Origin of the sequence: Variovorax humicola, assembly GCF_037889915.1 — a bacterium.
GTDB lineage: Bacteria > Pseudomonadota > Gammaproteobacteria > Burkholderiales > Burkholderiaceae_C > Variovorax > Variovorax humicola.
Window position 1 is genome coordinate 56,977 of record NZ_JBBKZV010000002.1, and the last position, 113,543, is coordinate 170,519.

Genomic DNA, 113,543 nt, shown 5'->3' on the forward strand with positions numbered 1-113,543 from the left:
GAACTGGCGGTACACGAACAGGCCGATCAGCACGCCGTAGACGATGCCGACCGTCGCCACTTCGGTTGCCGTGGCCACGCCTTCCACCACGGCCACGCGGATGACGATGGGCAGCGACAACGCGGGAAGCGCGACCAGTAGCAGCTTGGCGATGACCTTCTTGCTCGCCTTTTCCGAGACCGCCGGCGCATTGCGCCGCGCCTTGAAGCCGACCACGACGGCCAGCACGATCGCCAGCACCAGCGCAGGGACCGCGCCGCCGGTGAAGAGCGCGGAGATCGACACCCCCACCACCGACCCGATCGTGATGAGCACCAGGCTCGGCGGAATCGTCTCGGACATCGCGGCGGAAGCGGTCAGCAATGCGCCCATCTCGCCGCTGTTGTAGCCGCGCTTCTGCATCTCCGGGAACAGCGCCGGCGCAATGGCCGCGATGTCTGCCGCCTTCGAGCCGGAGATGCCGGACACCACATAGATGCCGGCCAGCAGCACGTACGACAGTCCCCCCTTCACATGACCGAGCAGCGAGGCAAGGAATTCGATCATGGCCTTCGCGATGCCGGTGATCTGCAGCAGCAGGCCCAGCACCACGAACAGCGGCACCGCCAGCAGGATGATGTGCGACATGCCTTCGTCCATGCGGCTGATCACGATGGTGAGCGGTGCGTCGTTCGCGAACACGAGGTACGCCACCGTGCAGATGCCGAATGCGAAGGCGATCGGCGTACCGGCCGCGATGCACAGGCCGACCAGCAGCACGAAGAAGATCACCAGGTTGTAGTTGCCCATGGCGCGCAGCGACGGGCCTGCAATCCACAAGGCGGCGCCCAGCGCCAGCACGACGACGGCGGCGATCGCGAAATCGCGGGTCGCGGCGCGCGGGGCCAGGTCGAGCAGCGTCAGCAGCAGCATCAGCCCCAGACCCACCAAGAGGGACGAGACCCGCCAGGTGTTCTGGATACCGAGCGCCGCCGTCGTGAGAATCGACTCCGACTCCACGTGCTCCCAGACCGGCTGCATCAACACGACAAGGAAGACGGCGGTCAGCACCGTCGACAAGGTGCCCAGCAACGGGGCCCATCGCGGCAGCCGCGACGTCACCGCGGTCAGCCGCATGTGCGAGCCCCTGTGAAGCGCCAGGACCGCGCCGAACATGGTGAGCCAGATGAACAGGATCGATGCGAGTTCATCCGACCAGACCAGCGGGTAGTGCAGCACGTAGCGGCAGATCACTCCCGCGAACAGCAGGCCGATCTCGACGAGCAGCAGCGCGGCGCAGATTGCCTCCACGCCCTTGACCAGCCATGCAGTCACGTTGACGCTCACCCCGGACGCACTCCGGTGAGGCAAGGCTTGCTCCAGGTTCATGCCGTGGTCTCCTCTTTCTCGCGAGTCGACGCCCAGGCGGCCATCGTCCATTCGCCCTCTTGCCGCACCCAGGTGCTCGTGAACAGTGCGCGGGTGCGATAGGGCTGGCCGTCGACTTCCGCCTCGACCCGCAGCCGCCCCTGCATCACGGCGCAAGAGCCCCAGGCATGGAAATGGTCCAGTTCACGCTTCAGGCCCAGGTACTTCACGCGGCCCGAGCGCAGTGCATCCAAATACTGCGACTTGGACTCCGTCACGCCGGTGGAATGCGTGTAGGTGAGCGCATCGTCAAGCAGCGTTTCGAGCGTGACGAAGTCGCGCCCGAGCATGGCTTCGCAGCGCGCGTCGTCGCGCGATTGCACGATGACGCCGATCAGCGACTCCTTCATGTCGGCGATGGCTTGCATGACGGTCGGCTGCGGCTCAGGCCGCAGCCGCCTCCTCGACGTAGGTAAGCAGCGCGTCGTCGGCTACCGCGCGCAGCGGTGTGAAGTCGGTGTGCGCCACGTACTCGGGCCGCGTCGGGCGGGTGATGTGGTTGTCGACGCGGTTGCTGGTGAGGTAGATGGTGCTGCGCGACCACGGCGATTGGTTCGGCGAGGACGCATGCGGCATGTACGGGTGGAACAGCACGGCCGTGCCCGCCTTGCCCTTGGGTGCCACCATCCCGTTGGCGCGCGCGATCCGCTCGAGCTCGCGGCCCTGGATGGTGTGGGCGCCGTCCTGGTCGATGCCCTCCATCGGCAGCACGTCGGCCGTGATCAGCCCTTCCTTGTGCGCACCCGGGATGAAGATGACCGGGCCGTTGAACTCGTTCACCTCGTCGAGGAACACCGAGATGTTCAGCGCCCGCGGCTCGGGCATGCCGTCGAACTTGCTCCAGTTGGCAAAGTCCTGGTGCCACGGAAAGTCGAGCTTGCCGAAGGGCTGCTTGTTGATGAGCTTGTACTGGTGGCAATAGACGTCGCCGCCCAGCAGTTCACGCGTAGGCTCGACCAGCCGCGGATGGCGCAGGAACAGGTCGAACACCGGGTGGTAGTGCTGCACGCCGAAGGCCAGGCGGAACTCGCCGTCCTTGCCGCGCCAGACCTCGGGACGGTTCATTGCATAGATGTCGGATGCGGCGCGGCGCACCACGGCCATTTCCGCAGGCGTGAACAACTCGGGCAGCAGCAGGTATCCGTCGCGTTCGTAGCTTGCGATCTGTTCGGGGGTCAGCATGCGTATGTCTCCTGGAATTCGTGGATGCGGGTGTCAGGTCAGCGCGCCGGTGTACTTCTCGAGGATGGTCCATACCTCGGGCCCGAACTTCTGCTGCCATTCCTTGTAGAAGCCAGCCTTGCTCAACACCTCGCGAAAGGGGGCCGGCTCGACGTTGTTGAATTTCATGCCCTTCGTCTGCAACTGCGCCTGCAGGGTGCCCGAGAGCTCGGCCATGTCCTGGCGCTGGCGCAGCGTCGCCTCGCGGAAGCGCTGCTGCACGACGTCCTGCAGGTTGGCAGGCAGGCGCTTCCAGGTCGCATCGTTGACGGAGGTGACGTAGCCCTCCCAGATGTGGTTGGTGACCGAGACGTACTGCTGTACCTCGTAGAAGCGCGCGCTGTCGATGAGGGCGAGCGAGTTCTCCTGGCCGTCGACCACGCGCGTCTGCAGCGACGTGTAGAGCTCGCTGAAGTTGATGGCCGTCGGTGCCGCGCCGAGCGCCTTGAAGAGCGACACGTACATCGGCACCAGCGCGACGCGGATCTTGAAGCCCTGCAGATCCTCCGGCGAGGTGATCGCCTTCGTGCGCGTGGTCATCTGCCGGAAGCCGTGGTCCCACATGCTGTCGAACACGTGAATGCCGAAGCGGCTGACGACGCGGCGCGAGTAGGCACCCAGTTCGCCGTCCATCGCAGCCCATACGGCGGCGTAGTCCTTGAAGGCGTAAGGAATGGAAAGGTTGGCCTTCGGGTCGAAGGTGGTCAGGCTCGCGGTGGCGACGTTGAGCATCTGCAATGCGCCGGAGCGCACCTGCGAGATCATGTCGGTGATGCTGCCGAGCGCACCGGCCGGGAACATCTCGATGTCGACGCGCCCGCCCGTGTCCTTCCTGACCGCCTCGCACGCCTCCTTGGCGCGGATGACCTGCGGATGCGTGAGGGGCAACTCGCTGCCGTACTTGTAGTTGAACTCCGCAGCATGCGCGAAGCGCGGCAGCGTGACCAGCGGAAGCGTGGCGGCGCCGGCGGCGCCCAGCACGAAGCTGCGGCGCCCGAGCCGCGGGACGGGATGATTCATATGGAACTCCTCGCGGTCAGGCCGCTTCTGTCTCGGGTTCGAGCTGGACGAAATCGCGATGCGCCACGTAGTCGGGGCGGGTCGGCTTGCGGATGGCGTTGGTCATCCGGTTCGCCGTGAAGTAGAGGATGTGCCGCGTCCATGGGCTGATGTTGGGCGTGGAGGCGTGCGCGGTGAGTCCGTGGAAGATCGCGACCGAGCCGCGCGGGCCTTTGGGGGCCACGATGCCGTGCTCGTTGACCAGTTCCTCGATCACGCCGCGGTTCAGGCGCGCAAGCGTGGTCGTGTTGACGAGTCCGGCTGGCGTCTCGGCCAGCGAGGGAATGCGGCCATGACGGTGGGAACCCGGAATGAAGGCAACCGGACCGTTGAACTCGGTCACTTCGTCGAGGTAGATCGAGATGTTGAGCGCCTTTGGCTCGGGCATGCCGTCGAGGTCGTGCCAGTTGCCGAAGTCCTGGTGCCACGGAAAGTCCAGTGAGCCCATGGGGTCCTTGCAGACGATCTTGTACTGGTGGCAGTAGATGTCGCCGCCCAGCAGTTGCCTTGCGGTTTCGATCAGCAGGGGGTGGTGCATGAAGCGGTCGAAAACTGCGCTGTAGCGGTGCAGCGCGAGCGCGGCGCAGGTTTCTCCAGCGGCGGACTTGGCGATCTCCGGGCGGTCCATCGCGACGATGCGCGGCACGTCGGCCATGAGCGCGCCGATTTCCTCAAGCGAGAAGAAGGACGGCAGCACGAGCAGTCCATCGCGCTCGTACTGTTCGACCTGTTGCGGGGTCAGCATGTCTTGTCTCCGGCGTCGTAGGTATCGTGAGAGTGTCGTCAGCATGTGCCTCGGGCGGAAGTTCAATTTTCGCGCCGTATCTATCGAAAAATTGGATAGCGGTGGGCATACTCGCCGCCATGGACCTTCGGCAACTCGGCTATTTCGTCTCCATTGCGGAACACGGCGGCTTTGCCGCGGCAGCGCGAGCGCGCTATGTCTCGCAGTCGGCGTTGAGCCGGCAGGTGCAGTTGCTGGAGGAAGAGATCGGCACGCGATTGCTCGAGCGCAGCTCGCGCGGCATCGTGCTCACCCCCGCCGGGCAGATCCTGCTGGAGCGCGCCGGGCGCCTGTTCAAGGACGTCTCGCAACTCAAGGAAGACGTATTGGGCGAAGCCGAGACGCCATCGGGGCGGATCGTGCTGGGGCTGACGCCGTCGATGCGCCAGCTCTTTGCCGGCAACCTTGTCGAAGGCTTCCTGCGGCGCTTTCCGGCGGTCCACCTGGGCGTCATCGAGGGGCTCTCGCATGCCATGGCCGAATCGCTGGCGCGCGGGCTGTGCGATGTGGCTGTCTTCATCCGCGACGACGCCAAGGGCCGCGCGCTGTCGACGCGCAAGCTGATCGACGAGCCGCTCGTGATTGCCGCGCAGTCGCGCGCCGGCTTGCGCATGGACACGCCGGTCGACGTGACCGAGGTGGCGAAGCATCCGCTGATCGTTTCGCGGTCCAACCGGGTGACCTCGGGGCTCGAAAAGGAAGCCGTGCGCCTGGGCTGCCCGCTGAACATCATCATCGATGTGCAGCCGCTGCACCTGAGCATCGACCTGGTATGCCGCGGCGTGGCGTACATGGTGGTGCCGTTCTCGGCGGCGGTGACGGAGTACGAGGCCGGCTTTCTCTCGATGGCGCCGATCAAGGGATTCAACACGGGATGGGTGGTCGCGTGGCCCAGTGATCGCAAGGTGTCGGCTGCAAGCCTGCGGCTGGTCGAAGCGGTGCAGAACGAAGTGGCCGCATTGCACCTGGACGAAAGCCTGCGTCGTGCCACACGGTCTTAGTGGCGTGTCCCCGCGTTGATCCGCAAAACCACGGCAATGATTCCACGCTGGGGCGCTCACAGGAGCGCCGGGCAACCATCCAGGGCAGCCGCGCACAAGGAGACCGGCCATGAGATGGCTTCGAGAAACTCCGGCGACAAGCTCATGCAGGCTGCCAGCACGCCGGCGCGCCGCGGGGCCGGCATGTGCCGCATCGGGTCGCGTTGCCAGACGAGGCCGCGCATGGCTGCGATGCTGGCGGCCTGGGTACGCGAGCTTGCACCGAGCTTGGTCATGATTGCCGTCATGTGCGACTTGACGGTTCCCGTCTTGATCTCGAGGTCCCGGGCGATCGCCTTGTTGGACTCGCCCCCGGCCACGCGGCTCAGAACCTCGACTTCGCGCGCCGTCAGGGATGTGTGCGTCATGCCGTCTGCCATGCGCTGCGCGACGGAGCGGGACACGTAGCGCAGGCCGTTGGCCACGGTGGTCACGCCATCGATCAGTTCGTCCAGGGGGTCACCCAGCACGATATAGCCGTGGATGCCCGCCTCGATCGCACGCCGGATGTCACCCTCGCGATCGATGGTCGTGAGCACGAGGATCCTGGCCTCGGCGAGCCCGTCGCGTGCGGACCGGGCAAGTTGCATGGCGCTGTCGTAGTCGGTGATGACGACGTCGATGCGGGGTCGGTCCTGGGCCGATGCAGCGCCGTCATCGGCAACGGTTGCGAAGGCTGGATGCTGGCGAAGCGCTGCCACGAGTCCCGCGCGCAGGAGCGGGTCAGGGTGCGTCACCAGCAGGGTCGGACGGCGAGGCGCAAAGTGGTTCATGAAATTCTCCGTCTGTCTGGGGCGTGGTCGAACACCGTGGACAGGAGCTTCGTGCTTGCCATGGCCAATGTCCTGGGTGCCGTGCTGAAGATTTCCTGAAGTTCGCGGTTGCCCGCTTACCTTAGACTTTGGGCCCCGAGGCGCCGCGCAGGTGCCCGGCACTTCCATGACCGTTCCAGCTGCATCGGTCCGCTACCGGTTTGCGCGCTTCGAGCTCCAGCCCGACGAGCGCCGCCTGCTCGCGAACAGCGAGGCCGTTCACCTGGGCCCGCATGCCTTCGATCTGCTGGTCGCGCTCGTCGATCGCGCGGGGCATCTGGTCACGAAGGACGAACTGCTGGCCCAGGTGTGGGGCAAGGTGGTCGTCGAAGAGAACACGCTGCAAGCGCATGTCTCGGCGCTGCGCAAGGTGCTGGGACCGGAGGTGATCACGACGGTTTCCGGCCGCGGCTACCGATTCACCCTCGACGTCGCGCGCGAAGCGTGCGCGATGGCGAGCGCCCGTGCGCCGATGCACAACCTGCCGCAGCCCCTGACGAGCTTCATCGGCCGCGACCGGGAGATCGCCGAGGTCCGGCAATGGCTGGCCACCACGCGACTGCTGACGCTGTCCGGCGCCGGCGGCTGCGGCAAGACCCGGCTGGCGCTGCAGGTGGCGGGCACGTTGCTGGACCGGCATCCCGACGGGGTCTGGTTCGTCGAGCTGGCCCCGCTGGGCGACCCGTCGCTCGTCGCCCAGGCGGTCGCGAGAGCCCTCGGCATGGCCGAGGAATCAGGCCAGGATCTCCTGGAGACGTTGGCGCAATGGCTGGCGTCGCGGCAGTTGCTGCTGTTGCTGGACAACGCGGAGCATCTGCTCGACGCGTGTGCGCGACTCGCCGACACCCTGTTGCGGCGCTGCGCCAGGCTTTCGCTGCTCGTAACGAGCCGGGAGCGCCTGGGCATCGAGGGCGAGCTCACGTACCGGGTGCCGTCCCTGTCGGTCCCACAGGCCCGGCCCGACGCGCCGGGCGAGGAAGTCCTGTCCTGCGAGGCGGCGCGCCTGTTCATCGACCGGGCCAGGCTGCAGCGTCCGGGCTTCGAGGTGACGGCTAGGGACGCCGCGGCACTGGCGTCGATCTGCCGCCGCCTGGACGGCATCGCGCTGGCCATCGAGCTGGCGGCGCCTCGGGTGCGCGTGATGTCGATGGAGGAGCTCAGCCGGCGCCTGGACGACCGCTTCGGCATGCTCACCGGCGGGTCGCGCACGGCGTTGCCGCGCCACCGCACGCTGCGCTCGCTGGTCGACTGGAGCCACGAGTTGCTCGGCGAGGCCGAGAAAGCGGTGTTTCGGCGGGTCTCGGTGTTTGCCGGCGGCTGGACGCTGCAAGCTGCCGAGCGTGTCTGCAGCAGCGAAAACGTCGATCGCGCCGGCGTGCTGGATCTCCTCACCTCGCTCGCCGACAAGAACCTCGTCCTGACGGAGACGCTGGGCGACGACACGCGCTTCAGCCTGCTCGAGACCATGCGCCACTATGCGCAGGACCGGCTGCGCGAAAGCGGCGAGGACGCGCCGGTGCGCGATCGCCACGTCGACTTCTTCCTGGAAATGGCCGGCAGGCTGCTCGACCCGAGGCAGACCGATTCGGAACTTCAGGCGAAGCTGCTGCGGCTCGACCAGGAGCACGACAACGTGCGTGCCGCGCTGGCCTGGTGCGAAACCGCGCCCGCGCGTTCCGTGAAAGGACTGGGGCTCGCAGGGCAGCTCCACTGGTTCTGGCGAATGCGCGGCCATTACGGCGAAGGGCGCGGCTGGATCGCGCGGCTCCTGGCCATCGCACCCGACGCCGAGCGGGGGGACGCCCACGCCAGCGCCTTCCACGCGGCCGGCGCGCTGGCGTACCTTCAGGGCGACTATGCGGCGGCCGAGGCGCGACATCGAGAAGCATTCGGCATCTGGAGTCAACTGGGGCATCGCCGGGGAATCGTCCGCTCGCTCATCAGTCTGGGAAGCATCGCCAATTCGCGTGGCGAGCTTTCGGCTGCGCGCGGTCTTTACCAAAACGCCCTGTCCATCGCACGCGAGATCGACGATCGGCGGAGCATCTCCATGGGCCTGCATTGCCTCGGAATGGTGGCCCACGATGCGGGCGACTACGCGGCCGCGCAGGCGTTGCTGGAGGAATGTGTCGCGGTCAGTCGCGACATCGGGGCTTGGAGGGCGGCATTGGCGCTCTCCGTGCTGGGTGAGGTCAGGCATGCGCAGGGAGACCTCGAGGCTGCCCGTGACCTGCTGCTGGACGCCCTGGAGGGGCATCGCGCGCTATGGGACAGGCCCGGCATCGCGAAGACCCTGGTCGGGCTGGCGACCGTTGCTCACGATGGCGGCGACATCTCCAGCGCGAAATCCCGCCTCAGGGAAGCACTGGACATCATGCCAACGGGCGACGCACTCTCCCACGCGGCATGGCTGGATGCTTTCGCGGGCTTGTCGCTGGCTTTCACGAACGCGACCTGCGCGGCACGGCTGTGGGGCTGCACGCAGCGTCTGCGGGAGGACGTTGGCTCGCCGATGTCCACGCCGGATCGTGCACGGCACGACCGCCTGATGGCTGCCGCACGCCGCACCCTGCACGACGACGCCGCGTTCGATCTCGCGTGGAACGAGGGGCGATCCTGGGCTCTCGACGAGGCTGTGCGATATGCCCTGAACCTCTAGTCTGAAACACCTCCGAAGCGCCTGCGGCGCCTCCCCTTCCCTCGAGCGGGCGCACCCGGCGGCCTGGCGAAGCCGGTTCCGCGGGTACCCACGAACAGATTTCGTACCGTCCTGGCCTTGCGCCGCGCGCAGGCTGAATCTCGCCAATAGGTGTGAGGTCCGTGCTGGACCTCTTGGCGATGTGTCGCAGCCCGGTGACCGGCACGCTATGCCGATCGACGCCGCGGTCCGATGCACCGGAGTCGATCCTCGATGGAGATTCACCATGAACGACCCCGACGCCACGTCTCCCCTGCCGACCACCCGCCGCCGACTGCTGGTCGGCTTGGGTGCGACCGCGACGACGCTCGGCTTGCCGCTGGCGGCCATCGCCGTCGACCCGCCTGCCGCACCCCGATCGACGCCACCACGATCCTCCACCCTCCCTCGCGAAAGGCGAACCATGAACACCTTCACCACCAAGGACAGCACGCAGATCTACTACAAGGACTGGGGCTCGGGCCCCGTCGTCAGCTTCAGCCACGGCTGGCCACTGAGCTCGGACGCATGGGATGCACAGATGTTCCACCTGGCATCGCATGGTTTGCGCTGCGTCGCCCACGACCGCCGCGGCCACGGCCGCTCCAGCCAGCCGTGGCAGGGCAACGACATGGACACCTATGCCGACGACCTGAACGAGCTGTTCACCGCGCTGGACCTCAGGAACGTGACGATGATCGGCCACTCCACCGGCGGCGGCGAAGTGGTGCGCTACATCGGCCGGCACGGCGGGCGCCGCGTCGCGCGGGTGGTGCTGATGGGCGCCGTCCCGCCGATCATGCTGAAGACCGCGGCCTATCCCGGCGGGCTGCCGATGGAGGTCTTCGACGGCTTCCGCAAGTCCTACCTGGCCGACCGCTCGCAGTTCTTCCTCGACGTGGCCAGCGGCCCCTTCTTCGGCTTCAATCGTCCGGGGGCCAGGGTCTCGCAAGGGATGATCCAGTCGTGGTGGTCGCAGGGAATGATGTCGGGCTACAAGAACGCCTACGACTGCATCAAGGCCTTCTCTGAAACCGACTTCACCGAGGACCTGAAGAAGATCGACGTGCCGACCTTGATCATCCACGGCGACGACGACCAGATCGTGCCCATCGCCGCCTCGGCACTGCTGTCCGCGAAGCTGGTCAGGGGCTCGGTGCTGAAGATCTACCCCGGCGGCTCGCACGCCCTGGGCGACACCGACAGGGTCAAGCTCAATGCCGACCTGCTGGCTTTCGCGACGTCCACCCACACTTCAAGGAGCTGATCATGAACATGAACGCAACAGCGGAAAAGATCCCTTCCGCCGACAGCACCGGCGCGCCATATGTCGCCGGAAACTTTGCGCCCCTCAAGAGCGAGGTCACGGCCTTCGACCTGGAAGTGGTCGGCCGCGTTCCGGAAGAGCTGACCGGCCGCTTCCTGCGCATCGGGCCCAATCCGATCGATGAACTGGACCGGGTGCAGCTGGTACGCCATCACTGGTTCGCGGGCTCGGGCATGGCGCACGGCTTGCGATTGCGCGGCGGCAAGGCGGAATGGTTCCGCAGCCGCTTCGTCCTGGACCGGGACGCCGCCAGGGTCTTGAGCCGCAAGCCGATCCACGGACCGGGCGAAGGCACGCGCGACGGCAACGTCAACACCAATCTCATGAACGTCGGCGGCAAGCTGTGCGCGGTCGTCGAGGCCGGCAGCATTCCGGTCGAGCTCGACTACGAGCTGACGAGCGTGCGGCGGACCGATTTCAACGGCACGCTCGAAGCGGGGTTCACCGGCCACCCGAAGTTCGATCCGATCACCGGCGAGCACCACGCCCTGGCCTACGAGCCGTTTCAGCCGATCCGCTACATCTCGGTCGACGGCGACGGCCGCGCCACGACCAAGGCGCGCATCGACTTGCCGCACATTCCGCTCATCCACGACATGGCGTTCACACAGTCCTTTATCGTCGTCCCCGACTTTCCGGTGACCTTTCAGCCGGAACTCTCCCACACGGACTTTCCGTGGCTCTGGGACGACCGTCGAGCCTCCCGCATCGGACTGCTGCCGCGTGACGGCGACGCGGCGTCCATCCAGTGGTTCGAAGCGCCGCGCTGCTTTGCCTTCCACTTCGCCAATGCATACGACGACGGCGATCTCACCATCATCGACCTGGCGCGGCATGAGCGGATGTTTCTCACCGATCAGAACGGACCCAACGAAGGCGCGCCAGTCATGGTGCGGTGGGCGATCCATCGCCCCTCGGGGCGATTGACCGAGACGATGATCGACGACCGCGGCATCGAATTCCCGCGGATCAACGGGCGCTACGGCGGACAGGCCTATCGCTACATCTATACCGCGCACTGGGGTGAAGACGTGGCTTTCGGACCCGCGATGAAGCACGACCTGAAGCGCGAGACGACCGAGGTCCACGACTATGGTCCGGGCCAGATGACATCGGAGCCGGTCTTCGTTCGCAAGCCGGGAGCCTCCGCCGAAGACGAAGGATGGGTCCTGTCCTATGTCTACGATCCGAAGCGAGACCTCAGCGATGTCGTGATCCTGGATGCGCAGGATTTCGCCGGCGAACCAGTCGCAACGATCCGTCTGCCGGTTCGGGTGCCCTTCGGCTTCCACGGCGGCTGGGCGCCCGACAAGGTGACCGTCATCGAGTAGCCGCAGGCAGTCGAGCCGGCAGCTGCCACGAACGGCATGGCATGGCTTCGGGATGCCCGACCTGGCCGTCGGTCCGCTGCTGCCCGCCCCTCAAATCGGCCTGATCTCGATCTCCGACGGTACGGGCATCGGGTTCGGACAACGCTTGACCCACGCAACCGCCTCTTCGACGGATGGCAGCTCCCAGAGCCAATAGCCGGCAACGAGATCCCCCGTGAATGGCCCGTCGACGACGGTGCGCGACTGGCCGTCGAAGCGCACCCGCTTCCCCTCGCGGCTCGGGCGAAGGCCGTCGCAGTCCTTCAATACGCCGGCCTTCCTGAGCTCTTCGTTGAAGACCCCCATCGCGGCCATCTCTTCCTTCATCTGCGATTCGCTCATCGTTGCCAGACGAGCCTCGAGATCAGGGTTGGACTTGACCAGGATCATGAATTTCATGTTCAGCTCCGCAGTTGACTAGGCACGTTGCCGGATGCCGCCAAGGCGGCCCTGAACGGTGTTCAGGCCGCGAGAAAGCGAATGACGACCGGGACCAGGCTGATCGCGGTCAGTGGGCGCGGCGGCCCGGCCTGGCTGCCCATCCTTGTCCCCATTGGCCGGCCACGGCGGCGCAGCGCCATTGATATCAGAAATCCCTCGGCGCCGCCATGCCTATTGCTGAAGTTGATGGGTCACTCCGCCACGGGCAAGTGCCCTGCGATGAGTGCGGCAGCCCGCTGATGCCTCGCACGCTCACCAGCACGTCGCCTTGAAGTCAACGTGGATGTGGCTGTCGTGGCGGGCCGGCGAGCATGGGAAAGAGGCCGGCCAAGGCCAGGATGGCAGCAAAGCGAAGAGAGCTCATATGCGCGCGCATGCTGGCGAGCCGCCCTCATCTTCGTAACCCGCTACTGCCCCCGTGTGGCGGCATTGCGACGTACTTCACGTCTCATCCACGCTCCCGCGCCGTCCCCATTACCAGCCTACCTGATCAGCCGCCGCCAATCCGCCAACCAGCCGTCGAACGTCCTCAGGCAGGAATGGCTTCTCGATCACCGGCCGGCCGCTGTGCGCGACGAATTCATGCAGCGACGCGGACAGCGTATCCCCCGTGACGAATACGACGCGTTCGGCCTGCGATGGCCAGCGGCGCTCGATCTCGCGGTAAAGGGCTTGTCCGTCGAGACCGGGCATGCGCAAGTCGGTGACGATCACGTCGAATTGCTCCATGGCCAGGCGCTCCAATGCCTCTTGACCGGAGTCTGCCGTGGCGATCCGGTGGTCCGCATCCGAAAGGATCTGGCTGAGCGCTTCGCGAATCTCCGACTCGTCGTCGACGACGAGTACCGATCGCCGGCCCGTGTGGCGCTTCGCCGAAGGCCAGGCCGGGGTACTGGGCGCCTGCACGGCACCCACGGGCAGCGCGATGTGGAAAATCGCGCCTCCTTCGTCAGGGCATTCGATCGTGAGTTCGCCACCATGGGCTTCGACGATGCCCAGGCTGACCGCCAACCCGACACCGGTGCCGATGCCGATCGGCTTGGTCGTGAAATAGGGTTCGAAGACGCGCGCGCGCAGATGGGCCGGTATGCCCGGCCCGTTGTCCGCCACCACGATACGGACGCGGGCGGCCACCGGGTCGTACCGCGTGCTGAGGTTGATGCGGCGCGGTGCAGGCCGCTCCTGCAAGGCTTGCTGCGCATTGACGACCAGGTTGAGCACCACCTGGTGAATCTGGTCGCCGTCGGCGAGGATGGGCGGAATCTGGTCGGCGAGGTCCAGCACCACGTCGATGGTGCTCGTGCGCATCGCGTACGCCGTCATGTCGAGCACCGCCGTCACGACCTCGTTGATCGCCACAGGCCCGCGTTCGGGCGGCTGTTGCCGGGCCATGCCGAGGAAGGTGCGCACGATGCGGGCGCACCGCTCGGCGGCGGTCCGGATCTTGGCCGCGACGACCCGCGCCGCCGGATCGCCCTGTTCTTCCAGCAGTACCGCGCGCGCCACCACCACGGACAGGGGGTTGTTGAGTTCATGCGCCACGCCCGCCAGCAGCGAACCGAGTGCCGCCAGTTTCTCGCGCTGGTAAAGCGCTTCGCGCTGCCGGGTCAACTCCTGCGCCGAGCGTTTCTTCTCGGTGACGTCGGTGGCGATGCCGCACACCGCATAGGCCTTGCCGTCGGCGTCGTACAAGGGGAATCGAATCGACATGTAGGTGTGCAAGCCATCGTCGAGCAGCGCGGTCTCCTCGAACTCGAGCGGCTCGTTGCGCTCCAGTACGGCCATGTCGTGGGTACGCAGCGCCATGACGCGGTCCCCGGGAAGGATGTCGCTTTCGGTCTTGCCGAGCGCCTCGGCCTGCGGGATGTGAAAGAGATGCTCCCACTGGCGATTGACGAAGAGAAGGCGGCCCGTGGTGTCCTTGACCGACACGATGGACGTCGTGTTGTTCAGGATCTGTTGCAGCCGCGTCTCGCTGTTCTCGAGCGCCGCCTGCACGCGTTCGCGCTTGGCGATGTCGTGTCGCAGCTGGGTCTGCGTATCTGCAACCTCGTTTGCCATGGCATCGAAGGCGCGACCCAGCCTGGCGAGTTCGTCGTGCCCCTTCAGTCCGCTGCGCGCGGCCAGGTTCCCGGAGGCGAATTGCTCGGCGGCGTGCACGAGCAATGCGGTACGGCGGGTCAGCAGGAAGTGAAACACCAACCAGATGGCCATCGCCAATACGACCACCCAGCCCGACCAATAGAGCGACTGCTGGATCACCTGTGCGCGTGCCACGCCCTTGGACCGCTTGAGGTCGTAGGCGAGAAACAAGGCGCCGCTTTCGGAGGGCCGCAGGCCTTCTCCTTCGTGGTCCATCAGGATGCCCGCGTAGCCAAGCAACTGGTTGCCGTCCGCGTCGAATGTCACCCTGGCCCGGCGGTCGCGAATCGCGCCGGCGGCCTGCTGGAAGTCGAACTTCGGCGAGACTTCCGCCATGGGCTTGTCCAGCCACGCCCGCCGGGTTGCTGCGATGACAAGGTTTCGCTCGTCGGTCAAGGCCGCGAAGACGATGTCGTGGTTATGCGTCAGCACCGCGATCTCGTGCTGGATGGTGTCCAGGTCGCCCTTGAGCGAGAGGTACTCGAGGGTGCTCTGCAGGCGCGACATCTCCTGGTTGAACCGCTCCCGGCTGCGATCCACGGCGGCCCGCTCGGCCTCGGGCACGTGATAGAGCAGGTTGACGGTGCTCAACGTCGCGGCGAACCCCAGAAGGATCAGCGGCAGCGTGAACTTGAGCGATGTCGAGATGCGCAGGTTCACGGCGGCATGCTTTCCAGGGGCGCGGGCGCCAGCACTTCCTCGATCTTCAATGCGGCGGGCAGCAACTTCGCCTCCAGCATCAGGTTCATGAGCCGGCGTCCGGTCGACACAAGCTCCGGGTTGTCGCCACCGAGCATGCGCAGGTTCTCCGCGCGCGACGGGATGTGCAACCCCTTGAGCGCCGCCAGATACTGTTCGCCGGAGGTCTGCTGGCGGATGCCCATTCGCCGCGCCGCATCGGCGGGCTCGCGCTCCAGATAGTCGATCGACTTGAACCAGCCGGCCAGCACGGACTGCACCGCCGCAGGCTGCTTCTGGAGAACGCTCGCGCGCACGGCCATGAGGTCGACGATTTCGCCAGGGATCAGGGTGCTGTCGAAGAGCGTACGGGCACCGGCCTGCAGAAACTGGAGGCGATACGGGTCGAACGTGACCGCGCCATCCACCTGGCCTTTTTCGAACGCACCGGGCTGCTCGTTGGACTCCATGTGCACGACCTTCACGTCGTTCGCCGCCATCCCGTTCAGCGCCAGGGCCCGGCTCAGGACGAATGCGCCCAGCGCGCCACTCTCCACCGCGACCCGTTTGCCTTCGAGGTCCTTCATCGTCTTCATGTTCGCGCTTCCAACGACGACGTCGGCACCGTTCGAGACGTCGACCACCAGCACGACACGCGGTTGCATGCCGTCCACGGCGAGGCCGAACAACTCGTCCAGGCTGATCACCATGCCGTCGATGGCCTCGTTGCGGAACGCGCGAAGCACTTCGCTCGCGGAGGGATACTCGACGAGCTGAACCGCCTTGGGCTCCAGGTAGCCCAGTTCGCGGGCCAGGTAGAGCGGCTCGCTGCCGACCCACACGTTGGTCCCGATGCGCAAGGTCGGCTCGGACGCGCGGTTGCAACCCGTCAGGTCGAGTGCGAAAACCAGCGCCATGGTCACGCATGCAAGCGCGCCGAGCCGCCGCGCCAGTTGCCGCCATATCCTCATGGTGTGCCCGCTTCCCCGCCCGGCACAAAGACGTAGCCGGCATTGCGCAAGGTCCTGATGTACTGCGGATGCTCCGGGTCCGGCTCGACCTTCTTGCGCAAGCGCGAGATGCGCAAGTCCACGCTGCGATCGAACGGATCCCATTCGCGCTGCTGGCTGGATTGCAGGATCTGTTCGCGTGAGAGCGGACGGTTCGGATGGCTCGCGAGGGCCTTCAGGAGATCGAATTCCAGCGGCGTCATCGGAATTTCCGTGCCCTCCTCATCCGAGAGGCGATGCGCGGCAATGTCGAGCACGCACCGGCCGATGCGCACCCGCTCGGCGCCCAACTCGGCGCGCCCCGCCAGCGACGTGCGGCGCAGGACGCTCTTTACCCGAGCGAGCAATTCACGCGGATCGAAGGGCTTGGGGACGTAGTCGTCCGCTCCCATCTCCAGCCCCACGATGCGGTCCACCACCGTCGCGGCCGACGTCAGCATCACGATCGCGATCCGGCTGTAGCGCTCGCGCAGATGCCGCGCGAGGCTCAGGCCATCCTCGCCCGGCATGTGGATGTCCACGAGCGCCACATCGAATGCATGCCGCGCCGCGAGCGAGCGCGCGGCGTCGGCGCTCTCGGCGCCGATGACGGCATAGCCGTGGGCCGCGAAGTATTCCTCGACGACCTCGCGAAGATCGGGCTCGTCGTCGACGACGAGGATGCTGGCCTTGGGACTCATGGACGCTCCCCTTTCATGTGGGCCGCGTAGGTGCAAACGTCGGTCGATCGCACCGCCCCGCCCGATGTGGGCGTGGGCGTCAATTATCGCGATCCGGATGCAAACGGGACAGCCCGCGCGGGCCGCGCTGAGACAAACGATACAAGAAGCGCCCGCCCGCGATGCAAGCCCGACGCACTCGCGTCCTAGATTCATTCCATCGGTGCCACCCCCCTCGAGCACCCATCGGAATGAACATGCTTTCGACCATCTTCACTCTTGGCATCTCGGCCTGGCCCTCGCTCAGTTACGCGCTGCGCCACGTCCATCGTCCGCTCGTCGTCTCTACCGTGCGTCGCCTGAAGCGCGCCGGCCGGGCTGATCCGAACCGCCACGACACCACCGCGGATTCTCGTGGTGCGGGCGCAGCGACCGGAGCGCTGGTGCCGGATGAGCCAAGCGAGCCGTCGTAGGCACGTGGCGGCATTTCCATCGTCCATCCCTCAACTCAAGGAGCTTTCCATGCAGACGCTGAGCTACACCACCCTGGACCGGGACACCCGGCAAGTTCGTCTATCCGAGGTCGACGCCTTTGCCCTGAAGATCAGCGGCGGCGTGCTTCGCGATGGCGACCCTGGGTTCGAGGAGGCACGCCGGATCTGGAACGGCAGCGTCGATCGTCGCCCGGCGCTGATCGCGCGTTGCCTCGCGGACAGCGACGTCCAGTCCGCCGTGAAGTTCGCCGCGGTCCATCACATGCTGCTCAGTGTGCGCGGCGGTGGCCATCACATCGCGGGCAACGCGGTGGCGGACGGCGGGCTGATGGTCGACCTGTCGGGCATGCGCGCGGTTCGCATCGACGCGGCGAAACGGCTGGCGCACGTCGAGCCGGGCGCGCTGCTGGCCGACTTCGATCGCGAGGCACAGGCCTATGGGTTGGCCACGCCGCTGGGCATCAATTCGACCACGGGCGTGGCCGGGCTCACGCTGGGCGGGGGATTCGGCTGGCTCACGCGGCGCCATGGCATGACGATCGACAACCTCGTCGGCGCCACCATCGTGACGGCCGATGGCGCCGTGCACTCGGTCTCGGCCGCATCCGAGCCCGACCTGTTCTGGGCCTTGCGCGGCGGCGGCGGCAACTTCGGGATCGTGACCAGGTTCGAATTCAAGATGCATCCGGTCGGGCCCGAAGTCTGGGCGGGGCTGGTCGTCTATCCCATGGCACAAGCCCGCCAGGTCATGCGTGCATGGCGCGATTTCACGATGAGTGCGCCGGACGAACTGAGCGTGTGGGCGGTATTGCGCAAGGCGCCACCGCTGCCCTTCCTGCCCCAGTCTGCACACGGGACCGATGTGGTGATCTTTGCGCTGGTCCATAGCGGTCACGTCGAGGCGGGGGAGCGCGCGGCGGCGCCGGTGCTGAAATTCGGCGACCCCATCGCGTCGGCGCTGGGCCCCACGCCTTACGCCGCTTTCCAATCCGCCTTCGATCCGCTGCTCGCGCCCGGCGCACGCAACTATTGGAAGTCGAACAACTTCAGCGCGATGGGTGACGAGGCACTCGACCTGCTGATCGCGGCGGCCGTCCGATCGCCCGGTCCGCAATGCGAGATCTTCGTGGTGCATCTCGGCGGTGCGATGGCACGCGTAAAGACGGACGCCACGGCCTACGCAGGGCGCGACGCGCGCTACGTCGTGAACCTGCATGGCCGCTGGTCCGAGGCCAGCGACGACGCAAGCGTGCGCGCCTGGGCACGACGCACGTTCGAGGAATCAACGCAGTACGCCTCGGCGGGCGGCTACGTCAATTTCCTGACCGAAGACGAGGGAGAGCGCGTCATGGCGAGCTATGGCCCGAACTACCCGCGGCTTCGAGCGCTGAAGAGGCGCTACGACCCGGGCAACCTTTTCCGCATGAACCTGAACATCACGCCCGCCGCGGCGTTGCTGCTCGAAGGAGTCTAGAGATGTCCCACACTTCCAATTCTGATTCACGGTCCGTCGTTCCCACGGCGGTGGGCGCATGGTTCGGACGCTTGTCGCTTCGCATCGCGGAGGCCATGGCCGCAAGACGCCGTCGCGTGGATGCGTACCGCGACCTGCAATCGCTCGACGAACATGCGCTTCGCGACATCGGATTGTCGCATCGAGCCGTCGCCGAGTGGCCGCGCGTCGGCTGCGATCCGAGGTGAAACCCATGGAACACCCCACCCTGAATGCTCGCGTGCAAGGAACCGGGACCGGCGTCGTATGCATGCACTCCAACGCAAGTTCATCGTCGCAGTGGCGCGCGCTGATGGACCGGCTGTCGTCCAGCTACCGTGTCTTCGCACCGGACCTGATCGGTGCCGGCACCGGTCCTGCCTGGCCGCGAGACCGCGTCGTGACGCTGCACGATGAAGTTGCATTGCTCGAACCCGTGCTGGCGGCCGCAGGCTCGCCGCTGTACCTGGTCGGCCACTCGTACGGCGCCGCGGTCGCGCTGATGGCTGCGCTGGCCCGCCCGGGCCGGATTCGCGCCATCGCCGTGTACGAACCGACCTTGTTTTCGCTGCTGGAGGAGAGTCCTTCAACGAAGCAGGCCGCGAGCGGGATCCGCTCTGCCGTCGCCGATGCGAGCCTGGCCGTCGAGGCGCATGACCACGCCTCGGCGGCCCGGCGCTTCATCGACTACTGGACCAGCCCCGGCAGTTGGGACCGTCTGCCGCCCTCGCGGCAGGCCCCCATCGCCGCGTCGATCGTCAACATCGCGGGCTGGGGCCGCGCGCTGTTTTCCGAGCCCACACCGTTGAAGGCGTTTCGGACGCTGGAAATACCGGTGCTTTGCATGGTGGGCGCGCAGTCCCCTGTTGCCTCCCGCGCGGTTGGCGGACTGCTGGCGGACACGCTTCCCGATGTCACGATGGTCGAGTTCGCCGGGCTCGGCCACATGGGGGCGGTGACGCATCCCGATGTCGTCAACGAAGCGATCGAGAATTTCTTCGCTCGCCATCCGATTGTTGGCCAACCGGCCGAAAGACCTTCGGCCGTTCGCACGAATGCGCAGCGCCAACCCGATCGCATCGCGGCCCAGTGAGCCGCCAATGCCTCTCACGCGCGGACAAGCGTTGGCGGCGGTCGAAGGAAGCCGACAAAGCCGTTCGAGGCTGCAGAGAAGCCGTTGCTGAAAGCGATCTCCTGGACTCCCGTCCTTTCCGGACCGGTTGCCAGGATGACGCATCCCGCGCTGCCACGGCGGCGCGTGCGATGCTAGGCTCGGGCCTTCGATTTCTCACCGTGGACACCACCGATGAAAAGCGATGGAAAAGGCAAGAGCTACTACGGGCGGTACCGCCGGCGCAGCTCGCGTCGCAAGGGCTGGCGCGCCTACCTGGCGCCGCTGTTCGCCGTCATCGCAGTACTGGCCGTGGGGTTGTACTTCGTGGGCGTGTCCGAGCGCGAGTCGGCCAGTGCAACATCGAGCGGGCCGGCCAACACGGTCGGCAAGCCGGACGAACGCACCGCTGCCCTGCCCCCGCTGAACCTTCCGTCCGATGACGCGCCACATGCCTCCGGCATGGAATGGTGGTACTACAACGGCATCCTCGATGCGACGACAGGCAATCGCTATGCATTCCACGTTGCCGTCTTTGTCGCCAACGGGCTCGTCAAGCACACGGTCATGCACGTGGCGCTCACCGACCTTCAAACCGGCCGGCGCTTCTCCGGCCAGAGCCGCACGGGAGGCGTTCCTGCAAAAAGCATTGCCAATGGATTCGACTTCAACCAGGACGGATGGCAGGTCTCGTCCAATGGCGCCTCACATGTCGTCCGCGCCGAATTCGAAGGCGTCTCGCTTGCGCTCAACCTGGCCGATTCGGGCCAGGTCGTCGCCCACCGCGCCGCCGATTCGGCCACGCCGGGCCTGCTCGACTTCGGCAAGAGCGGCATCAGCTACTACTACTCGCGGCCCCGCATGCCGACACGGGGCGAGATCAATGTCGCCGGGCGCCCGATCCAGGTGAGCGGCGACGTCTGGTTCGACCACCAATGGGGTGACTTCGATGTGTTGAGCTTTGGCTGGAACTGGTTTGCGTTGCACCTGGCCGACGGTTCCGACGTGATGCTCTATGACCTCTTCGATTCGGATGGCCGCAAGGTCCTGACCTCCGGCACCGTCTCGACCGCCAAGGGCTCCGTACCGCTCAAGGCCAGCGAGATCACGCTGACGCCCGCCCTCAAGTGGACCAGCCCTCACACGAAGATCACCTACGTCGTCGAATGGAACGTCAAGCTGCCATCCGGTTCGTACAACATCAAGCCGTTCGTCGACGACAGCGAGTTCGACGCGCACGACACGACGGCGAACATCTATTGGGAAGGACCGGTAAAGGTCAGCGGAAGCTCGGAGGGCCAGGGCTTCATGGAGCTGAGCGGATATGACCGCCTGAAGGCAGCGCCGGCGAATCGAAAGTGACCGAAGCTGCGATCGTGCAGCGCCTGCTGGAGGGCTGTGACGTCTGCGCCGACGTCGCCAAATGAGAGAAATGGTTCATCGCTTCGCCCCTCTTCATTTGCGCCGCACGCTTGCCGTTGCCGCCGCCAGTGCCCCGAAAGTGTCTGAACCCTCCCTGGTGCGGTCGATACTGCAAAAGCCCTGCTCCTTCGCATGGGGACGAATGCCCATGGATCGGCATGCTTCGACAGCGCCTGCGCCGCCTCGAGGGGGCGCCGCAGGCGCTTCGGGGGTGTTTCATCCTCCGCCCTACCACTTGCCGTCTTTCGGGAGCGCCTGCGGCTTCTTGCGCATCGCCGCGCCGATCATGGCGGCGTCGCTTTCCCGATTCGCGCGCTTGGCGAAATCGACGGCGGTCATGCCCTGCTCGTTCTTCATCGCGGTGTCGGCGCCCTCGTCGAGCAACAGCTTGACCGCGTCGCTGGAGCCGTACATGGCGGCCATCATCAAGGGCGTGGTGCCATTGGGCGACTGGGCATCGATGAAGGCGTATTTTTCGAGCAGCAGCTTCATGATGGCGATCTGCCCGCTCGTGGCCGCGTAGTGCAGCGGCGTCCAGCCGGTCTTGTTGACCGCCGCATCGCGCGCCAGCAGCTTGGCGACGACGTCTTGCTGGCCCTTGAGCGCGGCCATCATCAGCGGACTCTCGCCGCTGCCGTTCAGCGCGTCGACATCGGTTTTCGGGGAATCCACCAGCACCTGGACGACCTTGGGAGACGGCTCGCGCAATGCGATCAGCAGGCCGGTCTGGTTCTTCTCGTCTCGGGTATTGGGATCGAAGCCGCGCTCGATCAGGCTACGCACGCCGCTGGCGTTGTCGGAGCGCACAGCGCGGAAGAAGTCGTCATAGGATCCGGCATTGCTTGCGCAAGAAATAATTGCAAAAACAAAGAGATAGCTAAGCTTCTTGAGAAAATACTTCATGTGTTTTTCACTGCGCTGAAAAGAGTTTCGAAATTGCGGCTCGTGGCCTCGGCCACGGCCTCGACGGGTATTTGTCTGACTTGCGCTATTTGCCGAGCCACATAGGGCACATAAGACGGATTGTTGGTCTTTCCGCGGTAGGGTACAGGCGCCAGGTACGGGCTGTCGGTTTCGATGAGCATGCGATCCATTGGCACGAATGCGGCCACGTCGCGCAGGTCTTGCGCCTTCTTGAAGGTCAGGATGCCTGAAAACGAGATGTAGAACCCCAGGTCGAGGGCGGCGCGTGCCACCTCCGCAGTCTCGGTGAAGCAATGGAACACGCCGCCAGCCGCGTGGCCTGCGCCGGTCTCGCCCTCCTCCTTCAGGATGCCCAGCGTGTCGGCCGAGGCCTCGCGCGTGTGGATGATCAGCGGCTTGCGCGTCTGCTGCGCAGCGCGGATGTGCACGCGAAAGCGATCGCGCTGCCATTCCATGTCGGCTACGCTGCGGCCACCCTTGCGTTCCTCCATCTGGTAATAGTCGAGCCCGGTTTCGCCGATGGCAACCACCTTGGGCAGCGCCGCGCGGCGCAGCAGGTCGTCGAGCGAAGGCTCCTGGATGTCTTCCTCATCGGGGTGCACGCCGACACTGGCCCAGAAGTTGTCGTAGCGGGCGGCCAGCGAATGCACGGCGTCGAATTCCTCGAGCCTGGTGCAGATGCACAGTGCCCGGTCGACCTGCGCTGCCTCCATGGCCGCGCGAATACGCGGCATGTCGTCGATCAGCTCGGGAAACGTGAGGTGGCAATGGGAATCGGTGAACATCCCCCATTGTCGCTAACCACCGCCAGCCCCCCCGCAGCGAACTCAAATGGTTTGCGTGGGCCGGTCGGAGGCCATGGTGCCGCCGAGCGCTTCTTCGATGCGCGCCTTGAGCTGGCGCGACTTTTCGTCCGACGGGAACCGAATGCCGACACCGGGCGCCCGGTTACCGGCGGCACGCGCCGGCGTGATCCAGGCCACCTTGCCGGCGACCGGATAACGCTGCGGATCTTCCGGCAGCGTCAGCAACACGTAGACATCGTCGCCCAGCCGGTATTCGCGCGAGGTCGGAATGAAGATGCCACCCTCGGCAAACAAGGGAATGTAGGCCGCGTAAAGCGCGCCCTTTTCCTTGATGGCCAGTTGGATCACGCTGGGCCGGGGGGAGTTGTTGGCGGCTTGAGGTGCGGTGGACATATTCATGGGCGGCGAGGTGGGGCCGAGTGTAGGGTGCTTCGTGCCTCGCTCACAAGCGCCTCGAGCATCAGTCCCGCGTTGAACGGGTGCTCGGCGGTTCGCGCCGCGGCTGCGAGCGATTTCGACCAGCGCGCCAACGCCAGGCTTGACGGGGGCTTCGGCAAATCCGCCTCGTCGAAGAACCTTGGGGCCGCGCCCTGTCCGATCGCCATCAGGTCATGGCAGAGCTTTTGCAACGAATCGATGGCTTGCCGGGGCGCCTGGTCGGCCAGCGCGGCAACGTCGCCGCGCGCCATTGCCTTGGGCAGCAACGCCCACCCCTTCGGTGAACCGCCGTTGCGAGCCTGGCGCAGGGCGTCGCTCGGGCGCCCGCCGGCAGCACGCAGCAAGGCGTCCGCGTCGGCCGCGGGAACGCCCTGCTCCGCCAGCCAGGCCTGCGCCTTTTCGGTGGCCGGCCAAGGCAGCGTGTAACCGATACAGCGGCTGCGAATGGTGGGCAGCAGTTGCCACGCAGCCTCGCTGGCGAGCACGAAGCGCACGTCGCCCACGGGTTCTTCCAGCGTCTTGAGCAGCGCGTTCGCGGTGATCGCATTCATGCGCTCGGCCGGATACACCAGCACCACCTTGCCGCGACCTCGCGCGCTGGTGCGCTGGGCGAAGCCGACGGCATCGCGCATGGCCTCGACGCGAATCTCCTTGCTGGGCTTGCGCTTCTTGTCCTCGATGTCGGCTTGGGACTTCTCGTCGAGCGGCCAGCCCAGTTCCATCATCGCCACTTCGGGCATCAGCACGCAAAGGTCGGCATGGGTGCGCACGTCGATCGCATGGCAACTCCCGCAATGGCCGCAGGCGCCCTGCCCGGTCGGCTGTTCGCACAGCCAAGTCCGGGCCAAAGCGAGCGCCAGTTCGTACTGGCCAAGGCCGGACGGCCCTTGCAGGAGCCAGGCATGGCCGCGCTGCCGCAGCAATTCAGCCAACGGGTCGTGCAGCCAAGGCAGCAAGGGGGTCAAGCGAGGCCCCTTTCGCGCAGCTTCGATTCGATTTGCTGCCAGACCTGTTCGCGCGGCTGGTTGGCGTCGATGCGCGCGAAGCGTGGGGCACCGGCCGCGCGGTCGGCATAGCCCTTCGCCACGCGCTGGAAGAACGCCACGGGCTGAGCCTCGAACTTGTCCGGCAGGCGCGCACCGGCCAGCCGTGCGGCCGCTATCTCGGGCGGCAGGTCGAACCACAGCGTCAGCGCCGGTTGCAGCAACGTTTCGGGCCGGGTCGACCGGCCGCCCTGCACCCACTGTTCCAGGGTCGACAACACGCCCAGGTCGAAGCCGCGCCCTGCGCCTTGATAGGCGAAGGTGGCGTCGGAAAAGCGGTCGCACAGCACCACGTCGCCGCGCGCCAGCGCGGGTTCGATCACGTCCAGCACGTGCTCGCGGCGAGCGGCGAACACCAGCAGCGATTCGGTCAGCGAGTCCATCGATTCGTTGAGCACCAGCGTGCGCAAGGTCTCGGCCAGCGGCGTGCCGCCGGGCTCGCGCGTGCGCGTCACTGTGCGGCCCCGTTCGCGAAACAGCGCTTCGAGCGCGTCGATATGGCTCGACTTGCCGGCACCGTCGATGCCCTCCAGCGTGATGAAAAGTCCACGAGTCATGCTTGTCCCAGGCCCGCCGTTGCGCTCATCGCCAGCCCCCACGCTCGGCACTGCGTGTCCTCCCTGCCCCCCGAGGGGGCGCGAGCTTGCTTGGGGCGGCCCGGCGTTGCGCTCATTGCTTGTTCCGTTGATAGCGGTTTACCGCGTTGTTGTGTTCTTCGAGGGAATTGCTGAACTGGCTGGTGCCGTCGCCGCGCGAGACGAAGTACAGCGACTTGCTCTGTGCCGGCTGCACCGCCGCCAGCAATGCGGCCTTGCCAGGCATCGCGATCGGAGTCGGTGGCAGGCCATTGCGTGTGTACGTGTTCCAGGGCGTGTCGGTCTGCAGGTCTTTCTTGCGAAGGTTGCCGTCGAAATGGGTGCCAAGGCCGTAGATCACCGTCGGATCGGTCTGCAGCGGCATGCCGACGCGCAAGCGGTTGACGAACACCGAGGCAATCTGCGGTCGGTCGCTGGCCTTGCCGGTCTCCTTTTCGACGATGCTGGCCAGGATCAATGCCTCGTCGGGTGACTTGAATGGGAGATCGGATGCGCGAGCGGCCCATGCGGCGGCGAGCTTGCGGTCCATGGCCCGCATCGCACGCCGCAGGAGGGCGGTGTCGGTCGAGTTCTTCGAATAAGTGTAGGTGTCGGGGAAGAAGCGGCCCTCGGGATGCTGGCCCGGGCGGCCGAGCTTTTCCATCAGGGCTTCGTCGGTGAGGTCTGCCGTTTCCGCCTTCAACTGGTCGGCTTTTGCCAGCGCGGCACGCACCTGGCGGATGTTCCAGCCTTCGACCAGCACCAGGCTGCGCGTGGCTTCCTCGCCCCGCACCAGCACGTTCAGCAGCGTCTGCGGCGTCACGCCGCGCTCCAGTTCATAGCTGCCGGCGCGAATCTGGCGACTTTGCCCGGACACGCGGAACCACCAGTAAAGCAGCCGGGGCTGCACGTCGACCCCCGTGTCCGCGACGGCCTGGGCGATTCCGCGTGGCGTGGTGCCCGGCTCGATCGACAGGTCCAGCGAGGGTGCCGAAAGCTTCAGCGGCTGGTGGACCCACCACAAGCCCCATGCACCCACGGCGAGCGCCGTCAATGCACCCAACAGGAATATGGTGAGAAAAAAACGTCGCACGAGCAGGATTGGTGAGTGGAAAGCGCTTGGCCCTGCGGACTGAACGGATGCGGGCCGGCCATGATAATTCAGTGATGAACCCCGTTGTCCTCAATGGCGTCGCCGCCCTTCCCCATCTCGGTGTCATCCGGGTCGAGGGCCCCGATGCCGCCTCTTTCCTCCATGGCCAGCTCACGCAGGATTTCTCTTTGCTCGACGCTTCGCAGGCCCGCCTCGCGGCGCTCTGTACGGCGAAGGGCCGGATGATCGCCAGCTTCATCGGCATCCGGCCGCAACCCGAACTGATCCTGCTGGTCTGCAGCCGCGACATTCTTGCCGCGACGCTCAAGCGCCTGTCGATGTACGTGCTTCGCGCCAAGGCCAAGCTGACGGACGCCAGTGCCGACTTTGCGTTGTACGGCGTCGCCGGCACTGCATTGGCTAGCAATGGAATCGACTCCGGCGCCGCACCCGGCCAGCGCAGCGCGGCGGGCGAAGCGAGCGTGGTGTCGCTCTATCCTGCCGATGGCGTGCCACGCGCCTTGTGGATCGCGCCCGTCGGCACGCCCGCACCCGCGGGCTCCGACATGGACATCGGTCTGTGGCAATGGAGCGAGGTGCGAAGCGGCGTCGCGACGCTCACCACCCCGGTGCTCGACGCGTTCGTTCCGCAGATGCTCAACTATGAATCGATTGGTGGCGTCAACTTCAAGAAGGGCTGCTATCCGGGTCAGGAAATCGTCGCGCGCAGCCAGTTTCGTGGCACGCTGAAGCGGCGCGCGTACGTGGTCCGTGCCGATGCGCCGCTGGCTCCAGGCGAAGAAATCTTTGCGGCCAACGATGCGGAGCAACCGGCTGGCATCGTGGTCCAGTCGGCCGCATCGCCCGCAGGTGAATGGTCGGCCATCGTCTCGATGCAGATCGCCGCGCTCGCCTCGGGCGGCCTGCGAGCGGGCGGCCCCGAAGGCGTGGCGCTGACGGTCGATCCACTGCCCTACCCGCTTCTCCTCGACATCTGATCACCCGGAAACGGCGCCCGCGTGCAAGAGGCGGCGCCGCTTCATGCCGCGATATGTCTTGCCGAGTTCAAAGGGCGCGTCGCATTTCGATATGCGCGATGCCGGCTTCCTCGAACGGTTCGCCGCTGCATGCGTAGCCCAGGCGCTTGTAGAAAGCCTCCGCACTGCGCTGCGCGTGCAATGTCACCTCACGATCGCCACGTGCCCTGGCCGCGTCTTCGAGCAGCCTGAGCACCGAGGCACCATGGCCACCGCCGCGCATGGCGCGGTGCACCGCCATGCGACCGATGCGCGCGACGCCGGGTGCTTCGGCGACGAGGCGGCCGGTGGCGATCACCTTGCCCAGCCGGTTGCGAGCCACGCCGTGCAGGGCCACCTCGTCGTGTTCATCCCACTCCATCTCGGCAGGAACGCGCTGCTCCTCGATGAAAACGTCGCGCCGAAGCTCGCCCGCGCCGTCTCCGACTTCCGACCACGGCCCGGCCCTCAGGTCGTACACCTGCTCGCCGCCTTCGTAGGCGGTGAAAAGGTCGCGCAGCACCGCAGGCACCGGCTTCGAAGTCTGCGTGGCCGGGTCGGCGAACACGTAGACCAGGTCGTAGCTCACGAGCAATTCGTCGCCGCGAAACAAGCCACCCTCGAACTGGAGCGACGAGGTACCGACGCGCCTGCAGCGCATGCCCACGTCGAGCATGTCGTCGGCGTGGGCGGACGCGTGGAATTCGATCGTTGCCTTGCGCACGTACAGGTCGCCGCCGAGGGCCACCATCGACTCTTCATAGGGCAGTGCGAGGGCGCGCCAGTAGTCGGAGATGGCGGTGTCGAAGTACATCAGGTAGTGCGCGTTGAACACGATCTTCTGCATGTCGACTTCGGCCCAGCGAACGCGCAGGCGGTGGAAGAAACGGAAATCACTGCGGGGCATCAAGGTCTCCTTGGGGACTCGGGGATGGTTGTCGGAATGCGGCCGATTTTGCTTCGCCGCCACAATCGCCCGCACAACTCAGGAGACATTCGACGTGCTGAAGAAACTGATCCTCACCGTGGGCCTGCTCGTGGTGCTGCTTGCGGCCTATCTCGCGCTGTGGCCGGTGCCGGTGAGGCCGGTAGCATGGGTCGCGCCCGCGGACCCCGGCTACGCGGGCGCATTCGCGGTGAACGACCAGCTGGCCAGCCTCAACATGATCGATCTTGGCCACGAGGAAGGTCCCGAGCACATCGCCGTCGGCCCCGACGGCAAGCTCTACGCCACGGTGGCCAGCGGCAACATCCTGCGCATGAACCCGGACGGTTCCGCGCAGGAAGTGTTCGTCAATACCGGCGGGCGCGTGCTGGGCTTCGACTTCGACGCGGCAGGCAACCTGATCGCGGCCGATGCCGTGAAGGGCCTGCTGTCGGTGAGCCCGGCGAAACAGACCACCGTGCTCAGCAACAGGGTCGGCGGCCAACCGATCCACTATGCAGACGCCGTGGTGGTGGCGCGCGGTGCGGGCGCGGGCGGCAAGATGTACTTCAGCGACGCGTCGACACGCTTCGCGCCGGCCGAATGGGGCGGCACCTTCGAAGCCAGCGTGCTGGACATTCTTGAACAGGCGGCGACTGGCCGCATCCTCGAATACGACCCGGCCACGAAGACCACGCGCATCGTCGCGCACGGCATTGCCTTTGCGAATGGCGTGGCGCTGAGCACGGATGAAAAGAGCCTGTTCGTGGCGGAGACCGGCAAGTACCGGATCTGGAAGATCGACGTGCAGGCACGCGACCTCAACGTGGGCGCAGGCCCCGGCACGCAAGCCAGCGTCCTGCTCGACAACCTGCCCGGCTATCCCGACAACCTCATGCGCGGCCTCGACGGAAAGATCTGGGCTGGGTTGGCCAAGCCGCGCAACGCGGTCATCGACCAGATGGCAGGCAAGCCTTTCGTGCGCAGCATGACGCTTCGATTGCCACGCGCGCTGTGGCCGGTCCCAAAGGCTTATGGGCACGTGTTTGCGTTCAGCGAAGACGGCAAGGTGCTGGCCGACCTGCAGGATGCAACGGGCGCTTACCCCGAGACCACTGGCGTCACCGAGACGCCGCAGCGCCTGTATGTGCAGAGCCTGCATGCCAAGGGACTGGGCTGGCTCAAGCGCGTGCCGGGGATGTAAGTCTCATGCCGGTGCGCCATGGCAAGGAGCGTCCGAGGGAGAGGCGCCGCAGGCGCTTCGGGGTGTTTCACCCCAGCGCCTCGCGCAGTGCGCGCGCCGCATCGGCCTGTGCCGACAGCGCTTCGGGGATGGCGCGGCCCATCTTGACGAATTCATGGATCACGCCGCGGTAGATCTCCAGATCGACCGGCACCCCGGCCGCGCGCAGTTTGTCGGCATAGGCAATGCCTTCATCGACGAGCGGATCGCACTCGGCCAGCCCGAACCAGGCCGGCGCCACGCCATCGACATCGCCGGCGTTGAGGGGTGCAAAGCGCCAGTCATCGCGGTCGGCCGGCGTACGCACGTAGCCATCGAAAAAGTAGCTGATCAGGGCCTCGGTGAGCAGCGGGCCGTCGGCGAAAAGACGGTGTGACGCGGTGTCCTGGTGTGCCGCGAGCCCGGGATAGAACAACAGTTGCAGCGCGACGGGCAGCCCGATGTCGCGCCCCATGATGGCGCAGGCTGCCGCGAGCGTGCCCCCTGCGCTGTCGCCACCGAGTGCGAGGCGCGTGCCGTCGATGCCCAAAGGCCCGCCCTGCTTCGCGATGAATTGCACGGCGTCCCATGCGTCGTTGGAGGCGGTTGGAAACTTGTGCTCGGGCGCGAGGCGGTAGTCGACCGACACCACCGCGCAACCGCTGTCGCGGCTCAATACGCGGCAGAGCGTGTCGTGCGTGCCGATGTTGCCGACGGTGAACCCACCGCCGTGGAAGTACACGAGTACTGACAGCGACGCGTCGGAGGGTGCGTAGAGACGCGCTGGAATGGCATGGCCGTCTCGTGCGGGAATCGAAAAATCCTCGACGCGGGCAATTGGCGGTTTCGCCACCTCGAGCACGCCGGCGCCCTTCTCGTACGCCGCCTTCGCGTCTTCCGGCGTCATCGTATGGAGCGGCGGATTGCCGGCGCGCGCCATGCGTTCGACCACGCCGGCCATCTTCGGCGTGAGTGGCGGCTTTCTCCCTGTCACTTGAAACTCACCGACACCGATTGGGCCCCCGGCAGGCCGTCGTACGTCACCTGGACCGACAGACCCGGCTTCGGCGTCAGCAACGGCGAGAAAGAACCCAGGCTGATCACGTCGCCGGGCTTCATGGCGAGACCCTCCTTGCCAAGCGCCTCCGCGAGCCACACCACGGCATTGAGCGGATGGCCGAGCACGTCGGCGCCCTTGCCGCGCGCCAGCTGGGCGCCTGTGCTGGCATCGGTGATTCGCACCGTCATGTCGCGCAGGGCATCCAGCAGGTAGGCCTGTGCGAAGTCGGCCTGCGGCACCAGGACGGCAAGGCCCTTCACGCCGAGCCGGGCGCCTGCATTGATGGCAGTCACGCCGGGGCCTGTCAGGGCGGTGGTCGATTGCACGGTGAGGTCGGGCAACTCGATGAACGGCACGATCTGGTCGATCGCGGCAATCACGTCGGCCGCCGTTTTCGCGCGGTTGATGGCCTCGCTCTTCACGCGCACAAGCAAGTCGGCTTCGTACAGGGGCCGCGCGCCGAATGCAGCGTCGACGGTCGCGCCGGAGTCGAGTACCATGCCTTGGTAGAGCACGCCCCACACCGGCTTGTCGGCATTGAATCGCTTCTGGATGGTCGGATTGGTCAGCCCGGCCTTGTAGCCGATCACGGCCCCGTAGCGCGCAGCGAGCAGCTTGTTGAGCTTGGCGCGCGTGCAACTGGCATCGGCCTCGCTCATGTCATCGGGAGGATTCGCCGCCGGCGCCCTTGCAGCCAGGGCAGCGGCCATGGCGCCTACCTCGGCGTCGCCCATGCATTCGGCCCGCGCCTGCGCGGCCAGCGCCAGGCCGAGCGCGGCAGCCATGGCGACGGCAAGGGTATGTTTCATGTTCAAGGTGATCTTCGCTTTGTTAGATTGAGCGGCCCGCATCCTACCGTTGCACTACTGACCATCAACCCCATGGCCCTTATCCAGTACCTCACGCAGATCCAGTTCGAGTTTGGCGCGATCAAGCTGTTGTCGGCCGAATGCGCCCGAATCGGAATCAACCGGCCAATGATCGTCACCGATGCCGGCGTGCGTGCCGCCGGCATCCTGCAGAAGGCGCTCGACGCGCTCGGCGACCTCGAAGTCGCGGTGTTCGACCAGACGCCGTCCAACCCCACCGAAGCCGCCGTGCGCGCCGCGGTCGACTTGTATCGCACCCAGCGATGCGACGGCCTCATCGCCGTCGGTGGCGGCTCGGCCATCGACTGCGCCAAGGGCGTGGCCATTTCCGCCACGCACGAAGGCCCGCTCACCACCTACGCCACCATCGAAGGCGGCTCGCCGAAGATCACCGACCGCGTCGCGCCGCTGATCGCCGTGCCGACGACCAGTGGCACAGGCAGCGAGGTGGCACGCGGCGCGATCATCATCGTGGACGATCATCGCAAGCTTGGCTTTCACAGCTGGTTCCTGATGCCCAAGGCTGCCATCTGCGACCCCGAACTTACTTTCGGCCTGCCGCCGCGCCTGACTGCCGCCACCGGGATGGACGCCATCGCGCATTGCATGGAGACCTTCATGTCCGCCGCATTCAACCCGCCCGCCGATGGCATCGCGCTCGACGGCCTGGAGCGCGCCTGGGGACACATCGAACGCGCCACCAAGGACGGCACAGACCGCGATGCGCGCCTGAACCTGATGAGCGCATCGATGCAGGGTGCAATGGCTTTCCAGAAGGGACTGGGCTGCGTGCACAGCCTGAGCCACAGCCTGGGCGGCGTCGACCCGCGCTTGCACCACGGCACGTTGAACGCCCTCTTCCTGCCGGCCGTCATCCACTTCAATGCCGGCGCCGAATCGGTACGGAAAGAACAACGCCTGCAGCGCATGGCGCAGGCGATGCACCTGGATTCCGCCGGCGATCTCGGCGGCGCGATTCGCGAGATGAACGCTCGCCTTGGCCTCCCCAAGGGCCTCGGCGAGGTGGGCGTGGCGAGCCACCAGTACGAAAAGATCATTGACGGCGCCATGGCCGACCACTGTCACAAGACCAATCCGCGGCTGGCGACGCGGGAGGACTATCGAGAGATGCTGGAAGCGTCGATGTGACGCAGTCATTTCAGGTTTCCACCACGCTATCGCGGGACGCGCGACGCATGAAACCGGCGCCGTCGAATGCCCGTCAATGCCTGGGATACGCGGAACCGGCTTCGCCGGGCCACTTGTTCTACTTGACCTGCTGCTTGCCCAGCTTGCGCGCCAACGTCCTGCGGTGCATGCCCAGCCGGCGCGCGGTTTCCGAGATATTGAAGCCGGTTTCCGCCAGCGTTTCGTGAATGCGCTCCCATTCGAGCGTTTTGATCGACGAGGAGCGATTGGTCAGCGCCACCTCGACATCACCCATGGCGCGACCGAATGCGGCTTCGATGTCGTCCGTGTTGGACGGCTTGGCCAGGTAATGGCAGGCGCCGAGCTTGATCGCCTCGACCGCCGTCGCGATGCTCGCGAATCCGGTCAACACCACGATCAGCATGTCCGGGTTGCCCGCATGCAGCGCCTGCACGCATGCCAGCCCCGAGGCCTGGCCGTTCAGCTTGAGGTCCACCACCGCGTAGCCCGGCGAGCAGGTCTGCAGCAGTGCGGCAACTTCATCGAGGCTCGAGGCAAGGGCCACCACGTAGCCCCGGCGCTCGAACGAGCGGCTGAGCGTCCGAGCGAATGCCGCGTCGTCCTCGACGATGAGCAGCAGGCGTTCCTCAGCTTCCATGAATTTCGTTTTCCTCGAACGTAATGGCGGCGAGCGGCAAGGTGATCTTGACGACCGCGCCGCCGATCGGCCGATTGTGTGCGTACACGCTGCCACCAATGGTACGGGCCACGTTCACCGCCAGGAACAAGCCGAGCCCGCCACCGGGCCGCCCCTTGCTGGATTGGTAGGGTTTGCCGAATTGCGCCAGCATCTCGGGCGCGAATCCGGGGCCGGCGTCGGACACGGTCACGACCAGCGCATCGCCCTCGCGCGCGGCTTCGAGGCAACACCAGCCCGGCGATGCCTCGATCGCGTTGTCCAGCACATTGCAGATCATCTGCTTCACGGCCGAATCCGACACCATCGGCAAGTCTTCGTCAAAGCGGTTGTCATAGGCAAAGCTTTGCACCGGCCGCGTGTTACGCCATTCGCCGACCAGGTCGTCCAGGAACGTGCACACCGTGGTCTCCACCGAAGACTCACCGCGCGCCTCGCCGGCGGACAACAGGATTGCGCTCACGATGGACTTGCAGCGTTGCACCTGGGCCTGCATTTCGACGAGTTCCTGCAGCAATTCGGGATCGGCCATGAACGGCTTCATGCGGCGCCAGTCGCCCAGGATCACCGCCAGCGTGGCCAGCGGCGTTCCGAGTTCATGCGCCGCGCCGGAGGCCAGCAGTCCCATGCGCACCACATGATCCTCTTCGGCTGCGCGTTGCCGCAGGCCCGCCAGCCGCGCGTCGCGTTCTCGCAGGTTGCCGCCGATACGGGTGATGAAGATCACCAGCAGCGCCGCATCGAGCGCAAAACAGACCAGCATGCCCTGGACATAGGGACTCGACAGCCCGCCCGCGTGGTCGAGCGGCAGCGCCAACGGACGCGCGAACAGAGCCAGCCCACCGAAACAGGCGACGGTGATCACCACCAGTGTCCAGGTCGCCCGGGGACTCAGCAGCACCGCCCCGAGGGTGACTTGCAGCAAGTACAGAAAAATGAAAGGGTTGGTGGCGCCGCCGCTCAGGTAGAGCTGCGCCGTGAACGCGGCCACGTCGAACAGCAGCGCGACGAACAGGCGGCGGCTCGTCACCTCCTTCGGACTGCGCCACCGCACCGTGCTCACCACGTTGAACAGCGCCAGCGCGGCCAGCACGCCAAGCATCGCCTTGATGGGCAAGGCGATGTGGAAGCCGTAGTACGCCACCTCGATGGTGAGGAGTTGCCCGACCACGGCGATCCAGCGAAGCTGGATCAACTGCAGCATGTTCTTGTGGCCGGTGACGTTGTCGACGCCCGCGGCATCCATGGTGACGGACTGGGTTGCCATCCTGCCTATCTTCCCGCCGCCTTGTCTTGCCGCTTCTTCTCGCGCATGAAGCGCCACGCCGCGCCGGCGACCATGAGCGCCAGCGCGTACCAGGTCAGCGCGTAGACCAGATGGTTGTTGTGGAAGTTGATCACCGTCAGCCCACCCGCTGGCCAGGTGCGCTCGCCTGCGGACGGAGGCGCATCCGCATCGATGAAATACGGCGCGACCACGGCCTGGCCTCTTGCGGCGGCGATGGCCTGAACGTCGCGCGAGTACCAGCGCCCGCTCGCCGCATCGTTGTTGCGCAGGAATCCACCCTTCGGTTCGCTCATGCGCAGCAGCCCGGTGACCGTGGTCTCGCCTTCAGGCTTCGTGGCGGTTCGTGCGGTGCGCTCACGCGCCTCTGGCGGCACGAAGCCTCGATTGACGAGCACCACGCTGCCGTCGCGCGCCTGCAGCGGCGTCAGCACCCAGAACCCGCTGCCAAGTTCGGTCACGGCCATCACCAGCGTCTCGCGGTCGTGGAGAAAGGTGCCGGTGACGCTCACGTGCAGGTATTCGTCACGCGCGGCCGTGACCTCGGGCCAGCGCTCCCGCCCGGGTGCCGCAATCGCGGGTGCATGCACGCGGTGCTCGACCCGGTCGATGAGATCGAGCTTCCAGGCCCTCCGCTCGACCTGCCAGGTGCCAAGCGCGATGAAACCGGCAAAAGAAAGAACCACGACGGCGGCGCAAGCCGCCAGTGCACCACGCCTCAAGGCATGTTCTTCATTTCTTTGACCGACATCGGCATCATGTTGTGGTTCAGGTGGAACATCACCCAGATCGACCCGGACAACGTGATGACGACCAGGATCAACGTGAAGGCCAGTGCCGTCATCGACCACCCGCCCTCGACCTTCGTGTTCATGTGCAGGAAATAGATCATGTGCACGAAGATCTGCACGATCCCGAGAGCCAGGATCACCAGCACCGTCGTGCTCTGCTTGTCGAAAACCTTGCTCATGACGAGCCAGAACGGAATCGCGGTCAGGATCACCGACAGGATGAAGCCGGTGAGATAGCCGCTCAACGTGCTGTGCGGTGCACCGCCGCCGTGGCCGTGGTCGTCGTGTGCATGCTCGTCGTGTGCGTGTTCGTCGTGTGCGTGATCGGCGCTCATTCAAATACCTCCGTGCTGCGCACTGCGATGCGAGCTTGCCTGGGGTGGTCCGGCGCGGCGCTCATGGCAATGACCCCATCAGATAGACAAATGTAAAGACGCCGATCCAGACCACGTCCAGAAAGTGCCAGAACATCGACAGGCACAGCAGGCGGCGCTTGTTCTCGTGAATCAGTCCGTGCTTTCCGACCTGCACCATCAGCGTGACGAGCCAGATGAGGCCGCAAGTGACGTGCAGTCCGTGCGTGCCCACCAGCGTGAAGAACGACGAAAGGAACGCGCTGCGTTGCGGCCCGGCACCTTCGTGGATCAGGTGCGCGAACTCATAGAGTTCGATGCCAAGAAACGCTGCACCGAACAACCCGGTAACGGCCAGCCACCGCAGCATCGAACCCACCTTGTTCTTCTGCATCTCCAGGACGGCGAAGCCATAGGTGATCGAGGAGAACAACAACATCGAGGTATTGAGCGCCACCAGCGGCAACTCGAACAGATCGGCGCCCGTCGGACCCGCTGCATAGCTACGGCCGAGTACCCCGTATGTCGCAAAGAGGACCGCGAAGATGAGGCAGTCGCTCATCAGGTAGATCCAGAACCCGAGCATCGTCCCGTTCTCGACGTGGTACTCCTCCTTGAGGTAGAAGCTCACGTTGCCGGGCGCCTTCACGTTGGCGAGCGAAGAAGAGGCTGTCATGTCAGGTGTTGCTGGCGAGCAGTCGGGTGCGGGCGGCTTCGGTGCGAATGACCTCGTCGACGCCGACGTGGTAATCGCGCTTGTAGTTGAACGTATGGCCAATGGCGACGACAAGCAGCGCGAAGAACGAAACGCCTGCGATGAGCCACATGTGCCAGATCATGGCAAAGCCGAACACGAAGCTGATGCCGGCCAGGATGATCCCGGCGCCGGTATTCTTCGGCATGTGGATAGGGATGAAGCCCTCCAACGGCCGCACATAGCCGCGCTTCTTCATGTCGTACCACGCGTCGTTGTCGTGGATCACCGGCGTGAAGGCGAAGTTGTATGCAGGCGGCGGGGACGAAGTCGACCATTCGAGCGTGCGGGCGTCCCATGGGTCGCCCGTGAGGTCGCGCAACTGTTCGCGTCTCATGAAGCTCACGACGAGCTGGACCAGGAAGCAGGCGATGCCCAGGGCGATCAGGAATGCGCCGAACGCCGCGACCTGGAACCAGATCTGCAGGGAGGGGTCTTCGAATCGGCTCAGGCGGCGCGTCACGCCCATCAGGCCCAGCGCATAGAGCGGCATGAAAGCGAAATAGAAGCCGACGAGCCAGAACCAGAACGAGCATTTGCCCCAGAACGGATCGAGCTTGAAGCCGAACGCCTTCGGAAACCAGAAAGTGATGCCCGCCATCAGGCCGAACAACACGCCACCGATGATCACGTTATGGAAGTGCGCGATCAGGAACAGGCTGTTGTGCAGGACGAAGTCGGCCGGCGGCACGGCCAGCAGCACGCCCGTCATGCCGCCGATGACGAAGGTGACCATGAAGCCGATGGTCCACAGCATCGGCACTTCGTAGCGGATGCGGCCGCGATACATCGTGAAAAGCCAGTTGAAGATCTTCGCCCCCGTCGGGATCGAGATGATCATGGTCGTGATGCCGAAGAACGAATTCACGCTGGCGCCCGATCCCATCGTGAAGAAGTGATGCAGCCACACGAGGTAGGACAGGATCGTGATCACGACCGTGGCGTAGACCATCGACGAGTAGCCGAACAGCCGCTTGCCCGAGAAGGTCGATACGACTTCGGAGAACACGCCGAACACGGGCAAGACCAGAATGTAGACCTCGGGGTGGCCCCAGATCCAGATCAGATTCACGTACATCATGGCGTTGCCGCCGAGGTCGTTCGAGAAGAAATTGGTGCCGACGTAGCGGTCGAGCGACAGCAGGGCGAGCACGGCCGTGAGCACCGGGAACGCCGCGACGATCAGCACGTTGGTGCACAACGCTGTCCAGGTGAACACCGGCATCTTCATCAGGCCCATGCCCGGCGCGCGCATCTTCAGGATGGTCACGACCAGGTTGACACCCGAGAGAAGTGTTCCTATCCCTGCAATCTGCAAGGACCATATGTAGTAGTCGACCCCTGCATCAGGGCTGTATGCCAGGCCCGAGAGCGGCGGATAAGCCAACCAGCCGGTGCGCGCAAATTCGCCGACGAACAGCGATGCCATCACCAGCACGGCGCCCGTGAGGGTCATCCAGAAGCTGAAGTTGTTGAGAAACGGAAACGCCACGTCGCGCGCACCGATCTGCAACGGCACGACGAAGTTCATGAGGCCCGTGACCAGCGGCATGGCCACGAAGAAAATCATGATCACGCCGTGCGCCGTGAAGATCTGGTCGTAGTGGTGCGGCGGCAGGTACCCCTCCGAGCCATTGAAGGCGATGGCCTGCTGCAACCGCATCATGATGGCGTCGGCGAAGCCGCGCAGCAGCATCACGATGCCCAGGATCACATACATGACCCCGATCTTCTTGTGATCGATGCTGGTGAACCATTCGCGCCACAGGTATCCCCAGACCTTGAAATAGGTCAGCGCACCGAGCACGACCGCTGCGCCGAGCACGACGACGGCAAATGTAGCGATCAGGATAGGTTCGTGGTACGGAATGGCCTCCCAGGTGAGGCGGCCAAAGATGAGCTTGGTGAGATCGAGGTGATCGAGCATGTTGATTGCGGACGCCAGGATCAGTTGGGGCGGGATGCGGTCGACGCAAATGCGTCGGCCGGATCGTTGATGCTACACATGGCAGCGACGTAGGTGCGTGCCGGCTTGCCACCGGGGGTGGCCGGCGTCGACGCGAGGTTGTAGGCGCTCGGCTTGCCGAGGCCGCCACTCCGGTCGATGGCCACCATGTCCCTGATGCACATCTTGCCGGACTCGACGCAGCGGTTGAGGATGGCGTCGTAGAGGTCCGGCGCCACGGACGCGTAGCGCTGGACCGGCACGGCCTCGCTCGGCTGTTCGAGCTTGATGTAGCCGGCACGGTCGAGCGAATTGCCGCTCGCCTTGGCTTTCTGCACCCAGGCGTCGAAACCGGATGCGGCCAGGCCGTGGAACTTGAATTTCATCTGGGAAAAGCCGGCGCCGCTGTAGTTGGCAGAGAAGCCTTCGAACTCGCCCGGCTTGTTGATGACGGCGTACAGCTTGGTTTCCATGCCGGGCATGGCGTAGATCTGGCCGGCAAGCGCAGGAACGAAGAACGAGTTCATGACCGTGGAAGCCGTGATCTTGAACTGGATGGGCCGATCGACCGGCGCCGCCAGTTCATTCACCATTGCGATGCCCTGCTCTGGATAGATGAACAGCCATTTCCAGTCCAGCGCAACGACCTCGACCACCAACGGCGTCGAGTTGGGCGCGAGGCCACGCTTCTGGTCGATGCGCTTGAGCTCGCGGTACGGGTCGAGCGTGTGGGTGCTGATCCAGGTGATCGCGCCAAGCGCAATGATGATCAGCAGCGGAGCCGCCCAGATGAGCAACTCGAGCTGCGAGGAGTGGTCCCAGTCGGGCCGATAGTCGGCTTCCTTGTTGGATTCGCGATACCGCCATGCAAAAAACAACGTCAGCGCAATCACCGGAATGATGATCAGCAACATGAGAATCGTCGAAACGATGACGAGGTCTCGTTGCTGTACTGCGATGTCGCCGGAAGGGTTCATCGTCACCCAGTCGCAACCGGCCAGCAAGGCGACGGCCGGCAACAGGATGAGACCGCGAAGGTACTTGAGTGAAGACATGCCGTGCGGAAGGGTGGTAAGCGTGAACGGGAACGCGCAGAATCTACGTCCAAAGGCGCATGAAGGGCATTGGACGTTTTGTCCTATGGCAAGATTTGTCAAGCAATGAGACCCTCCGTATTTGTGGCAACACCCTAATCACAAGCGAGCACGATGTCCAGCATCAGCCAACAACAAAATGATTTGTCGCCGCGCGACATGGAGCGCGACGTCAGCAAGCTCAATGCAGAACACTCCGGCATCGCTCCGAGCGAGATCGCCGTGGGCGTGATTGTGGGGCGAGCGTCGGAATATTTCGACTATTTCGTCTATGGCATTGCCTCGGTGCTGGTGTTTCCGGGCGTGTTCTTCCCGTTCGAGGAACCGCTGCCGGGCACGTTGTATTCGTTCGTGGTGTTCGCCCTCGCGTTCATTGCGCGGCCCATCGGCACGATCGTCTTCTTCAACATCCAGCGGCGCTGGGGGCGTGGCATCAAGCTGACGGCGGCGCTGTTCATGCTGGGTTTCGCGACCGCGGGCATTGCCTTCCTGCCGGGCTTCGAAAGCATCGGGCCTTGGGCGATCATCCTGCTCTCGGTGTTGCGCTTCTGCCAGGGCATCGGCCTGGGCGGCTCGTGGGACGGCCTGCCGTCTCTGCTGGCCCTCAATGCCCCACCCAAGCGTCGCGGCTGGTACGCCATGATTCCACAGCTGGGCGCGCCCATCGGCTTTGTCATCGCGGCCGGCCTGTTTCTCTATCTCTATTCCGAGCTGACCAGCGCCGACTTCATCGAGTGGGGCTGGCGCTATCCGTTCTACGTCGCGTTTGCAATCAACGTCGTGGCGCTGTTCGCGCGCTTGCGTATCGTGGTGACCGACGAGTACGAAGAGTTGCTCGACAAGTACCAGTTGCACCCTGTCGAAAAGGTCAGCGAGCTGCTCGACACAAGCGGCGGCAGCCTTGTGACCGGCGCGTTCGCCGCGCTGGCCAGCTATGCGCTTTTCCACCTCGTGACGGTGTTTCCGCTGTCGTGGCTCATCGTCAATTCATCGCAGGCGATCGACGACATCCTGCTCGTACAGATCTACGGCGGCGTGGTTGCCTTCTTCGGCGTGATGGCTTCGGGCTGGATTGCCGACCGCATCGGCCGCCGCAGCACGCTCGGCACGTTGGCCGTATTCATCGGCATCTTCGCCGTGGCCTCGCCCTTCCTGCTCGACGGCCAGATCATTCACCAGAACATCTTCATCATGGTCGGTTTCGTCCTGCTGGGCTTGTCCTACGGGCAGTCCGCCGGCGCGGTGACTGGCAATCTCGAACCCAAGTACCGCTACACCGGCGCCGCGTTGACATCCGACCTGGCGTGGCTGATCGGTGCGGCGTTTGCCCCGCTTACCGCGCTCGGCCTGTCGTCCCATTTCGGCCTTTATGCGCTCAGCGCCTACCTGCTCTCCGGCGTGATCTGCACGCTGTTGGCGCTGGGCATCAATCGCACGCTCAACCGCGAGTGAGCGGCGCAGGCCGCCGGGTTGGCCAGGTCGGCTACAGCGCGCCGACCTGGGTCAGGTCCGGCCGCTCCAGCCACTCCTGCCATTCATCTGCAAGCCGTTGGGCCTCGGCCGCTGCCTTGCTCCACGCCGAAACCCTGCCCTGCACATCATTGCCGTAGCGCAGGAAGTCGTTGCGGTCCGGCAGCTTGCCGTTCGGCAGCGTCTTGACCCACTCGGCGTCGGGCGCGAGCAACACCATGCGGTCAAGAAAATGTGTCGACTTGTGTCGCCACTTCAGGCCCTTGTCGAGCCAGCCCGGCACCACGGCCTTCTGGAAGTGCGGATACAGAACGATGCCGTCGGCATTGTTGTAGTTCAGGTGCAAGTGATAGTCGGTGATGCCGCCGTCCCAGTAGGCACCGGGCGGCGCGCCCGGTATATCGTGCACGGCTTCGAGCATGAAGGGGATGGAGCACGAAGCCTGCAGCGCCGGCGCAAAGTTGGCCTCGTCGAGCGCCACCTGCCGCGTGCGGAAATCGCGTGTGGCAAAAGGCAGCGTCGCGCCTGGACTTGAAAAAACCACCCGCTCCAGCCAGGCGCCGAGGCTGCGGCGATGCACGCTGTTGGTGACGAAGGCTCCGAGGTATCCCACCGGCGTTCGTGCACTGCCTTCGCGTCCGAGGATATGCCGCCCGCGCGAGGTGATGACGTGCAGCCTGAAGCGCAGATGGTGGGTCACTTCGGCCACGCGACCTGCAAAGAAGCCGCGCAGGTCATTGCCGAACTGACGGCTCACTTGCTGCGCCGTCATGCGCCTCTGTCCTTCGGGCACGTCGAAGTGCTGGTGGATGTAGCCGTGCTCGAACTGCTCGAAAGCGGAGGTCACGTGGTCGAGGCATGCGTTCGCCAGCCGCCACGCGCCGATGGAGGCACCGACCAGATCGACGGGCTGGGTCGAGCGAGGCAACCATTCGCCGAACGTGAAGCGGTCGAGTGGCCCGAGGATCAAGCCCTTCGGTCCGCCTGCCGCGCCAGGAATCGTGCGGACGTGCTGCGGCAACAACCCGTGCCGGGCGATGTGCTCACGGGCGAGTGGCCCCGCATGGATGCGCAGCGCTTTCATGTCGTGCGGTCAAGCAATATCCGTGCGCCAGCGAAAGGCGGACGAACGCAGGCCGCCGACGCGCGCATCTCGAATTCCCGCTTCGCCTATTTGCGCAGCCCCTGCAGCTTGGCAAAGGCATTCGCCATCTGGCTGGACGGTTGCGGTGCGTTGTCGCGGCGCGAACCGTGTTGCTGCTGGCCGCGGCCCGCGCCTTCGAAGCGGTTGTCGCGCGGGCCGTCGCGGCGCGGCGGTGCGGCGTCGAGTTTCATCGAGAGGCCGATGCGCTTGCGCGCCACATCGACTTCCATCACCCTGACCTTGACGATGTCGCCAGTCTTCACGACCTCGCGCGCGTCGTTGACGAACTTGTGGGCGAGTTGACTGACGTGCACCAGGCCGTCCTGGTGCACACCGAGGTCGACGAACGCGCCGAACTGCGCGACGTTGCTGACCGTGCCTTCGAGCACCATGCCTTCGACCAGGTCCTTGATGTCTTCCACGCCATCGTTGAAACGCGCGACCTTGAAGTCGGGGCGGGGATCGCGGCCCGGCTTTTCGAGTTCGCCAAGGATGTCTTTCACCGTGATGACACCGAACTTCTCATTGGCGAACAATTCGGGTTTGAGCGACTTGAGCATCTCGGCGCGACCCATCAATTCAGTGATCGGCTTTCCGGTCTTGACCATGATCTGTTCGACCAGCGGATAAGTCTCGGGGTGCACACCTGTGATGTCGAGCGGGTTGCTGCCACCGCGCACACGCAGGAAGCCGGCGCTTTGCTCAAAGGCCTTGGGGCCGAAGCCGGTGACCTCGAGCAGTTGCTTGCGCGTCGCGAAGGCACCGTTGGCTTCGCGCCAGCGCACCACCGACTTGGCCACGCTGGCAGACAGGCCCGACACGCGGCTCAACAGTGGCACGCTGGCGGTGTTGAGGTCGACGCCGACCGAGTTCACGCAATCCTCCACCACCGCGTGCAGGGTGCGCGTGAGTTCACTCTGGTTCACGTCATGCTGGTACTGGCCGACGCCGATGCTCTTGGGATCGATCTTCACGAGTTCGGCCAGAGGGTCTTGCAGGCGGCGCGCAATGCTCGCCGCGCCACGCAAGCTCACGTCGACGTCGGGCATTTCCTGCGACGCGAATTCGCTGGCCGAGTAGACCGAGGCACCGGCTTCGCTCACCACCACCTTGTCGATGGTCATGGCGGGCGTGCCCGCTTGCGCCGCCATCTTGCCCAGCAGCTTGATGAGGTCCGCGGCCAGCTTGTCGGTCTCGCGGCTGGCGGTGCCGTTGCCGATGGCGATGAGGTTCACGCCGTGCTTGGCGCAGACCTTGCCGAGCGTGTGCAGCGAGCCTTCCCAGTCCCTGCGCGGCTCGTGCGGGAACACGGTGGCTGTTTCGACCAGCTTGCCGGTGGCATCGACCACTGCGACTTTCACGCCGGTGCGAATGCCCGGGTCCAGGCCGAGCACGACGCGTGGGCCGGCAGGCGCAGCCAGCAGCAGGTCGCGCAGGTTGTCCGCGAAAACCTTGATGGCCACCTTCTCGGCTTCTTCGCGCAGCCGGGTGAACAGGTCGCGCTCGGTCGAGAGCGACAGCTTGACGCGCCAGGTCCAGGCCACGGCCTTGCGGATCAGGTCATCGCAAGCGCGGCCCGCGTGGCTCCAGCCCAGATGCAGCGCGATCTTGCCTTCGGCGATCGACGGCTTGCCCGGCTCGGGCTCGACCGGCAACACCAGCTTGGCATCGAGGATCTCGAGAGTGCGGCCGCGAAACACGGCCAGTGCGCGGTGCGAAGGCACGCGGCCAATCGGCTCGTCGTAGTCAAAGTAATCGCGAAATTTGGACACATCGGCGTTGTTCTCGTCCTTGCCGGCCATGAGGCTGGACTTGAACAGGCCTTCGCTCCAGAGCCATTGGCGCAGCGATTGAACGAGCGCTGCGTCTTCCGCCCAGCGTTCGGAGAGGATGTCGCGCACCCCGTCCAGCACCAGTTGCACCGTCGAGAAATCGAGCCCGTCGGCGGCTGGCTTGACGAAGGCCGCGGCCTCTTCCTGCGGGTTCAGCGTCGGGTTGGCAAAGAGCCTGTCGGCCAGCGGTTCGATGCCGGCTTCGCGCGCCATTTGCCCCTTGGTGCGACGCTTCGGCTTGTAGGGCAGGTAAAGGTCTTCGAGTTCCTGCTTGGTCGGAGCGAATTCGATGGCGGCGCGCAGTTCCGGCGTCAGCTTGCCCTGCTCCTCGATGCTCTTGAGCACCGCCGCGCGACGGTCTTCCAGTTCGCGCAGGTAGCCGAGGCGTGCTTCGAGTTCGCGCAACTGGACGTCGTCGAGGCCGTCGGTGGCCTCCTTGCGATAGCGCGCGATGAAAGGAACCGTTGCGCCGCCGTCGAGCAGGTCGATGGCGGCCTTGACCTGGTGCTCGCCGACCTTGATCTCTGCTGCAAGCTGGCGAATGATTTTCTGCATATCTTGAACGTCTTTGCGGGACGCACCGTAAAGGGTGGCGCGATTGAAGCGCGGGAGTTTGCCACAGGGCCCACGACGGTCCCGACGGTATTCCACAGCACAACAGGGCTATGCTGCCCCCGATGAATCTCCCTCCCCGCCCATGGTTGCGCATGGTGCTGCGTGCCGTCATCGCGGCGCTGATGGTGCCCGTGTTGCTGTTCGAGGAATGGGGCTGGGCGCCGCTGGCCGCGCTGGCGGCGCAATTCGGGCGGCTACCGCTCTGGGCGCGTCTGGAGCGCAAAGTGGCGACACTGCCGCCCTGGGGCGCGCTGATCGTTTTTCTTGTCCCGATAGTCGCGTTGTTTCCCGTCAAGTTCATGGCCTTGTATTTTTTCGGCCTAGGCCATTTCAATACCGGGTTCATCTTGCTGATCGGCGCCAAGCTGGCAGGCACGGCCGTTGTCGCGCGGCTGTTCGAGTTGACCTTGCCGGCACTGATGGAGATACCGCTGTTCGCCCTTTGGTACCCGCGCTGGAAAACGTGGAAGGACCGCGTTTTGTCGGAAGTCCGACAGAGTGTGCCGTGGCGCGCCGTCCGCACGCTCAAGGCTGGCATGCGGCGCTGGTGGCGGGCGCTGCGACAGCGCACGGAATGAAGTTGCTATCAAATTGGTAGCAGCTGGAACCTATGGGGCCGAACTCGCGGTCGATTCTGACCCTGCCCTGTTTATTTTATCCGGATAATAAAAAACCAATATTTTGCCCGGATAGAATGCGGCATGACAACGAGTAACACAGACTCTCCACGAGACTCCCTGACTGCTTTCGCGGGTTTCCAGCGCATTGCCGCAGGTTCGCGCGCCGAAGTCATCGCACAGTTGCGACGCCGCACAGACGCACAGCCGCTGTTCGTCTTCGATGACGCTACCGGCGAACCGATCGACCTCGACCTTCGACCCGGCGCCCCCGCTGCCTCGACCGAGAGCGCAGCGCCGGAGCCACCGCCCCGCACCGTCGGCCGCCCCAAGCTCGGTGTCGTGGCGCGCGAGGTCACGCTGCTGCCTCGGCATTGGGACTGGCTCAATCGCCAGCCGGGCGGCGCGTCGGTTGCGCTGCGCAAACTGGTGGAAGACGCGCGGCGGATCAACGTCGACCGCGACGCGGTCCGTGCATCGCGCGAAACCTCCTATCGCTTCATGAGCGCCATTGCCGGTCACCTGCCCGATTTCGAGGAAGCAAGCCGTGCATTGTTTGCCGGCGAGCAGGCACGCTTCGAGCTGTTCGTCGCAGGCTGGCCCGAGGACGTCAAGTCGCATCTCGCGCGGCTGTCGGCCAACGCCTGGACCGCCGCATGAACCGGCGCGACGAACTGGAGCCGGAGGACGTCCGTATCGCTGGCGAAATCGCGGCGCCACCCGCGGCCGTGGCCGATCCGGTGCCTGCGCCCGTGCCGCCGCCAACCCCGCCGCGCGGACGCGGCTACGTCGAGGGCAAGCCGCTGTGGAAGATCTTCGCCGTGTTCCTTGCGCCGATGCTGCTCAGCAACATCCTGCAGTCACTGTCGGGCACGCTCAACAACATCTACGTGGGCCAGTTGATCGGTGTCGGCGCCATGGCGGCCGTGTCGAGCTTCTTCCCGGTGATGTTCTTCTTCATCGCATTCACCATCGGCCTTGGTGCCGGCGCATCGGTGTTGATCGGCCAGGCCTGGGGCGCCCGCGACGTGGACAAGGCCAAGGCCGTGGCGGGCACCACCTTGTCGGTCGGCATCGCCATGGGACTGGTCGTGGCCGTGTTCGGCGGCGCCTTCACCACACACCTGCTGGTCGCGCTCGGCACGCCCCCGGACATCCTGCCCGAAGCCACGCGCTACGCACGCATCATGTTGATCGCGATGCCGGGATTGTTCGTGTTCCTGCTGTCGACCGCGATGCTGCGCGGCGTGGGCGACACCGTGTCGCCGCTGTTCACGCTGCTCGTCTCCACCTCCATCGGCCTGGTGCTGACGCCCGCGCTGATCCTGGGCTGGATGGGGCTGCCCAAGCTCGGCGTCGCCAGCGGCGCGGCGGCGACCGTGGTGTCGTTCATGGTCTCGACGACGTGGCTGGCTTTTCGCCTGCGCGCCAAACGCAGTCCGCTCGCGCCGGATGCCACATTGGCGCGGCACATGCGCATCGACCCGAAGATCCTCAAGACCGTCTTGAAAGTCGGTGTGCCGACCGGCTTGCAGATGATCGTCATTTCCCTGGCAGAAGTCGCCCTGCTCTCGCTGGTGAATGCCTACGGCTCCAATGCCACGGCCGCGTACGGCGCGGTGAACCAGGTGGTGGCTTACGTCCAGTTCCCGGCCATCTCCATCGCGATCACCTCGTCGATCCTCGGGGCGCAAGCCATCGGCGCCGGCCGCTCCGACAAACTCGGCGCCATCGCGCGCACCGGCCTGATGATGAACCTGGTGCTCACCGGCACGCTGGTGCTGGTCGGCTACCTGTTCTCACGCCACCTGATGGCACTGTTCATCACCAGCGAGCCGGTGATCGAGTTGGCCCAGACGCTGCTTCACATCATGTTGTGGGGCAACATCGTCTTCGGCATGGCCTCGGTGCTGTCGGGCATCATGCGGGCCAGTGGCTCGGTGCTGGTGCCGACCGGCATCGCGATCTTCTGCATTGCGCTGGTCGAGGTGCCGGTGGCCGTGTTCGCGAGCCATCGGATCGGGCTGAACGGCATTTGGGTGGCGTACCCGGCAGCGTTCGTGGCGATGCTGGTGATGCAGGCGGCCTATTACCGGCTGGTGTGGCGGAAGAAGACGTTCAAGCGGCTGGTGTGAGGGCCAGTCATGTAGCCGCTGGCCCGGCCCGCGTGCCACGGCGGCGCCGATGCCATGGCTGGCACCGGTCAGCAAGACGGCCAGGTTCTCCGGTTCAGAGTGAAGCGGCAGTGGCTTCGAGTTGAGCGAGACGCCGAGCCATGCGCCCGACGAAGTTTTGCGTGACGTGCGGCAGCACGCGTTGCGTCGGCACCAGAATGCCGACCTGCTGCTCCTTGAGGGCCGGCAGGTCGAAGGGCCGCCAGAGCAACTCGCCGCGCTTGAGCTCCTCGATGAAGGCGATCTTCGAGAAGCAGGAGATGCCCGCGCCGCCGATGATGAGGCGCTTGAGCAATGGCGTGGAATTGCAGGTGGCCGCCGGCTCCATGTCGTCCCAGAAGGCGGCGAACTCGGGCGACAGCGCGGCGCTGAGCACCGGGTACGAACTCGAGCGCAGGAACGGGAAGGGTGAGCAGTCTTTCAGCGACACCGAATTGAACCGCGCCAGCGGATGCCCCGGCGGCATCACGATGCCGATCGGCAGGTTGGCCAAATGGATCGCCTGCACGCCGCCGGGAAGCCGGTTCACGAAAGCCAGGCCCACGTCGGCCTGCCCGGCCATCACCATTTGTGCCACCTCCATCGGCTGGGTCGAAGTGATGGTGTAGGTGACCGCGGGAAAGACCTGCAGGAACTCCTCCACCGCGGACGGCAGCAGCTCGTGGAAGAACGAATCCATCGCGGCGACCTTCACGTGGCCGGTGCGCTCGCCCTTGAGTGCATCGAGTTCGGTGCGCATCACCTGGAACTGGTGCAGTGTCTCCTGCGCATGCTTGAGCAGGCGCTCTCCGGCGGGATTGAGGCGCAGGCCGGTCGGCAGGCGGTCGAACAGCTCGACACCCAGTTCGTCTTCCAGCTTGTGGATCTGGCGGTTGACCGCACTGGCCGCCACGAAGAGGCGCTCCGAGGCCTTGCGCACCGAGCCGCAACTGGCAACCTCGATGAAGTACTTGAGGACGCTGGCGTGCATCAGGCCACTCCTTCCGAAGCCACAGTCGACACATTCATCAGGGCGAATGTACAGAGTGCGGCCGCCTTCGTGGATGTCATGTCATTCGCGGGGCCGGTCGACTTTGTGCGGTCGAGGGGGCCTCAGTTCGCGCCGGTGTACGCCGTCTTCACCGTAGTGAAGAACTCCTGCGCGTACTTGCCCTGCTCGCGCGGGCCGTAGCTGCTTCCCTTGCGCCCGCCGAATGGCACGTGATAGTCCACCCCCGCCGTCGGCAGGTTGACCATCACCATGCCGGCCTGGCTGTGGCGCTTGAAGTGCGTGGCGTACTTCAGGCTCGTCGTCGCGATGCCCGCGGACAGGCCGAACTCGGTGTCGTTGGCCGTGGCCAGTGCTTCCTCGTAGTTCTTGACCTTGATCACGCTTGCCACGGGGCCGAAGATCTCTTCCTTGTTGATGCGCATGCTCGCCACCGATTCACTGAACAGCGCCGGCGACATGTAGTAGCCCTCGGTGCCCAGCTTCAGCCGCTCCCCGCCCGCCGCCAGCGTCGCACCCTCGCCCTTGCCGATGGCGATGTACTCCAGGTCCTGGTCGAGTTGCGATTGGCTCGACACCGGTCCCATGTCCGTGCCCGCGGCCAGCGCATCGCCCACCTTGATCTTCGCCATGCGTTCCTGCATTGCAGCGATGAACTTCGGATAGATGCCTTCGGTGACGATCAGCCGGCTCGAGGCAGTGCAGCGCTGGCCGGTCGAATAGAAGGCGCTCTGCACGCTGAGTTCGACGGCCTGGTTCAGGTCGGCGTCGTCGAGCACCACTTGCGGATTCTTGCCACCCATTTCGAGTTGCACCTTCTTCTGGTTGGTCACGCACTGGATCGCGATGTTGCGGCCCACGCCGACCGAGCCGGTGAAGCTGATGGCATGGATGCCGGGGTGGTTCACCAGCGCATTGCCGATCACGCTGCCGCGGCCCATCACCAGGTTGAACACCCCCGCCGGAATGCCCGAGCGGCTGATGATCTCGGCCAGCGCCCAGGAAGAGCCCGGCACCAGGTCGGCGGGCTTCAAGACGACGCAGTTGCCGAAGGCCAGCGCCGGCGCGATCTTCCATGCAGGAATCGCGATCGGGAAGTTCCACGGCGTGATCAGGCCGACCACGCCGACCGGCTCGCGCGTGATCTCCACGCCGATGTTCGGGCGAACCGAGGGCAGCAACTCGCCGGACAGGCGCAGGCATTCACCGGCGAAGAACTTGAAGATCTGCCCGGCGCGGGTGGCTTCGCCGATGCCTTCGGCCCGGGTCTTGCCTTCTTCGCGCGAGAGCAGCGTGCCGAGCTCTTCGCGGCGCGCCAGGATCTCGGTGCCGATCTTGTCGAGCGCGTCCGAGCGCGCCTGCACGCTGCCGGTGGCCCAGGCCGGGAAGGCCGCAGTGGCAGCGGCCACGGCGGCTTCGACGTGCGTGGCGTCGCCCTGGGTGTACTCGGCGATCGTGTCGCCCAGGTTGCTCGGGTTGATGTTCGCGCCATAGCTGGCTCCAGCCAGCCATTCGCCATTGATGAGGTTGTCGTGGTGTTGTGTCATGGATGTGTTTTTCTCAGCGGCCCCAGCGCAGCACCAACGGATCGAGGCGGCGGGCCGTTTCGATCAGGCCGGCGTGGGTTTCCGGGTGCATCGCGGGCCAGGGGTGGCGCGGCGCTTCGCAGGCGATCACGCCGCCCTCTTTCATCAGTGCCTTGGCGGCCAGGAAGCCGGACTGGCGGTTCTCGTGGTTGATCAGTGGCAGCCAACGTTGGTAGAGCGCGAAGGCCTTGTCGCGGTCGCCCGCGCGATGCGCCTCGATGATGGGACGGATGCCGTCCGGGTAGCCACCGCCGGTCATCGAGCCGGTGGCGCCGGCGTCCAGGTCGGGCAGCAGCGTGATCGCTTCCTCGCCGTCCCACGGGCCTTCGATCGCGTCGCCGCCCATGCGGATGAGCTCGCGCAGCTTCGATGCCGCGCCCGCCGTCTCGATCTTGAAGTAGGCGACATGCTCGATCTCCGTTGCCATGCGCGCGAGGAAAGCGGGCGACAGCGGTGTGCCGCTGGCCGGCGCGTCCTGCACCATGATCGGAATGTCCAGCGCATCCGAAAGCTGCGCGTAGAAGGCATGGACCTGCGGCTCCGGCACCCGGAAGGTCGCGCCATGGTAGGGAGGCATCGCCATCACCATTGCGGCTCCCATGTCCTGCGCGCGGCGGCTGCGCTCGGCGCACACCCGCGTGCTGAAGTGGCTCGTGGTGACGATCACGGGCACGCGGCCGGCCACGTGCTCGAGCACCGTGCGCGTCAGCACCTCGCGCTCCTCGTCGGACAGCAGGAACTGCTCGGAGAAGTTCGCCAGGATGCAGATGCCATCGGAACCCGCATCGATCATGAAGTCGATGCATCGCTTCTGGCTTGCGAGGTCGAGCTCGCCGGTCTCGGTGAAGGTGGTCGGTGCGACCGGGAAGATGCCCCGGTAGCGGGCCTGCACCGTCAAGGCATCACCTGCCCGCCGTTGACTTCCAGCACCTGCCCCGTGACGTAGCCGCTGGCGGCGGCGCTGGCCAGGAACAAGAAGGCGCCCACGCATTCCTGCGCGGTGCCGAGCCGGCCCATCGGGATGGCGTTGGCGAAGTTCTTCAGCACCTCGGGGCTGGAGTGCCCGTCATGGAACGGCGTCTCGATCACGCCAGGCGCCACCGCGTTGACGCGGATGCCGTCCTTCACGAGTTCCTTGGCCATGGTGCGCGTGATGGTGGAGACGAAGCCCTTGCACGCGGCGTACAGGCCAGCGCCCGGCCCGCCGCCGGTGCGCGCTGCCTGGGTCGTGACGTTGATGATGGCGCCGCCGCCGCCCGCCGCCATCAGCGGAATGACACGCCGGCTCACCGCGACCACCGAGCGGGCGTTGAGGCGGAACACCGAGTCGATGTAGTCGTCGTCGGCATCGGCGATGGGCGAGCGCTTCACGAAGCCGCCCGCGTTGTTGATGAGCACGTCGATGCGGCCGAAGGTGTCGTGCACCGTCTTCACCATGCGGTCGACGGCAGCCGAGTCGGTCACGTCGGCTTGCACCACGATGGCCTGGCCGCCGGCGGCCTCGATGTCGCGCGCGACAGCATCGGCCTCGTCGCGCTTGCCCCGGTAGTGCACCGCGACCCGCGCGCCGGCGTGGCCGAGACCGCGCGCCACGGCGGCGCCGATGCCGGTGCTGGCGCCCGTGAGCAGGACGGCCTTGTTCTTCAGATCATTCATGCTGTCTCTTTCAGGTTCATGGATTGGATGGAGCCGCCAGCGGCCTGGGCGCCCGGCGCTTCCTGCGCGATGCGCGGGTGGTCGCAGGGCACGCGCCGCGCGTCGGCGCCGCCGGGCGAGCCCAGGCCGCTGACCTCGGCGCCGAAGAACTCCCGATTGATCGCCACGAAATGGGCCATTTCGGGCGGCAGGAGAATCTCCTCGTAGATCGCCTGGGTGGGGCAGGCAGAGACACAGACGCCGCAGTCGATGCACTCGTCCGGGTGGATGTAGAGCGTGCGCTCGCCCTCGTAGATGCAATCGACGGGGCAGCAGTGGACGCAGGCCCCGTCCTTGACGTCGATGCAGGCGGCGGTGATGACGTGTGCCATGGCAAAGCCTTTCCGTCTACCGTCCCAGCCACTGCGGCTTGCGCTTCTGCTGGAATGCGAGCACGCCTTCGTTCGAGTCCTCCGAGCGCAGCGCCGAGACCAGTTCCGGCAGACGCATGCCGTGCGCCTGCGATGGCGACATCTGGCCGGTCTGGCGTACCACCTGCTTGATGGCGCGCAGCGACAGCGGTGCGCAGGCCAGCAGTTGCTGCACCCAGCGGTCGACCGCAGCATCGAGTTCGGCACGCGGCACGACTTCGTTGATGAGGCCCATCTCCAGCGCGCGCTTCGCCTTGATGCGCTGGCCGGTGAGCATCATGCCCATCGCCTGGCGGTAGGGAATCTGCCGCTGCAGCAGCAGCATGCCGCCGTCCAGCGGCAGGCGGCCGACCAGCGGCTCGGGCAGGCCGAAGCTCGCCTCCTCGCAGGCCACGACCAGGTCGCAGCCCAGCACCATCTCGAAGCCGCCGCCCAGCGCGAAGCCGTTGACCTTGGCGATGACCGGCACGTTGAGCGTCTCGCGCAGCGCGATGCCGCCGAAGCCGCCCGGCCGCGTGGCCGCCCAGTATTCGACGCCCTTGAGGTTGGACGTGTTCTTCAGGTCCGCGCCGGCGCAAAAGGAGCGCTCGCCGGTGCCGGTCAGCACCACGACGCGAACGTCGTTGCGCTGCTCGATGTCTTCCCAGATGCGGATCAGCTCGGCCTCGGTCGGCAGGTCGACCGCGTTGAGCACGTCCGGGCGGTCGATGGTGACCGTCGCGACGTTGTTCGCGACTTCGTAGAGAACAGGCATCACAAAACCTCCGTGCTTCGCACTGCCGTACGAGCTTGCTTGGGGCGGCCCGCGGCGCTCACAGCGTCACCACTTCAATCAGCGAGCGCGCCTCGGCAAGGATTTCTTCCGTGTGCTGCCCTAGCCGCGGCGGTTCGCGCAGGATGCCGGTGGTCGCGCCGGACATCTGGATCGGGCTGGCGATGAACTTCAGGGTGCGGTCCGACAGGGTGCTGTCTTCCAGGATCATCTTGTTGTGCAGCGTCTGCGGATCGACCAGCGCCTCGCGCATGTCGCGCACCGGCGCGGACAGCAGGTCTTGCGCTTCAAGACGGCCCAGCCAGTGTTCGCGCGTGTTGCTCGCAAAGCGCGCGCGGAAGATCGCATGCAGTTCGGCCTTGTGCTTGAACTGCGCATCCAGGTCGGCGAAGCGCGGGTCTTGCGACAGGTCGTCGATCTCCAGCGCCGTGCAGATGTCGCGCAGCGGATGCTGCTTGAATGCGCCGACCAGCACCAGCGGGCCGTTCTGCGTCTCGAACGTGCCCGACAGCGGCATCGCGGCCCAGTTGACCTCGGAGTCCTCCATCATGATCATCGCGGCCTCCTGCATCTGCATGGCCAGCATCGAGTTGAAGAGCGAGACGGAAATCTTCTGGCCTTCCCCAGTGCGCTCGCGCTGCAGCAGCGCGAACAGGATGCCCTGCACCATGTGCATGCCGGCGGTGTAGTCGGCCAGGGCGGTGGGGTAGATCGAGACCGGGATCGAATCGTCGGCGCGGCGCGCCATCACGCCGGTCAGCGCCTGCGCCAGCACGTCCTGGCCGCCCTTGTGCGCGTACGGGCCGGTCTCTCCGAAGCCGGTGCCCACGGCATAGATGATGCGCGGGTTGAGCCGCTTGCAGTCCTCGTAGCCCAGGCCCAGGCGTTCCATCACGCCGGCGCGGAAGTTGTTGGTGACCACGTCGGCATCGGCGATCAGCGCCTTGACCAGGTCCACTTGCGCTGCGTCGCGCAGGTCGATCTCGACGCTGCGCTTGTTGCGGTTCAGGCTGCAGAAGATCGGGTTGTCATGGCCCGCGACCGGCGCGAAGGTCGAGCGGCTCAGGTCGCCCGCGCCCTTGCGCTCGACCTTGATCACGTCGGCGCCGTGGTCGGCCAGCATCTGCGTGCAGACCGGGCCCATCATCACCTGCGTGAAGTCGATGACGCGGATGCCGGCAAGCGGCAGGTTCTGTGAATCGGTCATCACGCGGCCTCCGCAAACGAACGGGCAATCGTGGGCACGTCGGCATTCGGGCCCTTCTGGTCGCCGGGGTCGGCGCCCTGTGCGCGCAGCGTGCGCTGCAGCTTGCCGATGTCGACGTTGCGCACGGATACGCCGGCGTCCAACGAGAGCGCGGCAGCGGTCCCGGCAGCTTCGCCCATCGCCATGCAGGGAGGGATCTCGCGCGAGATCTTCTGCGCGGCCGAGGTCGACGAGTAGTGGCGACCGGCCACCAGCAGGTTCTCCACGCTGCGCGGCACCAGCGTGCGGTACGGGTAGTAATAGTCGCGGCCGCGCGCCACGCTGTCCTCGAAGCGCACGCGCTGGGCCACGTCTTCCTTCGACATGACGTACTCGCCTTCGAGCAGGCGCGTCTGCCGGATGCCGGTCTGCGGCGCCAGGTCGATCAGGTAGCAGTCCTTGAAGCCCGGCAGCTTGGCGCGGATGAACTCGATCACCTTGTGGATGGTGTTGCGACCCTGCACTTCGGCGCGCGTCAGGTCCTTCACCTTGAGGCCGTCGAGGCCGGCCATGTGCGGGCAGTTGCACCACACCACGCCCGGCAGCGGCGTCTTGAGCCACCAGCTGTCCCAGGCGCCGCCGAGCAGATGCTTGATCTCGCGGTCGATCGCCTGGAAGGCGACAGGTTCCTCGTGCTCGAAGCGCTCGGCCTCGTCGGTGTCGACACCGCCCAGGCGGAACACGGTCGTCACGATGTAGGCGCCGCTGATGTGCGGGGCGCCGGCCGATGCGGCCACGTCGAGGTCGCCGGTGGCATCGATGACCACCTTGCCGAGGATCGCTTCACGCCCGCTCTTGGATTCGCAGACCACGCCCTTGACCTGGCCGTCCTCGACCAGCGTGCGCGAGAACCACGAATGCAGCCGCAGGTCGATGCCGGCCTGCTGCACCATCTCCAGCGAGGCGCGCTTGAACGCATCCGGGTCGAAGGCGGCGGCAAAGCAGATGGGGTGCGGCTTTTCCTTGCTGTGGAAGTCGAAGGTGCCCCAGCGCTTCCAGCGGCGCACGGATTCGGGCAGGCTGCCCCACTCGTGCTGCTTGGGGTATTCGGCCAGGCCGCGCGAGGCCATGCGCTCGATCATCTCCATGCAGATGCCGCGCACCGAGATTTCCTGCTGGTGGCTGTCCCACATGTCGTCGAGCACCAGCACCATGCCGCCCGAGGCGAGGCCGCCCAGGTGGTTGTAGCGCTCCAGCAGCGTGACGCTCGCGCCGTTGCGCGCAGCGGCCAGTGCCGCGGCCTGGCCTGCGGGGCCGCCGCCGACAACGACCACATCCGATTCGGCTGCCACACGGATGTCGTGGGCAGGCTCTTGCATCCAATCGCCAATACGGCTCATAGAAATCTCCTGTTGAATAAGTCGGGGTGAGGCGGCGCGCGTTTTGGCTGGCGCCGCCCCGGGATGTACCGGGGTCAGTGCGAGCTCTCCGGATGCCAGCGGATGATCCAGCGTTCGGCCAAGGTCACGAGCAGGAAGAACAGCCCGGACAAGGTCGCGCTCATCACGATCGCGGCATACAGCAGTGGAGAGTCGAAGTTGAAGGTGGCCTGCAGGATCATGGCGCCGATGCCGACCGTGGCACCCACCCATTCACCGACCACCGCGCCGATCACGCACATCGAGGCCGCGATGCGCAGCGCCGAGAACAGGTACGGCAAGGCGTTCAGCAGCCGCAGGCGGAAGAAGATCTCCATCTTGCTGGCCGACAGCACGCGCATCAGTTCCATGGCCTGCGGGTTCACAGACTCCAGCCCGCGCACCGTGTTCACCAGCGTCGGAAAGAAGCACACGAGCGCGGCGATGGTGATCTTCGGCTCCATGCCGTTGCCCATGATCAGCACCAGCACCGGGGCCTTGGCGACCAGCGGCACGGCGTTGAACATCAGCACGACCGGGAAGAAGATGTCCTGCAGCGTCTTGTTGTGGACGAAGATGGTGGCGACGACGATCGCGGCCAGGTTGCCCAGCAGGAAGCCGCCCGCCGCCTCGAGCGCAGTGGGAATCAGGTTGTCGAGCAGCACCGCGCGCTTGGCGTAGAGCGTCTCGACCACCGCCCACGGTGTCGGCGCGATGAAGGGCTTGACGTCGAAGATCGCGATCACCGCCCACCACAGCGCCAGCAGGCCGACGATGCCGAGCGCCGGCAGGATGCGGCTGCGCCACATGCGCCGCCGGCGGGCGTCCGCCCACTTGAGGTATTCGGGGTCGGCGGAGCCCTGGTTCAGCACGGCCGCGGGCGTATCGATAGAACTGGTAGTCATGGCAGCGGTCTCAGCAGGTTTCCAGCACGCGCCGCAGATGGGCCGTGAGTTGCACGAATTCGGGCGTCTCGCGAATGTCGAGGGTGCGGTCTTCGGGGAGGTTGACCGGAACGATCTCGCGCACGCGGCCCGGGTTGGCAGCCAGCATCAGCACGCGTTGGCCCAGGAAGGCGGCCTCGTGGATGCTGTGCGTCACGAAGAGGATCGTCACGCCGGTGTCTTTCCAGACCTTGCGAATCTCCTCGTTGAGCCGGTCGCGCGTGATCTCGTCGAGCGCGCCGAACGGCTCGTCCATGAGCAGGATCTTGGGGTCGCTGGCAAGCGCACGGGCGATCGAGACGCGCTGGCGCTGACCGCCGGACATCTCGTGCGGCCAGGCGTTCGCGCGGTCCTTGAGGCCCACGAGTTCGAGCAGTTCCTGCGGCGAACGGCGACCCTTGCGGCTCGCGCCCTTGCCCACCTGGAGCGGGAGCTCCACGTTCTGCAGCGCCGTGCGCCAGGGCAGCAGCGCCGCGTCCTGGAACACGAAGCCGATGTCGCGGTTCTTGCGCGCGGTCTCCGGCGAAGTGGAGAGCACGTCGATGCTGCCGCGGCTCGGCGCCAGCAGGTCTGCGACGACGCGCAGGAAGGTCGACTTGCCGCAACCCGAGGGGCCGAGCAGCGTCAGGAATTCGCCCTGCGCCACGTCCAGGTCCATCGACTTGATCGCGGTGACATCGCGGCGCATCGTGAAGAAGCGCATGCCGATGTCGCGGGCGCTGATCGCGGGCGTTGTCTTCAGAACGGCGGACATGGTCAGGCCGCCTTCATGCGCGCTGCGGCGGTGGCCTTGAGCATGTCGAGCGTCATGACGTCTTCCAGCTTCGGCGTCTTGGCGGTGAACTGGCCCAGCTCCGAATACAGGGAGATCTGCGACTGCCAGACGGCGGGGTCCATGGCGCCCCAGCCCTGCGTCTGCGCCAGCCCGCCGAGCGCGTACTCGAGCATCACGTCGATGGCTGCGCGTTCGTCCTCGCGCTTGAGATTCGGGTACTCCTTGATGAGCAGGTCGGCGGCTTCGTCGCGGTTGGCCTTGACGTGCTGCCATCCGCGCGACGTGGCGCGCAGGAAGGCCTCGATCACCTTCGGCTGCTTCTCGAGCGTGGTTGTCGTCGCGTAGTACGGCAGCGCATAGAGCTGCACGCCACCGTCCCACAGCGTCAGGTCGACGCGGCCCGCGCCGAGCGCCTTGAGTGCGGTGGTGCTGGTGAGCCAGCCGGTGACGACGTCGACCTGCCCGCTCAGCAGCGGCGCCATGTCGGAGCCGACGGTGATCACGGTGACGTCCTTCTCGGCGATCTTGTTCTTGGCGAGCAAGGCACGCAGCAGGATGGCGGCGGTCGACGGAATGCCGACCTTCTTGCCGACCAGGTCGGACGGCTTCTTCACGGGGTTCTTCGACAGCGAGAAGAAGGTGAACGGGTGCTTCTGCGCGCCGGCGGCAAAGCACTTGATCGGCAGGCCTTGCGAGACCGCGAGCATCACCGAGGGGCTGGAGGAAACCTGCCCCACTTCGTAGCGGCCCGATGCCACGATGGCAACGCCGTCGATGTTCGGTCCACCCGGCTGAATCGCGAAGTCGATGCCTTCCTGCTCGTAGAAGCCGAGGCGTTTTGCCACCACTTCACCGATCTGGTTGACGCTCGGAATCCAGCCGAGCTGCATGTTGATCTTCGCCTTGCCTTGCGCGAACGCATCGATCGACAAGAAGCCGCCGGCCGAGAGGCCTCCGGCAACGAGGGAAGTCTTGAGGAGACTACGGCGACCTTGGTCGCAAACATTGGCCATGAGTGAGTTCCTTTTTGATGGATGCAAGCGGGTAATGCGGGCACTGTGGTGAGCTCTTTGCCAGGGGCGTCGAGGACCAGTGGCGCGAATGTAGAAGTCGAGGCTGGTGCTGCCAAGCATCGTTTTTCGCAACGGGCGAACTAAAAAATCGTGCGGATCGAGGGTCCGGAATGCGGAATTCGTCACTCTTCGCTTGAGAAAGACGCGCGCGAGATGCCTTTGGCGCCTTGCGTCGGAGACGGGCGTCGTGCTGCTGCCGCGGGTAAACGCCTAGCCTCACCAGCGATCGACCGAAGGTCTGTGCATGCAGACGAGGATCAGCGTCGCGCTTCGACCATGATTTTCGGAAAACCTGAAACAATTTCCGCGACATGAAGATGAAGTCATTTCTCCTGGCGGCGACGTTCGCCCTGTCTGCCGTCTTGCAAGGTTGCGCCTCGCTGCCGCCCTCCGTCGACAGGACGCCGGTGGCGGCCATCGCTGCCAGCAGCAACGAATCGCTCGGCCGCATCGCCGCGCAAAGCGTGCCCGCCGGCAAGGGCTCCGGCTTCAGGCCGCTGTCGCTCGCCGCATGGTCGATGGACGCGCGGCTCGCGCTGGTGCGCAATTCGCAAAAGAGCCTGGACATCCAGTACTACCTGCTTCAGAACGACCTGAGCGGCCACGCGCTGGTGCGAGCCGTGCGCGATGCGGCGCAGCGTGGGGTGCGTGTGCGGTTGCTGGTCGACGATCTCTACACCGCAAACACCAACCACATGCTGCTCGGGCTTGCGGCGTACCCGAACGTGGAGGTCAGGCTGTTCAACCCGTTTCCGACGGGCCGGTCGTATGCCCTGTCGCGGTGGATTCTGGCGGCCGGCGATTTCTCCCGTGTCAACCATCGCATGCACAACAAGTTGCTGATTGCCGATGGCGCATTTGCCATCGCGGGCGGACGCAACATCGCCGACGAATACTTCTTCAACAGCAAGGGCGGCAACTTCGTCGATTTCGACCTGCTGGTCGCGGGTGCGGTGGTGCCCCGATTGGCCGGCATCTTCGACACCTACTGGAACAGTCCGCGCGTCTTCCCGCTGCACTCGGTGGAGCCAAGGCGCAAGGAGCCACCGGCCCTGCAAGCGGAATTCGAGCACCTGACGGCGGAAGCGGTGTCGGCGTTTCCGAGCCCGTCGCCCGACGCCAGGGACCTGCTCGGTTACGCCCCGTTGAGTGCCGACCTGGCGCGCCCGCCACTCAGGTTGCTCCATGGACGCATCGATGCCTTTGCCGACGACCCGGAAAAAGTCAGCGGTCGCGCGGCGCGTGGCGACGATGAAACCACGGTGACGGCCCGGGTCACCAAGACCATCAGCGAGGCCAAGGCGGAGGTCGTGATGGGTTCACCTTATTTCATTCCCGGCAAGCTGGGCATGGACGGCATGCGCAATGCGCTGAACAACGATGTGCGCGTCGAGGTCATGACGAATTCGCTGGCTTCCAACGATGAGCCATTCACGAGTGCCGCCTATGGGCGCTATCGCCTCGACATGCTGAAGATGGGCGTCGACCTGTTCGAGGTCGATTCCAGCCAACTGAAGAACGACTCGCTCATCAGCGCGGCGCTGAACGCCTCCATCGGCCGCTCGCATTCCAAGCTGATCGTGGTCGACCGGCAGACCACGTTCGTCGGCTCCATGAACCTGGATCTGCGCTCGTCGCGCGTCAACACCGAACTCGGCATGCTGGTCTATTCGCCCGAACTGGCCGAAGAGGTGCTCCAACTCGCCGGGCGGGTGCGCGACACCGGCAGCTACCGCCTGCGGCTGGTCGAACCGGGGGACCGGGTACAGTGGATTGGCGTGGAGAACGGCGTCGAGAAGGTCTACGACAGCGAACCGGGCGTCAGCGTGGGCACCAGGCTGCAGTTGCTGCTGCTGTTTCCGTTCATCAGCGAAAGCCTGCTCTAGCCAACACAAAAGCTAGCCAATACAAAAAGCCGCCCGAAAGCGGCTTTTTCAAGGCATGGTGCGAAAACTCAGCCCTTGATGGCTTCGTCGAGCGCCTTGCACGAAGGCGCGCACACAGCCTGCGACTTGCCGAGCAGGCGCTTCATCTGAAGCGAAGCGCGGGCGCGGTGCTTGCCGCACATGTAGCACGACATGGTGCTGCCGCCGAATGACGAGACTTCGGCATACGGAGAGCCCGAGGGCTTGGATTTGTAACGGAGGCCGCCTTCGATCACGGCTGTTTTGCTATCAGCTTTGGCCATCTATAGTTCCAGGGTTCAGGGGACGCATCAAGTGCGAGGCAAGGTATGGGATGCGTTCATGCGGGAGATTTGGGCGCCTTTCAGCAAAACCCAAGGGGAGAGATCCAACCGGCGAACCCCCGATGATACCCTGCTCGCCATGACCCCACGGCTCAGTCGGCCGGCTTAGTAGGGCCATTGCCGCCTTTCAACTACTTTCCAGACGCTGTTTTCGGGGCGCGAATCCAGCGCCATGCACTGAAAGCGCTGAGCAAGGCGAGCGCGGCGCTGATGCCCATGATCCAGCGAAACCCGACCACGAAGGCCATCTTGAAGGCCACGGAGCCGTCCGGCAGGTGCGCGGCGGAGGCCCAGGCCATGATGACGCCGAACACCGCAATCGCCAGCACCGCCGCCGTGCGGGACACGGCATTGTTCACCCCCGACGCCGTGCCGGCGAGCGTCGGCCCGACCGAGTTCATGACCGTGGTGGTGAGCGGCGCCACCGTCACCGTCATGCCGAACCCCAGCACCAGCACGCCGGGCAGGAACGCCGACAGATAGGTCGCACCGACACCCGGCAAGGCCAGCAGCGCAAACCCGACGCTTGCCATTGCAGGTCCGAGCACCAGTGGGATGCGCGGCCCGAAGCGGTCGACCAACTGCCCGGCCCAGCCTGAAAGAAAGAACATCAGCAGGACGAATGGCAACAACGCCGCGCCGGCCACGGTCGCGGAATAGCCCTGGACCTGGATGAGGTTGAGCGGCATGAAGTACAGGCTGCCGCCAAGCGCCGCGTAGAGGAACAGCGTCAGCAGGTTTGCCGCGCTGAAGTTGGCGATTCGAAACAGGCCCAGCGGCAGCATCGGCGCCCTGCTCTTTTGCTCCACCACGACAAACGCCGCCGCGGCCGCAAGCCCGATCACCATCGCTGCCAGTACGGGCGCCGCGCTCCAGCCCTGTGTCGGCGCTTCGATGAAGGCATAGACGATGCCGCCCAGCGCCGCGATTGCCAGCACAGCGCCAGGCACGTCGACCGGGCTGGCCGTGTCGGGCCCGCGGCTTTCCGGCACGTGCCGCCAGACGATGGCGAGTGCCAGCCCCGCCATCGGCACATTGATCAGGAAGGCCCATATCCACGAGTAATGGTCGACCAGCCAGCCTCCGAGCACCGGCCCGATGGCGGCAGTGATGCCGCTGAAGCCCGACCAGGTACCAATCGCCTTGCCACGCTCTTTCTCGGGAAAGGCCGCGCTGATCAGCGCCAGGCTGCCGGGCACCAGCAACGCCGCGCCAATGCCCTGCACAGCCCGCGCCGCGATCAGGTGCTGTATCTCCGTGCCCAGGGCACAGGCCGCCGAGGAAACCGCGAACAACGCAACGCCGAACGCAAAAACACGCCGACGGCCGAGTCGGTCGCCCAGCGCGCCGCCGACCAGCAGCAGCGCCGCAAGAAACAACGCGTAGGCCTCGACCACCCACTGCGCCTGGAACGGCGTCGCCCGCAAGTCGCGCTGGATGGCCGGGAGTGCCACGTTGACCACGGTGCCGTCGATGAACGCCATGCTGGAGCCGATGATGGCGGCCACCAGAACCCAGCGCCTCGAGACTTCAGCGCACGGAACCGCGGGAGGCGCAACCTGGATCAACGTGTCGTCGCAGGGCGCCTTGCCGATCCCGTTCATGGGTGTTCAGCCGGCCCGGCGACGCCAGCGCCCGACTTGTCTCAGATTGGACATGGCGTGTCCGAATTTGACTGGAGAGCGGCCACGCTGCGCGCGATGGCCGCCGAGGCGTTCGAGGTGAGCCGTCGCGCGCCCTGCGCCACGGCGTCGATGCCGGCGGCGGTAACCGGCTCGCTCAGGTTGACCTGGCAGACCAGCGCGCGTGCCTGGTCGCCTCGCCGGACCGTCCAGCCCAGGCTTGCTTCGACCCGGCTGCCTTCCACGGCGTCGAACTGCCGCACCTGTACCGAGATTCGCGTGACGGGTGCCGCGGCCGGCCGCCCCCCGCGCGAGCCGTCGAGCGCGCCGAGCCGGCTGGCAATGCCACTCGACAAGGCGTCGCGCATTTCACTCTCGAAGGACGAGACCCAGCGGTGTTCTTCGAGCACGTCGACTTGCGCTTCGACACTGGACCCGGCCGGGTGCACCACCAATTGCGGTCGCGCCAGGCGCTCGGGCACCGCCAGCGGCGCGACTTCGATCCAGAGCGGCGTGGCACCCGCCGTCGCAGCGGCCAGCGGCGCCGCCGGCGCAGCCAGCGTGTAGTAACGGGTCGGCGCGCTGGCGCATCCTGCAAGCAACAACACGCCCGCAGCCAGGTACACCAGTGAGGAGGTCGAGACTTTCATGGCTAGTTCTTCTTGTCGTCCGGCTTGCCGCGAATGAGCGATTCGGGATGCCGCTCGAGGTAATCGGTCAGCACACGCATCGAGCCGGCCGCGCGGGTCAGTTCCTGGAGGGTCTGCCGCAGGTCCTGCTGCAGCGGGGCGTCATCCCGCAGCGTCCGGTTGGCACTGTCGACAGTCTGGCGCACGTCTTTCAGCGCGGCCGTCATCGCTGGCGAGACGTCGTTGTTGAGCGAGGCGGCGAGCTTTTCGGCACCGGTCAGCGTCTTGTTGAGCGAGGCGAGCGACACGCGCAGGTCCTTGCCCAACTCCTCGAACGGGATCTTGTTGACCTTGGTCGCGAGTTCCTGCACCTGGGACTGCAGGTCTTCGAAGCTGCCCGGGACGGTCGGCAGCTCGATCGGATTGGCGGCCACGTCGACCTTGACTGCCGGCTGCTTCGGGAAGAAGTCGAGCGCCACGTACATCTGGCCCGTCAGCAGGTTGCCGTTGCGCAACTGGGCGCGCAGGCCCTTGCTGACGAGGAACTGCAGCCGCTCCTCCTGCGTCCGGCTCGACGGCGCGTTCGCCGTGGTGTCGGTGACGCCGGCGCTGCGCCGCAGCCGGTCGGGGTACACCTGCAGCAGCACCGGCATGCGGAACTCTCGCTCGGTGCGGTCGAACTCGACCCCGATCGATTTCACCTCGCCGATCACCACCCCGCGGAAGTCGACCGGTGCGCCGGGTGCCAGTCCGCGCAGCGACTGGTTGAAGTACATCAGCAGCGTTTGCGAAGGCCCGTCGGGCGGCTTCATCGCGGTGGCCTCGTCGTCGGCGAGCACGTAGGCGGTGTTCTCGGTGGCCCGCGGACCCATCTCGTTCTCGGGCGCCTGGAACGCAATGCCGCCAAGCAGGATGGACGCCAGCGACTGGGTGCGCACGTTCACGCCGCTCGCGGTGAGCGACAGGTCGACGCCGCTGGCATGCCAGAAGCGCGTATTGAGCCCGATGAACTTGTCGTATGGCTCGTTGACGAAGATTCGCAGCGTGACGCCGCGGCCGTCGCCGTCGAGTGCGAAGGCCGCGACCTGCCCGACCTTGATGCGCCTGAAATAGACCGGCGAGCCGACGTCGAGCGAGCCGACGTCGGTCGCGCGCAGCAAGTACTGCTGGCCCGAGGAATCGCGCGTGACGATGGGCGGAACTTCCAGGCCGGTGAACTCGCTGGTGGTGTCCTCCGACGTCCCGGCATCGACGCCGATATAGGCCCCCGACAGCAGAGTGCCCAGGCCCGAAATACCGGAGGTGTCGAGCCGCGGCCGCACCACCCAGTAGCGGGAGTCGGTGGCGGTAAATCCGTCGGAGTCCTTGGTGAGCTGCAACGTGACACGCACTGACGACCGGTCGCGCGCGAGCCGGATCCCCTTGACGGTTCCGATCTGCACTTCCTTGTACTTGACGGCGGTCTTGCCCGCCTCCAGCCCTTCGGCCGACTTGAAGGTGACCACGATCTGCGGCCCGCGCTCCAGCAGGATGCGCGCGACCAGCGTGACGCCAACCAGCGCCGCGACGATCGGAATCAGCCAGACCAGCGAGGGCAGCCAATCGCGCCGACGCTTGACCTGGGGCGCGTTCAATTCGGGCAGTTGTGGTTTGGGTGGTTCTGTGTCACTCATGCGGTTGCGGTGTGCTGCTCGTCATTCTCGTCGTGCAATGACTCGGGCGGGTCATCCCACGTCATGCGCGGATCAAAACTCAAGGAAGCCAACATGGTCAAGACCACCACGGCGCCGAAAGCCGCAATGCCGACCCCTGCCGTGATCACCGCAAAACCCTGCAGTTGCACCAGCCCGGCCAGCAGCGACACCACGAACACGTCGAGCATCGACCAGCGGCCGATGAATTCGATGACGTGATAAAGCTTGGCCCGCTGCAGCCGCCGCCAGCGGCTGTGGCGCTGCGCTCCCACCACGAGGATGAGCAATGCAGCGAGCTTGAACAACGGCACCAGGAAGCTCGCGATGAACACGATGGCCGCCAGGCTGTAGGCGCCCGTCTCCCAGAAGTAGATGATGCCGCTCAGGATGGTGTCGTCCTGCGTGCCGAACAGCGACTTGGTAATCATCACCGGCAGCATGTTGGCGGGAACGTACATCATGCACGCCGCGATCAGAAAGGCCCATGTGCGGTTCAGGCTGTCAGGCTTGCGCCGGTGCAGATGGGTACCGCAGCGGCCGCACGGCTCGCCGTCGTGCGCCTGCTCCCACACCGTGCCGCAATGATTGCATGCGGTCAGACCCAGGCTTGCCGCCGTGGGAACGCCGTCGGCGTCGTCTTTCGTCGAAGGGATCGTGGTCATGAGCCGGGCTGCCGGTGAAACGCCATTTCCCAGAACCCGCGCGGGTCGAAAGCCAGCACCGAGGTCAGCAGCACCGTCAGCACCATGAAGGCCCACAGCGCCGGCCCGCCCACCACCGTGGCAATGCTCGACAGCTTGACGATGGCCACCAGCACGCCGAGCAGGAACACCTCGATCATTCCCCAGGGCCGCAACGACTGCATCGCCCGCACCATCCAGGCGAAGCCAGGCGCGCGGCGCTCGCGCTCCAGGGGGATCAGCAGCCAGACCAGGATGCACAACTGCACCAGCGGAAACAGGATCGTGGTCGCCAGCACGAGCAACGCCACGGGCGGCATGCCTGCTTCGGTCAGCGCCAGCACGGCGCCGGCCAGCGTGGTCTCGCTGCGCAGGCCGCGCACCTCGATCTCGACGATGGGAAAAAGGTTGGCAATCGCAAACATGATTAGGCTGGCGACCGTGAGCGGCAGCACGCGGCGCCGCTGCTGGCCGAAATGGCGTTCCAGTTCGGTGCCGCAGCGCGGGCAAGTGGCCACGTCGCGCGGCCGCAGCCGGGCACGCCGGTAGATGGCGTCGCAGCCTTCGCAGGCAATGATGTCGGGCACTTCACGCATGGGACCACATCATGACTCGGCCGCGCCGTGCGCGATATCGGACGGTGCCATCTTCAGGCGCATCACGCTGAACACCGCCGCGATGCCGGCGCAACTGGCTGCCAGCAGCAGGGCTATGACGGGTCCCTTGTTGTCCAGCGGACTCCACACGCTGAACACGCCGGCGAGGATGACGGCGCCGAGGGTCTGTCCGGTGAGCCGCGCCGTACCGAGCATGCCGCTGGCCGCGCCGCTGCGATGGGGCGGCGGCGAAGTCACGATGGTGTGGTTGTTGGGCGACTGGAACAGCCCGAAGCCCGCGCCGCACAGCGCCATGCGCCACACGATGTCGGCATTGGCGGGAAGGGCCGGCAATGCGGCCAGCAACGCGAGCCCGCTTGCCAGGAGCGCGAGGCCCACGCCACCGAGCAGCCCGTCGGGGTAGCGGCCGATCAACCGACCGGCCACGGGCGCCATCACCACGATCGCGAGCGGCCAGCAGGTGATCAGCAAGCCGGCCTCGACGTGGGTGCGGCCGTAGGCGCCAAGCAGCAGGAAAGGCAGCGCGATGTACGCCAGCATCTGCGCCGAGAAGGCCGCGACCGATGTGCCCATGGACAACGCGAACACCGGAATGCGCAGAAGATCGATGGGGAACAAAGGCAGCGCCAGCCTGCGTTGCCGCCGCAGGAACACAAAGCCCACGAGGAGGCCCGCCACCATGATGGCCCAGGCCATCGGCGATGCGCCCTGCCCTGTGCCCTGGCGCACGCCGAGCTGGTCGGCGCCCAGGAAGATCAGCGAGAACATCAGGACGTTGAGCACCACGTCGATCAGCGAGAACCGCGCGCCCGCCGCTGCCGGCTCGACGTTGTCCGGCAGCGACTTCCGCGCCAATGCGAGCACGACGATGCCAAGCGGCACGTTGAGCGCAAACAGCCAGGGCCACGAAGCCACCGACAGGATGGCGGCAGCGACCGAAGGCCCCGCAACTGCGGACGTGGCCACCACCATCGAGTTGATCGCCATGCCACGACCCAGTCGGCTCGACGGATAGATCAGCCGCACCAGTGCGGAATTGACGCTCATGATCCCGGCCGCGCCCAGGCCCTGCATTGCACGCGCCGCGATCAGCGTGCCGAGCGAATCGGAGAACGTGGCGCCCGCCGACGCCACCGTGAACAGCGCGATGCCCGCGATGTAGATGCGCTTGTAGCCGACGATGTCGCCGAGCGAAGCCAGCGGCAGCAACATTACCAGCGTCGCGATCTGGTAGGCGTTGACCACCCAGATCGAATGCGAAGGCGTGGCTTGCAACTGCTGCGCGATGCCGGGCAGCGCGAGGTTGACGATGGTGCCGTCGAGCACCGCGACCATGATGCCGAGGACGATGACCAGCATGGCCTTGCCGCGGGCGGGCGAAGGCAGGCCGTCGTGGGCAACGGGCGTTCCGGAAAGCGTGGATGACATGGTGTGGTGCTGAGGCTGCCGAGACTAACCGCGCAAGCAGAAGTCCGCAGAGGCGTTCGATGGCGCGCAAGCGCGATGAGTCGATTGTGGCGAAGGGTGGATGAGCGTGCTTGCCAGCGGCGAATGGACCTTCCATGGCACGAACTTCAGGCGCAGGTACTTTTCCAGGCAAGGCCAGCCCATGGCGTTCAATGGCTGGCTGCAGACAGTTCGAACGCAACGGCCAGTATGGGCTTGGCCCACTGCGGCACCTGCTTCAGTGGCACGTGCGCCACGACGCGGCCGGATTCCATGTGCAGCAGCAGCACGGGCTGTGGCGGCTTGCCGGCCTTCGGGTCGCCCTCGGCGCTGTTGTCGAACACGCGCAGGCTGGCCAGGTGCGGCATCAGCTTGATCAGGTTGGCGCGGCTGCTGACGTAGCGTGCACGGATCTTGTGCTCGGGGATGGCGTGGCCACCCGCGGCCACCCGCTCCTCGACGCGCTGCATGTGCAACTCGGGCGACGACAGTCCTGCGTACCAGACGTGGATTTGCGCCCCGGCCTTCGCGCCGGCGAGCAGCATGTCGGGAATCGTGCTGGCGCCGAGCGTGGTCTCGAATGCGTAATGGGCGCTCTCCCGCAAGGCGCGCTCGAGGCCCTTGCGGCCGAATTCCCATGCGTGGCCGTTGGCCGCTTCAAGCGCAAGGCCAGGGTTCGCGTCGCACAGTGCGCGTGCGGCCAGATCCGGATTGAAATAGGGAACGTTGCGGGCCGACAAGGCCGCTCCGCCGACACTGCTCTTGCCCGCGCCATTGACGCCGGCCAGCACGAAAATCTGTGCAGCCACGCTGGACTTGAGGACTTCCGGACTGTGCCGCTATCGCGCCGCGCGCACGGCCGCCTTGCCCAGTTCCTTCGGCGTCATCGCGAAGGCATCGGCCATGCCCTGTGCGGCATCGGCGCCCTGCATGCGGGCAAACATGTCGTCGAAACGCTGGGCGAGTGCATCGAGGTTGGGTTCGGCCGCCTGTTCGAGCTTGAGGTAGCGATCGACCGACATGAGCACCATGGTCGGCTGGTCATGGCGGGTGATGACCACGGCGCCTTCGGCCATGACCGTACTGGTCACTTTCTGCATGCCGCCCGCGAGATTCGTCGCGGTAAACGTCGGCATGCTGCGGGCCAGACGGTCCAACGCCTCCGGGCGGGAAATGAGTGCATGGGCCACGAGATACTCCAAAGCATTCGAAGCCCCCATTTTAGGCATTTTCTGGATTTTGGGGATTACACCCCGGGGCAGGCGAGTTGTAGGCATCCACCGGCGCAATCCTTGGCCCGCCGCCGATTCGCACGGCAATCCGGGGCGCACACCCTGTGGTTTCAGCCCGGCACCGTGCTCCACCGCACCGGCAGCGACGCCGGCCCACAACCTCTACCTCGTGAGCCCGCCATGCATGCCCTCCCTTCCGCGCACTCCGTGCAGAGCCCGTCCGACGTCCCCGCCGCCGCCGATCGCGCAGGCTGCGTCGTGGCATTGACTGCAGATCATCGCCGTTACGACAGCGACCACGAACATGCCACTCGCGCCGAGGCCGCGCGGCGGCTCGCGATGCTCAAGGGCGTCGCCTTCCGGGGCGAATACAAGCGCAACGCGCCTCGCGAAGCACCCACCTATTTCGTGCCGAGCGACACGCTCACGGCAGATGCTGCCGACGCGCTCGGCGTGTCCACTGAAGACGACATCTTCGGCGGTGTGGTGCCGCATGCTTTCGTGGGCACCAAGGTCATCACCCATCCACTGGTCTACGAATCGGCGGCGAAACCGCACGGATGGAACCCTGGGTTCGCGCAACGGGTCGCCGGCGGGGTGCTGCGCGGCTACAGCGCGTTTTCGTGCGACGAGGCGCTGATCGCAGGCAAGCGCTTGCTGGACGAGGGTGAGGCGCGCGTCAAGCCGGCCTGCGCCACTGGTGGCCGCGGCCAGACCGTGGTTCGCAACGTCGCCGCGCTTGAACACTGCGTCGGCCGAATCAGCGACGAAGAATTGCGCGAGCACGGGCTCGTTCTTGAAGAAAACCTGACCGAACCGGTGGCCACGCTCAGCGTCGGGCAGGTCGTAGTCGGAGGTTTGCGCGCGAGCTACCACGGCGTGCAGCGCCTGACGCGCAACAACCATGGCCACATGGTCTACGGCGGCTCCGACCTGACACTGGTGCGCGGCGGCTTCGATGCATTGCTGGCATTGAACCTGGCACCCAATGTGCGTCTGGCCATCGAGCAATCCCGCGATTACCACGAAGCCGCAAAGGATTGCTTCCCCGGCTTCTTTGCTTCGCGCATCAACTACGACGTGGCGCAGGGGCTTTCTACCGGAGGCGAACTGCGCTCGGGGGTGCTGGAGCAGTCATGGCGCATGGGCGGCGCCACGGGCGCGGAAATCGCCGGCCTCGAATGTTTCCGCGACCGGCGCGACTGCCGGCAGGTCTGGGCGTCGTGCTTCGAGGTTTATGGCACCAGCGAGGCCCCGCGTGGTGCAACGGTGTACTTTCGAGGAATCGACAAGAAGGCGGGCGAACTCGTCAAGTACGCAGCCGTGACTGAAATGAGGTGCGATGCCCACGCGTCATAGTGCCATCGACATCGCCGTTGCCGGCCACCACATCGCGGGCACGCTGGTCGCGCCATCGGCTGCCATTCCAGGTGTGCTGCTGGTGCATGGGTGGGACGGCAGCCAGGCTCAATACCTCGCCCGTGCGCACGAGATCGCGGCGCTCGGCTGCATCTGCCTGACCATCGACCTGCGCGGCCACGCCCGGCACCATGAGTTGCGCGAGGCCGTCACGCGCGAAGACAACCTGCAGGATGTCTTGGCCGCCTACGACACGCTGGTGGGACATCCGGCCGTCGACCCGCAATCCATCGCCATCGTCGGCAGCAGCTACGGCGGCTATCTGGCTGCGTTGGTCAGCGCAATGCGGCCGGTGCGGTGGCTCGCGCTACGCGCACCGGCGCTCTACCGCGACGAGCAATGGGATACGCCCAAAGGCAAGCTCGGACGGGAGGACTTGATGATCTACCGCAACACCACGATCGCACCCGCGGACAACCGTGCGCTGGCGGCCTGCGCGCTGTTCAAGGGCGATGCCTTGATCGTCGAATCCGAGACAGACAAGACGGTGCCGCACCCGGTCATCGAGAACTATCTCAGCGCTTTCAAGCGCGTGCGCTCAGTGACGTACCGCGTCATTTCGGGCGCGGACCATGCGCTGTCGCAAGAGTCGTATCGGCAGGCCTACGGCATGCTGCTGGTGAGCTGGATGACCGAGATGGTGCTGGGAGCCAAGGCGGCGACGGGGTTGCTGCGGCCGGCGCCGAACAGTCCGGCGTGACGGCAGGGACTGTGAAGTCCCTGGAAAGCCTGCGCCCTCTGATGCGCATCCTCGGCGGCGGCAGTCCATCGCACGACCAGGCCGGTGCGTTGCGGACTTGAATCGATGGCGCCTGGCGCCATGCCCTCCCCTTCGATTCTGCGCAGATATCACATATGTGATGGCATGAGAAAACCCCGAAATCTACGATCCCTGCAATTCCACGGGGCTCGATCGATCGATCCGACCCACCTCAAGAGACAAGGCACGCGGTCATGAAAATCGATCCACCCGGCAGCGCTTTCCGGCTCCACGACCTGATCCGCCGGCAATTGCCGCGGCTGGCCGGCCACCCGGCGTTGGTGGACCAGGGACGAAACTGGACCTATGCCGAACTACATCAGGCCATCGTCGAACTGGCCGCCTTCCTGCGTACGGCGGGGCTTCGGCCGGGCGACCGCCTGATGATCGTGGGAGAGAACAGCGCGGCCCAGATCGCGGCCATCTTTGCGGCGAGCGAACTGGAGGCCTGGGCCGTGGTGGTCAATGCGCGGCTGACTGCGGCGGAAGTTGCCAACATCGAGAATCATTGCGAGCCCCGTCTCGTCCTTTGCACTGCCGAGGTTTCGGACGATGCGATGCGCCATGCACAGGCGCGCGACGCTGCGGCTCACGCGGTCGGCGGCCTGGTGTTCCATTGCACGCCCGCGAATGCCGACGCGACCGTCGAGCCGAGCTTTGCCGGCAGCGCCAGGCAAGTGGCGGTCCTGATCTATACCACCGGCACGACGGGCCAACCCAAGGGCGTGATGCTCACGCACCGCAACCTGGGCTTTTCCGCCGCGGTGTCTGCCGCATCGCGTCGGACTGCCGAGCGCGACCACGTGTACGCGGCCCTGCCGATGTCGCATGTGTTCGGGCTGACGAGTGTGGTGCTGGCGGGACTGAGCGCGGGCGCCACCTTGCACGTGGTGCCACGCTTCGACGTCCAGCATCTGCGGCGCGCGCTGGCCGAGGGCCTGACTTTCTTCCAGGGCGTGCCGGCCATGTACGTGCGGCTGCTGTCGATGGCCGACGGCGGGCAAGCAGTCACGGCACCCCGACTGCGTTTCATCCACTGCGGTGGTGCGCCACTGGACGCCGCGCTCAAGAACCGGGTGGAAGCGCTGCTGGGCTTGCCCATCAACAACGGCTACGGCATGACCGAGGCCTCGCCGTCGATCTGCATGGTGCCCTACAACCGCAAATGCGACGACCTGACCGTGGGCTATCCGATTCCGAACATGGAGACGCGCATCGTCGACGAAGAAGGAAACACCGTGGCACCCGGCACGGTCGGCGAGTTGCTCATTCGTGGACCGAACGTGATGAAGGGCTACTACAAGGCGCCGGAGTTGACGGCGCAGGTGCTGTCCGACGACGGCTGGCTGCGCACCCAGGACCTGGTACGCCAGGGCGGGGACGGCGCTTGCTACGTCATGGGCCGCCTGAAGGACTTGATCATCCGCTCGGGCTTCAACGTCTATCCCAGCGAAGTCGAGGCCGCGCTCAACGCCCATCCTGCCGTGGCCCAGTCCTGCGTGGTGGGCAAGCCGGTTGCCGGGGATGAGCAGGTGATCGCCTTCGTCGAGCCGCACGCCGGCGCCTCGGTGGACGCACCAGCGCTGCAGGCATTCCTGCACGACCGCCTCGCGCCATACAAGCGTCCGCAGCGCATCGTGCTGGTGCCGCAATTGCCCGCCGCCCAGAGCGGAAAGATCCTGAAAAAGGCCGTCCAGGACATGGCCGGGCTCCTTTGATCCGAACGTCCCGCGCATTCCTCCCATTCCAACCATCCGCCTCCAGGAGACACACCATGAAGACCACCATCCACCGCCGCGCCGGCCTATGCCTGGCACTGGGCCTGCTGGCGGGCGCCGCCCTCCCGTCAGGGGCCCAGTCCGCGTCGGCGTATCCGCAAAGGCCGATCAAGCTCGTCGTGTCTTCGGCTGCCGGTGGAGGCGCGGACACGGTGGCGCGCCTGATCGCGCTCAAGCTGGCCGATGCATTCAAGCAGCCGGTGGTGGTCGAGAACAAGCCTGGCGCCAGCGGCACACTGGCCGCCACCACCGTCCTGGGTGCGCCTGCCGACGGCTATACGCTGCTGTTCGGCATCACGACCATGGCCCAGTTGCCCGCAGTCACCCAGACACCGCTGCCCTTCAACACCGAGCGCGATTTCATTCCCGTGTCGCTGGTGGCCAAGTCCAGAAACGTGCTGTTCGCCAGCAAGAAGACCCAGGCCAAGACCGTGCCCGAGCTGATCGCGGCGCTCAACGCCCAAACCTTGAGCTATGGCTCCTGGGGCAATGGCTCGACCGGTCATTTCATGGGGGATCTGTTCGCGCGCCAAACGAGGACACAGCCGACCCACGTGCCCTATAAAGGGGCCGCGCCCATGATGAACGATCTGCTGGGCGGCACCATCGACTTCGCCTTTCCCGACATCGGCTCGGCCCAGCCGCATTTGAAGTCGGATCGCATCCAGCTGCTCGCCGTGACGGGAGACAAGCGCCTGACGTCATTGCCCGAGGTCCCCACGATGGACGAGCTGGGTGTCAAGGGCTTCGATTTCGGTGGCTGGTTCGCGCTGTTCGCACCCAAAGGCACGCCCTCCTCCGTGGTGGAGACGTTGTCGACACAGGTGGCCGCGGCCGTCGAGGACCGCGAGGTCCACGCCCGGCTTCTTGCGATGGACATGGATCCCGTAGGCAACAGCGGCAAGGAATTCGCCAGGTTCCTGCACGAGGACCTGGGCAGGTGGGCGCGCATGGCCAAGGAATCCGACATCAAGGCCGATTGAGTCGCTGCGAAGGACCGATCCATGCCTCGCGTCAAACGCCCCATCAGCCTGCCGCGCCTGTCGGCGCGGGATCGCGAGCGCGAACTCGGCAGCGGTGACGTCAAGTCGGCGCGCAGGGTGTTCGAGCTGATCGAGTTGTTCGAGCAATTGAACAAGCCCGCCACCGTGGCCGAGATCGTGCAGGCGAGCGGTTTCCCGCAGTCCAGCACCTCCATGCTGCTGCGAACGCTCCACCACATGGGTTATCTGTGCTGGAACCCTGACGACCGCACCTACCTGCCCAGCCTGCGGCTGAACATGCTGGGCGGCTGGGTTCACGACCTGGCGTTGCCGCGCAGCCATCTGCGCCTTGCCATGCAGGAGTTGAGCCGGCAAACGGGGTTGAGCGTGCTCCTGGGGCAACGCACCGGCCGCTTCGTGCAGTACGCGCACGAGGTGTTCGCTTCCAGCGAGCGCGGCGACGACGTACCCATCGGCGTCGTGCGCCCATTGGTCGAGACCGGGCTTGGCTATGCACTGATGGCGGCCATGCCGGACGAGCAGGTGCGGCGTGTGGCCGCGGCCTGTCTGGTCGCGCAGGAAAAGCCGACGCTGGTCCGCGACGTGCAGCAGGTCATGGCCATGGTCACAAAGGTTCGCCAGGCGGGCTTCGCCTATTCCACGCGCCTGCAGAACGTGGGGAAGGCTTCGTTCTCCTTCCACCTGGGTCAACCCATCGACAGTGCGAACCAGGAGTTCAGCCAGCTTGGACTGGCCCTGGCGGGCAAGCGCCGCACGCTGGAAAGCCGCTTGCCCGGAATCATCGAGATGGTCAACGCCGTGGCGCATGAATTCCTGCCCGACGTGCGCATCGCCATCGACCCCAACACCCCCATCGAACCCATCTAGAACCGGGAGATTCCCATGGACATGAACATCAGCGTGGAGGAACAAGCCTTCCGCCACGAGGTGAGCGCCTTCGCGCGCGCCAACCTGCCCAAGCCAGTACGCAACAAGGTCCTTTTCGGCGAAAAGCTGGCCAAGGCCGAATACGTGGACTGGCAGCAACGCCTGTACCGCCAGGGTTGGATCGCGCCCTCGTGGCCCGTGGAATACGGCGGCACCGGCTGGAGCCTGGGCAAGCGCCGTGTGTTCCACCACGCGCTGGCGCTGTGCTGCGCGCCGGAGACCATCTCCTTCGGCATCTCCATGATCGGCCCGGTGCTCTACACCTTCGGCTCCGACGCACAGAAGGCAAAGTACCTGGCCGGCATCCTGAAATCCGAGACCTGGTGGTGCCAGGGCTTTTCCGAGCCCAATGCCGGCTCCGACCTCGCCTCGCTGAAGACACGTGCCCGCGACCGTGGCGACCACTACGTGGTCAGCGGCCAGAAGACCTGGACCACGCATGGCCGGCACGCCGACATGATGTTCTGCCTGGCCCGCACCACCGAAGAAGCCAAGCTGCAGAACGGCATCTCCTTCCTCCTGCTGGACATGAAGGCGCCGGGCGTCGAAGTGCGGCCCATCGAGACCATCGATGAAGGCGCGAGCATCTGCGAGGTCTTCCTCAACGAAGTGGTGGTGGCGAAGAGCGAGCTCGTGGGCGTCGAGGGACGCGGCTGGGACTATGCCAAGTTCCTGCTCGGCAATGAACGCGCCATGATCGCCCGCGTCGGCCGCTCGCGCATGCAACTCGAACGCGCGCGGCGCGTCGCGGCCTCCCAGCGGTCCGGCGGCCGGGCCTTGAGCGAGGACCCGCTGATCCAGCGACGCCTGTGCGAGATCGAGGCGCGCCTGCGGGCGCTGGAAATCTCGGAGCTCCGCGCGCTCGACGGCTACCGGCCGGGCAAGGGCTTCGACGGCGCCACCGCCTCCATGCTCAAGATCGAGGGCTCCGAACTGTGCCAGCAGCTCACCGAACTGCTGCTGGACCTCACCGGCCGCTACTCCCGCGTCTACATGGGCCGCTACGAGCAGTCGCCCATCGGCGGCAGCGACGCCCACGGCGCCATGGGCGACCACCTGTTCAACCGCGTGGCCACGATCTACGGCGGCAGCACGGAAGTCCAGAAGAACGTCATCGCAAAGAGCAGCCTGTAACTGCCGCCCGCAACTGCCGCCTGTAGGAACGCCACATGAACTTCACCCTTTCCGACGAGCAAACCATGATCCGCGACAGCGTACGCGACTACTTCGAGGGCGCCTACGACTTTGCTGCCCACGCGCAGCGCGTGCGCCAACGGCGCGGGCTGGACCCCGCGCGCTGGCAGGCCATGGCCGAGCTGGGCTGGCTGGGCCTGGCCGTGCCGCAGGACGCGGGCGGTCTGGGCGCCGGCGCCCAGGAAGCCATGCTGCTGATGGAGGGCGCGGGCGCCGCGCTGTGCATCGAGCCGCTGCTGGCCACCGCCGTGCTGGCCGCACCGCTGCTGGCGGGCGCCGTCGGCGTGGCCGCGCAGGTGCTGCCGGCCGTGCTGGCAGGCCAGCAGAGCCTGGCACTGGCCTGGGCCGAATCGCATCATGGTTTCGATCCCCTCGCCGTGCGCACGACAGTGCAGCGCCAGGCCGAGGGCGGCTTCGTGCTGCACGGGCACAAGGTGCTGGTGGACAACGGCGGTGACGCCGACTGGATCGTCGTGCCGGCCCGCGCCATGGCAGCCACCAACAAGACGGGCATCCAGGCGCCCGGCGACGCGCCGCAGGACAGGTTGGGCGGCATCTCGCTGTTCCTGGTGCCCGGCAACGCCCGGGGCCTCACGCGTGTGTCGGTGCCCATGGTCGATGGCGCCTGGGCGGCCGACCTGTCGCTCGATGGCGTCGCGCTGGACGCCGGCCACCTGATCGGCGCCTGGGGCCAGGGCGGCGCCGCGCTTCGCGCTGCGGTGTACCGCGGACTTGCCGCCAACTGCGCCGAGGCGCTGGGCGCCATCGGCCGCGCCATCGGGCAGTGTCGCAGCTACCTGCATGAACGCCGGCAGTTCGGCCAGCCGCTGGCCAACTTCCAGGCCCTGCAGCACCGCTTTGCCGATCTGCTGATCGCCGAGGAGCGCGCGCGTTCCATGACACTCGTGGCGGCCATCCGCGCCCACGAAGGCCGCTTCGACGACCCCGAGTCACTTCGCGACCTCAGTCTCGCCAAACTCACCGTGGGCCGCGCCGCGCGTCTGGTGGGCGCACAGGCCATCCAGTTGCACGGCGGCATGGGCATGGCCTGCGAACACCCGGTCGGCCACTGCTATCGCAAGCTGCTGGCCTGCGACGCCGCTTTCGGCACGCCGGACGAACACGTCGCGCTGCTGGCGCAAACGATGGCACACCCCATGACGCAACCCACATCGGCCCCGGCCCTGGAAGAAGAACTGACCCCATGATCCACGCAGCCGTTCAAACTGCTCTGTACGCCGGTGGCGTGCTGGTGCTGACCCTCGACAACCCGCCTGTCAACGCGCTCGGGAACGCGGTGCGCCGTGGCCTGGCCCAGGCTATCGAGGCCGCGCAGACCGATGCACAGGCGCGCGCCATCGTCATCCTGGGCGCGGGGCGCGGTTTCAGTGCTGGCGCCGACATCCGTGAATTCGGCCAGGCGCGCGAGATGCCCTGGATGGGCGAGGTCTGCCTGGCCGTCGAGACCAGCACCAAGCCGGTCGTGGCCGCGCTGCACGGCATGGCCCTGGGCGGTGGCCTGGAACTGGCCCTGGCCGCGCACCACCGAATCGCGGCGCATGGCACCCGGCTCGCGCTGCCCGAGGTGCAACTCGGCCTGCTGCCCGGCGGCGGCGGCACGCAGCGCCTGCCGCGCCTGATCGGCGCCGAAGCGGCGCTGGACCTGATGCTCGGCGGACGACACATCGACACCGCGGAGGGCTTGGCCTTGGGCGTGATCGACCGCGTCGCCAGCCCCACGGAAGAACTGCGCTCGCAGGCTGTGGCGTGGGCCGGAGAACTCGCCACCCACGGCCTGCCGCCGCGCCGCAGCCGCGACGCGCAGGGTCTTGCCGATGTGCGGGCCAGCCTGACCGCGCTGGAAGTGGCCCGTGCCAGCCTCGGGAAGAAGGCGCGCGGCCAACTTGCGCCCTTCTGGATCGTCGACGCGGTGCAGGCCGCCATAGAAAAGCCCTTCGACGCCGGCCTGAGCGTCGAACGCGAGGGCTTCCTGCAATGCATGGGCAGCCCGCAGCGCGCTGGCCTGATCCATGCGTTCTTCGCCGAGCGTGAGGCGCGCAAGGTGCCCGAGGCGCGCCGTGGCACGCCGCGCCCGGTGCAACGCGTGGGCGTGATCGGCGGCGGCACCATGGGTTCGGGCATCGCCGTGGCCATGCTGGATGCGGGCCTGCACGTCACGTTGATGGAGCGCGATGACACCGCCCTCGCCGCAGGCCGCCAGCGCGTGGAGAAGGTCTACGACCGGCTGTCGGCCTCGGGACGCCAGACTGCGGAGCAGCGCGCCGCCACCCTCGCCCGCCTCGACGGCGCCACCAGCTACGACGCGCTGGGCCAGGCCGATCTGGTGGTGGAAGCCGTGTTCGAGGACATGGCCGTCAAGAAGGCCGTTTTCGCCGAACTCGATCGCGCGTGCAAGCCCGGCGCGATCCTGGCCACCAACACCTCCTTCCTCGACATCGACGAGCTGGCGGCCTCCATCGCGCGGCCCCAGGACGTGGTCGGGCTGCATTTCTTCTCGCCCGCCAACATCATGAAACTGTTGGAAATCGTGGTGCCCAGGCGCGTGGCGGACGATCGATCAGCGCGAGCACCTCGGGGTCGGGCTGTCCGCTGCGCGTGCCCTCAGGGTATTGGTAGTTGCCCCGGCCGGTCTTCTGGCCGAACCAGCCACGCTCGCAGAGCAGGTCGGCCACGCGCACGTAGCGCGCCCGCGGGTCGCGCAAGGCCGCCTTGCGCGTGCGCGCGGCCCAGCTGATGTCGCCGCCTGTGAGATCCGCCGTGCGGTAGGGACCCATGGCGTAGCCGAAGTTCTCCAGCGCGCGGTCGATCTGATAGGGCGAGGCGCCGTCTTCCAGCAGGAAGCTCGCGGCCTCGCGGTAGACGTAGAGGATGCGGTTGCCGATGAAGCCGTCGCACACGCCCGCGCGCACCGGCACCTTGCGCAGCGTGTCGGCCAGCGCGAAAGCGGTGGCTACCACGAATGCCGAACGGGCCGCGCGCGGCATTCAGCCGCGCAGCTTCAGCGAAGAGGACATCGTGCACTTCTACATGGCCGCGCTCGTCAACGAAGCCGCCAAGGTGCTGGGCGACGGCATCGCGCTGCGGCCCCTGGACATCGATGTGGCCATGGTGCACGGCTACGGCTTCCCGCGCTGGCGCGGCGGCCCCATGCAATACGCCGATACCGTGGGCCTGCACCAGGTGCTGGCCGACATCCGCGCCTACGAGCAGCAGGACCCACTGTTCTGGAAACCGGCCTCCCTGCTCATCGATCTCGTGGCGCGTGGCGCCAATTTCAACAGCCTGAACCTAGGAAACGCTCATGCGTGAAGCCCTCATCGTCTCCACTGCCCGCACCGCGCTGACCAAGGCGCACCGGGGCGAATTCAACCTCACCGAAGGCCCGACGCTGGCCGCGCTTGCGGTGCGCGCGGCGGTGCAGCGCGCGGGCGTGGACCCGGGCCTGATCGAAGACGTCGTGATGGGTTGCGCCTACCCCGAAGGCACCACCGGCCGCAACGTTGCGCGCCTGGCCGGCCATGTGCTGCTGGAAGGCCGGCGCCGCTGCGCCAGGTACGCCGTGGTCACCATGTGCGTGGGCGGCGGCATGGGCGCGGCCGGCCTGTTCGAAATCTTTTCCTGATCAATCTGCTGGAGCACCTGCCATGGCCCTCACCTCATTCCCCCACGCCGAGGTCGCGATCGACGCGCAAGGCATCGTCACCGTCACGATCCGCGACGCGGGCTCGCTCAACATCCTGGGCACGCCCGTCATCGCCGACCTGACGCAGGCGTTTCGCCAGTTGGCCGACCACCCGGACGCGCGCACCGTGGTCTTGCGCGGCACGGGCGACAAGGCCTTCGTTGCCGGCGCCGACATCAAGGAAATGGGCGCACTCGACGTGCACAGCGCCCGCGCCTTCATCGACGGCCTGCGCCAGTTGTGCGACGCGGTGCGCTTGTGCCCCGTGCCGGTCATCGCCCGCATCCCAGGCTGGTCGCTGGGCGGCGGACTCGAACTGGCCGCCGCATGCGACATGCGCATCGCCTCGGACAAGGCGCACTTCGGCATGCCGGAAGTGAAGGTGGGCATCCCGTCCATCATCCACGCCGCCCTGCTGCCGCGCCTGATCGGCCAGGCCCGCGCCAACTGGCTGCTGCTGACCGGCGACAACATCGCCGCCGCGCAGGCGCTGGCCTGGGGCCTGGTAGACGAGGTGGTGGCGCCCGAGGCGCTGGACGCCGCCGTGGCGCGTCACGCCCAGCAGTTCGCCGGCTACGGCGCGGCGGTGCTGCGCCAGCAAAAGCGGCTGCTGCGCCAATGGCAGCAGGAGCCGCTGGAAGCCGCCATCCTGAACGGCGTCGGCGAATTCGCCCAGGCATTCGCCACCGGCGAGCCCCAGCACTTCATGGCGCTGTTCGCGAAGCGCAAGACCGCCTCGCACTGACGTCGGGCCGGGTCATCGTCGCGATCCACCATCGGCGCGCGAGGGCTACGTCGCGCACCGATTCAAACGGCTGTAACCAACGGGCGATTCCATTCGAACTATCAGGCAGGAATGGACTCCATTGCGAGAACCAGCATGCTTCGATGTATCGACGTGGACATATTGGAGCCGCCAATGGACATCGCCACCCCCAATCGTTGAAGGACCTGCCATGACCACCTCTGGAAGACGCTTCGCCACCTCTGGAAGACGCTTCGCTCTTGTCGCCGGAACATCCACGCTCGGCCTCGCCATTGCCAATGCCCTTGGCTGGAGCCCCCGCCCCGCACTGGCCGCCGAATCCGCCAAGTTCGAGGTGACCCATACCGACGAGGAGTGGCGCAAGCTGCTCACGCCAAACCAGTACGCGGTGTTGCGCAAGGAAGGCACCGAGCGCCCGTTCTCCAGTCCGCTGAACAATGAGCACCGCGAGGGCACGTTCGCGTGTGCCGGCTGCAACCTCGATGCGTTTTCGTCGAAGACGAAGTTCGACAGCGGCACCGGCTGGCCGAGCTTCTGGCAGCCATTGCCCAACGCTGTCGCGCAGACGGAAGACAGGTCGCTCGGCATGGTGCGCACGGAGGTGCATTGCCGTCGCTGCGGAAGCCACCTGGGCCATGTCTTCGACGACGGCCCGAAGCCAACCGGACTGCGCTACTGCATGAATGGCATCGCACTCAAGTTCACTCCGACCCCGGCCTGACGCCGGCAGGCGGTTCCCATGGTTCTTTTTCTCGTCGCCTACCTGGGCGGTGTGCTGACGATCCTCAGCCCCTGCATTCTTCCGGTGCTGCCCTTCGTGTTCGCGCGGGGCGACCAGCCGTTCCTGAAGAGCGGCCTGCCGCTTCTGCTGGGCATGGCACTGACATTTGCGGTTGTGGCCTCGCTGGCCGCGGTCGGGGGCGGCTGGGCGGTGCAGGCCAACCAGTACGGCCGCTGGGTGGCGATCGTGCTGATGGCGGTGTTCGGGCTGATGCTGCTGCTCCCGCAACTGGCCGAGCACGCCACGCGGCCGCTGGTCGAATGGGGATCCAGGCTGTCTGCCTCGGCGTCCCGCGGCGCATCGGAAAGCGGCGTGCCGTCGATCGTGCCTTCGCTGCTTCTGGGCGTTGCCACGGGCCTGCTGTGGGCGCCATGCGCGGGGCCCATCCTGGGCCTCCTTCTGACCGGTGCGGCGCTCAACGGCGCCAGTGTGCAGACATCGCTGCTGCTGCTCGCCTATGCGGCCGGTGCGGCAACGTCTCTGGCCGGGGCCCTGCTGATCGGCGGTCGCCTTTTCAAGGCGATGAAGCGCTCGCTGGGCGCGGGCGAATGGATCCGTCGCGGCATCGGCGCGGCCTTGCTGTGCGGCGTGGCGGCGATCGCGCTGGGGCTGGACACCGGCGTGCTGGCGCAGGTGTCGCTGGCCAGTACTTCCAAGGTCGAACAGGCGCTCGTCGACAAGATCCGGCCTGCGCCGAGGACAGTGCCCGAGCCATCCGACGTCGTCGTCAGTCGCGGCCCCGGCTCGACCGTCATGATGAGCGTCGCCGCGGGTGGGCTCCCGGTGGAAGGCGCCATGCCGTCGCTGGCGGGCGCGGTGCAATGGCTCAACTCGGCGCCGCTGACTGCGGAGCAACTGCGCGGCAAGGTGGTGCTGGTCGACTTCTGGACCTACTCCTGCATCAACTGCCTGCGCGCCCTGCCCTACGTACGCGCCTGGTCCGACAAGTACAAGGACAAGGGCCTGATCGTCATCGGCGTGCATGCGCCGGAATTCGCGTTCGAGAAGAACGTCGACAACGTCAGGAAGGCCGTCAAGGATCTCAAGGTCGACTATCCCGTTGCGATCGACAACGACTATGCGATCTGGCGCGCCTTCAACAACGAGTACTGGCCGGCCCACTACTTCATCGACGCGAAGGGCAACATTCGCCATCACCATTTCGGAGAAGGCGAATACGTCGAGTCCGAAAGGGTGATCCAGCAATTGCTGGCCGAGGCCGGAAAGGGCGAGATGTCCGGCGGCTTCGTGAAGGTGGACGCCAGCGGTGCGCAGGCCGCACCCGACAATGCCGACGTCAAGTCACCCGAAACCTACATCGGCTATGAGCGTGCGGAGAACTTCGCATCTTCCGGCCTGGTGCGCGACAAGGCCCATGCCTATGCGACGCGGCCCGAACTGAAGTCCGGCCAGTGGACACTCGCGGGTGACTGGAACGTCGGCGGGCAAAGCGCCGTGCTCGACCAGGGCGGCGGCCGCATCAGCTACCAGTTCCATGCGCGCGACCTGCACCTGGTGCTGGGGCCGGGCAAGGACGGCAAGCCCGTGCGGTTCAGGGTGCTGATCGATGGCAAGCCGCCAGGCGCCGACCACGGCGTGGACATCGATGCACAGGGCAATGGTGCCGTCCTCGAGCAGCGCCTCTACCAACTCGTGCGGCAACAGGGCAGCGTGACGGATCGCCGCTTCGACATCGAGTTTCTCGACCCGGGCGCCGAGGCGTTCGCGTTCACGTTCGGCTGACTTCTGCGTGATCCGGACGAGCACGCAGCGTGCGTGGATCGTTGTTTTGAGGCTTACGTCGCCACAATGGTCGAATCGTGTCCAATTCGATCCATCCTCACTGTCGCTGCGGAGTCCCCCGATGAAGGTCCTGAAGATCGCTCTCGGCTTGCTGGTTGCCCTTGTAGGCATCGGTGGCGTCGGATGGTTCACCCTCGACAAGGACACGCGCGCACTGCTGGCGACGCTGCCAACCAACAGGGATCTCCTGTTCTGGAGCCAGCCACAGCGCGATGCGGCATTTCGTGCGCTGGACCGCCTGCCCATCCTGGCCAAGTCGCGCGTCGTGGAAGCGGGCCACGCGCCGATGCCACTGCCGCCGGGGCCACCGCTGAAGCTGCCGGTGGACATCGATGCCTACATGGCTGGCCAACGAAGTGCGGCACTGCTGATCGTGCATGGCGGAAAGGTTCGCCTGGAGCGCTACGGCCTGGGCTTCGACAGCAGCGGGCGCTGGACGAGCTTTTCAGTGGCCAAGTCCATCACCTCCACCCTGGTGGGCGCCGCGATCCGCGACGGCCATATCCACGGCATGGAAGACAAGGTCAGCGACTACATCCCCCAGATGAAAGGCTCGGCCTACGACGACGTCAGCATCCGCCAGCTCCTGACGATGACCTCGGGCGTCCGATGGAACGAGGATTACGCCGATCCGAATTCGGACGTGGCGCAGTTCAACAACTACAAACCCGAGGAAGGCGTCGATGCGCTCGTGAGTTATCTCCGCCGCCTGCCGCGCGAAGTGCCGCCCGGCACGCGCTGGCACTACAGCACGGGGGAGACCAACCTCGTCGGCATCCTCGTCAGCCAGGCGACGAAGAAGCCCCTCTCGGCATACCTGTCGGAAAAGATCTGGGCCCCCGCTGGCATGGAACAGCAAGCCACCTGGATCCTCAGCAAGACAGGACAGGAGATCAGCGGCTGTTGCATCCAGGCCGCGACACGGGACTTCGCTCGCTTCGGCCTCTTCATCCTCGACGGCGCCCGGGTCAACGGGCAGAGCATCGTGCCGGAAGGCTGGCTGGCCGCAGCGACGAGCGGCCAGACGAGCATCGGCCAGCCGGACCGCGGCTACGGGTACCAGTGGTGGACCTACGCCGACGGCACCTTCGCTGCGCGCGGCATCTTCGGCCAGGGCATCTTCATCGACCCGAAGCGCAAGCTCGTGATCGCATCCAACGCCAACTGGGCCGCCGGTGCGATCGACCGTACCGCTGGCGAGGCGCGAGAGGCCTTCTACCGGGCGGTGCAGAAAGCCATCGATGACGAGGCTGCCGCAACCGTGCCGGTTGCCGACCCGTCGCGATGAGAGGGCAGCGCGAAATTTCCGATTCGCAAGAGCCACCCTGCCCCGGTCAATTGACGAGATCGACAACAGGCATCGGCGGCACGCCGCGCGCCTCGATGGCCTCGCCTGCCGCCAGGCACAGGTCTTCACGAAAACGCCCGGCCACGAGTTGCACGCCGACCGGGCTGTTGCCGACCATGCCGGTCGATACCGTCAGCGCAGGCAGGCCTGTGAGCGGCAGGCCGATCATCGTCAACTGCGCCTGCCACACGCGGGCATAGGCCGCGGGGCCTTGCAGGTCGAGGTTGTCCACGAAGGGCAATTCGGCACACACCGGCAGCAGCACCACCGGGTAGCGCTCCAGGAACATCTGCCACTGCCGTGTGATGGTCGCGCGCTTGACCAGCGCCGCCGAAAGCGCCGAGGCGGTGATGTCGCGTGCGATGCCCGCCTTCCCCGCCAGCGCGGTGATGGCGCCCGCGTCACCCTCGCGTTCCGCAGCGCGCACCATCGCGTCATAGCCATCGCCCATCCACAGCGTGACCTGGCTTTCGATGGCGTCCTGAATGGGTGGCAGCGCATCGACCTCATCCACCGTCCAGCCCGCGTCGCGCAGGCGTTCGGCTGCGTCGAGCAAGGCCGTGACGATTTCTGGTTGCGTATCGAGGCCGTCCGGCCGCAGGCACAGCGCCACCGTGCGCGGGGCGTCGGGGCCGACCAGCGGCGCCGGACACCACCACGGGTCGCGCGCGTCGGGCGCAGCCATCGAGGCCAGGCCAAGGCGAAGATCGTGCACCGTGCGCGCGATCGGTCCCGACACGGCCATGATCTGGCCGCCGATGGCGCGCTCCGGCAGCGCCGCGTTCCAGGCCGCGATGCGGCCGAGCGTGGGCCGCAAGCCGTGCACGCCACAGGCATAGGCCGGAAAGCGGATCGAGCCCGCGATGTCCGTGCCATGCGCGATGTGGCCGATGCCCGCCGCCACCGACGATGCCGCGCCGCCGGACGAACCACCCGGCGTCAGCGCGGCATTGCGCGGGTTGAGCGTGGCGCCATGCAACTTGTTGCTGGTGAACCACCGGTAGCTGAATGCCGGTGTGTTGGTGCGCCCGACGATCACGGCGCCGGCCTTCTGCAGGTTGTCCACCACGGGGCTGTCGGCGGCCGCGATCAGATCATTCTGCAACGTGACGCCGTTGGTGGTTGCAAAGCCTGCCTGGTCGATGTTGACCTTGACGGTGACCGGAACGCCAGCAAGCGCGCCCTGCTCTTCGCCGCGGGCCAGTGCGGCATCGATCGCGCCCGCGCGCCGCAACACCTGGTCGGGCCGGTAGTCGACGACGGCGTTGAGCTTCGGGTTGACGGCCTCGAGTCTCGCCAATGCGGCCTGCGCCGCTTCGGTGGCCGACAGCTTGCGTTGCCGGATCAGGTCGGCGACCCGGGAGGCAGGCAAGCGCCAGATGTCGGACATTTCGAGGACTCCTATTCGAACAGCGACGGTGTCCCGCCCGGCCACGTGCCTTCGATGGCCAGCATGCGCAGCTTTGTCAGGACGCCGCCGCCGCCGGAGAAGCCGCCCGGCCTGCCATTGGCCGCGAGCACGCGGTGGCACGGGACGATGGGCGCGAACGGATTGCGGCCCAGCGCCTGGCCGACCGCCCGGGCCAGGCCTATGTCGCCCAGTTCCTTCGCCACGTCGCCGTACGTGCGCGTGCTACCGGGGACGATGCGGCGGGCAATCGCGTACACGCGCTGATGGAAATCGGGCACGCCCGCCATGTCGAGCGGCACTTCGCGCAGGTCGCGGGAGCCGCCCAGCATCACCGACTGCACACCCTCTATCGCCGCTTGCACGAACGGCGGCGGTTCGGCATCGTCCAGCGGGCCTGTGCTTCGAATCAACCGCGCCCGCGTAGCGGCCGCGCTGGCTTCCGGCAGTTGCACGGCGACGATGGCTTGCGTGTTCCACGCAATGCAGCATGGCCCGATGGCGGTCTCGAAAAGAGCGCAGCCACGGTGCCCTGCATTCAGCCCGACGAGCGGCATTCCCATGAGTCAGCGCCTCCGACCGGCATGACCGAATTGCTTTTGCAAAGCCTGGATTGTCGCCAATCCGAGTGGAGTTCGTGCCCGGTCCCATCGGGCGCGATACATACGGCGCGTCGTCGACTCGGCTCAAGGTGCGCGCAATTGGGCGCGCAGCGCCACGCCGATTTCCGGGCGTTCCAGGAACGGGTCCGCCGGATTCGTGATCGACACGATGTTCTCCATGCGGCTCTTTACATTGCCGAGCGCACGCGGATGGCTGAACACGTAGAACTGGTTGGCGCTGATGGCGTCGAACACCTTGTTCGCGACCTCGGCCGCGGTGACCTTGCCGCTGCTCACGGCCTTGTCGCTCATGGCCTGGCCGATGAGTTGGCTCTTGGTGAGCTCCGCCTGCTTCGGCGCATTGGGGCGGTTGCGCTCGCTCTTCGTGATGCCGGTCGGCACGAAGTACGGGCATAACAGGCTGGCGCCGATCTGGTCGGTGACGAGCGTCAGGTCCTGGTACATCGTTTCGGTCAAGCTCACGACGGCCGCCTTGGCTGCGTTGTAGATGCCCATGTTGGGCGGCGTGAGGAGGCCGGCCATGCTGGCGGTGTTGGTGATGTGGCCGCGATATGCCGGGTCCTTGGCGGCCGCCTCCAGCATCATGGGAGTGAACAGGCGCACGCCATGGATCACGCCCCACAGGTCGACACCGAGCACCCATTCCCAGTCGGCCACGGTGTTCTCCCACACCAGGCCGCCCGCGCCCACGCCGGCATTGTTGAAGACGAAATGCGGCGCGCCGAAACGCGCCTTCACGTCCAACGCCAGTTGTTCCATCTGCGCCGCATTGGACACGTCGACCTTGCGCGCGAGCACCTGGCTGCCGGCCGCTTCCATCTCGGCCGTGGCCGCATCGAGCGCATCCTGCTGAACGTCGACCAGCACGAGGTTCATGCCGCGCGCGGCGCCGATGCGCGCGCATTCGAGCCCGAAGCCCGAGCCTGCGCCGGTGAGTACTGCCGTCTTGCCCTTGAAGTCCTGAATCATGAATGCCGTCCTGTGATGTCGCTGGTTCGAGAAATGAAAGTCGCCCGGCTATTGGACCGCGTTGTGCCGCCGCAGCCTGTCGTTCACGCGACGAAAGCACCCGCGCGGCTCAGGCCCTGCGCGTGAAGCCGTCGGCGCTCCAGCCCTCGCTGCCCACGCCGTTGTGCACGTAGAACAGGCCCTCCGGGTCGTATTTCGCCTTGACGGCCTGCAGGCGCGGATAGTTCGTGCCCCAGTACGCGCTTTGCCAATCGGGCTCGAAGTAGTTGCTCTCCGAGACGTAGGCGCCGCCGTCGGGCGCCACCTTGCGCAATTCGGCTACCGAACGCGCGATGGCTTGCGCCCGCTGCCGGCCGCGCGCCAGGTCGGGCTCGTGGCCTGCAACGCCGGGATAGGCCGGTTGCTGCTCGGCACCGAGGATGGCCAGGGCGAATGCATCGAGCGCGCTCGGGTTCATCGCCGTGTCTCGTGCCCTGCCTACGGCCTGCGCAGGTGCACCCGCCAGGCCCTTGTTGACGTGCAGCGAAATGCCCCAGTGCCGCGAGGCCGAGAACAACGCATCGCACAACTCCTCGCGCCGATCGTCGCGCAGCAGCGCAGCCGGCAGCCAGGCCGAGTCGAAACCATGCACGAACTCGCCCGCCTGCGCCTGGTCGCCCGGCCAGAACACGTTGTTGCCCGGTGCACCCGGACGATCGTCGGTCTTGATGAAACCAAGCACCTTCTTGAACGTCGTCGCCGCCCAGAATTCCCGCGCCGACGTCGACACGATCACGGGCGCCGACTCGAATGCGAAGTCCCCCGCCGCAGCGGCGACCGCTTCCAGAAACGGCTGCCATGCCATCTGCGCCTGCCCGCGGTTGAGCCCCTGGAACACCATCATGATTCGCAGGATGTTGTCGGGGCGCATGCGGATCTGCTCGCCCCAATGCGGGTTCATCAGGCGCCTGCCGTAGAAGTCGACCACCAGCCCGATCAGGCGTCGAAACGCCTGCGGCGACGTGGCCTTGATCGACATGTTCACAGCGCCAAAATCCTCAGGCAATTCGTGCACGCGCAGGGTCAGCCGAGTGACCACGCCGAGGCTGCCTCCGCCACCGCCCTTGAGCCCCCAGAACAGGTCCGGATGGGTGCAGGCATTGGCGATGCGCACCACGCCGTCGGCCGTGACGACTTCGGCTTCCAGCAAGCTCCCGGACGCCGTGCCATAAGCCTTCGAGAAGCTGCCGAAGCCGCCGCTCTGCACCAGCCCCGCAACGCCGACGGTGGTGCACCCTCCTCCCTGTACGTAGCCGCCTGCCTGCGTCGTGACGGCATCGTAGACATGCGCCCAGACCGCGCCCGCCTCCACCGTCACAGCGCGCTGTGGCGAAGCCTGCCCCGCACATCCGGCGGCGACGAAGTTGTCGTGCAACTGGATGGCGTTCATCCTGCGTGTCCATACCAGCAGGGAATCGGCAGCGTTCGAGGTGCCGTGATAGCTGTGGCCGCCACCCTTGACCACCAGCCGCAAGTTGTTCTGCCGTGCGAAGTTGACTGCTGCGACGACGTCGCTGGTGTTGCGCGCCGCGACGGCGTAGACGCTTGGCCTTGATGTCCACGCATCGACCCAGCCGAGATGCTGCGTGAGCGCGACGTTGTCGCCGATGAAGTACGGATTCTTCACCGACTTCAACAGCTGGAGACATGAAGCGCCCGTGGGCGCATCAAGGCAGTCGGCGAGCGGCGACTCGACCTTGCTCAGCGCACCGCCCACCTGTTGGCCGAGTTGCTGCCAGCTCGCATCCGATGGCCAGCCCGGCTCGCCTGGCCGGACGCGCGAGGATACGCCCGATGCTCCCCACACTCGCAGCGGCGCGATCAACGCGCTTCCGGCGATTTGCAGCAGGTGCCGCCTGTGCAGGGAATCAAGCGTCATGGCGCCCGATTCTGCCCGGGCGTGTCAGCCTTCTGACTTGCGCAGCACATAGCCGATGCGCGGGAAGTGCACGTGCACGGTTCCCACGCGTTCACTGCTGCGTTCCAGCGTGTAGTGCGTGCGAGTCGCCGCTACCAGCGTGCCGGCCGTTTCCTCGAGGCCGAAGCTCTCGGCGCGCACCGTCACGGCGCAGCCGAGCGGAATGCCGTGGTCGTCCTGGAAGGTGCTGTCGGTCAGCAGCGTGTGCGGCAGTGCGGCCTTGGCGACGGCAATGGCCTCTTCGGACGTGAAATTTTCCGGCGCGCCGTGGCCGATCGCGTACATGCGGTCCATCCAGTCGACCACGCCCGGCGTCAGGTCGAGGATGCCGCGCACCGAGTCGATGCGGCGCGTGTACCAGAGCGGGTGGTAAGCCGAGAAGTCGGCGATGCAAGGCACTTCGCCGAGCAGGAAAGGCTTGTCGTCGAACATGTCCGAAAGGCGGCGCAGGTACGACTTGTAGGCACTCGTGGCGTCGGCCGGACGCAGGCGCGTCATGTTGCCCGCGCTCATCTTGCCGCGGTCTTCGCCAAAGGCCTTGGCGGCTTCAGGCGGCGCCTTGGCGAAGACTTCGGCAGCACCCTTGGGCTGCAGGCTCCAGGCCATCGCGGCCCAGAACAGCGTGGTGTCGGCCCATTGCGCGAGGATGCGCGACAGGCCCTTCTCCGGTTCGGGGTACAGCGTCGGTTCCGGCTGAAGATGTTCGAGCACGTCGGCGATCAGCGCGGTGTCGCAGTACATGTCCGCGCCGATCTGCAGGAATGGCGTCTTGCGGTAGCCGCCCGTCAACACCTCCACATCAGGCTTCGGCATGATCGGCGGGATGAAGACCGATTTCCACGGCAGTTTCTTCGCGCCGAGGATGAGCCGGACCTTCTCCGAGAACGGCGAAGTGGTGTAGTGATGCAGGATCAGGTCGGCCATGTCGTTCTCCAGGTCAGATCAGCTTGACGAGTTGCTTGCCGAAGTTCTTGCCCTTGAGCAAGCCAAGGAACGCCTCGGGCGCGGATTCAATGCCCTGCGCCACCGATTCGCGCGGCCGCAGCTTGCCGCTGCCGACCAGCGCCCCGAGTTCGGCCAGCGCCTCCGGCCAGACTTCCATGTGCTCGCTCACGATGAAGCCTTCGATCTTCAAGCGGTTGATGAGGATGAGCGCCGGGTTCGCCAGCGGCAGCGGCGCGCCGTCGTAGCCGGCGATCATCCCGCACAACGCGACGCGCGCGAAGGCATTGCAGCGCAGCAGCACCGCATCGAAGATGTAGCCGCCGACGTTCTCGAAGTAGCCGTCGATGCCCTTCGGGCATGCGTCCTTCAGCGCCGCGCTCATGCTCTTGACGTCGGGGTGCTGGCGGTAGTCGATGCAGGCGTCGAAGCCCAGTTCATCGGTCACGTACTTGCACTTGTCGGGCCCGCCAGCGATGCCGACCACGCGGCAGCCGCGCGCCTTGGCCAGCGCGCCGAACGCACTGCCGACCGCGCCACTGGCGGCCGTGATGACGACGGTGTCGCCCTCCTTGGGCGCGATGATCTTCACCAGCCCATACCAGGCCGTGACGCCAGGCATGCCGACCGCGCCCAGGTAGTGCGACAGCGGCACGTGCGTGGTGTCGACCTTCTTCAGCGAGCCGGGCTGCGAGGCATCGACCACGCTGTATTCCTGCCAGCCGCCAAAGCCGACGACCTTGTCTCCGGCCTTGTATTTCGGGTGCCTGCTCTCGACCACCTCACCCACCGTGCCGCCTTGGAAAACGTGGCCCACCGGCTGGCTGGCGGCGTAGCTCTTCGAGTCGTTCATGCGCCCGCGCATGTACGGGTCGAGGCTCAGGTAGTGATGGCGCACCAGCACCTGGTTGTCGGCCACAGCCGGGGTCTCGCTCGTGACGAGCTTGAAGTTGCTGGCCGTGGCCTCGCCTTCGGGGCGATTGTCGAGATGGATCTGCTTGTTGGTGGGCATGGATAGTCTCCTTGAAGGTCTAGTCGGTTGAAACCGGCTGCAGGGCATGCACTTCGCTGCCGCCGACCGGCAGGCGCTTGACGTACTTGAAGGTGCCCGTGGCATGTGAACAGGTGCGTCCCTTCTCGTCGTACACCGCCGCTTCGGTGAATGCCATGGTGGCGGTGCGGTGCATCAGGCGCCCCTTGGCGACCAGCGGTCCGCGCGATGCCTGCATGAACGTGGTCTTCATCTCGATGGTGACCACGCCCATGTCGTTCTGCACGCTGCGCGCGGCCGTTGCCATCGCCACGTCGAGCAGGGTCATGGTGACGCCGCCGTGCGTGACGGCAAAGCTGTTCGTGTGCTCAGGCTGCGTCGCGTAGTGCAACTCCGACTCGCCGCTCTCGAAACGCTCGAGCGTGAAACCGAGATGGTCGACAAATGGAATGGCAACGCCAAACGAAAGGCTCATGTGATCTCTTTCAGGCGGCGCCCAGCACGACGCTCACGCCGCCATCCACGGCCATCCACTGCCCGGTGATGTGCTTGCCCGCGTCGCTCGCGTACAGCAGCGTCAGGCCCTTCAGGTCTTCCTCGTCGCCGAGGCGGCGCAGCGGCGCGGCCTTGGCCATCTTTTCCTCGCCGATGGACTGGATCAGGCCCGTGGCCATCTTGGTCATGAAGAAGCCTGGGCAGATCGCGTTGACGTTGATGCCGTACTTGCCCCACTCCGCGGCCAGCGTGTGCGTGAAGCCGATCACCGCTGTCTTGGACGTGTTGTAGGCCAGCGTGGTCATCTCGGGCGGGTTGCCGTTCAGGCCCGCGATCGACGCGATGTTGATGATCTTGCCGGACTTCTTCGGGATCATGTACTTGTTGGCGACTTGCTGCGCCAGGATGAAGTAGCCGCGCACGTTGAGGTTCATCACCTTGTCCCATGCCGCGACCGGATGGTCTTCGGCCGGTGCGCCCCAGCTGGCGCCGGCGTTGTTGACCAGGATGTCGATCGCGCCCATGCGCTCCAGCGTTTCATCGGCGAGGCGGCGCGTGTCTTCTTCCTTCGAGCAGTCGGCCGCGATCCAGCGCGCGTCAATACCTGCCGCTTGCAATTCGGCCGTGGCCTGCTCCAGGTCTTCGGCCTTGCGCGAACTCAGCATGATCTTTGCGCCGGCTTCGCCGAGGGCATGCGCCATCTGCAGGCCAAGGCCGCGCGAGCCACCGGTGATGAGGGCAGTCTTGCCCGTGAGGTCGAACAGTTCTTGAACGGTGCGGGGGGTCATGCGATGTGTCTCCAAGGAAGTTCAGTCAGTGATGGGGGCCGCGCGCGAATCCATCGGCGCGACCCGTGAAGCCTGACGCGGGTCAGGCCTGGTAGTCGAGGACCGCGCGCGATTCACGCAGGGTGCCGAGGAATGCCGACACCTTCTTGTGGTGCGGATGGACGATGTAGGCCTCGAGCGCGGCGGCGTCATCGAAGGTCGAATACAGCACGACGTCGTGGTTGGCCTCCAGCCCGTCGACACGCGTCGCGACCTCGAATTCGCGCATGCCGGGCACCAGCCCCTTGCACGAGTCGAGTTCGGCCTTGAAGCGGGGCGCCTGCGTGGCGTCGAGCAGCTTCCACATCACGATGTGTTTGATCATGGCTTGTCGTCTTTCAGTCGGGAACGAACATAGATCAGGACCACGCCGACCACTGCGGCCACGGCGCCGGGAATGGCCAGCAGCCAGCCGGTGAACGGTTCGATGCGGCCGGTGGCAATGCCGAGGATCACGAGCAGCAGCCCGCCATAGAGCAGTATCCAGATCCAGTTCTCCAGCCGGGCATGTGGATTGGCGGCCATCAGAATGCCTCCTCCGGCATTTCGGTGCAAGTCGGATCGCGGTTTTCGACAACGTTGAGCCAGGCGCCGATCTTGGGCAACTCGTAGTGGAAGAAATAGCCGGCGGCGCCGGTCTTGCCGGCAGTTGCCGGCGCGGCACTGGTCCCATCGAGCTCGAGTGCGCGCGTCGCCACATCGAGCCAGATCCAGGCCAACACGGTATGCCCAAATGCCTGCATGTAGGGCACGGCGTTCGTCAGCGCGGAGCGCGGATCGCCGGTCGACCAGGCGGCCTGCGTGGCGGTGCCGACACGCTGCAGCGCTTCGCCGAGCGCCTTCGCATGCGCGGCCAGCGCAGGAACCTTGGCGGCGCGCGCCATCGTCTCCCGCATGCGGGCCGCGAGCAGCTTCATGCCGCGACCGTCTTCCATCAGCACCTTGCGGCCCAGCAGGTCGGCCGCCTGGATGCCGTGCGTGCCTTCGTGGATCATGTTCAGCCGGTTGTCGCGCCAGTACTGCTCCACCGGGAAGTCGCGCGTGTAGCCGTAGCCGCCGTGGATCTGGATCGCCAGCGAATTCGCCTCCAGGCACCACTCGCTGGGCCAGCTCTTGGCGATCGGCGTAAGCACTTCGAGCAGCAGGCGCGCGTCGTCGATGGCCTGCGGCGTGCCCGTCTTCTGCTCGTCGACCAGCCTCGCGCAGTACAGCGACAACGCCAGCGAACCTTCGCAGTACGACTTCTGCGCCAGCAGCATGCGGCGCACGTCGGCGTGCTCGATGATTCGGACCTGCGGCTTGGCCGAGTCCTTGCCGGCCGGACCTGCGGGGCGGCCTTGCGGACGTGTCTTTGCGTACTCGAGCGAGGCGTAGTAGCCGGCCATGCCGAGCATCACCGCGGCGGTGCCGACGCTGATACGCGCCTCGTTCATCATGTGGAACATGCAGTGCAGGCCCTTGCCGGGTTCGCCGACCCGATAGCCGACCGCGCCGGCCTTGCCCTCCACCGGAAACTTGCCTTCGCCGAAATTCAGCAAGGTGTTGGTCGTGCCGCGCCATCCAAGCTTGTGGTTGAGGCCGGCCAGCGCCACGTCATTGCGTTCGCCAGTCAGTCGGCCTTGCGTGTCGACCATGCGCTTCGGCACGATGAACAGCGAGATGCCGCGCGTGCCGGGCACCAGTTTGCCGTTCTCATCGGGGATCTTGGCGAGCACGATGTGCACGATGTTCTCGGTGAGTTCGTGGTCACCCGAGGAGATCCACATCTTGTTGCCCGTGAGCCGATAGCGCGGGCCGAGCGGGTCATCCTGGAAGTCGGCGCCATCGGGCACGGCGCGCGTCGCCACGTCGCTCAACGACGAACCCGCTTGCGGCTCCGACAGGCACATCGTGCCGGCCCAGCGCCCCGAGAACTCGTTCTTCGCAAACACTTCCTTCTGCATCTCGGTGCCGTGCACCATCAGCAAGTTGGCATTGCCGCTGGTCAGCATGTTCGAGCCGATGCTCACCGAGGCCATCGCGAAAAAGCTGTTCGCAGCCGCCTGCAGCGTGAAGGGCAACTGCATGCCGCCGATCTCGTAGTCCTGCGCCGCGCTCATCATCCCGGACTCGACGAAGGCCTTGTGCGCGTCATGCGTGGCCTGCGGCAGGATCACCTTTTCGCCGTCGAAACGCGGCTCCTGCGTGTCGACGGTGCGGTTGTGTGGGGCGTACTTCTCGCGCGCGATGCGCTCGCAGGTGTCGAGCACTGCATCGAAGGTTTCGCGCGAATGGTCGGCAAAGCGTTCGCGCTGGTTGAGCGACTCGGCCTGCAGCCAGTCGTAGAGAAGGAAGTCGAGAGTGGAACGAAGGCTCATGTCGATTTCTGTGAAGGGTCTGGCAAGCGCGCGATGGTGCCCTGCGCGAGCGCGCAGAGCTTTTCCTCGCCGTCCTGCACCGCGAAGACCTCGCAGGTGCAAACGGCTTGCGAACTGCCGAAGTGAACCGCCCGGGCACGCGCGATCAGGCGCTCGCCAATGGCCGGCCGCACGTAGTTGATCTTGAATTCGGAGAGGACGACCGGCACGGCCATCGCGGTGCCGCCGGCGAAGGTCAGCGCGTTGTCCGCGAGGTAGCTGACCACTCCGCCGTGCGCGAACCCGTCCTGCTGTTTGAGCTTGTCGAAGATGGGCACCTGCAGCTCGATGTAGCCGCGCGAAAGTGCATGCAACTCGGCGCCGATCAGCACGCTGAAGGGCTGCGAGGCGATCACCTCGCGACCCATCGCCAGAAAGGCATCGGGCGAGACTTGCTGGTCACCACCCGACATGATCACAGGACCTCGAACACGCCGGCAGCGCCCATGCCGCCGCCGATGCACATCGTGACCACGACCTTCTTCGCGCCGCGGCGCTTGCCTTCGATGAGCGCGTGGCCGGTCAGGCGCTGGCCGCTCACGCCGTAGGGGTGGCCCACGGCGATGGCGCCGCCGTCGACGTTCAGGCGGTCCGCCGGGATGCCCAGCTTGTCGCGGCAGTAGATCACCTGCACGGCGAAGGCTTCGTTCAGTTCCCACAGGTCGATGTCGTTGACCGTGAGGCCCAGCTTCTTCAGCACCTTGGGAATAGCGAACACCGGTCCGATGCCCATTTCGTCAGGCTCGCAACCAGCGACCGCGAAACCGAGAAAACGGCCGAGGGGCTTCAGGCCCTTCTGCTGCGCATAGGTTTCATGGACCAGAACGCATGCGCCGCCGCCGTCCGAGAACTGGCTGGCGTTGCCGGCCGAGATCAGGCCGCCAGGAACCGCCGGACGAATGCCGCTAATGCCTTCCTTGGTCGTGCCGGCGCGAATGCCTTCGTCGTTCTCGATGGTGACTTCCTTGGTGCGCAAGCCGAGTTGCGGGTCGGCGACGCCGGCCAGCACGGTGATCGGCGCGATCTCGTCCTTGAAGCGGCCGGCTTCCAGCGCGGCAGTGGCTTTCTGCTGGCTTGCTGCGCCGTATTCGTCCATCGCGTCGCGGCCGATGCTGTAGCGCTTGGCCACGTTCTCGGCGGTCTGCAGCATGTTCCAGTAGATCTCGGGCTTGTGCTTCACGAGCCACGGGTCTGCAGCCATGTGGCGGTTGGCTTCGTTCTGCACGCAGGAAATGCTCTCGACGCCGCCGGCCACATACACGTCGCCTTCGCCGGCAATGATGCGTTGCGCGGCCGTGGCAATGGTTTGCAGGCCCGACGAGCAGAAGCGGTTGATGGTCATGCCCGACGTCGTGATGGGCAGGCCGGCGCGCAGCGCGATCTGCCGCGCGATGTTGCCGCCGGTCGCACCTTCGGGCGTGGCGCAACCCATGATCACGTCGTCGACCGATGCCGGGTCGATGCCGGCGCGCTGCACGGCGTGCTGCACCGCGTGGCCGCCGAGCGTGGCGCCGTGCGTCATGTTGAAGGCACCCTTCCAGCTCTTGGCGAGCGGCGTACGGGCTGTAGAAACGATGACGGCGCTGGTCATGGTGATGTCCTTTAAGCGATGGTTGGAACGGTTACTGGGGCTGCTGCGCGGTGTTGCGAAGCAACTGGTGATAGAAGCCGATCATCTCGGCGTAATTGGCGATCGACACGCGTTCGTCGGTGCCATGGAAACGCTGCAGGTCTTCGGCCTTCACGCGTATCGGCGAGAAGCGGAACACGGCCTTGCTGATGATGCTGAAGTGGCGCGAATCGGTGGCGGCGGTCATCAGGCCGGGCGCGACCACGGCGTCGGGAAAGCTTTGACGCACCGTCCGTTCGATCGTGCGATAGCCAGTGCTGTCGGTCGGCGACACCGGCGACGGTTCGGCATTGCCTGGGTAGGCCTTGATCTTGATCGCGTCGTTGTCCAGGGCCTTGCGCAGGTGCCCCTCGACGCTGGCCAGCGTATCGCCCGGCAGCACGCGGAAGTTGACGGCGGCCTCGGCATGGCCCGGCAGCACGTTGTCCTTGTTGCCTGCGTTGATGATGGTCAGCGCGGTCGTCGTGCGCAGCATCGCGTTGCTGCTTGGGCTCTTCTCGAGCTGGCTCTTGACCAGCGGACCGGTGAGCCACAGGTTCGACAGCACGACGCGGTTCACGCCCGCCATCTCGGGCGCCAGGATGCCGAACATTTCGCCAGCGACACCCGTGAGGCCGCCGGGCATCTGGTTGGCTTCGAGCCTGGCCAGCGCCGCGCTCATGCCGCCGATGGCGGTGTGTTGCGCCGGCATCGACGAGTGGCTCGGAGGCACGTCGAGCGTGAGGAAGAAGGTCGCATAGCCCTTCTCGGCCAGGCCGATCAGCGCGGCCGGCTTGCTCAAGCCGGGCAGCACACCATCGAGAACCAGCAGGCCTTCGTCGAGCACCCAGTCGAGTTCCACGCCGCGCGACTTCAGCAACTCGGCGATCGGCTTCGCACCGCGCAGGCCGGTGACTTCCTCGTCATCGCCGGCCACGAGGTAGATCGTCTGCCTCGGCTTGAAGCCTTCGCCGATCAGCATTTCGATGGCTTCCATCTGCGACAGCAGGTTGCCCTTGTTGTCGATCGTGCCGCGGCCCCAGACGTAGCCGTCCTTGATCTCGCCGCTGAACGGGTCGGTGCTCCAGGCTTTTTCGGTGCCCGGTGCGATCGGCACCATGTCCTGGTGCGCCATCAGCGCGACCGGCCTGGCGTTCGAATCGGTGCCCTGCCACGTATAGAGCAGGGCCTTGTCGCCGATGACTTCCTTCTTCAGCGTGGCATGCAGCTTCGGAAACTTTTCGGCGAGATAGGCATGCAGCTTGTCGAACTCAACGTCGTTCCCCTTGGGATCGTCGAGGCTCGACACCGTGCGAAATTGGATCGCGGCAGACAACCGCCTGGCGGCCGCCTCCGCGTCGATGGCCGGCTTGGGCGTTGCAGCCACCGCAAGCTGGCGTGACGGCGTGCGCCACGTATTGACCGCAACCGCCGCCGCCAGCAGCAATATCACCAGCAGCAGGAACTGAAGAATTCGTTTGGTCACGGTTGCGGTCTCTCGTCCATCAGCCGAAATTCCTGCCTTCGGCGACCAGTTTCTGGATCAGCGACGCGGGCTGCCAGAAATCCGCATCGTCACGCGGGTTCTTCGCGAAGCGCTTCATCGCCTCGGCCACGTTGTAGAGGCCGACTTGCGACGCGTAGTGCATCGGGCCACCGCGGTAGATCGGGAAGCCGTAGCCCGTCAGGTACACCATGTCGATGTCGCCGGACTTGCTGGCAATGCCGTCCTCGAGGATGCGCGCGCCTTCGTTGACCAGCGCGTAGACCAGGCGTTGCACGATCTCCCCATCGGAGATCTTGCGCGGCGTGATGCCGAGTTCCTTGCGGTGGTCCTCGATCATCTTGTTGACCAGGTCCGACGGAATCGCATCGCGCTTGCCGGCCTGGTAGTCGTACCACCCTGCCCCGGTCTTCTGGCCGAAGCGGCCGAGTTCGCAGAGCTTGTCGGCGGTGCGGCTGTACTTCATGTCGGCGCGCTCGACGGAGCGGCGCTTGCGGATGGCCCAGCCGATGTCGTTGCCGGCCAGGTCACCCATGCGGAACGGGCCCATCGCAAAGCCGAACTTCTCGATCGCCTTGTCGACCTGCTGCGGCGTTGCGCCTTCATCGAGCAGGAAGCCGGCCTGACGCGAGTACTGCTCGATCATGCGGTTGCCGATGAAGCCGTCGCACACGCCCGATACCACCGAGGTCTTCTTGATCTTCTTGCCGATGGCCATGACCGTGGCGAGTACGTCCTTGGCCGTTTCCTTGCCGCGCACGACTTCCAGCAGCTTCATCACGTTGGCCGGACTGAAGAAGTGCGTGCCGACGACGTCCTGCGGGCGCTTGGTGAAAGCGGCGATCTTGTCGACGTCGAGCGTAGAAGTGTTGGAAGCCAGGATCGCGCCGGGCTTGGCGATGCGATCGAGTTCCTTGAACACGGCCTCCTTCACGCCGAGCTCTTCGAAGACGGCCTCGATGATGAGGTCGCAGTCCTTCAGGTCGTCGTAGTTCAGCGTGGTCGACAGCAACGACATGCGCTGCTCGTACTTGTCTTGCTTCAGCTTGCCCTTCTTGACCTGGGCTTCGTAGTTCTTCTTGATGGTGCCCACGCCGCGGTCGAGCGCCTCCTGCTTCATCTCGAGGATCTTGACGGGGATGCCCGCGTTCAGGAAGTTCATCGAGATGCCGCCGCCCATGGTGCCGGCGCCGATCACGCCGACCGTCTTGATCGCCCGTTGCGGCGTGTCTTCCGGCACGTCGGGAATCTTGCTCGCTGCGCGTTCGGCCATGAACAGGTGGCGCAGCGCCGACGATTCGGGCGACAGCATCAACTGCGTGAAGAGGCGGCGTTCCTCGACCATGCCGTCGTCGAACTTCATCGTGGTGGCGGCACGCACGGCCTCCAGGCACTTCAGCGGTGCGGGATAGTTCTTCGACATGCCGGTGACCATGTTCTTGGCGAACTGGAAGTACGCATCGCCCTGGGGATGCTTGCACGGCAGGTTGCGCACCAGCGGCAACTCGGCGGCGGGCTTGCCGGCGACCGACTTCGCGAACTCGACGGCTTCGTCGAACAGCGATTCGGCCGATGCAGCCAGCTTGTCGAACAGCTTCTGGCCAGGCGCCGATGCGAGCAATTCGCTCTTCACCGGTTCGCCGCTGACGATCATGTTGAGGGCGGTCTCCACGCCGAGCACGCGCGGCAGGCGCTGCGTGCCGCCCGCCCCGGGCAGCAGGCCGAGCTTGACTTCCGGCAGCGCGACGCTGGTGCCCGGAGCCACCACGCGGTAGTGGCAGCCGAGGGCCAGTTCCAGGCCGCCGCCCATGACCACCGAATGGATCGCCGCCACGATGGGCTTGGTCGATGCTTCGAGCGCGAGGATGACACTCAGCAGGTTGGGTTCCTGCAGCGCCTTGGACGTACCGAATTCCTTGATGTCCGCCCCACCCGAAAACGCCTTGCCGGCGCCGGTGATGACGATGGCCTTGACGGCCGGGTCGTCGTTGGCCTTGCTCAGCCCGTCGGTGATGCCGACGCGAGTCGAAGAACCGAGACCGTTGACCGGGGGATTGGTCATGGTGATCACGGCGATTTCGCCGAGCACCTTGTATTCAGCCGTCATGCTGCGTTCCTTTGGATGGGAAGGTGAAAAATCGAAGTGTGAGCAGATGAGCGCGAGCCCGCGCCTGTCGAGCTACGCACTCACCCGTCGCCGAAAAGCACGAGTGTTCTTTTTTCTTGAAATTCTAGGCGTTTCCGATGACCGCCGAAATTCGGTCCAGTCGCTATCGGGACAAAAGCCAAAAGACCCCCTGAAATCGCCGTTCGCGGATTCAGACTTCAAGCCACTCTTTTCGAATGGCGGCATCGGCACGCAGGCTGTCCGGCGTACCGTCGAACACGATGCTGCCATGACCCATGACCAATGCCCGGTCGGAGATGTGCATCGCGATGGTCAGCTTCTGCTCGATCAGCAGCACCGAGATACCGCGACTCTTGAGCGTCTGCAGATACTGCCCCACCAGCTCGACGATCTTGGGCGCCAGGCCCTCGGTCGGTTCGTCGATGATGATCAGGTCGGGGTCGCCCATGAGGGTGCGGCACAGCGTCAGCATCTGCTGCTCGCCGCCCGAGAGCACGCCGGCTTCGGTGTGTTCCCGCTCCTTCAGGCGCGGGAACATTTCGTACATGTCCTTGAAGGTCCAACGGCTGCCTTTGCCACTGCCTTTCTGCCCCAGCAGCAGGTTTTGCGAGACCGTCAACTTGGGAAAGATGTCGCGGTTCTCGGGCACGTAGCCAAGGCCCAGGTGCGCGATCTCGTAGGCCTTCTTGCGCAGGATGTCCTGGCCCTTCCATTCCATCTGCCCTTCGGCATACACCAGGCCCATGATGGCCTTGGCAGTGGTCGAACGCCCGGACCCATTGCGGCCGAGCAGGGCGACGATCTCGCCTTTGCCGACTTCGAAGGAAACGCCATGCAGCACATGGCTCTTGCCGTAGTAGGCGTGGATGTCTTGTAGTTTCAGCATATCAGTGCCCTGCCCCCTGCGCGTCAGCGACAGAGGACCCCAGGTAGGCCTCCTGCACCCGCGCATTGGCCCTAACGGCCGCCGGCGTATCGAAGGCAATCACCTCGCCATACACCACCACGGCGATCTTGTCGGCCAGGCCGAACACCACGCCCATGTCGTGCTCCACGGTCAGCAGCGTCTTGCCGACGGTCACGTGCTTGATCAGCGCGATGAAGTGCGAAGTCTCCGTCTTGCTCATGCCGGCCGTCGGCTCGTCGAGCAGGATCACGTTCGCGCCGCCGGCAATGGTCACGCCGATTTCCAGCGCGCGCTGCTCGGCATAGGTCAGGTTGACCGCCTCGACATTGCGTTTCTTCTCCAGCCCGATCTGGCGTACCAGTTCTTCCGTCCGCGCGTTGGCATCGTCGAGGTTCGACAAGAAGCGCAGGAAGCTGTAGCGATAACCCAGATGCCACAGCAACCCGCACCGCAGGTTCTCGAACACGCTGAGCTTCGGAAAGATGTTGGTGATCTGGAAGCTGCGCGACAGGCCGAGCCGGTTGATCTCATATGGCTTCTTGCCGTTGATGAGCTGGCCATTGAGCAACACCTCGCCGCTGCTCGGCATGAGTCGGCCGCTGATGAGATTGAACAGCGTCGACTTTCCTGCCCCGTTCGGGCCGATCACCGCAATGCGCTCGCCGGTGTTCACCGCGAGGTTGATGCCGCGAATGATGTCGGTCTTGCCGAAGCTCTTGCGCAAGTCCTTGATTTCGAGTGCGTAAGTCATGCCGTTGCCCTGCTTATGCAGCCTCCCTGCGTTTGATTTCTGCCTCGATGAATTCCTGCGCGGCGCCCCAGGCGCGCGCGAACTTGCGACGGACGATTTCCATCAGGCCCAGCCCGACCAGTGCGACGGCCGCCGCGCCGAGCCAACTGCCCAGGCTGGAGGTGTCGAGCGTCAAACCTGCAAAGTGCACTTCCGGCCCGAGTGCCGCATTGAGTTGGACGTGGTAGACCATTTCCACCAGCGCAGCCGCACCGACGACCAGGAACGCGCCCGTGACGATCAATCCCGCGTACAGGATCCAGAACGGCTTGAACCTGCCGAACCTGGCCACGCGGAGGTTCATCATCACCAGGCTGGCCACGCCGCCCGGCGCAAACATCACCATCAGCAGGAACACCAGGCCCAGGTACAGCAACCAGGCCTTGGTGAGTTCCGACAGCAGCACGGACGCCAGCACCAGCAACACCGCCCCGATGATCGGGCCGAAGAAGAAGGTGGCACCACCGAGGAACGTGAACAGCAGATAGCCGCCGGAACGCACGCCGCTCAGGCTGTCGCTCGCATTCACGATCTCGAAGTTGATGGCCGCCAGGCCGCCGCCAATGCCCGCAAAGAAGCCCGCAATGATGAACGCGAAGTAGCGCACGCGCTGCGTGTTGTAGCCAATGAATTCGACCCGTTCCGGGTTGTCGCGCACCGCGTTCAGGATGCGGCCGAGCGGCGTGCCGGTGAAGGCGAACATCAACGCCGTGCAGATGAAGCAGTAGACCGCGATCAGGTAGTACACCTGTATCTGCGGGCCGAACGTCGCGCCCAGGAACGTGCCGTAGGTCCGGTTGCTCGTGACCCCGCCCTCGCCCCCGAAGAAGCCTGGAAACATCAGCGACATCGAGGCCACGAGTTCCCCGATGCCCAGCGTGATCATGGCGAATGTCGTCCCCGCCTTCTTGGTGGTCACGAAGCCGAACAGGATGGCGAAGAACATGCCCCCGATGCCGCCCACCAGCGGAATCAATACCAGCGGCACCTTGAAGCTGCCTTCGGCTGCCAGGTTCATTGCATGGATGGAGATGAAAGCGCCCATGCCGGTGTAGACGGCATGACCGAAGCTCAGCATGCCGCCCTGCCCGAAGATCATGTTGTAGCTGAGGCAGATGATGATCAGATAGCCCATCTGCGAGAGGATCGTCAGCGCGAGGCTGCTGCGAAAGATCAGCGGCGCGACGATCATCGCGATCGCGAACAGCGACCAGATCACCACGCGGCTGACGTTCATCGGTTTGGAGCGATTGGAAATCGAGTTGTCCATGCGTCAGTCCTCCCGCGTGCCGAGCAGGCCCTTGGGGCGGAATATCAGGATCAGCACCAGGAATAGATAAGGAAGGATCGGCGCGATCTGCGAGATCTTGAGTTGCAGGAGTTCATAGCCGAAGGTCTTGTCGGTCACCGCCACGCCCAGCGACTGGAACGCGCCGCCAATCGACTGGTCCATCGCCACCGCGAAGGTCTGCAGCACGCCGATCAGCAGCGACGCCAGGAAAGCGCCAGCCAGTGATCCCATGCCGCCGACCACCACCACCACGAAGACGATGGAGCCCACGGCACCGGCCATCGCCGGCTCGGTCACGTAGGTATTGCCGCCGATCACACCCGCCAGGCCCGCCAGTGCAGCGCCACCGCCGAACACCAGCATGAACACACGCGGCACGTTGTGGCCGAGCGACTCCACCATCTCCGGATGCTTGAGCGCCGCCTGGATCACCAGCCCGATGCGCGTGCGCGTCAGCAGCAGCCACACCGACACCAGCATCAGCACTGCCACCAGCATGATGAACGACTTCGACTTCGGAAACTGCGTGCCGAAGATCGTGAACAGCGGCCCTTCCAATTGGGGCGGCAGGCCGTAAGGCACCACCGAACGGCCCCAGATCAGTTGCACCACTTCAAGAATCAGGTACGACAGGCCGAAGGTCACCAGCAGTTCAGGCACATGCCCGAACTTGTGCACGCGGCGCAGACAGTAGCGCTCGAAGGCTGCGCCGAGCACGAACACGACCAGTGGCGCAATCACCAGCGCCGGCCAGAAGCCCACCACTCCGGAAATCGTGAATGCGAAATAGGCACCCAGCATGTAGAAACTGGTGTGCGCAAAGTTCAGCACGCCCATCATGCTGAAAATCAAGGTAAGCCCGGAACTCAACATGAACAGCAGCAGCCCGTAGCTGAGGCCGTTCAGGAGCGAAATGACGAAGAATTCCATTGCACGCCACCCTCGTTCAATTGTTATTGGAAACCCATGAAAAAACGCCGGGGAGCGACTTGCATCACCCGCCGGCGTTCAGGTTCACGGAACTTTAGCCTGCGTTGGGACGCTTCATCTGGCACGACGTCGGCGTACTCGCGACGTAGGGCTCGAGGTACTTCACCGGCACGAAGGTGTAGCCGGTCTTCTCGACGTTGTACTTGTTCTTCGCGTCAACCTTCTGCCACTTGGAGATCCACAGGCCTTGCTGCATCTGGTGGTCGGTCTTGCGGATTTCGCTCTCGCCGTTGAAGCCACTGAACTTCAGGCCTTCCAGCGCCGCCGACACCTTGATCGGATCGGTCGACTTGGCCTTGGCCATGGCATTGCTCAGCGCCACCAGGCCGTTGTAGACCGAGAAGGTATAGAAGTCGTCGCTGAACTTCTTCTGGAAGTCGACCATCAACTGGTTCATGCGGCCGGTGTAGTTCGAGTGGTTGTAAGCGATCTGATAGACCTCGAGATCGCCGCCCGATGCCAGCGCCGTGGGCGTGCCCGACACACCGGCGTAGTAGGCATAGACCGGAATCTTCAGGCCGGCGTCGTTCAGCGCCTTGATCAGCAGGGTCATGTCCTGGCCCCAGTTGCCGGTCACGAGCGTGTCGGCGCCCGACTGCTTGATCTTGGCCACGTAGGGTGCGAAATCCTTGACCTGACCCAGCGGATGCAGGTCGTCGCCCACGATCTGCGCATCGGGCCGCTTGCGCGCCAGGCCTTCCTTGAAATACTTGGCGACCTGCTGGCCGTGCGAGTAGTTCTGGTTCAGCAGGTAGACCTTCTTGATGTTGGGCTGGTCCTTCATGAAGCTGGTCAGGGCTTCCATCTTCATGGACGTGTCGGCGTCGAGGCGGAAGTGCCAGTAGTTGCACTTGTCGTTGGTCAGGACGGGGTCGACCGCCGCGTAGTTGAGGTAGACGATTTCCTTGCCCGGATTGCGCTCGTTGGCCTTGCCGACGGCGTCCGACAGCGGAACGGCAACGTTCGAGCCGTTGCCTTGCGTGACGTAGCGGAAGCCCTGGTCGCTGGCGGCCTTCAGCAGGTTCAGCGCCTCTTGCGGCGAACTCTTGCTGTCCATGCCGACGATCTCGAACTTGACGCCGGCCGGATTCTCGGCGGCAGTGAGGTTCTCGGCGACAAACTGCCAGCTCTTGAGCTGGTTCTGGCCCACATTGGCGAAGGGGCCGGAGAGGCCTTCGATCATTGCGATCTTGACGGTTTCACCCTTTTGGGCAAATGCACCGACCGCGGCGGCCAACATGACCGTGCCGGCTAGGAACTTCAGGGCAAATTTCATCGAAAGTCTCCACAAGGGTTCAGAAAAGTGGATGCGAGAGTACGAGCCTTTCCTGCTGCGATGCACAGGGAATGCCCGTAAGCGCCCGGCCGAAACGCACGTTTCTATCGCCCATGCGACACGCGGTGCTACCGGCCGGTAGCATCGCGCCGCGCCGGCGCCCCGCGGCGCGCACCGCTCAAAGGCCGGGAAGCTTGTAGCCCTTGAGCTGCTCGCGCAACTTGGTCTTCAGGATCTTGCCGGTCGCGCCCAGCGGAATGGCGTCCAGGAATACCACGTCATCGGGGATCTGCCATTTGGCCGTCTTGCCTTCGTAGAACTTGAGCAACTCCTCGCGCGTGACCTCGGCACCGGGGCGCTTGACCACGGTGACGATGGGGCGTTCGTCCCACTTCGGATGGAACACGCCGACACAAGCGGCCATGGCGATCGCGGGATGCGCCACGGCGATGTTCTCGATCTCGATGGAGCTGATCCACTCGCCGCCGGACTTGATCACGTCCTTGCTGCGGTCGGTGATCTGCAGGAATCCGTCGGCATCGATGGTGGCCACGTCGCCGGTGGGGAACCAGCCGCGGCCGGCCTCGTCGGGGATCAACGGGTCGCCGCCCTCGCCCTTGAAGTATTCCTTGACGATCCAGGGGCCTTTCACCAGCAGGTCGCCGAAGGCCTTGCCGTCCCAGGGCAGCTCCTTGTTGTCGCCATCGACGATCTTCATGTCGACGCCGAAGATGGCACGGCCCTGCTTCAGGCGGATGGCGGTTTGCTCCTCGGGCGAGAGCGCCAGGTGCTTGTTCTTGAGCGTGCACAGCGTGCCGAGCGGACTCATCTCGGTCATGCCCCAGGCGTGCAGCACCTCGACCCCGTAGGTCTCCCGGAACGCCTTGATCATCGCCGGCGGGCAGGCAGAGCCGCCGATCACCGTGCGGTTGAGCGTGGCAAAGCGCAGGTTGTTGGCCTGCATATGGCTCAGCATCATTTGCCAGACCGTGGGCACGCCTGCGGCAAAGGTCACCTTCTCGGTGTCGATCAGTTCATAGACCGACTTGCCGTCGAGCGATGCGCCCGGAAACACCAGCTTGCAACCGGTCAGCGCGGCCGAGTACGGAATGCCCCATGCATTGACATGGAACATCGGCACCACCGGCAGGACCGAGTCGCGCGCCGACAGGCACATCACGTCGGGCAGCGCGGCGGCGTAGGCATGCAGCACCGAAGAACGATGGCTGTAGAGCGCGGCCTTCGGGTTGCCAGTGGTGCCGCTCGTGTAGCACATGCTCGAAGCGGAGTTCTCGTCGAAGCTCGGCCAGGCATAGTCGCCGGAGTGCGGCGCGAGCCAGGCCTCATAGCTGACGAGACCCGGAACGCCGGTGTCTGCCGGAACCTTGTCGGCATCGCACAGCACGATCCACTTCTTGATGGTCGGGCAGCGCGCATGCACCGCCTGCACCAGCGGCAGGAAGCTCAGGTCGAAAATCAGGATCTGGTCTTCGGCATGGTTGGCAATCCATGCAATCTGGTCTGGATGCAGGCGCGGGTTGATGGTGTGCAGCACGCGACCCGTGCCGCTGACACCGTAGTACGCCTCCAGGTGCCGATAGCCGTTCCAGGCCAGCGTGGCCACGCGGTCGCTGAACAGCAGCCCTTCCTGGTCCAGTGCGTTGGCGACCTTGCGGGCGCGCACGGCCATGTCGGCCCAGGTGTAGCGGTGGATGTCGCCCTCGACACGGCGCGAGACGATCTCCGCGTCGCGATGATGGCGCTCTGCGAACTCGAGCAACGACGAGATCAGCAGCGGTTGGTCTTGCATCAAACCCAGCATCGAAAATCCTCCTAGTTCCGGCAGTCGATCAATCGGACCAGCGCGCAGTATTGCGCGGCGCAGCACCTGCCCGTTTGGGGGAATGCCCGCACCGGCGCCCCGCGTCACGAAGTCACGGACAATCGAGCCCATGAATGTCCCTTCAGATTCGATGGTTGCTGACGAATCCGGCCTGCGCTGGCGCAACGATTTCGCGACGCTGCCGCCGAGTTTCTTCACCCGCCTTCAACCCACGCCACTGCCCGATCCCTATTGGGTGGGCCGCAGCGATGCGGCGGCGCAGCAATTGGGACTCGACCCCGACTGGTTCGCGTCTGCCGAGGCGTTGGAGGTGCTCACAGGCAATGCCTTGTTGCCGGGCATGGATCCGCTGGCCAGCGTCTACAGCGGGCACCAGTTCGGCGTCTGGGCCGGGCAGCTGGGCGACGGACGGGCCATCATGCTCGGCCAGACCGAAACCGGCTACGAAATGCAACTCAAGGGCTGCGGCATGACGCCCTATTCGCGCATGGGAGACGGCCGTGCGGTGCTGCGCTCCAGCATCCGCGAGTTTCTCTGCAGCGAGGCGATGCACAGCCTTGGCATCCCGACCACCCGTGCACTGTGCGTGACCGGCTCCGACGCACGCGTTCGCCGCGAGGAAATCGAGACCGCCGCAGTCGTCACGCGCACCGCGCCGAGCTTCATCCGCTTCGGCCATTTCGAGCATTTCTGGGCCAACGACCGCCTTGACGAATTGCGCGCGTTGGCCGATTTCGTCATCGACCGCTTCTATCCCGAGTGCCGGCTCACCGAGCGCTTTGGCTGCAACGCCTACGCGGCGTTCCTGGAGGCCGTGAGCGAGCGCACCGCCGCGCTGATGGCGCAATGGCAGGCGGTGGGTTTCTGTCACGGCGTGATGAACACCGACAACATGAGCATCCTCGGGCTCACCATCGACTACGGCCCGTTTCAGTTCCTCGATGGCTTCAACCCGCGCCACATCTGCAACCACAGCGACACCGGCGGCCGCTATGCCTACAACCAGCAGCCGAACGTGGCCTACTGGAATCTCTATTGCCTGGGGCAGGGGCTGCTGCCGCTGATTGGCGACAAGGAGGTGGCCGTCGCCGCGCTTCAGTCCTACCAAACCGTTTTCCCGCGAGAGTTCGAGGGCCGCATGCGCGCCAAGCTCGGACTGCCCGATGCGCAGGACAGCGACCGCCAGCTCATCGAAGGCTTGCTGACCGTGCTGCTCAAGGAACAGACCGACTGGACCATCTTCTGGCGCAGACTTTCGCAGCACAGGGCCGGCGCCAATGTTCAAACGGTCCGCGACCTGTTTGTCGACCCGACCGGCATCGATGCCTGGCTGGTGTCGTTTTCGGCGCGGCACGCTTCCGTTTCCCCGGCGCTGGCGGCAGACTTGATGTGCAAGTCCAATCCGAAGTTCGTGTTGCGGAACCACCTGGGGCAACAGGCGATCGAATCCGCGCAACGCAAGGACAACGCTGGCGTCGCAACCTTGCTGACGCTGCTCGAAACCCCATTTGAAGAACACCCCGGCTTCGACGATTACGCCGGTTTTCCGCCCGATTGGGCATCCTCCATCGAAATCAGCTGTTCATCATGACCGAACCCGTGCAAAAGACAGAGGCCGAATGGAAAGCGCTGCTCGCCGAAAAAGGCGCTGAACGCGGCGCCTTCGAGATCACCCGCCACGCCGCCACCGAGCGCCCATTCACCGGCAAGTACGAAGCGCACTGGGCGGACGGCACCTACCACTGCATCTGCTGCGGAACCAAGCTGTTCGAATCGAACACCAAGTTCGACGCCGGCTGCGGCTGGCCCAGCTTCTCGGAGGCGGTGCCGGGCGCGATCCGGAACATCGTCGACCGCTCGCACGGCATGGTGCGCACCGAAAATGTCTGCGCCAATTGCGGCGCGCACCTGGGTCACGTCTTCCCCGACGGCCCGACCGATACCGGCCTGCGCTACTGCATGAATTCGGCATCGCTCGACTTCAAACCCCCGACCGAATGAAACTGCTCCTCGACTTCTTCCCGATCCTTCTGTTCTTCGGCGCCTTCAAGCTGTACGACATCTACACGGCGACCGGCGTGCTGATGGCCGCGACGGTGCTGCAGATGACGATCATCTGGTTCACCCAGCGCCATTTGCAGCCGATGCAGAAGGCCACGCTGGTGCTGATCCTGTTGTTCGGCTCCCTTACGCTGGCACTGCACGACGACCGCTTCATCAAGTGGAAGCCGACCGTGCTCTACGGTGCGATGGCTTTCGCGCTGGCCGTGACTTTCTGGGGCTTTCGCAAGAACTTCCTCGAATCGATGCTGGGCAAGCAATTGAAATTGCCGCATCGCATCTGGACGCACCTGAACGTGGCATGGATCGGCTACTGCGTGTTCATGGCCGTTGCCAACGGCTACGTGGCCGCGTTTTTCAGCACTGAGGCCTGGGTCAATTTCAAGCTGTGGGGCTATGCGTTCCCGATCGCGTTCCTGATCGCGCAGGGGCTCTACATTTCGCCCCACCTCAAGTCGGACGACGAGCCTGCGGCATGAGCCTGCCTACTGCACCTGATCTGGAGGCTGCGCTGCGCGCCGCATTGCAGCCGACTTCGCTGGAAGTCATCGACGAAAGCGCGGCGCATGCGGGGCATGCCGGCGCTGGCGCCGAGGGCTATGGCACCCATTTCCGCATCCGGATTTCCAGCCCGCTCTTCGCGGGTAAAGCCCGCGTGGCGCGGCACCGGCTTGTGTATGATGCGCTGCACGTTTTTATCGCACAGGGCCTTCACGCCATTGCCATCGAGGCCTCCTGAGGCTCTTTCTCTCCGGGCCGATGCGCCCTACTTTGACCTCCCATTTTTCATGAAAAAACAAATCTTGCAGGCCGTTGCTGCCACGGTCTTCGTTGGCTTGGTTCCCCTGGCCGCGCTTGCGCAAAACGCCGCCATCGTCAATGGCAAGGCCGTGCCCAAGGCCCGCATGGACTCGCTGGCCACCCAGCTTGCCGCTGCCGGCCGCCCGGTCACACCTGAAATGCAGCCGCAACTGCGCGAGGAAGTCATCCTGCGCGAAGTGTTCATGCAGGAAGCGCAAAAGCAGGGCATCGACAAGACCGACGACTACAAGACCCAGATCGAGCTGGCCCGCCAGGCCATCATGATCCGCGGCCTGTTCGAGAACTACCGCAAGACCAATCCGGTGACCGACGCCGAAGTGCAGGCCGAATACGACAAGGCCGTCGCCGCCAACAGCGGCAAGGAATACAAGGCGCGCCACATCCTGGTGAAGACCGAGCCCGACGCCAAGAAGATCATTGCCGACCTGAAGAAGGGCGCCAACTTCGAGGACATCGCCAAGAAGCAGAGCACCGACAAGGGGTCGGGCGCGCAAGGCGGCGACCTCGGCTGGGCCAGCGCCTCCAGCCTGGTGCCCGAGTTCTCGCAGGCCATGATCGCCCTCAAGAAGGGCGAAACCACGCCGACACCTGTCAAGACGGAATACGGCTACCACGTCATACGCCTCGACGATGTTCGCCAGGCGCAACTGCCGAAGCTCGAGGAAGCCAAGCCGCAGATCGTGCAGCAACTGTCGCAGCAGAAACTGCAGAAGTACCAGGAAAGCCTGCGCGCCGGCGCAAAGGTGGAGTAAACCTGCCGGCGACATCACCGTCGGCCCGGCGAAACCGCCGGTTCAGCGGTGATTCATGGAAAAAAAAGAGCGTCCTGCGGGGCGCTTTTTTTATGCCCAGACCACCGAGCGCATCGAGATCGACGCCGATTGGAAGTCGGCGTTGAAGAAGCGCGGCGACTCCCCTGCCTCCACGGCGCCGGCCGCGTAGAGCAACGGCAGGTAGTGATCGTGCGTCGGGTGCGCTTGCGTAGCGACCGCGCCAAGCGACTTGAAATCAGGCAGCGCGGCGAGTTGCCCCTTTTCGATTTGCGCGGCGACCAACCTGTCGAACTCGATGGCCCAGTCGTACGCCTGGTTTGGCGACGAATCGCGGCGCGTGGCACGCAGGTTGTGCACGATGTTGCCGCTGCCGACGATGAGCACCCCGCGCTCGCGCAGCGCCTTCAATTGCCGGCCGAGCTGGTAGTGCTCGGTCGGCGAGCGGCTGTAGTCCATGCTGAGTTGGAGCACGGGAGTCACGGCCTTCGGGAACATCGGCTTCAGAATCGACCAGGTGCCATGGTCGAATCCCCATTCGGATTCGTCGAGCGCGACGGCCGCGCCGCTGAACGGCTGGTGGAGCGCCCGGCCGATGTCCGCCGCAGCCTGCGGTGCGCCCGGCGCAGGGTATTGCTGGTCGAACAGTTCCTGCGGGAAGCCGCCGAAGTCATGGATGGTCTTCGGCCTGGCCATGCCGGTGAGATACCAGCCGCCGCGCGTCAGCCAATGCGCGGAGATGCAGAGGATCAATTGCGGTGCCGGGTATTTCGCGCCGAACTCCGCTCCCAGTGCTTGCCAACTGCGCCGGTAGGCGTTGTCGCCGATCGCGTTCATCGGGCTGCCGTGGCCCACGAAAAGCACCGGCATGCGCGGCGATTTCCTGAGCGAGCCGAAGGCTTCCGCCGCCGCGACGTCCGTCAACGGAAAACCGGCGCCCAGGGCGCTTGCGATGAACGCGCGGCGGCCGACAGTCACGGCTTCACCCCACCCACCTGCGCGCATTGCGCCAGATCTGCATCCACGGACTGAACGCATCCTTGTCCCCGGACGTCCAGCTCATCTGGATGTTGCGGAAGACCCGTTCGGGGTGCGGCATCACCGCAGTGAAGCGGCCGTCCGCGGTGGTCACCGAGGTGAGGCCACCGGCGCTGCCGTTCGGGTTGAACGGGTACTGCTCGGTGGGTTTGCCGTGGTTGTCGACGTAGCGCATCGCGGCGATGGCTCTTGCCGGGTTGCCGCGGTGCTTGAAGTTGGCATAGCCCTCGCCGTGCGCCACCGCGATGGGAAGGCGGCTGCCGGCCATGCCGCCGAAGAAAATGCTGGGCGAATCGAGAACTTCAACCATCGACAGGCGTGCCTCGAAGCGCTCGCTCTGGTTGGTGGTGAAGCGCGGCCAGTGTTCGGCGCCGGGGATGATGTCGGCCAGTTCGGCGAACATCTGGCAGCCGTTGCAGACCCCGAGCCCGAAGGTGTCGCCACGGGCGAAGAAGGCCTGGAACTGGGCCGAAAGCCTGGGGTTGAAGGTGATGCTGCGGGCCCAGCCGATGCCGGCGCCAAGGGTGTCGCCGTAGCTGAAGCCGCCGCAGGCGACCATGCCCTGGAAATTGGCCAGGTCCACCCTGCCCGTCTGCAAGTCGGTCATATGGACATCGAAGGCTTCAAAGCCGGCCTCGGTGAAGGCGTAGGCCATTTCGACGTGGGAGTTCACGCCTTGTTCGCGGAGGATGGCGACCTTGGGGCGCGCATTGAGGATCGCAGGTGTGCCGGGGTTGTTGCCCTCGCCCCAGCCCTGTCCCGCCTGCGGGAGAGGGAGGAAGACGTGCATGCCGGGGTCCAGCGGCACCCCGGCGGCGGTGTGTTCGGTGTCGGCGCAGGCGGGGTTGTCGCGCTCGCGGGCGATTTTCCAGCTGACGGAATCCCAGACCTGGTGCAGGTCGTGCAGGCTGGCGCTGAAGACCGATTTGGCATCCCGCCAGACTTCGAGCTTGCCCTTGCCCGCATCCATCGTGGACGACGCGGGACGCGTCTTGCCGACGAAATGGCTGTGGGCGCTGAGGCCGTGGGCGCGCAGCACCTGCATCACGTCGTTGCGATCGGCAGTGCGCACTTGCAGCAGCATGCCGAGTTCTTCGTTGAACAGCGCCTTGAGCGTGAGCTCCTCGCGACGGGCGCTGACCTGGCTGGCCCAGTTCTTGGCATCGCCGTATTCGGCGCGGCTGTCACTGATGCCGTCGCCTTCCGTGACCAGCATGTCGACGTTCAGCGCCACGCCGACGTGACCGGCGAAGGCCATTTCGCACGCAGCGGCGAAGAGGCCTCCGTCGCTGCGGTCGTGCATCGCGAGGATCCTGCCGTCGGCGCGCAGTGCGTTCACGGCGTCGACCAGGCTCACCAACTGCGCCGGATCGTCGAGGTCGGGCACCGTGTCGCCGCTCTGGCCGAGCGTCTGCGCAAGGATGCTGCCCGCCATGCGGTGCTGGCCGCGGCCGAGGTCGACCAGCACCAGCGTGGTATCGGCTTCTTCGGCGTCGAGTTGCGGCGTCAACGTGCCACGCACGTCGGCCAGCGTTGCGAACGCGGTGACGATCAGGCTCACCGGAGAGGTGACCTTTTTCTTGTCCTCGCCGTCGGACCACTGGGTGCGCATCGACAGCGAATCCTTGCCGACGGGGATCGACACGCCGAGCGCCGGGCACAGTTCGAGGCCGACGGCCTTGACCGTCTCGTAGAGCGCAGCGTCTTCGCCCGGCTCGCCGCAAGCGGCCATCCAGTTGGCCGACAACTTGACGCGCGACAACTCGATCGGTGCGGACAGCAGGTTCGTGATGGCCTCGGCCACCGCCATGCGGCCCGACGCCGGCGCATCCAGCGCGGCCAGCGGGGTGCGCTCGCCCATGCTCATCGCCTCGCCGGCGAAACCCTTGTAGTCGGCCAGCGTGACCGCGCAATCGGCCACCGGCACCTGCCACGGGCCGACCATCTGGTCGCGATGGCTCATGCCGCCCACGGTGCGGTCACCGATGGTGATGAGGAAGCGCTTGGATGCGACCGTGGGATGCGACAGCACATCGATGGCGGCCTTCTGCAGGTCGACACCGGTGAGGTCCAGCGGCTTGAACTTGCGTGCAATGGTTTTCACGTCGCGCAGCATCTTTGGCGGCTTGCCGAGCAGCACGTTCATGGGCATGTCGACGGGCGTATCGCCCCCCTCGTCGACGACCGCAAGCTGCCGCACTTCGGTCGCCACGCCGACCACCGAGAACGGACAGCGCTCGCGCTCGCAGAACGCCGTGAACTGCGCCAGCGATTCCGGCGCGATCGCCAGCACGTAGCGCTCCTGGCTTTCGTTGCACCAGATCTCCTTCGGCGCCATGCCCGACTCTTCCAGCGGAACGGCGCGCAGGTCGAAGCGCGCGCCGCGTTCGGCGTCGTTTGTCAGCTCGGG

Annotated in this window: 104 protein-coding genes and 4 pseudogenes (2 of these 108 only partly in view); 36 read left to right on the plus strand and 72 right to left on the minus strand. The window is 65.7% G+C overall.

All coding sequences use genetic code 11. From position 1 onward, the window contains the following. The 5 genes in view from WKW80_RS04025 to WKW80_RS04045 are tightly spaced (at most 33 nt apart) and all read right to left on the minus strand, a layout consistent with a single transcriptional unit that may run on beyond the window. A protein-coding gene (locus WKW80_RS04025; RefSeq protein ID WP_340362265.1) for a TRAP transporter large permease crosses the window boundary here: on the minus strand, positions 1–1,368 show its 5' portion. 489 nt of this gene lie to the left of the window's left edge; the window shows 1,368 of its 1,857 coding nt (coding positions 1–1,368); it begins with the start codon at positions 1,366–1,368; its stop codon lies off the left edge, out of view. Next, positions 1,365–1,775: a nuclear transport factor 2 family protein gene (locus tag WKW80_RS04030; RefSeq protein WP_340362266.1), complete on the minus strand. Its 411-nt coding sequence runs from the start codon at positions 1,773–1,775 to the stop codon at positions 1,365–1,367. Before WKW80_RS04030 ends, WKW80_RS04025 begins: the two co-directional genes overlap by 4 nt. Positions 1,776–1,791: 16 nt before the next feature. Next, complete coding sequence (locus tag WKW80_RS04035; protein WP_340362267.1) at positions 1,792–2,589, minus strand: phytanoyl-CoA dioxygenase family protein; 798 nt, start codon at positions 2,587–2,589, stop codon at positions 1,792–1,794. Between the two features lie 33 nt (positions 2,590–2,622). Next, the gene (locus WKW80_RS04040; RefSeq protein ID WP_340362268.1) at positions 2,623–3,648 is read right to left on the minus strand and encodes a TRAP transporter substrate-binding protein; all 1,026 of its coding nucleotides are present in this window, start codon (positions 3,646–3,648) and stop codon (positions 2,623–2,625) included. A 16-nt stretch (positions 3,649–3,664) separates the two neighbouring features. Beyond that, a complete protein-coding gene (locus WKW80_RS04045) occupies positions 3,665–4,432 on the minus strand; it encodes a phytanoyl-CoA dioxygenase family protein (protein WP_340362269.1) in 768 nt (255 codons plus the stop codon). Positions 4,433–4,551: 119 nt separating this feature from the next. Here WKW80_RS04045 and WKW80_RS04050 point away from each other — a divergent pair, with 119 nt between their 5' ends. After that, positions 4,552–5,472, plus strand: a complete 921-nt coding sequence (locus WKW80_RS04050) for a LysR family transcriptional regulator (RefSeq protein WP_340362270.1) — start codon at positions 4,552–4,554, stop codon at positions 5,470–5,472. A 56-nt stretch (positions 5,473–5,528) separates the two neighbouring features. On the opposite strand, the gene WKW80_RS04055 is transcribed toward WKW80_RS04050, so the two are convergent. After that, positions 5,529–6,284 carry a LuxR C-terminal-related transcriptional regulator gene (locus tag WKW80_RS04055; RefSeq protein ID WP_340362271.1) on the minus strand — a complete coding sequence of 252 codons (756 nt, stop codon included), beginning with the start codon at positions 6,282–6,284 and terminating at the stop codon, positions 5,529–5,531. Positions 6,285–6,450: 166 nt separating this feature from the next. Between WKW80_RS04055 and WKW80_RS04060 the strand changes: the two genes are divergently transcribed. The 3 genes from WKW80_RS04060 (at position 6,451) to WKW80_RS04070 (ending at position 11,658) form a co-directional block, all read left to right on the plus strand. Beyond that, the gene (locus tag WKW80_RS04060) at positions 6,451–8,982 is read left to right on the plus strand and encodes an ATP-binding protein (RefSeq protein WP_340362272.1); all 2,532 of its coding nucleotides are present in this window, start codon (positions 6,451–6,453) and stop codon (positions 8,980–8,982) included. A 265-nt stretch (positions 8,983–9,247) separates the two neighbouring features. Next, the gene (locus WKW80_RS04065) at positions 9,248–10,267 is read left to right on the plus strand and encodes an alpha/beta fold hydrolase (RefSeq protein WP_340362273.1); all 1,020 of its coding nucleotides are present in this window, start codon (positions 9,248–9,250) and stop codon (positions 10,265–10,267) included. A gap of 2 nt (positions 10,268–10,269) precedes the next feature. Next, positions 10,270–11,658, plus strand: coding sequence for a carotenoid oxygenase family protein (locus WKW80_RS04070; protein ID WP_340362274.1), 1,389 nt, complete (start codon positions 10,270–10,272; stop codon positions 11,656–11,658). Positions 11,659–11,751: 93 nt separating this feature from the next. On the opposite strand, the pseudogene WKW80_RS04075 reads toward WKW80_RS04070, so the two are convergent. From WKW80_RS04075 to WKW80_RS04090, 4 genes and pseudogenes are all read right to left on the minus strand, one after another. Next, positions 11,752–12,096, minus strand: a pseudogene (locus WKW80_RS04075) (YciI family protein); the annotation flags it as partial. Positions 12,097–12,612: 516 nt separating this feature from the next. After that, entirely contained in the window at positions 12,613–14,940 is a 2,328-nt protein-coding gene (locus WKW80_RS04080; RefSeq protein ID WP_340362275.1) for a hybrid sensor histidine kinase/response regulator, read from the minus strand. Beyond that, positions 14,937–15,929, minus strand: a complete 993-nt coding sequence (locus WKW80_RS04085) for an ABC transporter substrate-binding protein (protein ID WP_340362276.1) — start codon at positions 15,927–15,929, stop codon at positions 14,937–14,939. The genes WKW80_RS04080 and WKW80_RS04085 overlap by 4 nt, the downstream gene beginning before the upstream one ends. Further along, a complete protein-coding gene (locus WKW80_RS04090) occupies positions 15,926–16,648 on the minus strand; it encodes a response regulator (protein ID WP_340362277.1) in 723 nt (240 codons plus the stop codon). Before WKW80_RS04090 ends, WKW80_RS04085 begins: the two co-directional genes overlap by 4 nt. 236 nt (positions 16,649–16,884) lie before the next feature. Between WKW80_RS04090 and WKW80_RS04095 the strand changes: the two genes are divergently transcribed. From WKW80_RS04095 to WKW80_RS04115, 5 genes are all read left to right on the plus strand, one after another. Beyond that, entirely contained in the window at positions 16,885–17,100 is a 216-nt protein-coding gene (locus WKW80_RS04095) for a hypothetical protein (protein ID WP_340362278.1), read from the plus strand. Positions 17,101–17,149: 49 nt separating this feature from the next. After that, complete coding sequence (locus WKW80_RS04100) at positions 17,150–18,595, plus strand: FAD-binding oxidoreductase (RefSeq protein WP_340362279.1); 1,446 nt, start codon at positions 17,150–17,152, stop codon at positions 18,593–18,595. 2 nt (positions 18,596–18,597) lie between these two features. Beyond that, a complete protein-coding gene (locus WKW80_RS04105; protein ID WP_340362280.1) occupies positions 18,598–18,822 on the plus strand; it encodes a YjiS-like domain-containing protein in 225 nt (74 codons plus the stop codon). Positions 18,823–18,827: 5 nt separating this feature from the next. Continuing rightward, a complete protein-coding gene (locus tag WKW80_RS04110; protein WP_340362281.1) occupies positions 18,828–19,706 on the plus strand; it encodes an alpha/beta fold hydrolase in 879 nt (292 codons plus the stop codon). A gap of 213 nt (positions 19,707–19,919) precedes the next feature. Beyond that, complete coding sequence (locus WKW80_RS04115; protein WP_340362282.1) at positions 19,920–21,086, plus strand: lipocalin family protein; 1,167 nt, start codon at positions 19,920–19,922, stop codon at positions 21,084–21,086. A 288-nt stretch (positions 21,087–21,374) separates the two neighbouring features. On the opposite strand, the gene WKW80_RS04120 is transcribed toward WKW80_RS04115, so the two are convergent. From WKW80_RS04120 to mltG, 6 genes are all read right to left on the minus strand, one after another. Then, the gene (locus WKW80_RS04120; RefSeq protein WP_340362283.1) at positions 21,375–22,049 is read right to left on the minus strand and encodes an ankyrin repeat domain-containing protein; all 675 of its coding nucleotides are present in this window, start codon (positions 22,047–22,049) and stop codon (positions 21,375–21,377) included. Then, a complete protein-coding gene (locus WKW80_RS04125; protein ID WP_340362284.1) occupies positions 22,046–22,855 on the minus strand; it encodes a TatD family hydrolase in 810 nt (269 codons plus the stop codon). Before WKW80_RS04125 ends, WKW80_RS04120 begins: the two co-directional genes overlap by 4 nt. Positions 22,856–22,897: 42 nt before the next feature. Further along, positions 22,898–23,269 carry a PilZ domain-containing protein gene (locus tag WKW80_RS04130; protein WP_340362810.1) on the minus strand — a complete coding sequence of 124 codons (372 nt, stop codon included), beginning with the start codon at positions 23,267–23,269 and terminating at the stop codon, positions 22,898–22,900. Between the two features lie 2 nt (positions 23,270–23,271). After that, positions 23,272–24,279, minus strand: coding sequence for a DNA polymerase III subunit delta' (locus WKW80_RS04135; protein WP_340362285.1), 1,008 nt, complete (start codon positions 24,277–24,279; stop codon positions 23,272–23,274). Then, positions 24,276–24,914: a dTMP kinase gene (gene tmk, locus WKW80_RS04140; RefSeq protein WP_340362286.1), complete on the minus strand. Its 639-nt coding sequence runs from the start codon at positions 24,912–24,914 to the stop codon at positions 24,276–24,278. The genes WKW80_RS04135 and tmk overlap by 4 nt, the downstream gene beginning before the upstream one ends. A gap of 112 nt (positions 24,915–25,026) precedes the next feature. Beyond that, positions 25,027–26,025, minus strand: coding sequence for an endolytic transglycosylase MltG (gene mltG / locus WKW80_RS04145; RefSeq protein ID WP_340362287.1), 999 nt, complete (start codon positions 26,023–26,025; stop codon positions 25,027–25,029). 74 nt (positions 26,026–26,099) lie between these two features. Here mltG and ygfZ point away from each other — a divergent pair, with 74 nt between their 5' ends. Next, positions 26,100–27,023 carry a CAF17-like 4Fe-4S cluster assembly/insertion protein YgfZ gene (ygfZ, locus tag WKW80_RS04150; protein ID WP_340362288.1) on the plus strand — a complete coding sequence of 308 codons (924 nt, stop codon included), beginning with the start codon at positions 26,100–26,102 and terminating at the stop codon, positions 27,021–27,023. Between the two features lie 67 nt (positions 27,024–27,090). Here the strand turns inward: ygfZ and WKW80_RS04155 are convergent, their stop codons facing one another. Next, the gene (locus tag WKW80_RS04155; RefSeq protein WP_340362289.1) at positions 27,091–27,948 is read right to left on the minus strand and encodes a YbgC/FadM family acyl-CoA thioesterase; all 858 of its coding nucleotides are present in this window, start codon (positions 27,946–27,948) and stop codon (positions 27,091–27,093) included. Between the two features lie 94 nt (positions 27,949–28,042). On the opposite strand from WKW80_RS04155, the gene WKW80_RS04160 reads away from it, so the two are divergent. After that, positions 28,043–29,170 (plus strand): SMP-30/gluconolactonase/LRE family protein, encoded by a 1,128-nt coding sequence (locus WKW80_RS04160; protein WP_340362290.1) that lies wholly within the window; start codon positions 28,043–28,045, stop codon positions 29,168–29,170. A gap of 67 nt (positions 29,171–29,237) precedes the next feature. Here WKW80_RS04160 and WKW80_RS04165 read toward each other — a convergent pair whose 3' ends face one another. Then, on the minus strand, positions 29,238–30,149 hold the full coding sequence (locus tag WKW80_RS04165) for an alpha/beta hydrolase (protein WP_340362811.1): 912 nt from the start codon (positions 30,147–30,149) through the stop codon (positions 29,238–29,240). 29 nt (positions 30,150–30,178) lie between these two features. Next, a complete protein-coding gene (locus WKW80_RS04170; protein ID WP_340362291.1) occupies positions 30,179–31,063 on the minus strand; it encodes a 2-keto-4-pentenoate hydratase in 885 nt (294 codons plus the stop codon). A gap of 66 nt (positions 31,064–31,129) precedes the next feature. On the opposite strand from WKW80_RS04170, the gene WKW80_RS04175 reads away from it, so the two are divergent. Next, entirely contained in the window at positions 31,130–32,266 is a 1,137-nt protein-coding gene (locus WKW80_RS04175) for an iron-containing alcohol dehydrogenase (RefSeq protein ID WP_340362292.1), read from the plus strand. Between the two features lie 118 nt (positions 32,267–32,384). Here the strand turns inward: WKW80_RS04175 and WKW80_RS04180 are convergent, their stop codons facing one another. The 7 genes from WKW80_RS04180 to cyoA all read right to left on the minus strand — a co-directional run bounded on the left by WKW80_RS04180 (position 32,385) and on the right by cyoA (position 39,146). Beyond that, positions 32,385–32,924 (minus strand): response regulator transcription factor, encoded by a 540-nt coding sequence (locus WKW80_RS04180; protein ID WP_340362293.1) that lies wholly within the window; start codon positions 32,922–32,924, stop codon positions 32,385–32,387. Continuing rightward, the gene (locus WKW80_RS04185; RefSeq protein ID WP_340362294.1) at positions 32,914–34,230 is read right to left on the minus strand and encodes an ATP-binding protein; all 1,317 of its coding nucleotides are present in this window, start codon (positions 34,228–34,230) and stop codon (positions 32,914–32,916) included. Before WKW80_RS04185 ends, WKW80_RS04180 begins: the two co-directional genes overlap by 11 nt. Positions 34,231–34,235: 5 nt before the next feature. Further along, positions 34,236–34,970 carry an SURF1 family protein gene (locus WKW80_RS04190; protein ID WP_340362295.1) on the minus strand — a complete coding sequence of 245 codons (735 nt, stop codon included), beginning with the start codon at positions 34,968–34,970 and terminating at the stop codon, positions 34,236–34,238. Then, complete coding sequence (cyoD, locus tag WKW80_RS04195) at positions 34,967–35,374, minus strand: cytochrome o ubiquinol oxidase subunit IV (RefSeq protein ID WP_340362296.1); 408 nt, start codon at positions 35,372–35,374, stop codon at positions 34,967–34,969. Before cyoD ends, WKW80_RS04190 begins: the two co-directional genes overlap by 4 nt. A gap of 61 nt (positions 35,375–35,435) precedes the next feature. Further along, a complete protein-coding gene (cyoC, locus tag WKW80_RS04200) occupies positions 35,436–36,068 on the minus strand; it encodes a cytochrome o ubiquinol oxidase subunit III (RefSeq protein WP_340362297.1) in 633 nt (210 codons plus the stop codon). Position 36,069: 1 nt separating this feature from the next. Continuing rightward, positions 36,070–38,073: a cytochrome o ubiquinol oxidase subunit I gene (gene cyoB, locus WKW80_RS04205; protein ID WP_340362298.1), complete on the minus strand. Its 2,004-nt coding sequence runs from the start codon at positions 38,071–38,073 to the stop codon at positions 36,070–36,072. Positions 38,074–38,093: 20 nt separating this feature from the next. After that, complete coding sequence (gene cyoA, locus WKW80_RS04210) at positions 38,094–39,146, minus strand: ubiquinol oxidase subunit II (RefSeq protein WP_340362299.1); 1,053 nt, start codon at positions 39,144–39,146, stop codon at positions 38,094–38,096. A gap of 198 nt (positions 39,147–39,344) precedes the next feature. Between cyoA and WKW80_RS04215 the strand changes: the two genes are divergently transcribed. Further along, a complete protein-coding gene (locus WKW80_RS04215; protein WP_340362812.1) occupies positions 39,345–40,637 on the plus strand; it encodes an MFS transporter in 1,293 nt (430 codons plus the stop codon). A 31-nt stretch (positions 40,638–40,668) separates the two neighbouring features. Here WKW80_RS04215 and WKW80_RS04220 read toward each other — a convergent pair whose 3' ends face one another. Both WKW80_RS04220 and WKW80_RS04225 read right to left on the minus strand, forming a co-directional pair. After that, positions 40,669–41,739 carry a patatin-like phospholipase domain-containing protein gene (locus WKW80_RS04220; protein WP_340362300.1) on the minus strand — a complete coding sequence of 357 codons (1,071 nt, stop codon included), beginning with the start codon at positions 41,737–41,739 and terminating at the stop codon, positions 40,669–40,671. A gap of 86 nt (positions 41,740–41,825) precedes the next feature. Further along, a complete protein-coding gene (locus tag WKW80_RS04225) occupies positions 41,826–44,186 on the minus strand; it encodes a Tex family protein (protein WP_340362301.1) in 2,361 nt (786 codons plus the stop codon). Positions 44,187–44,338: 152 nt separating this feature from the next. On the opposite strand from WKW80_RS04225, the gene WKW80_RS04230 reads away from it, so the two are divergent. From WKW80_RS04230 to WKW80_RS04240, 3 genes are all read left to right on the plus strand, one after another. Further along, positions 44,339–44,824, plus strand: a complete 486-nt coding sequence (locus tag WKW80_RS04230) for a hypothetical protein (protein ID WP_340362302.1) — start codon at positions 44,339–44,341, stop codon at positions 44,822–44,824. Positions 44,825–44,947: 123 nt separating this feature from the next. Continuing rightward, positions 44,948–45,523, plus strand: a complete 576-nt coding sequence (locus WKW80_RS04235) for a DUF2239 family protein (protein WP_340362303.1) — start codon at positions 44,948–44,950, stop codon at positions 45,521–45,523. Between the two features lie 176 nt (positions 45,524–45,699). Continuing rightward, a complete protein-coding gene (locus WKW80_RS04240; protein ID WP_340362813.1) occupies positions 45,700–46,998 on the plus strand; it encodes an MATE family efflux transporter in 1,299 nt (432 codons plus the stop codon). Positions 46,999–47,092: 94 nt separating this feature from the next. Here the strand turns inward: WKW80_RS04240 and WKW80_RS04245 are convergent, their stop codons facing one another. The 11 genes from WKW80_RS04245 to WKW80_RS04295 form a co-directional block, all read right to left on the minus strand. Next, complete coding sequence (locus WKW80_RS04245; protein ID WP_340362304.1) at positions 47,093–48,007, minus strand: LysR family transcriptional regulator; 915 nt, start codon at positions 48,005–48,007, stop codon at positions 47,093–47,095. Between the two features lie 122 nt (positions 48,008–48,129). Continuing rightward, entirely contained in the window at positions 48,130–49,572 is a 1,443-nt protein-coding gene (locus tag WKW80_RS04250; RefSeq protein ID WP_340362305.1) for an aldehyde dehydrogenase family protein, read from the minus strand. A 13-nt stretch (positions 49,573–49,585) separates the two neighbouring features. Continuing rightward, positions 49,586–50,509 (minus strand): dihydrodipicolinate synthase family protein, encoded by a 924-nt coding sequence (locus WKW80_RS04255; RefSeq protein ID WP_422822848.1) that lies wholly within the window; start codon positions 50,507–50,509, stop codon positions 49,586–49,588. Then, positions 50,506–51,267: an SDR family NAD(P)-dependent oxidoreductase gene (locus tag WKW80_RS04260; RefSeq protein ID WP_340362306.1), complete on the minus strand. Its 762-nt coding sequence runs from the start codon at positions 51,265–51,267 to the stop codon at positions 50,506–50,508. Before WKW80_RS04260 ends, WKW80_RS04255 begins: the two co-directional genes overlap by 4 nt. Then, a complete protein-coding gene (gene fdxA / locus WKW80_RS04265) occupies positions 51,264–51,638 on the minus strand; it encodes a ferredoxin (RefSeq protein ID WP_340362307.1) in 375 nt (124 codons plus the stop codon). The genes WKW80_RS04260 and fdxA overlap by 4 nt, the downstream gene beginning before the upstream one ends. Positions 51,639–51,654: 16 nt before the next feature. Next, positions 51,655–52,431, minus strand: coding sequence for an enoyl-CoA hydratase-related protein (locus WKW80_RS04270; protein WP_340362308.1), 777 nt, complete (start codon positions 52,429–52,431; stop codon positions 51,655–51,657). A 58-nt stretch (positions 52,432–52,489) separates the two neighbouring features. Continuing rightward, entirely contained in the window at positions 52,490–53,656 is a 1,167-nt protein-coding gene (locus WKW80_RS04275) for a CaiB/BaiF CoA transferase family protein (RefSeq protein ID WP_340362309.1), read from the minus strand. Further along, positions 53,656–55,035: an FAD-dependent oxidoreductase gene (locus WKW80_RS04280; protein ID WP_340362310.1), complete on the minus strand. Its 1,380-nt coding sequence runs from the start codon at positions 55,033–55,035 to the stop codon at positions 53,656–53,658. Before WKW80_RS04280 ends, WKW80_RS04275 begins: the two co-directional genes overlap by 1 nt. 74 nt (positions 55,036–55,109) lie before the next feature. Next, complete coding sequence (locus WKW80_RS04285; protein WP_340362311.1) at positions 55,110–55,958, minus strand: ABC transporter permease; 849 nt, start codon at positions 55,956–55,958, stop codon at positions 55,110–55,112. A 10-nt stretch (positions 55,959–55,968) separates the two neighbouring features. Then, the gene (locus tag WKW80_RS04290; RefSeq protein WP_340362312.1) at positions 55,969–56,751 is read right to left on the minus strand and encodes an ABC transporter ATP-binding protein; all 783 of its coding nucleotides are present in this window, start codon (positions 56,749–56,751) and stop codon (positions 55,969–55,971) included. A gap of 2 nt (positions 56,752–56,753) precedes the next feature. Next, positions 56,754–57,785 (minus strand): ABC transporter substrate-binding protein, encoded by a 1,032-nt coding sequence (locus WKW80_RS04295; RefSeq protein WP_340362313.1) that lies wholly within the window; start codon positions 57,783–57,785, stop codon positions 56,754–56,756. 377 nt (positions 57,786–58,162) lie between these two features. On the opposite strand from WKW80_RS04295, the gene WKW80_RS04300 reads away from it, so the two are divergent. After that, positions 58,163–59,731 carry a phospholipase D family protein gene (locus tag WKW80_RS04300; RefSeq protein WP_340362314.1) on the plus strand — a complete coding sequence of 523 codons (1,569 nt, stop codon included), beginning with the start codon at positions 58,163–58,165 and terminating at the stop codon, positions 59,729–59,731. 68 nt (positions 59,732–59,799) lie between these two features. Here WKW80_RS04300 and WKW80_RS04305 read toward each other — a convergent pair whose 3' ends face one another. From WKW80_RS04305 to WKW80_RS04345, 9 genes are all read right to left on the minus strand, one after another. Continuing rightward, positions 59,800–60,033: a hypothetical protein gene (locus WKW80_RS04305; RefSeq protein ID WP_213955792.1), complete on the minus strand. Its 234-nt coding sequence runs from the start codon at positions 60,031–60,033 to the stop codon at positions 59,800–59,802. Positions 60,034–60,224: 191 nt separating this feature from the next. Then, positions 60,225–61,697, minus strand: coding sequence for an MFS transporter (locus WKW80_RS04310; RefSeq protein ID WP_340362315.1), 1,473 nt, complete (start codon positions 61,695–61,697; stop codon positions 60,225–60,227). A gap of 41 nt (positions 61,698–61,738) precedes the next feature. Then, entirely contained in the window at positions 61,739–62,365 is a 627-nt protein-coding gene (locus tag WKW80_RS04315) for a PqiC family protein (RefSeq protein ID WP_340362316.1), read from the minus strand. Positions 62,366–62,367: 2 nt separating this feature from the next. Next, positions 62,368–64,017, minus strand: coding sequence for a PqiB family protein (locus WKW80_RS04320; protein ID WP_340362317.1), 1,650 nt, complete (start codon positions 64,015–64,017; stop codon positions 62,368–62,370). Then, on the minus strand, positions 64,014–64,700 hold the full coding sequence (locus WKW80_RS04325) for a paraquat-inducible protein A (protein ID WP_340362318.1): 687 nt from the start codon (positions 64,698–64,700) through the stop codon (positions 64,014–64,016). The genes WKW80_RS04320 and WKW80_RS04325 overlap by 4 nt, the downstream gene beginning before the upstream one ends. Beyond that, on the minus strand, positions 64,697–65,314 hold the full coding sequence (locus tag WKW80_RS04330) for a paraquat-inducible protein A (RefSeq protein WP_340362319.1): 618 nt from the start codon (positions 65,312–65,314) through the stop codon (positions 64,697–64,699). The genes WKW80_RS04325 and WKW80_RS04330 overlap by 4 nt, the downstream gene beginning before the upstream one ends. Before the next feature lie 9 nt (positions 65,315–65,323). Further along, complete coding sequence (locus WKW80_RS04335) at positions 65,324–66,763, minus strand: MFS transporter (RefSeq protein ID WP_340362320.1); 1,440 nt, start codon at positions 66,761–66,763, stop codon at positions 65,324–65,326. 188 nt (positions 66,764–66,951) lie between these two features. After that, positions 66,952–67,590 (minus strand): ATPase, encoded by a 639-nt coding sequence (locus WKW80_RS04340; protein ID WP_340362321.1) that lies wholly within the window; start codon positions 67,588–67,590, stop codon positions 66,952–66,954. Positions 67,591–67,620: 30 nt separating this feature from the next. Then, on the minus strand, positions 67,621–67,971 hold the full coding sequence (locus tag WKW80_RS04345) for a hypothetical protein (RefSeq protein WP_340362322.1): 351 nt from the start codon (positions 67,969–67,971) through the stop codon (positions 67,621–67,623). Here WKW80_RS04345 and WKW80_RS04350 point away from each other — a divergent pair. The 8 genes and pseudogenes from WKW80_RS04350 to WKW80_RS04385 form a co-directional block, all read left to right on the plus strand. After that, positions 67,963–69,372, plus strand: a complete 1,410-nt coding sequence (locus WKW80_RS04350; protein ID WP_340362323.1) for a DUF3182 family protein — start codon at positions 67,963–67,965, stop codon at positions 69,370–69,372. The two genes, WKW80_RS04345 and WKW80_RS04350, sit on opposite strands and share 9 nt — an antisense overlap. After that, positions 69,356–70,132, plus strand: coding sequence for an alpha/beta hydrolase family protein (locus WKW80_RS04355; RefSeq protein ID WP_340362324.1), 777 nt, complete (start codon positions 69,356–69,358; stop codon positions 70,130–70,132). Before WKW80_RS04350 ends, WKW80_RS04355 begins: the two co-directional genes overlap by 17 nt. 254 nt (positions 70,133–70,386) lie before the next feature. Next, positions 70,387–71,910 carry a class I adenylate-forming enzyme family protein gene (locus WKW80_RS04360; RefSeq protein WP_340362325.1) on the plus strand — a complete coding sequence of 508 codons (1,524 nt, stop codon included), beginning with the start codon at positions 70,387–70,389 and terminating at the stop codon, positions 71,908–71,910. 56 nt (positions 71,911–71,966) lie between these two features. After that, complete coding sequence (locus WKW80_RS04365; protein WP_340362326.1) at positions 71,967–72,953, plus strand: Bug family tripartite tricarboxylate transporter substrate binding protein; 987 nt, start codon at positions 71,967–71,969, stop codon at positions 72,951–72,953. A gap of 21 nt (positions 72,954–72,974) precedes the next feature. After that, complete coding sequence (locus WKW80_RS04370; RefSeq protein WP_340362327.1) at positions 72,975–73,841, plus strand: IclR family transcriptional regulator; 867 nt, start codon at positions 72,975–72,977, stop codon at positions 73,839–73,841. 15 nt (positions 73,842–73,856) lie between these two features. Then, entirely contained in the window at positions 73,857–75,035 is a 1,179-nt protein-coding gene (locus WKW80_RS04375) for an acyl-CoA dehydrogenase family protein (RefSeq protein ID WP_340362328.1), read from the plus strand. A gap of 35 nt (positions 75,036–75,070) precedes the next feature. Then, positions 75,071–76,303 carry an acyl-CoA dehydrogenase family protein gene (locus tag WKW80_RS04380; protein WP_340362329.1) on the plus strand — a complete coding sequence of 411 codons (1,233 nt, stop codon included), beginning with the start codon at positions 75,071–75,073 and terminating at the stop codon, positions 76,301–76,303. Further along, positions 76,300–77,607 (plus strand): annotated as a pseudogene (locus tag WKW80_RS04385) (3-hydroxyacyl-CoA dehydrogenase NAD-binding domain-containing protein); the annotation flags it as partial. The gene WKW80_RS04380 and the pseudogene WKW80_RS04385, both read left to right, overlap by 4 nt. Positions 77,608–77,665: 58 nt before the next feature. Here WKW80_RS04385 and WKW80_RS04390 read toward each other — a convergent pair. Next, positions 77,666–78,082: pseudogene (locus tag WKW80_RS04390) on the minus strand (3-hydroxyacyl-CoA dehydrogenase family protein); the annotation flags it as partial. 61 nt (positions 78,083–78,143) lie between these two features. Between WKW80_RS04390 and WKW80_RS04395 the strand changes: the two are divergent. The 6 genes and pseudogenes from WKW80_RS04395 to WKW80_RS04420 all read left to right on the plus strand — a co-directional run bounded on the left by WKW80_RS04395 (position 78,144) and on the right by WKW80_RS04420 (position 83,436). Further along, complete coding sequence (locus tag WKW80_RS04395; RefSeq protein WP_422822856.1) at positions 78,144–78,425, plus strand: 3-hydroxyacyl-CoA dehydrogenase family protein; 282 nt, start codon at positions 78,144–78,146, stop codon at positions 78,423–78,425. Next, positions 78,418–78,630 (plus strand): annotated as a pseudogene (locus WKW80_RS04400) (thiolase family protein); the annotation flags it as partial. The gene WKW80_RS04395 and the pseudogene WKW80_RS04400, both read left to right, overlap by 8 nt. A 130-nt stretch (positions 78,631–78,760) precedes the next feature. Next, on the plus strand, positions 78,761–79,543 hold the full coding sequence (locus WKW80_RS04405; RefSeq protein WP_340362330.1) for an enoyl-CoA hydratase: 783 nt from the start codon (positions 78,761–78,763) through the stop codon (positions 79,541–79,543). A 211-nt stretch (positions 79,544–79,754) separates the two neighbouring features. Then, positions 79,755–80,285 (plus strand): peptide-methionine (R)-S-oxide reductase MsrB, encoded by a 531-nt coding sequence (gene msrB / locus WKW80_RS04410; RefSeq protein WP_340362331.1) that lies wholly within the window; start codon positions 79,755–79,757, stop codon positions 80,283–80,285. A gap of 18 nt (positions 80,286–80,303) precedes the next feature. Further along, positions 80,304–82,088, plus strand: coding sequence for a cytochrome c biogenesis protein DipZ (locus tag WKW80_RS04415; protein WP_340362332.1), 1,785 nt, complete (start codon positions 80,304–80,306; stop codon positions 82,086–82,088). Between the two features lie 121 nt (positions 82,089–82,209). Beyond that, positions 82,210–83,436, plus strand: a complete 1,227-nt coding sequence (locus WKW80_RS04420) for a serine hydrolase domain-containing protein (RefSeq protein ID WP_340362333.1) — start codon at positions 82,210–82,212, stop codon at positions 83,434–83,436. 46 nt (positions 83,437–83,482) lie between these two features. Here WKW80_RS04420 and WKW80_RS04425 read toward each other — a convergent pair whose 3' ends face one another. The 21 genes from WKW80_RS04425 to WKW80_RS04525 form a co-directional block, all read right to left on the minus strand. After that, on the minus strand, positions 83,483–84,886 hold the full coding sequence (locus WKW80_RS04425; protein WP_340362334.1) for an amidase family protein: 1,404 nt from the start codon (positions 84,884–84,886) through the stop codon (positions 83,483–83,485). Positions 84,887–84,897: 11 nt separating this feature from the next. Further along, on the minus strand, positions 84,898–85,467 hold the full coding sequence (locus WKW80_RS04430) for a methylated-DNA--[protein]-cysteine S-methyltransferase (RefSeq protein ID WP_340362335.1): 570 nt from the start codon (positions 85,465–85,467) through the stop codon (positions 84,898–84,900). 123 nt (positions 85,468–85,590) lie between these two features. Beyond that, positions 85,591–86,496 (minus strand): SDR family oxidoreductase, encoded by a 906-nt coding sequence (locus WKW80_RS04435; RefSeq protein ID WP_340362336.1) that lies wholly within the window; start codon positions 86,494–86,496, stop codon positions 85,591–85,593. A gap of 109 nt (positions 86,497–86,605) precedes the next feature. Next, positions 86,606–88,414, minus strand: coding sequence for an FAD-binding oxidoreductase (locus WKW80_RS04440; RefSeq protein WP_340362337.1), 1,809 nt, complete (start codon positions 88,412–88,414; stop codon positions 86,606–86,608). A gap of 24 nt (positions 88,415–88,438) precedes the next feature. Further along, positions 88,439–89,377 (minus strand): glutathione S-transferase family protein, encoded by a 939-nt coding sequence (locus tag WKW80_RS04445; protein ID WP_340362338.1) that lies wholly within the window; start codon positions 89,375–89,377, stop codon positions 88,439–88,441. 13 nt (positions 89,378–89,390) lie between these two features. Further along, entirely contained in the window at positions 89,391–90,407 is a 1,017-nt protein-coding gene (locus tag WKW80_RS04450; RefSeq protein WP_340362339.1) for an NADP-dependent oxidoreductase, read from the minus strand. A gap of 19 nt (positions 90,408–90,426) precedes the next feature. Next, entirely contained in the window at positions 90,427–90,861 is a 435-nt protein-coding gene (locus WKW80_RS04455) for a PaaI family thioesterase (protein ID WP_340362340.1), read from the minus strand. Positions 90,862–90,871: 10 nt separating this feature from the next. After that, positions 90,872–91,669, minus strand: a complete 798-nt coding sequence (locus WKW80_RS04460) for an SDR family oxidoreductase (protein ID WP_340362341.1) — start codon at positions 91,667–91,669, stop codon at positions 90,872–90,874. Positions 91,670–91,751: 82 nt separating this feature from the next. Beyond that, positions 91,752–92,033 (minus strand): Dabb family protein, encoded by a 282-nt coding sequence (locus WKW80_RS04465; protein ID WP_340362342.1) that lies wholly within the window; start codon positions 92,031–92,033, stop codon positions 91,752–91,754. Further along, positions 92,030–92,233: a hypothetical protein gene (locus WKW80_RS04470; RefSeq protein ID WP_340362343.1), complete on the minus strand. Its 204-nt coding sequence runs from the start codon at positions 92,231–92,233 to the stop codon at positions 92,030–92,032. The genes WKW80_RS04465 and WKW80_RS04470 overlap by 4 nt, the downstream gene beginning before the upstream one ends. Further along, positions 92,233–94,065: an acyl-CoA dehydrogenase gene (locus WKW80_RS04475; RefSeq protein ID WP_340362344.1), complete on the minus strand. Its 1,833-nt coding sequence runs from the start codon at positions 94,063–94,065 to the stop codon at positions 92,233–92,235. The genes WKW80_RS04470 and WKW80_RS04475 overlap by 1 nt, the downstream gene beginning before the upstream one ends. Continuing rightward, the gene (locus WKW80_RS04480) at positions 94,062–94,517 is read right to left on the minus strand and encodes a PaaI family thioesterase (RefSeq protein WP_340362345.1); all 456 of its coding nucleotides are present in this window, start codon (positions 94,515–94,517) and stop codon (positions 94,062–94,064) included. Before WKW80_RS04480 ends, WKW80_RS04475 begins: the two co-directional genes overlap by 4 nt. 2 nt (positions 94,518–94,519) lie before the next feature. After that, positions 94,520–95,695, minus strand: coding sequence for an acetyl-CoA C-acyltransferase (locus tag WKW80_RS04485; RefSeq protein ID WP_340362346.1), 1,176 nt, complete (start codon positions 95,693–95,695; stop codon positions 94,520–94,522). Positions 95,696–95,726: 31 nt separating this feature from the next. Further along, positions 95,727–97,199, minus strand: a complete 1,473-nt coding sequence (locus WKW80_RS04490) for a M20 family peptidase (RefSeq protein ID WP_340362347.1) — start codon at positions 97,197–97,199, stop codon at positions 95,727–95,729. Between the two features lie 19 nt (positions 97,200–97,218). After that, complete coding sequence (locus WKW80_RS04495) at positions 97,219–99,324, minus strand: 3-hydroxyacyl-CoA dehydrogenase NAD-binding domain-containing protein (RefSeq protein ID WP_340362348.1); 2,106 nt, start codon at positions 99,322–99,324, stop codon at positions 97,219–97,221. Positions 99,325–99,535: 211 nt separating this feature from the next. Further along, positions 99,536–100,231: an ABC transporter ATP-binding protein gene (locus WKW80_RS04500; RefSeq protein ID WP_340362349.1), complete on the minus strand. Its 696-nt coding sequence runs from the start codon at positions 100,229–100,231 to the stop codon at positions 99,536–99,538. 1 nt (position 100,232) lies between these two features. Then, positions 100,233–101,003 carry an ABC transporter ATP-binding protein gene (locus tag WKW80_RS04505; protein ID WP_340362350.1) on the minus strand — a complete coding sequence of 257 codons (771 nt, stop codon included), beginning with the start codon at positions 101,001–101,003 and terminating at the stop codon, positions 100,233–100,235. Positions 101,004–101,016: 13 nt separating this feature from the next. Next, positions 101,017–102,312, minus strand: coding sequence for a branched-chain amino acid ABC transporter permease (locus WKW80_RS04510; protein ID WP_340362351.1), 1,296 nt, complete (start codon positions 102,310–102,312; stop codon positions 101,017–101,019). A gap of 3 nt (positions 102,313–102,315) precedes the next feature. Next, positions 102,316–103,263: a branched-chain amino acid ABC transporter permease gene (locus WKW80_RS04515; RefSeq protein WP_340362352.1), complete on the minus strand. Its 948-nt coding sequence runs from the start codon at positions 103,261–103,263 to the stop codon at positions 102,316–102,318. 94 nt (positions 103,264–103,357) lie between these two features. Then, positions 103,358–104,599 (minus strand): branched-chain amino acid ABC transporter substrate-binding protein, encoded by a 1,242-nt coding sequence (locus WKW80_RS04520; protein WP_340362353.1) that lies wholly within the window; start codon positions 104,597–104,599, stop codon positions 103,358–103,360. 178 nt (positions 104,600–104,777) lie between these two features. After that, positions 104,778–106,421: a 3-(methylthio)propionyl-CoA ligase gene (locus WKW80_RS04525; RefSeq protein WP_340362354.1), complete on the minus strand. Its 1,644-nt coding sequence runs from the start codon at positions 106,419–106,421 to the stop codon at positions 104,778–104,780. Positions 106,422–106,551: 130 nt separating this feature from the next. On the opposite strand from WKW80_RS04525, the gene WKW80_RS04530 reads away from it, so the two are divergent. The 5 genes from WKW80_RS04530 to WKW80_RS04550 are packed head-to-tail and all read left to right on the plus strand — an operon-like array spanning position 106,552 to position 110,077. Continuing rightward, complete coding sequence (locus WKW80_RS04530) at positions 106,552–108,033, plus strand: protein adenylyltransferase SelO (RefSeq protein ID WP_340362355.1); 1,482 nt, start codon at positions 106,552–106,554, stop codon at positions 108,031–108,033. Next, a complete protein-coding gene (msrB, locus tag WKW80_RS04535; protein WP_340362356.1) occupies positions 108,030–108,443 on the plus strand; it encodes a peptide-methionine (R)-S-oxide reductase MsrB in 414 nt (137 codons plus the stop codon). Before WKW80_RS04530 ends, msrB (WKW80_RS04535) begins: the two co-directional genes overlap by 4 nt. Then, entirely contained in the window at positions 108,440–108,982 is a 543-nt protein-coding gene (locus WKW80_RS04540) for a septation protein A (protein ID WP_340362357.1), read from the plus strand. The genes msrB (WKW80_RS04535) and WKW80_RS04540 overlap by 4 nt, the downstream gene beginning before the upstream one ends. Then, a complete protein-coding gene (locus WKW80_RS04545; protein ID WP_340362358.1) occupies positions 108,979–109,242 on the plus strand; it encodes a BolA family protein in 264 nt (87 codons plus the stop codon). The genes WKW80_RS04540 and WKW80_RS04545 overlap by 4 nt, the downstream gene beginning before the upstream one ends. A gap of 49 nt (positions 109,243–109,291) precedes the next feature. Continuing rightward, positions 109,292–110,077, plus strand: a complete 786-nt coding sequence (locus tag WKW80_RS04550) for a foldase protein PrsA (protein WP_340362359.1) — start codon at positions 109,292–109,294, stop codon at positions 110,075–110,077. Positions 110,078–110,167: 90 nt separating this feature from the next. Here WKW80_RS04550 and ygiD read toward each other — a convergent pair whose 3' ends face one another. Beyond that, a complete protein-coding gene (gene ygiD, locus WKW80_RS04555; protein WP_479694155.1) occupies positions 110,168–111,073 on the minus strand; it encodes a 4,5-DOPA-extradiol-dioxygenase in 906 nt (301 codons plus the stop codon). 4 nt (positions 111,074–111,077) lie between these two features. Beyond that, positions 111,078–113,543, minus strand: the 3' portion of a protein-coding gene (gene purL / locus WKW80_RS04560) for a phosphoribosylformylglycinamidine synthase (protein ID WP_340362360.1). It continues 1,566 nt past the right edge of the window; 2,466 of the gene's 4,032 nt are visible here — the last part of the coding sequence; the start codon falls outside the window, past its right edge — the gene reads right to left on this strand; it ends in the stop codon at positions 111,078–111,080.

Excerpts from the sequence above, each read along its gene's own strand:
- WKW80_RS04030 (WP_340362266.1), bottom strand. The coding sequence starts at position 1,775 with ATGCAAGCCATCGCCGACATGAAGGAGTCGCTGATCGGCGTCATCGTG.
- WKW80_RS04035 (WP_340362267.1), bottom strand. The coding sequence starts at position 2,589 with ATGCTGACCCCCGAACAGATCGCAAGCTACGAACGCGACGGATACCTG.
- WKW80_RS04040 (WP_340362268.1), bottom strand. The coding sequence starts at position 3,648 with ATGAATCATCCCGTCCCGCGGCTCGGGCGCCGCAGCTTCGTGCTGGGC.
- WKW80_RS04045 (WP_340362269.1), bottom strand. The coding sequence starts at position 4,432 with ATGCTGACCCCGCAACAGGTCGAACAGTACGAGCGCGATGGACTGCTC.
- WKW80_RS04050 (WP_340362270.1), top strand. The coding sequence starts at position 4,552 with ATGGACCTTCGGCAACTCGGCTATTTCGTCTCCATTGCGGAACACGGC.
- WKW80_RS04055 (WP_340362271.1), bottom strand. The coding sequence starts at position 6,284 with ATGAACCACTTTGCGCCTCGCCGTCCGACCCTGCTGGTGACGCACCCT.
- WKW80_RS04060 (WP_340362272.1), top strand. The coding sequence starts at position 6,451 with ATGACCGTTCCAGCTGCATCGGTCCGCTACCGGTTTGCGCGCTTCGAG.
- WKW80_RS04065 (WP_340362273.1), top strand. The coding sequence starts at position 9,248 with ATGAACGACCCCGACGCCACGTCTCCCCTGCCGACCACCCGCCGCCGA.
- WKW80_RS04070 (WP_340362274.1), top strand. The coding sequence starts at position 10,270 with ATGAACATGAACGCAACAGCGGAAAAGATCCCTTCCGCCGACAGCACC.
- WKW80_RS04085 (WP_340362276.1), bottom strand. The coding sequence starts at position 15,929 with ATGAGGATATGGCGGCAACTGGCGCGGCGGCTCGGCGCGCTTGCATGC.
- WKW80_RS04090 (WP_340362277.1), bottom strand. The coding sequence starts at position 16,648 with ATGAGTCCCAAGGCCAGCATCCTCGTCGTCGACGACGAGCCCGATCTT.
- WKW80_RS04095 (WP_340362278.1), top strand. The coding sequence starts at position 16,885 with ATGCTTTCGACCATCTTCACTCTTGGCATCTCGGCCTGGCCCTCGCTC.
- WKW80_RS04100 (WP_340362279.1), top strand. The coding sequence starts at position 17,150 with ATGCAGACGCTGAGCTACACCACCCTGGACCGGGACACCCGGCAAGTT.
- WKW80_RS04105 (WP_340362280.1), top strand. The coding sequence starts at position 18,598 with ATGTCCCACACTTCCAATTCTGATTCACGGTCCGTCGTTCCCACGGCG.
- WKW80_RS04110 (WP_340362281.1), top strand. The coding sequence starts at position 18,828 with ATGGAACACCCCACCCTGAATGCTCGCGTGCAAGGAACCGGGACCGGC.
- WKW80_RS04115 (WP_340362282.1), top strand. The coding sequence starts at position 19,920 with ATGAAAAGCGATGGAAAAGGCAAGAGCTACTACGGGCGGTACCGCCGG.
- WKW80_RS04120 (WP_340362283.1), bottom strand. The coding sequence starts at position 22,049 with ATGAAGTATTTTCTCAAGAAGCTTAGCTATCTCTTTGTTTTTGCAATT.
- WKW80_RS04125 (WP_340362284.1), bottom strand. The coding sequence starts at position 22,855 with ATGTTCACCGATTCCCATTGCCACCTCACGTTTCCCGAGCTGATCGAC.
- WKW80_RS04130 (WP_340362810.1), bottom strand. The coding sequence starts at position 23,269 with ATGTCCACCGCACCTCAAGCCGCCAACAACTCCCCCCGGCCCAGCGTG.
- tmk (WP_340362286.1), bottom strand. The coding sequence starts at position 24,914 with ATGACTCGTGGACTTTTCATCACGCTGGAGGGCATCGACGGTGCCGGC.
- ygfZ (WP_340362288.1), top strand. The coding sequence starts at position 26,100 with ATGAACCCCGTTGTCCTCAATGGCGTCGCCGCCCTTCCCCATCTCGGT.
- WKW80_RS04155 (WP_340362289.1), bottom strand. The coding sequence starts at position 27,948 with ATGCCCCGCAGTGATTTCCGTTTCTTCCACCGCCTGCGCGTTCGCTGG.
- WKW80_RS04165 (WP_340362811.1), bottom strand. The coding sequence starts at position 30,149 with ATGGCCGGCGTGGTCGAACGCATGGCGCGCGCCGGCAATCCGCCGCTC.
- WKW80_RS04175 (WP_340362292.1), top strand. The coding sequence starts at position 31,130 with ATGGCCCTTATCCAGTACCTCACGCAGATCCAGTTCGAGTTTGGCGCG.
- WKW80_RS04180 (WP_340362293.1), bottom strand. The coding sequence starts at position 32,924 with ATGGAAGCTGAGGAACGCCTGCTGCTCATCGTCGAGGACGACGCGGCA.
- WKW80_RS04185 (WP_340362294.1), bottom strand. The coding sequence starts at position 34,230 with ATGGCAACCCAGTCCGTCACCATGGATGCCGCGGGCGTCGACAACGTC.
- cyoD (WP_340362296.1), bottom strand. The coding sequence starts at position 35,374 with ATGAGCGCCGATCACGCACACGACGAACACGCACACGACGAGCATGCA.
- cyoC (WP_340362297.1), bottom strand. The coding sequence starts at position 36,068 with ATGACAGCCTCTTCTTCGCTCGCCAACGTGAAGGCGCCCGGCAACGTG.
- cyoB (WP_340362298.1), bottom strand. The coding sequence starts at position 38,073 with ATGCTCGATCACCTCGATCTCACCAAGCTCATCTTTGGCCGCCTCACC.
- cyoA (WP_340362299.1), bottom strand. The coding sequence starts at position 39,146 with ATGTCTTCACTCAAGTACCTTCGCGGTCTCATCCTGTTGCCGGCCGTC.
- WKW80_RS04215 (WP_340362812.1), top strand. The coding sequence starts at position 39,345 with ATGGAGCGCGACGTCAGCAAGCTCAATGCAGAACACTCCGGCATCGCT.
- WKW80_RS04220 (WP_340362300.1), bottom strand. The coding sequence starts at position 41,739 with ATGAAAGCGCTGCGCATCCATGCGGGGCCACTCGCCCGTGAGCACATC.
- WKW80_RS04225 (WP_340362301.1), bottom strand. The coding sequence starts at position 44,186 with ATGCAGAAAATCATTCGCCAGCTTGCAGCAGAGATCAAGGTCGGCGAG.
- WKW80_RS04230 (WP_340362302.1), top strand. The coding sequence starts at position 44,339 with ATGGTGCTGCGTGCCGTCATCGCGGCGCTGATGGTGCCCGTGTTGCTG.
- WKW80_RS04235 (WP_340362303.1), top strand. The coding sequence starts at position 44,948 with ATGACAACGAGTAACACAGACTCTCCACGAGACTCCCTGACTGCTTTC.
- WKW80_RS04240 (WP_340362813.1), top strand. The coding sequence starts at position 45,700 with ATGCTGCTCAGCAACATCCTGCAGTCACTGTCGGGCACGCTCAACAAC.
- WKW80_RS04245 (WP_340362304.1), bottom strand. The coding sequence starts at position 48,007 with ATGCACGCCAGCGTCCTCAAGTACTTCATCGAGGTTGCCAGTTGCGGC.
- WKW80_RS04250 (WP_340362305.1), bottom strand. The coding sequence starts at position 49,572 with ATGACACAACACCACGACAACCTCATCAATGGCGAATGGCTGGCTGGA.
- WKW80_RS04260 (WP_340362306.1), bottom strand. The coding sequence starts at position 51,267 with ATGAATGATCTGAAGAACAAGGCCGTCCTGCTCACGGGCGCCAGCACC.
- fdxA (WP_340362307.1), bottom strand. The coding sequence starts at position 51,638 with ATGGCACACGTCATCACCGCCGCCTGCATCGACGTCAAGGACGGGGCC.
- WKW80_RS04270 (WP_340362308.1), bottom strand. The coding sequence starts at position 52,431 with ATGCCTGTTCTCTACGAAGTCGCGAACAACGTCGCGACGGTCACCATC.
- WKW80_RS04275 (WP_340362309.1), bottom strand. The coding sequence starts at position 53,656 with ATGACCGATTCACAGAACCTGCCGCTTGCCGGCATCCGCGTCATCGAC.
- WKW80_RS04280 (WP_340362310.1), bottom strand. The coding sequence starts at position 55,035 with ATGAGCCGTATTGGCGATTGGATGCAAGAGCCTGCCCACGACATCCGT.
- WKW80_RS04285 (WP_340362311.1), bottom strand. The coding sequence starts at position 55,958 with ATGACTACCAGTTCTATCGATACGCCCGCGGCCGTGCTGAACCAGGGC.
- WKW80_RS04290 (WP_340362312.1), bottom strand. The coding sequence starts at position 56,751 with ATGTCCGCCGTTCTGAAGACAACGCCCGCGATCAGCGCCCGCGACATC.
- WKW80_RS04295 (WP_340362313.1), bottom strand. The coding sequence starts at position 57,785 with ATGGCCAATGTTTGCGACCAAGGTCGCCGTAGTCTCCTCAAGACTTCC.
- WKW80_RS04300 (WP_340362314.1), top strand. The coding sequence starts at position 58,163 with ATGAAGTCATTTCTCCTGGCGGCGACGTTCGCCCTGTCTGCCGTCTTG.
- WKW80_RS04305 (WP_213955792.1), bottom strand. The coding sequence starts at position 60,033 with ATGGCCAAAGCTGATAGCAAAACAGCCGTGATCGAAGGCGGCCTCCGT.
- WKW80_RS04310 (WP_340362315.1), bottom strand. The coding sequence starts at position 61,697 with ATGAACGGGATCGGCAAGGCGCCCTGCGACGACACGTTGATCCAGGTT.
- WKW80_RS04315 (WP_340362316.1), bottom strand. The coding sequence starts at position 62,365 with ATGAAAGTCTCGACCTCCTCACTGGTGTACCTGGCTGCGGGCGTGTTG.
- WKW80_RS04320 (WP_340362317.1), bottom strand. The coding sequence starts at position 64,017 with ATGAGTGACACAGAACCACCCAAACCACAACTGCCCGAATTGAACGCG.
- WKW80_RS04325 (WP_340362318.1), bottom strand. The coding sequence starts at position 64,700 with ATGACCACGATCCCTTCGACGAAAGACGACGCCGACGGCGTTCCCACG.
- WKW80_RS04330 (WP_340362319.1), bottom strand. The coding sequence starts at position 65,314 with ATGCGTGAAGTGCCCGACATCATTGCCTGCGAAGGCTGCGACGCCATC.
- WKW80_RS04335 (WP_340362320.1), bottom strand. The coding sequence starts at position 66,763 with ATGTCATCCACGCTTTCCGGAACGCCCGTTGCCCACGACGGCCTGCCT.
- WKW80_RS04350 (WP_340362323.1), top strand. The coding sequence starts at position 67,963 with ATGGGCCACGAGATACTCCAAAGCATTCGAAGCCCCCATTTTAGGCAT.
- WKW80_RS04355 (WP_340362324.1), top strand. The coding sequence starts at position 69,356 with ATGCCCACGCGTCATAGTGCCATCGACATCGCCGTTGCCGGCCACCAC.
- WKW80_RS04360 (WP_340362325.1), top strand. The coding sequence starts at position 70,387 with ATGAAAATCGATCCACCCGGCAGCGCTTTCCGGCTCCACGACCTGATC.
- WKW80_RS04365 (WP_340362326.1), top strand. The coding sequence starts at position 71,967 with ATGAAGACCACCATCCACCGCCGCGCCGGCCTATGCCTGGCACTGGGC.
- WKW80_RS04370 (WP_340362327.1), top strand. The coding sequence starts at position 72,975 with ATGCCTCGCGTCAAACGCCCCATCAGCCTGCCGCGCCTGTCGGCGCGG.
- WKW80_RS04375 (WP_340362328.1), top strand. The coding sequence starts at position 73,857 with ATGGACATGAACATCAGCGTGGAGGAACAAGCCTTCCGCCACGAGGTG.
- WKW80_RS04380 (WP_340362329.1), top strand. The coding sequence starts at position 75,071 with ATGAACTTCACCCTTTCCGACGAGCAAACCATGATCCGCGACAGCGTA.
- WKW80_RS04395 (WP_422822856.1), top strand. The coding sequence starts at position 78,144 with ATGGCCGCGCTCGTCAACGAAGCCGCCAAGGTGCTGGGCGACGGCATC.
- WKW80_RS04405 (WP_340362330.1), top strand. The coding sequence starts at position 78,761 with ATGGCCCTCACCTCATTCCCCCACGCCGAGGTCGCGATCGACGCGCAA.
- msrB (WP_340362331.1), top strand. The coding sequence starts at position 79,755 with ATGACCACCTCTGGAAGACGCTTCGCCACCTCTGGAAGACGCTTCGCT.
- WKW80_RS04415 (WP_340362332.1), top strand. The coding sequence starts at position 80,304 with ATGGTTCTTTTTCTCGTCGCCTACCTGGGCGGTGTGCTGACGATCCTC.
- WKW80_RS04420 (WP_340362333.1), top strand. The coding sequence starts at position 82,210 with ATGAAGGTCCTGAAGATCGCTCTCGGCTTGCTGGTTGCCCTTGTAGGC.
- WKW80_RS04425 (WP_340362334.1), bottom strand. The coding sequence starts at position 84,886 with ATGTCCGACATCTGGCGCTTGCCTGCCTCCCGGGTCGCCGACCTGATC.
- WKW80_RS04430 (WP_340362335.1), bottom strand. The coding sequence starts at position 85,467 with ATGGGAATGCCGCTCGTCGGGCTGAATGCAGGGCACCGTGGCTGCGCT.
- WKW80_RS04435 (WP_340362336.1), bottom strand. The coding sequence starts at position 86,496 with ATGATTCAGGACTTCAAGGGCAAGACGGCAGTACTCACCGGCGCAGGC.
- WKW80_RS04440 (WP_340362337.1), bottom strand. The coding sequence starts at position 88,414 with ATGACGCTTGATTCCCTGCACAGGCGGCACCTGCTGCAAATCGCCGGA.
- WKW80_RS04445 (WP_340362338.1), bottom strand. The coding sequence starts at position 89,377 with ATGGCCGACCTGATCCTGCATCACTACACCACTTCGCCGTTCTCGGAG.
- WKW80_RS04450 (WP_340362339.1), bottom strand. The coding sequence starts at position 90,407 with ATGCCCACCAACAAGCAGATCCATCTCGACAATCGCCCCGAAGGCGAG.
- WKW80_RS04455 (WP_340362340.1), bottom strand. The coding sequence starts at position 90,861 with ATGAGCCTTTCGTTTGGCGTTGCCATTCCATTTGTCGACCATCTCGGT.
- WKW80_RS04460 (WP_340362341.1), bottom strand. The coding sequence starts at position 91,669 with ATGACCCCCCGCACCGTTCAAGAACTGTTCGACCTCACGGGCAAGACT.
- WKW80_RS04465 (WP_340362342.1), bottom strand. The coding sequence starts at position 92,033 with ATGATCAAACACATCGTGATGTGGAAGCTGCTCGACGCCACGCAGGCG.
- WKW80_RS04470 (WP_340362343.1), bottom strand. The coding sequence starts at position 92,233 with ATGGCCGCCAATCCACATGCCCGGCTGGAGAACTGGATCTGGATACTG.
- WKW80_RS04475 (WP_340362344.1), bottom strand. The coding sequence starts at position 94,065 with ATGAGCCTTCGTTCCACTCTCGACTTCCTTCTCTACGACTGGCTGCAG.
- WKW80_RS04480 (WP_340362345.1), bottom strand. The coding sequence starts at position 94,517 with ATGTCGGGTGGTGACCAGCAAGTCTCGCCCGATGCCTTTCTGGCGATG.
- WKW80_RS04485 (WP_340362346.1), bottom strand. The coding sequence starts at position 95,695 with ATGACCAGCGCCGTCATCGTTTCTACAGCCCGTACGCCGCTCGCCAAG.
- WKW80_RS04495 (WP_340362348.1), bottom strand. The coding sequence starts at position 99,324 with ATGACGGCTGAATACAAGGTGCTCGGCGAAATCGCCGTGATCACCATG.
- WKW80_RS04500 (WP_340362349.1), bottom strand. The coding sequence starts at position 100,231 with ATGCTGAAACTACAAGACATCCACGCCTACTACGGCAAGAGCCATGTG.
- WKW80_RS04505 (WP_340362350.1), bottom strand. The coding sequence starts at position 101,003 with ATGACTTACGCACTCGAAATCAAGGACTTGCGCAAGAGCTTCGGCAAG.
- WKW80_RS04510 (WP_340362351.1), bottom strand. The coding sequence starts at position 102,312 with ATGGACAACTCGATTTCCAATCGCTCCAAACCGATGAACGTCAGCCGC.
- WKW80_RS04515 (WP_340362352.1), bottom strand. The coding sequence starts at position 103,263 with ATGGAATTCTTCGTCATTTCGCTCCTGAACGGCCTCAGCTACGGGCTG.
- WKW80_RS04520 (WP_340362353.1), bottom strand. The coding sequence starts at position 104,599 with ATGAAATTTGCCCTGAAGTTCCTAGCCGGCACGGTCATGTTGGCCGCC.
- WKW80_RS04525 (WP_340362354.1), bottom strand. The coding sequence starts at position 106,421 with ATGCTGGGTTTGATGCAAGACCAACCGCTGCTGATCTCGTCGTTGCTC.
- WKW80_RS04530 (WP_340362355.1), top strand. The coding sequence starts at position 106,552 with ATGAATGTCCCTTCAGATTCGATGGTTGCTGACGAATCCGGCCTGCGC.
- msrB (WP_340362356.1), top strand. The coding sequence starts at position 108,030 with ATGACCGAACCCGTGCAAAAGACAGAGGCCGAATGGAAAGCGCTGCTC.
- WKW80_RS04540 (WP_340362357.1), top strand. The coding sequence starts at position 108,440 with ATGAAACTGCTCCTCGACTTCTTCCCGATCCTTCTGTTCTTCGGCGCC.
- WKW80_RS04545 (WP_340362358.1), top strand. The coding sequence starts at position 108,979 with ATGAGCCTGCCTACTGCACCTGATCTGGAGGCTGCGCTGCGCGCCGCA.
- WKW80_RS04550 (WP_340362359.1), top strand. The coding sequence starts at position 109,292 with ATGAAAAAACAAATCTTGCAGGCCGTTGCTGCCACGGTCTTCGTTGGC.